Source organism: Candidatus Zixiibacteriota bacterium (assembly GCA_035380245.1).
In the GTDB taxonomy this organism is placed as follows: Bacteria; Zixibacteria; MSB-5A5; order GN15; family FEB-12; genus DAOSXA01.
In genome coordinates this window covers 344069-459411 of the sequence record DAOSXA010000001.1, presented here as the reverse complement: position 1 = coordinate 459411, position 115343 = coordinate 344069, and the positions used below count along the sequence as shown (strand labels likewise).

The 115343-nt window shown below is 52.1% G+C and carries 92 protein-coding genes (1 of these 92 cut by a window edge); 64 read left to right on the top strand and 28 right to left on the bottom strand.

The window, feature by feature from the left end; genetic code table 11:
- On the top strand, positions 1-138 hold the 3' portion of the coding sequence (locus PLF13_01815) for a 4-hydroxyphenylacetate 3-hydroxylase N-terminal domain-containing protein (protein HOP06007.1). It extends 1326 nt beyond the left edge of the window; 138 of the gene's 1464 nt are visible here — the last part of the coding sequence; its start codon lies beyond the left edge, outside the window; it ends in the stop codon at positions 136-138.
- 322 nt (positions 139-460) lie between these two features.
- Positions 461-1060 (top strand): hypothetical protein, encoded by a 600-nt coding sequence (locus PLF13_01810; GenBank protein ID HOP06006.1) that lies wholly within the window; start codon positions 461-463, stop codon positions 1058-1060.
- A gap of 104 nt (positions 1061-1164) precedes the next feature.
- Here PLF13_01810 and PLF13_01805 read toward each other — a convergent pair whose 3' ends face one another.
- Together PLF13_01805 and PLF13_01800 are read right to left on the bottom strand one after the other, a co-directional pair.
- A complete protein-coding gene (locus PLF13_01805) occupies positions 1165-1551 on the bottom strand; it encodes a Rid family detoxifying hydrolase (protein ID HOP06005.1) in 387 nt (128 codons plus the stop codon).
- Between the two features lie 381 nt (positions 1552-1932).
- The gene (locus PLF13_01800) at positions 1933-2712 is read right to left on the bottom strand and encodes a hypothetical protein (protein ID HOP06004.1); all 780 of its coding nucleotides are present in this window, start codon (positions 2710-2712) and stop codon (positions 1933-1935) included.
- A 221-nt stretch (positions 2713-2933) separates the two neighbouring features.
- On the opposite strand from PLF13_01800, the gene corA reads away from it, so the two are divergent.
- The 7 genes from corA (at position 2934) to PLF13_01765 (ending at position 9306) form a co-directional block, all read left to right on the top strand.
- Positions 2934-4016, top strand: coding sequence for a magnesium/cobalt transporter CorA (gene corA, locus PLF13_01795; GenBank protein HOP06003.1), 1083 nt, complete (start codon positions 2934-2936; stop codon positions 4014-4016).
- A gap of 25 nt (positions 4017-4041) precedes the next feature.
- On the top strand, positions 4042-4953 hold the full coding sequence (locus PLF13_01790; GenBank protein ID HOP06002.1) for a mechanosensitive ion channel family protein: 912 nt from the start codon (positions 4042-4044) through the stop codon (positions 4951-4953).
- Between the two features lie 187 nt (positions 4954-5140).
- Entirely contained in the window at positions 5141-5452 is a 312-nt protein-coding gene (gene yajC / locus PLF13_01785; GenBank protein ID HOP06001.1) for a preprotein translocase subunit YajC, read from the top strand.
- A gap of 13 nt (positions 5453-5465) precedes the next feature.
- The gene (def, locus tag PLF13_01780) at positions 5466-5972 is read left to right on the top strand and encodes a peptide deformylase (protein ID HOP06000.1); all 507 of its coding nucleotides are present in this window, start codon (positions 5466-5468) and stop codon (positions 5970-5972) included.
- Positions 5973-6049: 77 nt separating this feature from the next.
- On the top strand, positions 6050-7009 hold the full coding sequence (gene fmt / locus PLF13_01775; protein ID HOP05999.1) for a methionyl-tRNA formyltransferase: 960 nt from the start codon (positions 6050-6052) through the stop codon (positions 7007-7009).
- Complete coding sequence (locus PLF13_01770; protein HOP05998.1) at positions 7006-8541, top strand: Rne/Rng family ribonuclease; 1536 nt, start codon at positions 7006-7008, stop codon at positions 8539-8541. The genes fmt and PLF13_01770 overlap by 4 nt, the downstream gene beginning before the upstream one ends.
- Before the next feature lie 144 nt (positions 8542-8685).
- Positions 8686-9306, top strand: a complete 621-nt coding sequence (locus PLF13_01765) for a CYTH domain-containing protein (protein ID HOP05997.1) — start codon at positions 8686-8688, stop codon at positions 9304-9306.
- A 120-nt stretch (positions 9307-9426) separates the two neighbouring features.
- Here PLF13_01765 and PLF13_01760 read toward each other — a convergent pair whose 3' ends face one another.
- The 4 genes from PLF13_01760 to PLF13_01745 all read right to left on the bottom strand — a co-directional run bounded on the left by PLF13_01760 (position 9427) and on the right by PLF13_01745 (position 12944).
- Entirely contained in the window at positions 9427-9636 is a 210-nt protein-coding gene (locus tag PLF13_01760) for a TOBE domain-containing protein (GenBank protein ID HOP05996.1), read from the bottom strand.
- Positions 9637-9718: 82 nt separating this feature from the next.
- Positions 9719-10405, bottom strand: a complete 687-nt coding sequence (locus PLF13_01755) for an HNH endonuclease (protein ID HOP05995.1) — start codon at positions 10403-10405, stop codon at positions 9719-9721.
- Positions 10406-12577 (bottom strand): hypothetical protein, encoded by a 2172-nt coding sequence (locus PLF13_01750; protein ID HOP05994.1) that lies wholly within the window; start codon positions 12575-12577, stop codon positions 10406-10408. It abuts the gene before it with no gap.
- Positions 12578-12770: 193 nt separating this feature from the next.
- Positions 12771-12944 carry a hypothetical protein gene (locus PLF13_01745; GenBank protein ID HOP05993.1) on the bottom strand — a complete coding sequence of 58 codons (174 nt, stop codon included), beginning with the start codon at positions 12942-12944 and terminating at the stop codon, positions 12771-12773.
- A 375-nt stretch (positions 12945-13319) separates the two neighbouring features.
- On the opposite strand from PLF13_01745, the gene PLF13_01740 reads away from it, so the two are divergent.
- From PLF13_01740 to PLF13_01665, 16 genes are all read left to right on the top strand, one after another.
- Positions 13320-13940, top strand: coding sequence for a hypothetical protein (locus tag PLF13_01740; protein ID HOP05992.1), 621 nt, complete (start codon positions 13320-13322; stop codon positions 13938-13940).
- A 141-nt stretch (positions 13941-14081) separates the two neighbouring features.
- Positions 14082-15059 carry an HD domain-containing protein gene (locus PLF13_01735; GenBank protein HOP05991.1) on the top strand — a complete coding sequence of 326 codons (978 nt, stop codon included), beginning with the start codon at positions 14082-14084 and terminating at the stop codon, positions 15057-15059.
- A 531-nt stretch (positions 15060-15590) separates the two neighbouring features.
- Entirely contained in the window at positions 15591-15944 is a 354-nt protein-coding gene (gene ndhC, locus PLF13_01730; GenBank protein ID HOP05990.1) for an NADH-quinone oxidoreductase subunit A, read from the top strand.
- Positions 15935-16447, top strand: coding sequence for an NADH-quinone oxidoreductase subunit B family protein (locus PLF13_01725; protein HOP05989.1), 513 nt, complete (start codon positions 15935-15937; stop codon positions 16445-16447). The genes ndhC and PLF13_01725 overlap by 10 nt, the downstream gene beginning before the upstream one ends.
- 1 nt (position 16448) lies before the next feature.
- Entirely contained in the window at positions 16449-16919 is a 471-nt protein-coding gene (locus PLF13_01720; protein ID HOP05988.1) for an NADH-quinone oxidoreductase subunit C, read from the top strand.
- A 2-nt stretch (positions 16920-16921) separates the two neighbouring features.
- Positions 16922-18025, top strand: a complete 1104-nt coding sequence (locus PLF13_01715; GenBank protein ID HOP05987.1) for an NADH-quinone oxidoreductase subunit D — start codon at positions 16922-16924, stop codon at positions 18023-18025.
- Positions 18022-19089 (top strand): NADH-quinone oxidoreductase subunit NuoH, encoded by a 1068-nt coding sequence (gene nuoH / locus PLF13_01710; GenBank protein HOP05986.1) that lies wholly within the window; start codon positions 18022-18024, stop codon positions 19087-19089. The genes PLF13_01715 and nuoH overlap by 4 nt, the downstream gene beginning before the upstream one ends.
- A gap of 17 nt (positions 19090-19106) precedes the next feature.
- Positions 19107-19721, top strand: a complete 615-nt coding sequence (locus PLF13_01705; protein ID HOP05985.1) for a 4Fe-4S binding protein — start codon at positions 19107-19109, stop codon at positions 19719-19721.
- On the top strand, positions 19718-20224 hold the full coding sequence (locus PLF13_01700) for an NADH-quinone oxidoreductase subunit J (protein HOP05984.1): 507 nt from the start codon (positions 19718-19720) through the stop codon (positions 20222-20224). The genes PLF13_01705 and PLF13_01700 overlap by 4 nt, the downstream gene beginning before the upstream one ends.
- Positions 20224-20523, top strand: coding sequence for an NADH-quinone oxidoreductase subunit NuoK (gene nuoK / locus PLF13_01695; GenBank protein HOP05983.1), 300 nt, complete (start codon positions 20224-20226; stop codon positions 20521-20523). The genes PLF13_01700 and nuoK overlap by 1 nt, the downstream gene beginning before the upstream one ends.
- A 10-nt stretch (positions 20524-20533) precedes the next feature.
- Positions 20534-22621, top strand: a complete 2088-nt coding sequence (gene nuoL / locus PLF13_01690; GenBank protein HOP05982.1) for an NADH-quinone oxidoreductase subunit L — start codon at positions 20534-20536, stop codon at positions 22619-22621.
- A 28-nt stretch (positions 22622-22649) separates the two neighbouring features.
- A complete protein-coding gene (locus PLF13_01685) occupies positions 22650-24140 on the top strand; it encodes an NADH-quinone oxidoreductase subunit M (protein ID HOP05981.1) in 1491 nt (496 codons plus the stop codon).
- A gap of 4 nt (positions 24141-24144) precedes the next feature.
- Complete coding sequence (locus tag PLF13_01680; protein HOP05980.1) at positions 24145-25653, top strand: NADH-quinone oxidoreductase subunit N; 1509 nt, start codon at positions 24145-24147, stop codon at positions 25651-25653.
- Positions 25654-25727: 74 nt separating this feature from the next.
- Positions 25728-26387, top strand: a complete 660-nt coding sequence (locus PLF13_01675) for a DUF502 domain-containing protein (protein ID HOP05979.1) — start codon at positions 25728-25730, stop codon at positions 26385-26387.
- The gene (locus tag PLF13_01670; GenBank protein HOP05978.1) at positions 26388-27293 is read left to right on the top strand and encodes a CBS domain-containing protein; all 906 of its coding nucleotides are present in this window, start codon (positions 26388-26390) and stop codon (positions 27291-27293) included.
- 39 nt (positions 27294-27332) lie between these two features.
- Positions 27333-28541 (top strand): sodium:calcium antiporter, encoded by a 1209-nt coding sequence (locus tag PLF13_01665; protein ID HOP05977.1) that lies wholly within the window; start codon positions 27333-27335, stop codon positions 28539-28541.
- Between the two features lie 6 nt (positions 28542-28547).
- Here the strand turns inward: PLF13_01665 and PLF13_01660 are convergent, their stop codons facing one another.
- Positions 28548-29240, bottom strand: coding sequence for a PhoU domain-containing protein (locus tag PLF13_01660; protein ID HOP05976.1), 693 nt, complete (start codon positions 29238-29240; stop codon positions 28548-28550).
- Position 29241: 1 nt separating this feature from the next.
- On the bottom strand, positions 29242-30369 hold the full coding sequence (locus tag PLF13_01655; protein HOP05975.1) for a Na/Pi symporter: 1128 nt from the start codon (positions 30367-30369) through the stop codon (positions 29242-29244).
- A gap of 645 nt (positions 30370-31014) precedes the next feature.
- Here PLF13_01655 and PLF13_01650 point away from each other — a divergent pair.
- Entirely contained in the window at positions 31015-31791 is a 777-nt protein-coding gene (locus PLF13_01650) for a hypothetical protein (protein HOP05974.1), read from the top strand.
- Between the two features lie 656 nt (positions 31792-32447).
- On the top strand, positions 32448-33347 hold the full coding sequence (locus tag PLF13_01645) for a hypothetical protein (protein HOP05973.1): 900 nt from the start codon (positions 32448-32450) through the stop codon (positions 33345-33347).
- Positions 33348-33876: 529 nt separating this feature from the next.
- On the opposite strand, the gene PLF13_01640 is transcribed toward PLF13_01645, so the two are convergent.
- Positions 33877-36675, bottom strand: coding sequence for a pitrilysin family protein (locus PLF13_01640; GenBank protein ID HOP05972.1), 2799 nt, complete (start codon positions 36673-36675; stop codon positions 33877-33879).
- Between the two features lie 154 nt (positions 36676-36829).
- Here PLF13_01640 and PLF13_01635 point away from each other — a divergent pair, with 154 nt between their 5' ends.
- The 3 genes from PLF13_01635 to secF all read left to right on the top strand — a co-directional run bounded on the left by PLF13_01635 (position 36830) and on the right by secF (position 40054).
- Complete coding sequence (locus PLF13_01635; protein HOP05971.1) at positions 36830-37306, top strand: hypothetical protein; 477 nt, start codon at positions 36830-36832, stop codon at positions 37304-37306.
- A gap of 102 nt (positions 37307-37408) precedes the next feature.
- The gene (gene secD / locus PLF13_01630; GenBank protein ID HOP05970.1) at positions 37409-39106 is read left to right on the top strand and encodes a protein translocase subunit SecD; all 1698 of its coding nucleotides are present in this window, start codon (positions 37409-37411) and stop codon (positions 39104-39106) included.
- A gap of 18 nt (positions 39107-39124) precedes the next feature.
- Positions 39125-40054 (top strand): protein translocase subunit SecF, encoded by a 930-nt coding sequence (gene secF, locus PLF13_01625; GenBank protein HOP05969.1) that lies wholly within the window; start codon positions 39125-39127, stop codon positions 40052-40054.
- A 216-nt stretch (positions 40055-40270) separates the two neighbouring features.
- On the opposite strand, the gene PLF13_01620 is transcribed toward secF, so the two are convergent.
- Both PLF13_01620 and PLF13_01615 read right to left on the bottom strand, forming a co-directional pair.
- Entirely contained in the window at positions 40271-40939 is a 669-nt protein-coding gene (locus PLF13_01620) for a hypothetical protein (protein HOP05968.1), read from the bottom strand.
- A 9-nt stretch (positions 40940-40948) separates the two neighbouring features.
- Positions 40949-41653: a hypothetical protein gene (locus PLF13_01615; protein HOP05967.1), complete on the bottom strand. Its 705-nt coding sequence runs from the start codon at positions 41651-41653 to the stop codon at positions 40949-40951.
- Between the two features lie 121 nt (positions 41654-41774).
- Between PLF13_01615 and PLF13_01610 the strand changes: the two genes are divergently transcribed.
- From PLF13_01610 to PLF13_01600, 3 genes are all read left to right on the top strand, one after another.
- Entirely contained in the window at positions 41775-42749 is a 975-nt protein-coding gene (locus PLF13_01610) for a hypothetical protein (protein ID HOP05966.1), read from the top strand.
- 76 nt (positions 42750-42825) lie between these two features.
- A complete protein-coding gene (locus PLF13_01605) occupies positions 42826-42948 on the top strand; it encodes a hypothetical protein (GenBank protein ID HOP05965.1) in 123 nt (40 codons plus the stop codon).
- Positions 42949-42950: 2 nt separating this feature from the next.
- Complete coding sequence (locus PLF13_01600) at positions 42951-43508, top strand: hypothetical protein (protein ID HOP05964.1); 558 nt, start codon at positions 42951-42953, stop codon at positions 43506-43508.
- Between the two features lie 42 nt (positions 43509-43550).
- On the opposite strand, the gene PLF13_01595 is transcribed toward PLF13_01600, so the two are convergent.
- From PLF13_01595 to PLF13_01580, 4 genes are all read right to left on the bottom strand, one after another.
- A complete protein-coding gene (locus tag PLF13_01595; GenBank protein ID HOP05963.1) occupies positions 43551-45830 on the bottom strand; it encodes a methyl-accepting chemotaxis protein in 2280 nt (759 codons plus the stop codon).
- 327 nt (positions 45831-46157) lie between these two features.
- Entirely contained in the window at positions 46158-46589 is a 432-nt protein-coding gene (locus tag PLF13_01590; protein ID HOP05962.1) for a DUF2914 domain-containing protein, read from the bottom strand.
- A gap of 104 nt (positions 46590-46693) precedes the next feature.
- On the bottom strand, positions 46694-47464 hold the full coding sequence (locus PLF13_01585) for a type III pantothenate kinase (GenBank protein ID HOP05961.1): 771 nt from the start codon (positions 47462-47464) through the stop codon (positions 46694-46696).
- 32 nt (positions 47465-47496) lie between these two features.
- A complete protein-coding gene (locus PLF13_01580) occupies positions 47497-47781 on the bottom strand; it encodes a hypothetical protein (protein HOP05960.1) in 285 nt (94 codons plus the stop codon).
- A 155-nt stretch (positions 47782-47936) separates the two neighbouring features.
- Between PLF13_01580 and PLF13_01575 the strand changes: the two genes are divergently transcribed.
- The 5 genes from PLF13_01575 (at position 47937) to PLF13_01555 (ending at position 52312) form a co-directional block, all read left to right on the top strand.
- Entirely contained in the window at positions 47937-48452 is a 516-nt protein-coding gene (locus tag PLF13_01575) for a tetratricopeptide repeat protein (protein ID HOP05959.1), read from the top strand.
- A gap of 42 nt (positions 48453-48494) precedes the next feature.
- Positions 48495-49181: a DUF116 domain-containing protein gene (locus PLF13_01570; protein HOP05958.1), complete on the top strand. Its 687-nt coding sequence runs from the start codon at positions 48495-48497 to the stop codon at positions 49179-49181.
- Complete coding sequence (locus PLF13_01565) at positions 49147-49581, top strand: GNAT family N-acetyltransferase (GenBank protein ID HOP05957.1); 435 nt, start codon at positions 49147-49149, stop codon at positions 49579-49581. The genes PLF13_01570 and PLF13_01565 overlap by 35 nt, the downstream gene beginning before the upstream one ends.
- Before the next feature lie 194 nt (positions 49582-49775).
- Entirely contained in the window at positions 49776-51296 is a 1521-nt protein-coding gene (locus PLF13_01560) for a cytochrome ubiquinol oxidase subunit I (protein HOP05956.1), read from the top strand.
- Positions 51293-52312, top strand: a complete 1020-nt coding sequence (locus tag PLF13_01555) for a hypothetical protein (GenBank protein ID HOP05955.1) — start codon at positions 51293-51295, stop codon at positions 52310-52312. The genes PLF13_01560 and PLF13_01555 overlap by 4 nt, the downstream gene beginning before the upstream one ends.
- A gap of 78 nt (positions 52313-52390) precedes the next feature.
- On the opposite strand, the gene PLF13_01550 is transcribed toward PLF13_01555, so the two are convergent.
- From PLF13_01550 to PLF13_01535, 4 genes are all read right to left on the bottom strand, one after another.
- The gene (locus PLF13_01550; protein HOP05954.1) at positions 52391-52945 is read right to left on the bottom strand and encodes a TlpA disulfide reductase family protein; all 555 of its coding nucleotides are present in this window, start codon (positions 52943-52945) and stop codon (positions 52391-52393) included.
- Positions 52946-52993: 48 nt separating this feature from the next.
- Positions 52994-53524 carry a thioredoxin family protein gene (locus tag PLF13_01545; GenBank protein ID HOP05953.1) on the bottom strand — a complete coding sequence of 177 codons (531 nt, stop codon included), beginning with the start codon at positions 53522-53524 and terminating at the stop codon, positions 52994-52996.
- 13 nt (positions 53525-53537) lie between these two features.
- Complete coding sequence (locus PLF13_01540; GenBank protein ID HOP05952.1) at positions 53538-56996, bottom strand: DNA polymerase III subunit alpha; 3459 nt, start codon at positions 56994-56996, stop codon at positions 53538-53540.
- Positions 56997-57168: 172 nt separating this feature from the next.
- Complete coding sequence (locus tag PLF13_01535; GenBank protein ID HOP05951.1) at positions 57169-57471, bottom strand: PEP-CTERM sorting domain-containing protein; 303 nt, start codon at positions 57469-57471, stop codon at positions 57169-57171.
- A 382-nt stretch (positions 57472-57853) separates the two neighbouring features.
- Here PLF13_01535 and recA point away from each other — a divergent pair, with 382 nt between their 5' ends.
- A complete protein-coding gene (gene recA, locus PLF13_01530; protein ID HOP05950.1) occupies positions 57854-58912 on the top strand; it encodes a recombinase RecA in 1059 nt (352 codons plus the stop codon).
- A gap of 77 nt (positions 58913-58989) precedes the next feature.
- On the opposite strand, the gene PLF13_01525 is transcribed toward recA, so the two are convergent.
- Together PLF13_01525 and PLF13_01520 are read right to left on the bottom strand one after the other, a co-directional pair.
- Positions 58990-62820 carry a PAS domain S-box protein gene (locus PLF13_01525; GenBank protein HOP05949.1) on the bottom strand — a complete coding sequence of 1277 codons (3831 nt, stop codon included), beginning with the start codon at positions 62818-62820 and terminating at the stop codon, positions 58990-58992.
- A 395-nt stretch (positions 62821-63215) separates the two neighbouring features.
- Entirely contained in the window at positions 63216-63974 is a 759-nt protein-coding gene (locus tag PLF13_01520; GenBank protein HOP05948.1) for an SDR family NAD(P)-dependent oxidoreductase, read from the bottom strand.
- A gap of 947 nt (positions 63975-64921) precedes the next feature.
- On the opposite strand from PLF13_01520, the gene PLF13_01515 reads away from it, so the two are divergent.
- Positions 64922-65827 carry a M23 family metallopeptidase gene (locus tag PLF13_01515; protein HOP05947.1) on the top strand — a complete coding sequence of 302 codons (906 nt, stop codon included), beginning with the start codon at positions 64922-64924 and terminating at the stop codon, positions 65825-65827.
- Positions 65828-65888: 61 nt separating this feature from the next.
- Here PLF13_01515 and PLF13_01510 read toward each other — a convergent pair whose 3' ends face one another.
- The gene (locus tag PLF13_01510; protein ID HOP05946.1) at positions 65889-66917 is read right to left on the bottom strand and encodes a CapA family protein; all 1029 of its coding nucleotides are present in this window, start codon (positions 66915-66917) and stop codon (positions 65889-65891) included.
- A gap of 436 nt (positions 66918-67353) precedes the next feature.
- On the opposite strand from PLF13_01510, the gene PLF13_01505 reads away from it, so the two are divergent.
- The 14 genes from PLF13_01505 to PLF13_01440 all read left to right on the top strand — a co-directional run bounded on the left by PLF13_01505 (position 67354) and on the right by PLF13_01440 (position 79173).
- The gene (locus PLF13_01505) at positions 67354-67980 is read left to right on the top strand and encodes a sigma-70 family RNA polymerase sigma factor (GenBank protein HOP05945.1); all 627 of its coding nucleotides are present in this window, start codon (positions 67354-67356) and stop codon (positions 67978-67980) included.
- A gap of 48 nt (positions 67981-68028) precedes the next feature.
- Positions 68029-70239 (top strand): heavy metal translocating P-type ATPase, encoded by a 2211-nt coding sequence (locus PLF13_01500; protein ID HOP05944.1) that lies wholly within the window; start codon positions 68029-68031, stop codon positions 70237-70239.
- Positions 70240-70274: 35 nt separating this feature from the next.
- Complete coding sequence (locus PLF13_01495; protein ID HOP05943.1) at positions 70275-71246, top strand: HAMP domain-containing sensor histidine kinase; 972 nt, start codon at positions 70275-70277, stop codon at positions 71244-71246.
- A gap of 4 nt (positions 71247-71250) precedes the next feature.
- Positions 71251-71946 carry a response regulator transcription factor gene (locus PLF13_01490; GenBank protein HOP05942.1) on the top strand — a complete coding sequence of 232 codons (696 nt, stop codon included), beginning with the start codon at positions 71251-71253 and terminating at the stop codon, positions 71944-71946.
- Between the two features lie 81 nt (positions 71947-72027).
- A complete protein-coding gene (pth, locus tag PLF13_01485) occupies positions 72028-72606 on the top strand; it encodes an aminoacyl-tRNA hydrolase (GenBank protein ID HOP05941.1) in 579 nt (192 codons plus the stop codon).
- A 62-nt stretch (positions 72607-72668) separates the two neighbouring features.
- Positions 72669-73223 (top strand): 30S ribosomal protein S6, encoded by a 555-nt coding sequence (rpsF, locus tag PLF13_01480; protein ID HOP05940.1) that lies wholly within the window; start codon positions 72669-72671, stop codon positions 73221-73223.
- A 49-nt stretch (positions 73224-73272) separates the two neighbouring features.
- Positions 73273-73500, top strand: coding sequence for a 30S ribosomal protein S18 (gene rpsR, locus PLF13_01475; protein HOP05939.1), 228 nt, complete (start codon positions 73273-73275; stop codon positions 73498-73500).
- Positions 73484-74521: a DUF2232 domain-containing protein gene (locus tag PLF13_01470; protein HOP05938.1), complete on the top strand. Its 1038-nt coding sequence runs from the start codon at positions 73484-73486 to the stop codon at positions 74519-74521. The genes rpsR and PLF13_01470 overlap by 17 nt, the downstream gene beginning before the upstream one ends.
- 40 nt (positions 74522-74561) lie before the next feature.
- Entirely contained in the window at positions 74562-75008 is a 447-nt protein-coding gene (gene rplI / locus PLF13_01465) for a 50S ribosomal protein L9 (protein HOP05937.1), read from the top strand.
- 8 nt (positions 75009-75016) lie between these two features.
- Positions 75017-75517, top strand: a complete 501-nt coding sequence (locus PLF13_01460; GenBank protein HOP05936.1) for a bifunctional nuclease family protein — start codon at positions 75017-75019, stop codon at positions 75515-75517.
- Positions 75517-77331: a penicillin-binding protein activator gene (locus PLF13_01455; GenBank protein ID HOP05935.1), complete on the top strand. Its 1815-nt coding sequence runs from the start codon at positions 75517-75519 to the stop codon at positions 77329-77331. The genes PLF13_01460 and PLF13_01455 overlap by 1 nt, the downstream gene beginning before the upstream one ends.
- A gap of 63 nt (positions 77332-77394) precedes the next feature.
- A complete protein-coding gene (locus PLF13_01450) occupies positions 77395-77601 on the top strand; it encodes a hypothetical protein (protein ID HOP05934.1) in 207 nt (68 codons plus the stop codon).
- A 1-nt stretch (position 77602) separates the two neighbouring features.
- Positions 77603-78106 carry a hypothetical protein gene (locus PLF13_01445; GenBank protein HOP05933.1) on the top strand — a complete coding sequence of 168 codons (504 nt, stop codon included), beginning with the start codon at positions 77603-77605 and terminating at the stop codon, positions 78104-78106.
- Entirely contained in the window at positions 78103-79173 is a 1071-nt protein-coding gene (locus PLF13_01440; protein ID HOP05932.1) for a methyltransferase domain-containing protein, read from the top strand. The genes PLF13_01445 and PLF13_01440 overlap by 4 nt, the downstream gene beginning before the upstream one ends.
- A 14-nt stretch (positions 79174-79187) precedes the next feature.
- Here the strand turns inward: PLF13_01440 and PLF13_01435 are convergent, their stop codons facing one another.
- The 5 genes from PLF13_01435 to PLF13_01415 form a co-directional block, all read right to left on the bottom strand.
- On the bottom strand, positions 79188-79751 hold the full coding sequence (locus PLF13_01435) for a hypothetical protein (GenBank protein ID HOP05931.1): 564 nt from the start codon (positions 79749-79751) through the stop codon (positions 79188-79190).
- A gap of 385 nt (positions 79752-80136) precedes the next feature.
- Entirely contained in the window at positions 80137-81174 is a 1038-nt protein-coding gene (locus PLF13_01430; protein HOP05930.1) for a serine hydrolase, read from the bottom strand.
- Between the two features lie 707 nt (positions 81175-81881).
- Complete coding sequence (locus tag PLF13_01425) at positions 81882-82391, bottom strand: hypothetical protein (GenBank protein HOP05929.1); 510 nt, start codon at positions 82389-82391, stop codon at positions 81882-81884.
- A 222-nt stretch (positions 82392-82613) separates the two neighbouring features.
- Positions 82614-84560: a DNA topoisomerase (ATP-hydrolyzing) subunit B gene (gyrB, locus tag PLF13_01420; GenBank protein ID HOP05928.1), complete on the bottom strand. Its 1947-nt coding sequence runs from the start codon at positions 84558-84560 to the stop codon at positions 82614-82616.
- 5 nt (positions 84561-84565) lie between these two features.
- Positions 84566-84898 carry a DUF721 domain-containing protein gene (locus tag PLF13_01415; protein HOP05927.1) on the bottom strand — a complete coding sequence of 111 codons (333 nt, stop codon included), beginning with the start codon at positions 84896-84898 and terminating at the stop codon, positions 84566-84568.
- A 386-nt stretch (positions 84899-85284) separates the two neighbouring features.
- Between PLF13_01415 and PLF13_01410 the strand changes: the two genes are divergently transcribed.
- The 10 genes from PLF13_01410 (at position 85285) to PLF13_01365 (ending at position 111620) form a co-directional block, all read left to right on the top strand.
- Positions 85285-90471, top strand: a complete 5187-nt coding sequence (locus tag PLF13_01410) for a C25 family cysteine peptidase (protein HOP05926.1) — start codon at positions 85285-85287, stop codon at positions 90469-90471.
- A 184-nt stretch (positions 90472-90655) separates the two neighbouring features.
- A complete protein-coding gene (locus PLF13_01405; GenBank protein HOP05925.1) occupies positions 90656-93601 on the top strand; it encodes an agmatine deiminase family protein in 2946 nt (981 codons plus the stop codon).
- Between the two features lie 482 nt (positions 93602-94083).
- A complete protein-coding gene (locus tag PLF13_01400) occupies positions 94084-96663 on the top strand; it encodes a hypothetical protein (GenBank protein ID HOP05924.1) in 2580 nt (859 codons plus the stop codon).
- 200 nt (positions 96664-96863) lie between these two features.
- On the top strand, positions 96864-99410 hold the full coding sequence (locus PLF13_01395; protein HOP05923.1) for a hypothetical protein: 2547 nt from the start codon (positions 96864-96866) through the stop codon (positions 99408-99410).
- 207 nt (positions 99411-99617) lie between these two features.
- A complete protein-coding gene (locus PLF13_01390; protein ID HOP05922.1) occupies positions 99618-100181 on the top strand; it encodes a TetR/AcrR family transcriptional regulator in 564 nt (187 codons plus the stop codon).
- A gap of 117 nt (positions 100182-100298) precedes the next feature.
- Complete coding sequence (locus PLF13_01385) at positions 100299-101252, top strand: DmsE family decaheme c-type cytochrome (protein ID HOP05921.1); 954 nt, start codon at positions 100299-100301, stop codon at positions 101250-101252.
- Positions 101253-101262: 10 nt separating this feature from the next.
- On the top strand, positions 101263-103488 hold the full coding sequence (locus tag PLF13_01380; protein ID HOP05920.1) for a GSU2204 family CXXCH-containing (seleno)protein: 2226 nt from the start codon (positions 101263-101265) through the stop codon (positions 103486-103488).
- A 380-nt stretch (positions 103489-103868) separates the two neighbouring features.
- Complete coding sequence (locus PLF13_01375; GenBank protein HOP05919.1) at positions 103869-106436, top strand: formate dehydrogenase subunit gamma; 2568 nt, start codon at positions 103869-103871, stop codon at positions 106434-106436.
- A 470-nt stretch (positions 106437-106906) separates the two neighbouring features.
- Positions 106907-111292, top strand: a complete 4386-nt coding sequence (locus PLF13_01370) for a PAS domain S-box protein (GenBank protein ID HOP05918.1) — start codon at positions 106907-106909, stop codon at positions 111290-111292.
- Positions 111293-111332: 40 nt separating this feature from the next.
- A complete protein-coding gene (locus tag PLF13_01365) occupies positions 111333-111620 on the top strand; it encodes a Smr/MutS family protein (protein ID HOP05917.1) in 288 nt (95 codons plus the stop codon).
- Between the two features lie 61 nt (positions 111621-111681).
- Here the strand turns inward: PLF13_01365 and PLF13_01360 are convergent.
- On the bottom strand, positions 111682-115343 hold a 3662-nt coding region (locus tag PLF13_01360; protein HOP05916.1), incomplete at its 5' end, for a T9SS type A sorting domain-containing protein.

Sequence of the window (115343 nt, the reverse complement as noted above, 5' to 3'; positions counted from 1 at the left end):
TGTATGCACGGCGGTGGTTCACCCGACGGAGCTAAAATTGTCATAAGGCTCGCGGCGGATCTGGAAAAGAAGGTCGAAATAGCCCGCAAACTGGCCCATATCGAAGAGAAACTCGAAGACCCGGTCAAGAAAAAGTAGGTCTCGAATCTTTATAGATTGAGCATCGATTTAGCGGTGTAATTGCTTAGCCCCTCGGCTGTGTATCGGTCCATTCGAACTTCACACGGCAGAGGGGCTTTTTAATCGGAGTTATTTTATCGGATCCGAATCGTTGCCGGACGGCATTCCCCATACGCTTATCACACGGCAAGTGGCCCTGCGTTAACAAGTTCCATTGATCAACAGGATCCGGGACGCAGGGATGCCCCATCATTTTTTAGTCACAACCGAAACCTGAGGGGAGTGAATTCGTATGGAAGCCTATAAGATGAGGTTTGATTTCTGCGCAAAGGGAAATGGTATGAAAAAGATCACAATACTGCTCGTGATGCTGGCTTTGAGCCTGACATGCTCATACGCTCTGGCGTCTCCACGTGTTTATTTCGATAACGACAGCGATCACGAGATCAGTATAACCAGCCTCAACAAATGCCGAATGGGCGAAGTCCAGATAGAGATCGATGATGAAGATATCTATCTGACGCACGAGCTTTATTTCGATGACGAGATCCTGATCAATGAGAAACACGAGCTGTATGTCAACGAGGTCAAGGTCGAACTGAACGCCGACCAGCAAAAACTGGTAGATGATTATTACACGCTCATCTTCGAGTTACGCGATTATGCCAAGGAGATCGGCTGGGAAGGAGCCAAAATAGGCATCCATGGAGCCAAATTGGGGCTTCAGGCTATCGGCGGGCTTTTTAAGATGCTTTTCACCTCGTACGACGATGATGATTTCGAGCGCGACATGGAACTGGCCGCGGATAAGATCGAAACCAAGGCGGAGCGGCTGGAGCAGAAAGCCGAATATCTCGAGGATATGGCGGATCTTTTCGAAGAGATAAATTACGAAATGTTCGAAGATATTCCGGCTCTGAAAGAACTTGAGTGGTATTAACCGCTCAATGCCATTAGCAACAGTGCTCTTATGGTGAAGCCGCCGGTCGTAAGATCGGCGGCTTCGTTATGGCACCGTCAGATGTTTGTGATTATTGTTTGTTCTCAACCGAGAACGGCAATGGCCTCGATCATGACTTTGGCGCCCTTGGGAAGAGCGGCTGCGGCTACGGCGGCGCGGGCCGGGGGACGGTTATCGAAAAACTCGGCGTAGACCTCGTTTACCGCGCTGAAATCGTTGATATCGCTGAGATATATGGTCGTCTTGACTACTTGCGATAGATTGCCGGAGGCAGCTTCAATCACTGCCTTGAGATTGTTCAAAACCTGTCGTGCTTGTTGTGCCGCGTTAGTGCCGACCAGATTTCCTCCGACCGGGTCGAGTGCAATCTGACCCGAACAAAACAGCATCGTTTCCCCGGAAGCTCGGATGGCCTGTGAATACGGTCCGATTGCTGCCGGAGCGTTCTGGGTTTTTATCACTTCTTTCATCTCGTCCTCCTTATGTCACGATGAATTAAACCAAGGGGTGGGCCAACAGCAAGTGGTATGTGAAGTGAACCATGAACAGGATTTCCGGAGACTATAAAATTCTGAGGTTCCGGCCAATGGGGCTGTTGAAAAAACCTTCTGCGGCGGAGACAAATCCCCGCCGCTACGCGTTCAGTGGTTCTAACCTCGTGTAGCGGGCGGCCTTGTGTCGCCCGCATTGTGGTCGTGTTTTTCTGGAATGGCAAAGGGCACAGCTCTTTAATCCGTCCCTCGGCAACAATAACGTTCCCAGAGGAATTCAACCGCCGACATCCTTTTCGATCCCGGTGTCCGTTTTGTTACAATATAGGATATTGGGGATATCTCAGGCCGATGGTGGTCTTAATAAACATAGCCGCAATCATAATGGGCCAGACAGATCGAATTGAATTGACTAACTTCCAGGGGTAGCGTTCGAGAAACGCGATATTCCCGGCGATACAATCCACCCCACTTGGTGAAAGTCACCAGGCTGACATAGGCATAGTCGGCATCGTAACGGAATCCGACATGGGGCTCAATTTCAAGCGCCTGGCGTTCATAAGAGCCAAAATCGTACTTATCAACAATCGCTTCGAGGGCAGCGCGGCTGCAAACCACCCGCGTGTCGTTATACAAATTATGCCATGCCAGATAAAATTGCCCGCCGAGCAGCCGGAGCAACACCGCCTCAAAGTAGCCGGCGTCGCAGTCTTCCGCTTCAACGCGATCAAGATAATAGCAATAGGGACTGTTTTCCGGGGCGCTGGTTACATAGAGCACGTATTCATCGTAAGAACCGATCGGTTCGACCGAATCCGGGCGGCTGTACATAAAGGGGCGCCCATCACCGTCGTAGTAGTAGACATAGTCCAGGATCGTGCTGCCTTCCGGGTGCAAATGGGTCAAAACTGAGAAATAGTTGTTGGGATCAAACCAACTGCTGTCTTTTTGGCTAACCAGGTATGGATGAGTGGCTGAGGCCGCTTCGTTGAGAGTTGTTATGTTATCGATAATTGCCTGGTAGGCTCTTCCCTCGGCGGAATCCGAAGTACCGAGAAAAGTCTCATCCCCCGAGCATGAAATCAACAGCACAATTATGAGGCAAACGGTTGATAAAAACCATCTTGACGATTTGACCACTCATTTCTCCCTTGTTTGGCAACAAAGACACTCAGTCCCAAATTACGGATAAATCCGATTTCTGTCAATGCACAAGGCCCGGTCGAAGCGCAGTTTCACATTGCCGGACATTCTTTCACGGATCCGTCAGCCTTGATTCAATCGATGAGTAAAAACTTGTCCTGACCAACGGTGAACACAATCATCAGGCGGGTAACAGGAGCCTCCAAAGGGAGCAGATAATGACCAGATACATGAAGAAAATATCCAAGAAGGTCGGTCTGGGACCGGGAAGTGTTGTCTACATCGGCGTAGATCGACCGGGACCGGCCAGAATCGATGTAATCGATTACTCCGAAGATAAATTGACGGAGATCCACGACGTATCAGTCGAGGACTGTCTTCCCTATCGAGATTCCTCCAACACCACCTGGATTAATGTCACCGGTGTACATGATACGGATGTTATTCAGAAGATCGGAAAGCAGTTTGACATCCCGCCGCTGGCGCTGGAGGATATCGCGAACACCGGTCAGCGCCCCAAGTCGGAAGAACTGAGTAGAGGGATTTTCTTCATACTGAAGATGCTTTACTTCGACGCGAAAACGAATCGGATCAGGTCCGAACAGGTCAGTTTCATCTTTTCCGAAAGGCTGGTGATCAGTTTTCAGGAGGTAGCCGGTGATGTTTTCCAGCCGGTCAGGGAACGTCTGGCTCGTACGGTGCCGCGCACGCGTATGATGCATGCCGACTATCTGGCTTACAGCCTGATCGATGCTATTGTCGACCAGTATTTCGTTATCCTGGAAACGATCGGCGAGCATATTGAGGGACTCGAAGAGGAGTTGATCAACAGCGCCGAGCAGGAACACCTGGGGCAGTTACACGATCTGAAACGTGAGTTGCTTCTCATGCGCCGAGCCACCTGGCCGTTGCGCGAAGTTATCGGGTTTGTCGAGCGGACCGAATCGAGCCATATTGACGACCAATTCCGACCCTATTGGCGCGATTTGTACGAGCATGTCGTGCAGGTGATCGACAATGTCGAAACCTTCCGGGACATGGTTTCGGGATTGCTCGACCTGTATATGACCAGCATTTCCAACCGGATGAATGAGGTTATGAAGGTCCTTACCGTGATTGCTACGATCTTCATTCCCCTGGGTTTCCTGTCCGGAGTATACGGCATGAATTTTGACCCTGATATCAGCCCCTTCAATATGCCCGAACTCCGTCTCCCTTACGGTTATCTGTTGTTCTGGGGACTGGTCTTTGTGATAGGCGGCGGAATGGTGCTCTATTTCCGCCGCAAGAAATGGTTCTAGACGATAGACTGCGGAAAGGACTCTCTTGAATCCAATTGAAGAAGTGCACATCGCCTGGGAAGACGTAATCCATTGGCTCACAACGCAGGGTATCAAACTGGGAGTAATACTGCTTCTCACATTCCTGGCCCTGCTGATCGTGAGTGTCATAGCCAATCGGTTAACCGCAATATACAAACGTGTCCGCGATGATAACGAACATCTGAAACGGGCTGAAACGCTCGGTTCCATGTTCCGCACGGTGATGCGTCTGGCTGTTTTGTCAGTGGCGGTTATGTTGATCCTTCAGCAACTCGGAATAGAAATCGGGCCGCTCCTGGCCGCCGCCGGCGTCGCCGGTATCGCGATCGGCTTCGGAGCCCAACACATTGTTCAGGATGTCGCCAATGGTTTCTTCATTCTTCTGGATGATGAGATTCGCGTGGGTGACGTGGTCGAGATAGCCGATAAGAGCGGGATCGTGGAAAGAGTCAACCTCCGCCAGGTGGTAATTCGCGGTCTTGACGGCAACGTGCACTATATCCCGAACTCCAACATCACCGTCGTAACCAATATGACCAAGGAATTCAGTTATTGCCTGCTGGAAATCGGTGTGGCTTACCGCGAGGATATCGACGAGGTGATCGAAGTGATGGCCGAGATCGGCGGAAAGCTGCGGCAAGATCCCAACTACAAAGACTATATCCTGGAAGATATTGAAATTCTTGGTTTGGACCAGTTCGGCGATTCAGCGCTGGTTATTAAAGCGCGTATCAAAACCCTCCCGATCAAGCAATGGAAAATCAGGCGTGCCTACAACCGGTTGCTTAAGGCGGCGTTTGACGAGCGGAATATCGAGATTCCCTTCCCGAACATTACCTTGTATATGGGTGAGGGCAAGGACGGTTCCGCCCCGCCGCTACGGATTCGTCGGGAAGACAAGGAGTCCGTGGGCTGAGTGTTTTTGCGCCGTCAGGCGTCTTTGTCTGACGGCTTTGTGTCTTCCGGGAACCGGGGCCCAAATAGTCCGGTTTAATTTCTATAATCAATTGCTTGGCAAACAAACGGTTGACTTATACCTTTGTCGGCCAGATATTAGCCTGTTCAGATATTGAGCAGTTGACCGATAATGATAAGGAGAAGTTTTGATTAGCAACTGGCCAATATTAATGGCTGGCGGACAGGACGGCGGCGGTGGTGGCATGATCACCCTGATTTGGTTCGGCCTGATTTTCGTCCTGATGTATCTGCTGATGATCCGTCCGCAGCGAAAAAAACAAAAGGAACATGAACAGCTTTTAAATGAGCTGAAAAAAGGTGATAGAGTAGTGACCTCCGGCGGGATGTTCGGAACCATATTCGCCATCGATGACGACCGTAAGATCATCGTCCTCAAGGTTGGCGAAATTAAAATGGAGTTCCTCAAATCCTCGATTGCCGGTCGGGTCGAAGCTTGAATTAGGAGCAGCCGTGGCTGAGCGCCGGATTGTAACTTACGGCGAACCCGTTTTAAGGGAAGTTTCCGAGCCGATTGAAAAGATCGACCAGGAAATCAAAGATTTAGTGTCCAATATGTCGGACACTCTGAAAAAAGCAAAGGGTCTGGGCCTTTCAGCGGTCCAGATAGGCGTTCTCAAACGCCTTTTCATTGTTGATTTGTCGGCGGTAGACATTACCGAAACCCTGAGAGTATTCATAAATCCCGAGATTATTGCAACCGAGGGAGAGCAAGAAATGGAGGAAGGCTGTTTGTCCTTCCCCGGGATTTATCAGAGACTCACACGTCCCGGAAAAGTAAAGGTCAGAGCGACCGACCTGGACGGAAACGAATTCGAACTCGAAGCCACAGGATTGGCTGCACGAGCGGTTTTACATGAGTATGACCATCTTCAGGGTGTGCTGTTTATCGATCACATGTCACCGTTAACCCGGACCCTGCTCAAAGGCCGCCTTCGTAAAATAAAGACAGCATCGTAAAGAGCCTTTTTCGGATTCTTCCCGGTCTATAGCAATATAGCCGCATCATATCCGCGCCCCGGCCTGACCGGCATCGCATGAAGATCATCTACATGGGTACGCCTGCGTTTGCGTGCAAACCGCTGGCAACCCTCCAAAACAGCCGGCACGAAGTGCAAGCGGTGGTAACGGGCATGTCTAAAAGACGCGGGCGACGAGGTGATGAGTGTCCCACTGATGTCTGTTGTCTTGCCAATGATCTTGATTTGCCGGTCCTGACTCCTCAATCGCTTAAAAGCAAGAAACTCCACCAGCAACTGGCCGAATTCAATACGGACCTGTTCGTGGTGATAGCTTTTCGCATTCTGCCGGAGAGCCTGTTTCGTCTTCCGCGTTATGGCTCCATTAATATCCACGCCTCACTTTTGCCTAAATATCGGGGTGCGGCTCCGATTAATTGGGCATTAATCAACGGTGAAAAAGAAACCGGCCTGACCAGTTTCTTCCTCAACACCGATGTGGATACCGGCAGTATCATTCTTCAGACAAAAACGGATATCGATCCGAACGAAAATTACGATACGCTCTATGCCCGGCTTTCGGACCTTTCGGGCCAATTCCTGCTTGATACGCTCGATCGAATCGAGCGGTCGGATTTTAATCCGACCGGGCAGGATAACGCTCTGGCTTCGCCGGCGCCGAAACTTACCCCATTCGACGGACTGATTGATTTTGGATTTCCGGCCGAACGGATCAAAGATTTCGTGCGCGGGCTGTCCACCCGACCGGGCGCCTACTCCTTTTTCCGAGGTAAGAAGGTAAAAATATACCGTTGCCGGCCGGTGACCGAATCGGTCGATTTACAAGCCGCGCCGGGGACGGTTCTCGCCGATCGTAAGCGTCTTCTGATCAAGTGCGCCGATACGGCAGTCGAAATTGAGGAGTTGGTGCCCGAGGGGAAGAAACCGATGGACGGACGTTCTTTCTTGAACGGAATGCGGCCGGAAGCGGGAGAGCGTTTTGGTGAGGTCATGAAAGGAGGTGAGAAAGTCAGTTGAAAAAAGAAATCCTCATCAACTCAACAGAATATGAAACCCGCGTGGCTATTCTTGAGGACGGCAAGCTGGTAGAACTCGAGGTCGACCGCCATAACACCGATCGCATCGCCGGTGATATATATAAAGGCGTCATTAAAACCGTTCTGCCGGGTATGCAGGCAGCGTTTGTGGACATCGGCATGGAGAAAGCAGCTTATCTGCACTCTTCGGATGTCGGCAAGGTGTATGCCCGCCATGGTGACTCGGAAGAAATGGAGGAAGAATCCCCCGCCGACATCATCCGCAAGAAACGCCGCGCCGGAATCGAAACCGTTCTCAAAAAGAACCAGGAAATCCTGGTTCAGGTCATCAAAGAACCGATCAGCACCAAAGGTCCCAGGGTGGCAACCGAAGTCTCCATCCCCGGCCGATTTCTCGTGCTGGTGCCGGATGATGACCATATTCGCGTGTCGAAACGAATTGCCCATTGGGGTGAAAAGAAGCGTCTGCGTAAAATCCTGGAACCGCTTCGTCCCGAAGGATTCGGGCTCATTATCCGAACCGAGGGAGAGGGTAAGTCGGAAGCTGAATTCAAAGGTGATATCAAACGTCTTATGCGCCTTTGGAGCAAGTTGATCCGAAAAGCCGAGAGTTCCCCGGCTCCGGTCCTCATTCATAAGGAGGCCGAAGTGACGGTCAGCCGCATTCGCGATGTCTTCACGGCAGATGTCGATCGCCTGATCGTTGACAACCGAGCCGATTACAAGAAGATCATCAGCTTCGCCCGCCATGTGGCGCCGGCCCTGCGCAAGAGGGTCGAGCTTCATAAGGGCCCCCTGCCGCTTTTCGACATGTACAATCTGGAACCGGAAATCGAGAAAATGCTCGAAAGGAAGGTCTGGATCAAGAAGGGCGCTTACCTGATCATCGACCAAACCGAAGCGATGGTGACGATCGACGTCAACACCGGTCGGTTCGTCGGCAAACGCGATCAGGAGAAAACGATCTTCGAGACCAACATTCTGGCCGCTCGTGAGGCGGCTCGGCAGATTAGATTACGCGATATCGGCGGTCTTATTATCGTGGACTTTATCGATATGTACAGCCGTGAAAACCGCCGTAAGCTCTACGAAGAGTTCTGCCGTTGTTTCGAGCGCGACCGCGCCAAGCGAGCCATTAATCCCGTGACCGAATTCGGTATCATGGAAATGACCCGCGAGCGGATTCGTCCCTCTCACATGCAGACTTTGAGCGAACCCTGTCCGCATTGCAACGGCCTCGGCCGTATCCCGTCCAAGGACACAACCGCAACCAAGATCGAACGCTGGTTCATGCGAGCCAAGGCTGACAACAAGTATCGCAGTTTTCATCTGGTAGTCAGTCCCGGCTTGTCCGAAGAACTGGCCGACAACGGTACCGGTCGTCTCGCTCGACTCTGCAAAGTCCACCGGTTCAAGATTAACCTCCTCCGCGACACGACGATCCCCGAACATATCTATAAAGTGTATGACGCCGATCAGAATGTGGAGATTACGGAGAAATACTCAGTGTAAACTAATGAGTTGAGTTGACAAGGGCGGAATTCCTGACGGATTCCGCCCTTCTTTATTGGCCGCTGCTTTTTTTGGAAATAAATCTTTGATTCCTCGGTGATCAATTCGTTATAATGTACAACAGATATGGGATCAGATAACCGCATGAACAAAGAGATAGAAATCAAGCTCGATTTGGGAGCTTTTACCAACTACCTGAAGTTGCTTGGTTTCCTGGGGCAGATCGATAAAGAAGAACGGCAGTTAAACGCCTTCTTCGATACCGAGGATCGCCAACTAGCCAAATCCGGCTGGGCGCTAAGGGCGCGAGCCGAAAACGATCGTGGACTGGTAACGATCAAGAGCATTGCGGTCGAGGAGGGGGATGCCTTCATTCGTCAGGAAATAGAGGCTGAGATCAGCCGCGGGGAGGTGCTGGATATCCTGGCACTGCAACGCGATGTTATGGCGATGAACGTCATCCCGGTCCAATACCTCAAAGAGAAGGTCGGTGAACTGGATGTGATGATTTTGGTCAAGTTCGAGAATGTCCGTCAGCGGAAATCGTTCAAGATCGGCGATTACAATTATATTCTCGAAATCGACAAAACCGAATTCTCGGACGGCTCTGTTGATTATGAACTCGAAGTGGAACTGACCGACACCAATCGGCTCGAAACGGTAGTTGACTCCCTGCGCAAGATATTCGAATCGCTGGGTATTCCTTATCTTCGCCAGACCGAGTCCAAATTCGCCCGCGCTCTCAAACACGCCGGCATCCGTTAGTTCCCAACACCCAAGAGCTTGTTTAAAGAGGCCGACGCTCTTAATCGTATAGCGGTATTACGAACGGGATAAAACCGCCCGCGATGCCCGGGTATTGATATGGATGTGCGCCGGGAACGGCTATTCCTTCACGACCAGGACGTTGATCGCCTTCACCACGACTTTGACCGTTTCACCCTTTTTCAAACCGAGCTCTTTGATCGAGTCCACTGTCATAACCGAACTCATGACAGCATCTCCCTGAAGCTCGAGTTTGACCTGTCCCATGATATCGCCCTTCTTGATCCCGGCGACCTTGGCCGTAAGCTGATTGCGTGCTCCGTATTTCATTGAACTACTCCTTTGTCCACCCAACTTTCATATCGATTTTGGTGGTTGATACCAGCAGTAAGGTATCAATCTCGTACGAATTCTATTGAATCTTGTCGCTCTTCTGGAGGTTGTGGCGTGCACAGAGTATCCTGACGTTATCAGCTGTAATGCTAGCCCCTCCTCTGGAGAATGGGATATCATGATCGAAATGCAACTCATCGGTAGCTCCACATATAACGCATTTACCTCCGTCCCTTTCCCAAACCTCCTTCTTGACCTGTGTGGGTATAATCCGGGTGCGCCTTCTGAGACCATCAGTCGTATTGGTTGCCTCATCCTCGGTAAGCTGCAAGCGGAATCTGAACACCATCCTTTCATTTGATTGAACCTGGTAGTAGTCAACCAAATCAAAGAGACCACGATATGACCACACTCCTGAAAATAGTTTCTCGTACACACGGATTTTCTCCGCTGATCGGTTCTTCTTGCAGTACTCCTCAATAGCCTTCACGAATAGTCCATTCTGCGTCAGGCTGCCTGTTTTGGTAATGAGGGCTTGATCGACTCGTTTTGGGTCTACCACCTCAGTCGACTTCGGGACATCATGACCCTCATACTCAATGGTGATCCCATCTTCTAGGATCATGTCCGAGTAAGGTGCATTTGATCGTTGAGACATAAGCACAACCGAATGCGTCGGATTCAACTGAAAGTTCATCCCTCGTTGTAGTGTCTGGACATCTTCCAGATCACACATCTCACGATATGTAAGAATATCATCTTTCATTTACAACTTCCATTTGAAAAACTCCGGCACGGTGCCGCTGGAGGCATCCAGCCCCACTCCGTAGTTGTCGGCTCCGAATGTCGAGTCGCTCTGATCTGGCTGGAACCACAGCTCCCCATTTTTCGCCGTCGGGTGCAGGCGTGGCTCGTCCCCCTCGAACTCATAGTATTTGTCCGTGCCCCCGGCATCGATGAAACCGCCGAACGATTTGGCATAGCTATAATAGAGGGTATTTTTACCCGGGTGATCGTAGTTGTCGAGGTAACTGGCTTCACCGAGACCCGGTGTACCGGCGCCGAGCCAGTATTCATCATCGCCGCCGATGTCGATCAGAAACGCACAACTGCGTATCTGTGCCAGCCCCATCGAGATTTTAACGGCGCGGTAAAAATCGTTTCCACCCTTATCGATCAAAAAGGCGTTGGTAAAATCCCAGCCGAAACCAAGCGCCGCTCCGGCTGTTTCGAACAGCTCGTGCCGGTCGTTGCCCGATTCATCTAGTAATATCCCGTTGCAGAAATGAGCGCCGGACCCCTGGGTGAAATAACACGACTTGTATTTATCGTCGCCGTAGCGATCGACTGCGATACCGGTGCCGAACCAATAGCCGATCCCCAGCGTCCAGTTGCCGGAATAGTATTCATCATCACCGTATATATCAATAATCGCTCCAAGACCTCCGGCCCAGGCATGGCCGTCGGAGCCATCGCCGCGCCGCCCCATTCCCGCTCCCTGGGCATTATTGGCGTTGATACGTCCCTCACTGTGGTAGTCGCCGCGGTCATAAATCCGGGAGAATGGCTCGGCGCTGAACTTGTCGTTACCGTCGTAATCGGCCAATACACCCACCCCGCCGCCGATTCCTCCCATCCCCTGGCCGTCGCCGTACAGGTAATACAAATCATTACCGAGACCGTCCAGGCAAAGACCGATCCCGAAATAACCGCAACCCTGAGCGCTCACTTCGGCCTTGTAGAGGTCGTCACCCTGCCGGTCATATAATACGCCGACTCCGAACAGGCCGGTTCCCTCGGCAAAAACCGAGCCGTGGTACTCATCGTCACCCTGATGGTCCAGCAACAGCCCGACTCCGAGTAAACCGACCCCGGCAATCGGCTCATTGTGTTCGTTCTCGGTCCCGTAAACATCGTTACCGCCCATATCAATCAACACCGACACCGGATTGAGCAGATTATGATTGGCTGCAACCGCTCCGGTATAATGAATGTCCTGGCCAAAGTCTACCACCAGCAGGGTATTGTCGCAATTTATCGGGAGAACTCCGCGATGTCCCGGGGTTACCACAATTATCCGACCGTACGGCGTCGGCAGGGCATAAATCATTCTCTCCGGTAAAGCGGTGTTGATACGGCCTAATTCCACCTCCGCCCATCCGGCCACAGCGGCGGTTTTAAGAGCTGCGTAATGCAGCGAAGGCCAGTCGATCGTCGCCGCGATATCATCCAGTTCCGGGTGGTAAACTTGACCGTCCCCCTGGGTTTCGGCCAGGTCGCGCAGGGCCATCGCTTTCAGCATGGCGTCTCGATCACAGTTGCGAAAAGCACGATTGCGCCAGCGGATCGCCTCGGCCAGATTGGCCACAACTTTCGCCAGGATGCTGCGGACAGTGTCCGGCATTAGCGGAAGAATCTCCAGGCTGTCCATCCGATGCGGCGGCCAACCTGATTTTTCTCCAAAGCTCGAAATATCGGTCGGCTCGTCAGCCAGCCAATAAAGTCGATCTACAGCCGAAGCTAACGGGGTTTTGCCGTCCGGAGCCGATACCAGGTTGGCGGAATACGAACGGAATCCGCCTAATTTCCGATCGACCCCGAGACTGTAAACAAGACGATAAAGATTCTCCCCGGTTGTATCGACCGGGATAGGTGCCAGATAGGTCTCAACGTTGTTGGCCATCACCGCCGCGTAGTCGTACAGCTTGAGCGGTTCGGCATAAAGCGCCTCGAACGAGGTCAGCTTGTACGGCACGTCGAGCGGAAAACGAGTCCAATATCCGGCCGGGCGATAGCCCAGATCACTTCGTGAAAAACCGACAACCGTCAGAATCGAATCGAGCAGGTCCGCCGGCGGTGCCGTCAGAGTGGTGTCCTGAGCCGCCAAGCCGCTCACCAGAAGTAGTATTGCTAAAGCAACCAAAGCTGTTCTCAACATTTATCGCCTCCGAGTCGTTATCGTTAGCCACTTCAAACCGGACCGGAAACTGTCACTATAGTCTGGTCCGACTCCCCTAAAAACGGATCGATTCTCAATCAACGCAAGTAGTAAACTATCGGTCGACACCAATGAAAAACGCCCGCGACCGGTGCGGGCGTCAGAAATGTCGGCAATCGTTCAACGGGAGCGTTCAGACTTCCTGAAGTTCCCAGGATTCATGCTCCTCCAAATCGCGGATCATTGATTTCTTCTTGAGCCGTTTATATCGATTCTGCTGAGGGTCCTGGTATGGTTGCTCCGACTTGTTCGATTTCTTACCCCACTTTTCACGTGGCCGGCCGTTGCGCCTGAACTGGTCACGCATTGTTCGTTCCTCCAGAACGTTTGAAATTAACAGTCAACGAAAGACATTAAATTTATCGGACTCTCTCGAAATGTTCTTTCGAAGAATCGACTTCTATAACGGCTGAGCGTTGATTTTGACCGCTTTTTGACCAACATGCCTGATCATGGAAATCGTTGCAGTCTCTTACAGACATGTGAACGATTCGTCAGACCTGCGCAATCGCCTGCCTTATTGTTTTCGTTTGTTGGCAGCCCCTGTGGGAGTTTTCCCATACTACGAATGCATAAGTCCCACAACAAGTTAACCGGTGCTTCATGCGTTCTTGCGGCTCTCGGGATAAAACGGCACGGCCTGTGCTCAAAGGGGGGCAGACAACAACGCACGGAGGAAGTGATGTTAGAAGGTAAGTTCAAAAGAGGATTCTCAAACGAGAGACTGGCCACCACCCAGGAGCCGCGGGTGCGCAAAGACGACAACGGGTTCTTTGTCATGTCTCTGTCGGAGAATACGAAAGTCTATTTCGAAGATTTCTATCAGTTTTTAGAGGCTACTTATAATCGCGCCTCGGAAGAGCGTACAGCCCTGGATGAGAAGATCAAGATTTGCAATCCCAAGTCTGTCGAGACACTGGCTTATTATCGCGCCCGGGGCGTCATTGTCGATCTGCTTCTTAAGACTATCCGGCGTTTCTACACCGACGGCGCCAATCTGGGGGTGATTATGACCCCGTGGTGTTTCGGTACGGTCATGCTTGAAAAGATTGAGGTCTATCGTGACCGAATCAGCCGGGGAGAGGTCGATGATCCCAATATCCCGGAGTATCCTTACTACATCATCCGCTATATCGATGAGATCTATAAAGTCACGCTGCTGGAACTGTTCGATTTCCCGGAGAAAGCTTTCCAGATGCGCTGGCAGTATTCGGAACTGCTTAAGCGTTATTCCAAGATACTGACCAACATAACCAGTTCGCTGCATTCCGTTCTGGGTATGATTAAAAATTACGGATCTTGACGCTTTACACTGTCCATACACTTCCCTCCTGCGCACAAAACCCTCCGGAGCCACACCCGGAGGGTTTTGCTTGTTAATGGTAGCGTTTTTTCGCCGATAATGGTATAAACGGACTACCCTGTGGAGCCTGTTTTATTTGGTATGGAAACACCGACTGTAAATACACAGACTAAAGTCGAATATATGCCGATCTACCTTGATTGTATCCGGGTCGACTCGGTTCTTGATTTCGATTTGTATATAAAGCTCGACCGCCGGATGGTCCTTTATCGGTCGGCTAATTTGCCTTTTACCGAAAGAACACGCCAGAAATTACTCGAAAACAAAGTCGACCGGCTGTTTATCCCCGGCGACAAAAAAACCAACTACCAGCACTATATCGAGCGCAACCTGGACAAGGTCCTGGCCGATCCGGAAATCAATGAAGAGAAAAAAGCCGGAATTCTCTATGAGACCTCGACCAATCTGATCAAGGATGTCCTGGCTAATCCTACTTATGGAGAGAATATCCGCCGTTCCAAGGAACTCGTAAGCAACACCGTAGGCTTTATCCTTCAGGGACGTGAGGCATTCCTGAGTTTGTTAACCCTGACTTCGTTCGATTATTACACTTACACGCACTCGGTCAACGTTTGCACCTTCGCCATTGCCCTTGCCCAACAACTCGGTATGAAGGACAAGAAATTCCTTCATGAACTCGGTACCGGAGCGTTGCTGCACGATATCGGCAAATCGAAAATCTCCGACCGGATCCTGAATAAAAAATCCGCCCTGACTCCTTACGAGTTCGAGATCATGAAACAGCATCCCAAGTGGGGGCTGGAACTACTGACCGAAACCGATGAACTGACTTCAGCCTCGTACTATCCGGTGTTGCAGCACCACGAACGGGGTGATTTCAGCGGTTATCCAAACGCTATCGGTATCGAGGATATGCACATTTTCTCACGGATTGTGGCCATTGCCGATTCGTTCGATGCCATGACCTCCGAACGTGTTTACCAGAAGGCTATGGACACGTATCCCTGCCTGAAAATTCTTTTTTCTCTTCGTGAGGCTTACGATCAGGATCTTCTCCGAGCCTTTACCGAACTGATGGGCCCCAAGGGCCTGACCTGATTACCTTCGTAATTGAGAATCCCTCCAAATTGAATGGCCCCTGTGTATGTATGGGGGCGTTGAAAAACCTCTGCGGCGGCGGAGACAAGCCCCATCGCTAAGCGTTAAAGAGTCCTGACCTCGCATAGCGGGCAGCCTTGTGTCGCTCGTATTACGGTTGCGTTTGTCAGAATGTCCGGGCGTATGGCTTTTTCAACACTTTCTTTCGCGGGAAAGACGTTCCGGTTGACTCATGTCGAAACTATCGAGGGGTGGTTTTCCGTTTCAGGTTGCAAGCAACCTGACCTGACACCGAGTCAGGAACCGAAAGAGACGTAAGGCATCATAAACAGGTCGTTAATCGGGACCAAGATTATGGTAATTCGACCTGTTTTTGACGGCATAAATGGGGAGCAGAAAGGGACCTGTTAAAATGGTCTCAATACGAGGGAAAAAATCCCTTGACATTGATCGAATAAGCGGTTTCTTGCAATCCCAAGAATTGTGAATTCAGTCACAAACTGCTGAATTGACAGCGAGAGGCTATGTGAGATGTCGGAGTATTTGGCCGTTCTGATCTTTATTATCGTCGGCGCCGGGATCGTCCTGATAACGTTCTTCCTCAATAGGTTGCTTCGCCCGAACCACCCATACCCAGAGAAGAATCTGAATTATGAGTGTGCGGAGTTGCCAATCGGGAGTTCGTGGATCAAGTTTCACAACCGATTCTACATCTTCGGACTGATCTTTGTCATTTTCGATGTGGAAGCGGTATTCTTGTTCCCCTGGGCGGTGGCGTTCGGACAACTGGGCTTGTACGCCCTGGTTGAAATGGTTCTGTTTATATTGATCCTGATGTTCGGGCTGTTCTACGCCTGGAAAAAAGGAGCACTGGAATGGGCGTAGTCAAAAAAGTGCCCTATTACCTCGAGAAATTCCCCGGTGGTGGTATGGTAGCCACCAGTCTGGAGTGCGTTCTTAAAAACGCCCAGGCGGCGTCGGTATGGTATCTGTTGTTCGGTACTGCTTGTTGTGCTATCGAATTGATGTGCACGGGCGCCTCACGTTTTGATTTCGACCGGCTAGGGATGATTTTCCGCCCGACTCCGCGTCAGGCCGACCTGATCATCGCCGCCGGTACGATTACCAAAAAGATGGCCCCGCGGTTGCGTCGCCTGTATGATCAGATGGCCGAGCCGCGTTATGTCATTGCCATGGGCGGATGCACCGTCAAGGGCGGCCCGTTCTATTATGACAGTTATGCCGTCGAGAAGGGTATCGATCACATAGTCCCGGTTGATGTATACATCCCCGGCTGTCCGCCCCGTCCCGAGTCATTGCTCGAGGGATGTCTGACCCTGCAAAAAAAGATTAAATCGCAAAAGTTGCCCGATTGGCACGAAAAGTAAGATGACCAAAGAGGAACTTGTCGCATATATCGGCTCTCATTTCGAGGGCAAGCTGACTCCTGTGGAGACCGGTAAATTCGATCCCTGGTTCGAAATCAAACCGGATGATCTGCTGGAGGTGATGCAGAAGCTTCACGATGATAACTCCCTGAAATTCGATTTCCTTTGCAATCTCAGCGGCGTCGACACCGGCGAGCATTTTGAGGTAGCTTATTCGCTGGCCTCAATTGGTCTCAAGCACCGGATGGATGTCAAACTGAGCCTTCCTTACGAAGGGGCCGAGGTGGAGTCGGTTCAAAAGATCTGGGCCGGAGCCAACTGGCACGAGCGGGAAGCGTGGGAGTTGTACGGTATTAACTTCAAGAACCACGGTAATTTAACCCGTTTCCTGTTGCCTGATGAATGGGACCAGGGACATCCGATGCGTAAGGACTGGGACGGGCCGGATTTCGTGCGGCTGCCGGAGGTGTGACCATGCAGGGACTTCGTACTGAAGAATTCCAGGTCAACATGGGGCCGCACCACCCCTCGACCCACGGCGTTTGTCGCATGGTCCTGACTATGGACGGCGAGCGGGTACTGAAAATCGAACCGGTTATCGGTTACCTGCATCGCGCCATCGAGAAGGTGTGCGAAAACCGTACTTACGTGCAATGTCTGCCGTTGATGGACCGTTTCGAGTATGTCACGTCCATGGCAACCAATCAGGTGTTCTCCATGGCAGCCGAAAAGCTGGGTGGAGTAGAAGTGCCGGAACGGGCCGAGTACCTGCGGGTCATCATGGTCGAGCTGAACCGAATCGCCTCGCACCTGCTGTTTTACGGTGTTACGGCGATGGATATCGGGGCTTATACGCCATTCCTGTACGGTCTGCGTGAACGCGAGCTGATCATCGATTTGTTTGAAGAGACCTGCGGTCAACGGCTGACCTACAATTATATAAGGATCGGCGGAGTTTCGAAGGATATTCTGCCGGGTTTCGAACAGAGATGTCGTAAGGCGCTCGATACTATTGAAGCCAAGCTGGTCGAATACGAGGGCCTTCTGAACGAGAACCCGATCTGGCTGGCGCGCACCAAGGGAATTGGTATTCTTCCGGCTGAGACGGCTATCGCTTATGGAGCCTCCGGTCCGGTTCTGAGGGCTTCGGGGGTTGACTATGATGTTCGTCGTGACGATCCCTACTCGATCTACCATAAATTAGACTGGAAGGTGCCGACTCAGAAGAGCGGTGATTGTTTCGACCGATATATGCAGCGTCTGGATGAGATTAGGGTTTCCATAAAGATCATCCGACAGGCGCTGGACGGCCTTCCTGAGGGAGAATTCAAAGCCAAGGTGTCACCCAAATTCAAGCCTGCACCGGGAGAATGCTATAATCGCATTGAATCCGCGCGCGGTGAGATGGGCTGCCATTTGATTTCCAACGGTGGTCCCAAACCGCTTCGAGTAAAACTGCGCGGCAGCTCTTACAATAACCTGCAGGTGTTGCCTGCGTTCGGGGCCAACTGCATGATTGCCGATTTAGTGGCGATTTTTGCCACTCTTGACGTTATTCTGCCGGAGGTGGATCGATGAACACTCCGATTTTAGCGGTCGGCGAACTTCTGCCGCTCTTTCAATGGTGTTATGGCCTCCTGCAGGATATCGGACTCAAATCCCCCTGGATGGAAATAGTCGTATACACTCTGCTGGCTACAGGTGTGTTCTGTTTGTTGGCGCTTATCGCTCTTTTCCTGGTCTGGTGGGAGCGTAAAATCGCCGGTCACTTGCAGCAGCGGTACGGTCCGATGCGGACCGGCTGGCATGGTTGGTATCAGACGGTTATGGATGCGCTGAAGCTGCTCCAGAAGGAAGATATCCAGGTAGCTATTCGCGATAAGGGGATTTTCTTCTGGGCGCCGGTGCTTTGTTTCACCGCTGCGTTTTTAGCTTACGTTGTTATTCCGTTCGGCGACGGTCTGATCGTGGCCGACCTGAACGTGGGCATCCTTTATATTATGGCGGTTACAACTCTGACCATTATCAGTTTGCTGATGGCCGGTTGGGGTTCTCACAATAAATACGCGTTGCTCGGCGGTATGCGTTCGGCAGCGCAGGTGGTTTCCTACGAAGTTCCCATGGCGGTTTCGGTGCTGGTGGTTGTCCTGTTCGTCGGATCGCTTTCGATGCAGGATATCGTCAAGTCGCAAGCCGGCTGGATTTGGAACTGGCACATCTTCCAATTGCCGTTTGGACCTATCGCTTTTGCCACTTATCTGGTGGCGGGAGCGGCCGAGTCCAACCGCACGCCGTTCGATATTCCCGAGGCAGAACAGGAGTTGGTCGCCGGTTATAACGTTGAGTACTCCGGTATGAAGTTCGCAATGTTCTTCCTGGCCGAGTTCATTAATATGTTCACGGTTTCAGCCATTACCACGACCTTGTTCCTGGGTGGCTGGAACGGTCCGTTCCTGCCGAGTTGGTTCTGGTTCCTGCTGAAGACGCTCATTATGGTTCTGTTGCTCATGTTGTTCCGCTGGACCTATCCGCGTCTTCGGGTCGACCAACTCATGAAGTTCGCCTGGAAGTTCCTGGTGCCGGTTACTTTCGCTAATCTCGTGATTGCCGGCTGGTTCAAATATGCCGGATGGTACTGGTAGAGGCAGGATGTAACGATATGGGTGTTTTAAAAGATATTAAGAACCTCATCTTGGGCCTCACTATAACCGGGCCGTATCTGTGCAGACATGCCGTAACGGTGCAGTATCCGGAAGAAAAAAGAGACGACATACCGGAACGCTCGCGTGGTGTGGTCGTGCTGCTTTCGGATAAAGAGACCGGTGAATTGAACTGCACGGCTTGCGAGCTGTGTATGCGCACATGTCCGACCGGTGCGATCCGGATTAAATCTCACCGCGATGAGAATAAGAGAAAAGTTCTCGATAGTTTCGTGGTGGAGACGGCGCTGTGTTGCTATTGCGGCATGTGCGAAGAGGCCTGCAATTTCTGTGCGATTAAAATGGCTACGATGTATGAGTTCTCCACGACGGATATCAATGATACCGTTTGGGATATGAAGAAGCTCCAGAAGTACGGCCGCAATGTCCCCTATGAGGATACTCGCAAGAAAAAGTCGGCCGCAGCCGAGAAACCCGCACCGAAGCCTGATGCCGGAAAACCGGCTGAAGCGAAAGCTGAAGAGGCGCCCAAGCCGGTTGAAGGAGCCAAACCCGAAGCTCCTGCAGCAAGTGATGAGAAAAAAGATGAGACCAACAAAGGAGACGAGCAATGACCGGTTCCGAACCCTCGATCGTCTTCTGGCTTCTGGCCGCGGTGATTACGATCTCGGCCCTGCTGGTGGTCAGTCTGAGGAATATATTTCACTGTGCGCTGTTTTTGATAATGACGCTGTTTTCAGTGGCCGGCATTTATGTAATGCTGGATGCGGAATTCCTGGCGGCGGCGCAGGTGCTGATTTATGTCGGAGCAGTAGCGGTCCTGATTATCTTCGCGGTCATGCTTACGACCGACCTGGCCTCAGGTCGGGTGAAAATGACTTCCGAGAATGCTCTGACAACGTTCGTGGCGACGGCCGGATTCGCCGTCGGGACAATTTTCCTGCTCGGTCGCACCGATGTCTGGGATTATGCCTCGAAGGCGTTGCCCGAAAATAATATCGCCATGATAGGTAAATACCTGATGACCCAGTTCATGCTGCCATTCGAAGTAGTTTCCGTATTGTTGCTGGCGGCGCTGATCGGGGCTATCGTTCTGGCCAGAAAGGAGCGGTCGTAATGTTTCATTACCTGGTTCTGGCCGCTATCCTGTTTTCCATCGGTATGTTCGGAGTTATCACCCGACGCAATGTGATCGGAATTCTGATGTCTCTGGAGCTGATGTTTAACGCGGCCAACATTAATTTCGTGACCTTTAACAGATACGTTGCCACGGATGGTTTCGTCGGGCAACTGTTTGCGATATTCGTGGTTGTCGTCGCGGCCGCTGAAGCGGTCGTGGGGCTGGCGATCGTGTTGCTGATCTACCGCAACTGGCGCGGTGTCGGCACTGAGAATCTCAGCATCATGAAGTGGTAGGATCGAGCAAATGACCGAACATGCATATTTAATCGCTTTACTTCCGCTGCTGTCGTTTGTCATGATCGTCTTCTTCCTTCGTTGGAAGGAGAAGGTCTCGGCCGGTTTCTCGATAGCCATGATCCTGACCTCATGGGTTATGTCGATCTGGGTGTTAATCGAGAATATCGCGAACCACGGTCAACCGTACGAGTGGTTCTACCGGTTCATCGACTTCCCGCATTTCATTCCGGAGATCGGCATTCTGGTCGATCCGCTCGGGGCGGTGATGTTGGTGGTGGTATCTACGGTCGGCGCTTCTGTTGAGATTTACTCGGTCGGCTACATGCACGGCGATCCGCGCTTCTCGCGCTTTTTCGCCTACCTGTCGCTGTTCCTGTTCTCGATGCTCGGCCTGGTGCTGGCGAATAACTTTTTCATGATCTTCATCTTCTGGGAGCTGGTCGGTCTGACTTCGTACTTACTGATCGGTTTCTGGTTTGAAAAGGTTTCCGCAGCCAATGCCTGTAAGAAGGCCTTCCTGACGACACGTGTCGGCGATTTAGGTTTCCTGATCGGCTTGATGCTGATCGCGGCTTATGCCGGGACTTTCAACTACAACGGCGTTTTCGAAATTGCTTCGTCCGGAGTCATTCCGGCCGGCATCCTGACGTTGATGGCGGTTGGCGTGTTCTGCGGTGCCGTCGGTAAGTCGGCCCAGTTCCCGCTGCATGTCTGGCTGCCGGATGCGATGGAAGGTCCGACGCCGGTGTCGGCGTTGATTCACGCCGCAACGATGGTGGCCGCCGGTGTTTACCTGGTAGCACGCGCCATGCCGTTGTTCGTGACCTCGGCTACCGCCTCGCTGATCGTAGCCACGATCGGTTTGATCACCTCGTTCATGGCTGCCTGTATCGCTCTGACGCAAAACGACATCAAGAGAGTGCTGGCCTATTCGACCTGCTCTCAGCTCGGATATATGATTATGGCCCTGGGATTGTACGGTTATGACACCGCCCTCGGTCATCATTCACCCGGTTTCTACGCCGGAACGTTCCACCTGATGACCCACGCTTTCTTCAAAGCTCTGTTGTTCCTTGGTGCGGGTTCGGTCATTCATGCCGTCCATACCAACGACATCAACGATATGGGCGGATTGCTCAAGAAGATGGGCAAGACCGGCTGGACGTTCATTATCGCGGCGCTGTCCATTTCCGGTATTTTCCCGTTGTCCGGATTCTGGTCCAAAGATGAAATCGTGGCGGCTTCGTCGCATCATACGATTTTCTTCATCGGCACCCTGTTGATTGCGTTCATGACCGCTTTCTACATGTTCCGACTGGTGTTCATGACCTTCTTCGGCGAACCGCGCGATCAGGAGAGATTCGATCATGCGCATGAATCGCCGAACAACATGACCTACCCGCTGGTGTTCCTGGGCTTCCTGGCGATTTTCGCAGGCTGGGTGGGAATGCCCTGGCTCAAGCACGGCTTCGCCGCTTATGTCTATAGCGGCCATGAGCCGTACCATGTGCATGCGGATTACCTGTTGATGATCGTTTCTACGGTCGTTGCGCTCAGCGGAATTGCCGTGGCGTATATGATCTACTTCCGCAGGGCAATCAGCGCCGACAAGCTGGCAGAGCGTTTCGGACTGCTGTATAAGCTGTCGTTCAATAAGTTTTATATCGATGAGATATACGATGTGATTCTGTTGAACCCGATCCTGGTGTTTGCCCGGTACATGTGGACTTTCGATGCTCGTGTCATCGACGGTCTCGTCAACGGTGCGGCCTGGTTCAGCATTCTCGTATCGAATATAAAGATGTGGATCGACAAGTGGATCATCGACGGTGCGGTCAACGGCGCCGGCTGGCTGGTTCGTTCCGGAGCCCGCGTCGGAAGACTGTTGCAAACTGGTCGTGTACAGTTCTATGTACTGTTCATAACCGCCTCGGTGGTCGTGCTCGGGATGTTCAAGTATGAGATGGCTTTTATCGAATACAACGTGCCGCTTCTGGCCCTGTTGTTCATCCTGGCCCTTGTTGTAGTGGCTTATTTGAGCCGAGTCTTTGTCGGACGTCGTAACACCGACGAAGGCATTAAAGTAGAAGAGTAGTGTTGATTTTGGAGGATAAATCTTAGTTATGGATTTTCCAATTCTAAGTTCGCTGATATTCCTCCCGGTTATCGGGATGGTGGCCGTCATGTTGTTGCCCAAACAAAATGAATGGGCTATAAAATGGACAGCTACCGGGATCAGCTTCATACCTATGGTACTTTCCTTCTGGATTACCTGGGACTATTTCTGGGGTCACTCCGGATCGGCGGCGATGTGTTATGTCGAAGGTCCGTTTAGCTGGATCCCGTCGCTCAATATCCAGTATTATCTGGGTGTTGACGGTATCTCGGTACCGATGCTGTTCCTTACCGGATTGCTGTCGACGATTTCGTTGATCGCTTCGTTCGGAATCAAGAACCGTGTGAAGGAATACTTCGCTTTCTTCCTGCTTCTCGAAGCGGGAATGATGGGCGTGTTCGTAGCTCTTGACTTTTTCCTCTTCTACGTGTTCTGGGAGATCATGCTGGTCCCGATGTACTTCCTGATCGGCGTCTGGGGCGGCCCGCGCAAGGAATACGCGGCTATCAAGTTCTTCCTCTACACATTATTTGGCTCGATCTTCATGCTGGTGTCGATTCTGATCCTGTATTTCACTTCGGAACCGCACACCCTGAACATAATGGCTCTGGTGGAGCAGGGCTCATCGTTGCCGCATACGCTGCAGATGGTCTGCTTCATCTTCTTCTTCATCGCTTTCGCGATCAAAGTCCCGGCCTGGCCGTTCCATACATGGTTGCCCGACGCTCACGTCGAGGCGCCTACGGCGGTATCGGTGATTCTGGCCGGTGTTCTCCTTAAGATGGGAACTTATGCCATGATGCGTATCAGTTGGCCGATGTTCCCCGATGCCCTGCATACACTCAGTTTCTGGATTGCAGTAATCGGAGCGATCGGCATCATCTACGGCGCTTTGGTCTCGATGGCACAGAAAGACCTGAAAAAGCTGGTGGCGTATTCCTCGGTCAGTCACATGGGATATTGCATGCTGGCTCTGGCGGCTTACGGCTCGGTGACGGCGATCTCGGGCTGTATGTTCCAGATGGTTTCGCACGGTTTGATTACCGGCGCACTGTTCCTTTTGGTGGGCGTCATTTATGATCGCGCCCACACTCGTGAGATCGCGGCATTCGGCGGTCTCGGCGCCAAGCTGCCGGTTTATACCGGTCTGATGGTGATGTTCTCGATGGCAGCGCTCGGTCTTCCGGGCATGTCCGGATTCGTATCGGAGTTCATGATCTTTGTCGGCGCATTCAGCCAGCTCAACCGGGTACTGGTCGGTATCTCCGTTCTGGGTGTGGTGCTGGGAGCGGCGTACATGCTGCGTATGGTCCAGCACGTGTTCCTTGGTGAGTTCAATATGGAACGCTGGGGCGGCCTGACCGAGATCAACATCCGTGAGATCATCACGGTCGCACCGCTGGCGGTTCTGACGCTCTACGTCGGTATTTTCCCGAAGGCGCTGGCTGATCTGATGTCGGCCACGCTGGAGAACTTGGTAACTTTGATGTCCAGGTAATGAAATGGATTTGCAGCTACCCGCATACAACCTGAGCCAAATGCTCCCGGAGATATTCCTGTTCATCTGGGCGCTGCTGGTAATTACGTTCGACCTGGTGACCAGTCGCAAGCAGGGAAGCGCCACCGGCTATATGGCGATGCTTGGCCTGCTGATTACCGGTATTCTGCTGGCGTTGAGAACGCCGGGAAGCGGCTTTGGCGTGATGTTCGAAAACGATGCCATGTCGTTGTTCTTCAAGGTGATCTTCCTGGGCGCGGCATTTATGGCGATCGGCTCCTCGTTCGGTTCGTTGCACCAGCGTATTGTCAACCACCGGGGTGAATTTTTCGGGTTGATCCTGCTGTCGACGGTCGGGATGATGTTCCTGTCCTCTTCCAACGAACTGCTGCAGCTCTACGTCGGGCTCGAACTAACGACTATCCCGCTCTTCATTCTGGCCGCGTTCTATAAAGACAACAAGCTCTCGGTCGAATCCGGTATTAAGTATTTCATCGTTGGAGCTTTTTCGTCGGCGCTGTTGCTTTACGGTATCTCTTTCCTGTACGGACTGGGGGGAACGACCGAGTTAGTGCAGTTAAGACTCAATTTGGCCGTATTACACCTGTCAAATCAGGGAATAGGCGCGATTCTGACGCTGGTGGTATTGCTGATGCTGGCCGGTATCGGTTTCAAGCTGGCCCTGCCGCCGTTCCATCAATGGGCGCCGGATGTCTACGAGGGCGCTCCAACCCCGATCACCTCTTTCCTTAGTGTGGGATCGAAGGGCGCCGGTCTGGTGGCTTTTGCCAAGATATTCCTGAGCGGCCTGGTGGCATTCTACGGCGAGGAAATGGCTCCCAACGACTGGGGCATCGTAACGGCGATAGTTGCCGGAGCGGCAATGCTCTACGGCAATGTGGTTGCCATTCGACAAACGAATATCAAGCGCATGCTGGCTTATTCCTCGATCGCTCAAGCCGGTTACATCATGATCGGTATGGTGTCGCTCAACGAGCAGGGTCTGGCCTCTGTGGCATACTATATTTTCGCGTACCTCTTTGCCAACATGGGGGCATTTGCCATCGTGGCGGTGTTCGAGGACAAGACCGGATCGTGTCAGATTGCCAGCTATCGAGGGCTGGCGCAGTCATCGCCCGGAATGGCGTTGATGATGTCGGTTTTTCTGTTGTCGCTGGCCGGAATTCCACCGCTGGCGGGCTTTATGGCGAAGTACAAAGTTTTCGCCGCCGCGATCAGTATGGCTACCGGGCATGCTTATTACCATTGGTTGTATTGGCTGGTTGGAGTCGGCATGCTGACTTCGGTCTTTGCCCTCTTTTACTATGCCAATATCCTGAAGCAGATGTATTTCTCGGGCGAAGTATCACCGTATAATATCAAGTTCAATTTACCGGCCGCGACGGTAGTGACAATCGGTGTTGTCGGTGTGATTTTGTTCGGTGTGTTCGCTGAACCAGTGTTTAAGTATGCGGCACAGATACCGGCTGTCTACGGTTTCTTTCCGCATTGATAGCCCAAAAACGTTGACAATAAATTAGGGCGCGGATATACTCATGGCACAACACTGAACAGGTGGAAGGCCGTATGTCCGTTGCTAGTTCGATTTCGTCCATTATAAAGCGGTATTTTCTATCAGGCGTTTTAGTTGTCGTACCGCTTATCCTGACCTATCTCGTTCTGCGCCTGCTTTTTCTCGCCGTTGACGGTGTTCTCCAGCCGTTTTTGCATCAGGTGCTGGGGTATTATATCCCGGGACTGGGATTGCTCACCACGTTGCTGGTGATCCTCTTAGCCGGAGTACTGACACGAGGCTATTTGGGATCCCGCATCTATCGTATGAGCGATCACGTCCTCGAGCGGGTGCCGATCATCCGGCCAATCTATACGGCGGCCAAACAACTGCTGAGCGCGGTAGCGGGACCGACGATCAATTCGTTCAAAGAGGTAGCATTAATAGAGTACCCTCGCAAGGGATTATGGGCGGTTGGTTTTGTATCGAACCGGATATCGGTTGGAATTGGCGCACAGACCCGTGACGTAGCTACTATTTTCGTTCCTTCTACACCGACACCGGTTTCCGGATTCGTGGTGCTGGTGCCGGTGGAAGAAGTCTATCCGCTTACCCTGTCTGTAGAAGACGGAGTTAAGTTTCTGGTGTCGGGCGGTGTGGCGTCACCGGAGATGATTAAAGAGAGAGCCGACGGCGGCACGCACAGCGAGCCCCAAAACAGAGAGGTGTCTTAAGTGAAATTGGCCAATTTGTTGATGGAAAGACGCATCAACATCGATCTCAAGGCCCGCACCAAAGATGAGGCCGTAAGGGAGTTGCTTCGGATGATCGAGGATGAAGGAGTCAGTCTCGATTATGAAGCGATTCTCCAGACAGTTCGCGAGCGTGAGGAAGTGGAAGATACATCCTACGGTCACGGTTTTGCTTTTCCGCATGCCCGAACCGACGCCGTGAATGAGCTGTATATCCTGATTGGTGTCTCTCGTCAGGGACTCGAGGGCAAAACGCCGGATGATATCCCGGTTCATGTCGTATGTCTGCTTCTTACACCCTCGACTATTGCCAAGCTGTATTTACAAATGCTTTCGGGGCTGGCAATGTTCGGTCGCACGCCCGGAACGCTCGATAAGGCTATGGCGGCGGAACACCCCTCGGATCTGATCAAACTCATTTCTGATTATAACATTCAGGTCGATAAAGAACTGACGGTCCGCTATGTGATGCGGCATAAAGTAGCCACGGTCACACCGGACGATACGCTCAAGGAAGTGGCCAATCGGATGTTCCGCTATCGCCTCTCGGCGCTGGCGGTGGTAGACGAAAATAATCGTTTGCTGGGAGTGATCTCCGACCGTGATCTGATCAAGGCAGCTTTACCCGATTATCAGGCGCTGATCTCTAATTTGAATTATTCGATGGATGTCGAGCCGTTCGAGGAGTTGTTAAAACAGGAAGATAAAATCAAAGTCTCACAGCTTTACAGAACCGATTTTGAAGTTACGACGCCGGATACGAGAATCGTGGAAGTCGCAGCGATGATGATTTTTAAGGATGTTAGAAGAGTTTTCGTGACTTCAAACGATAATCTGGTCGGTGTTCTGCTCCGAAAAGACATCGTAAATATGATAATAAGAGGGTAGGGCGAATCGCATTTTTAACAGCGGGGGCTATCATCTGCCATGAGTGAGACGGAACACACCCACTACGACGTATCCCCGTCGCACTATATCCTATTGATCGTGACGACGCTGGTGACTTTGCCGGGTCTGTATTTTGGCCTGACTCATGTTGAGTCGGCTGCCTGGGTGGGCTCTTTGGTTTTTGGCCTGGCAATTTTTGGAGCGGCATTCATTCTATCCTGGGCAGCCGAAGCGGCTCAAATCGATATTTCCGAATCGTTGGCGGTGGCAATTCTGGCGCTCATGGCCGTGCTTCCTGAATATGCCGTCGATTTCGTGTTTACCTGGGAAGCGGCTCATGATCCCTCTCAGGCTCATCTCGCTATAGCCAACATGACCGGCGCCAATCGACTCCTGGTAGGACTCGGCTGGCCGGTGGTGCTGTTTCTGTATGTTTTCGCGAAAAAGCGCAAGGAGATCGTGCTGCATGAGTCGCAACGGGTGGAAATTTTCTATCTGGCTATGGCGACGGTCTACTCTTTTACCATTCCGCTTAAGGGTAATCTCAACCTGATCGACACCGTTATTCTGGTAACGCTGTTTGGTCTCTACACGCGCCGGGCAGCGCAAATGGAGACAGTGGAGCCGGAGTTAGTGGGGCCGGTACGTGTTGTTGCCAACATGAGCACATCCTGGCGGCGCATCATGACCATTCTGCTATTCTTATGGGCCGGCGCCGTGATTTTCGTTTCAGCCGAGCCTTTCGCACACAGTCTGGTTATGATGGGGGAGGAGTTTGGCATCAATAAATTCCTTCTGGTGCAATGGCTCGCGCCGATTGCCTCGGAAGCACCGGAGTTTATCGTGGCAGCAACCTGGGCGTTGCGCGGGCATGCCGGATCGGCTCTTAAAGCTCTCATTTCATCTAAGGTGAATCAATGGACGCTCCTGGTCGGCACCATTCCGTTGGTGTTTGCTATCTCGGGAGGAGCGATCCATCCCTTCCCGCTCGATTCCCTGCAGCAGCATGAGCTGTTTCTTACGGCAGCGCAGTCGTTGTTCGCGGTTGCTGTTCTGGTGAACCTGCGTCTGCATCGAAGCGAAGGGATTTTGCTGGTCGTACTCTTCCTGGCGCAGATGATTATTGAACAGATCAGAATCGAAGTGGCCATAGCTTATCTGATTCTGGCCGCGGGATTCCATTGGTACCACCGCAAGGCTTTGATACCTGCCATGCGTATGGGATTGGGACTTAAAAGCAAAAACTGAAACGAATCAATCTTCTTCTTCGTCAACGACGCCCGGCTTGGACTTGAAGCCAATTTTGGGGAAGGGATTAACGATCGAACTGGCGATATTGGTCAGGTGAGCGTTGATCCGTTTCAAATACCGGGCATACAAAGCCAGACAGACAGCGTCATGGGAAGTAAATTCCGGTGAGAGGCCACGGGCGAGATCATCCATAATCTGTTCGGACTTGGTCCCGATCTCTTTTTCGTGTCCCATTAACTCACGAGCTTTGGCTTCTTCCTGGTTCTTGAGAATATCGAGCACCTGCGGAAATGCTTCGGAAATATGTTTTTCGATTTCAACGATCGTTGCTTCATATTTACCGGCCTGGAGACGCTGTTTGTGTTTGCCGGCCAGGTCGGCCATGTTCTTGGTGTAGTCGCCGATACGTTCGACATCGATCACTATCGATACCAACACCAGACCGGGGACCAGATGCTGGGTGCCGGCGATGGAGAGGTGGGTTAACACCTGCCGCCGAACCTCCCATTCGTACCGGTTGATTTCCTGGTCGGCTTTCTTAACGTCGAACGGCAGTTGGTCGGTATCTTCTTCGCGCAGGGTATGACGGCAGGCATCGAACAGTTTCTGATCGAACTCGATCATGGTCAGGGTGTTCTTGAACGCCTCATCGAGGAGGTTTTCAGGGCTGAAGAGTTGTTTGAACGTTTCGAACATACTATCTCTCCATAATGTAGAAGATGATCCCGGGAATAATAAAGAACACCATGCCAAGGTAAACGAGCGGCAGGGCCCGGGATATTTCAGCGGCCCGACTCAACTGGCGTGACATCCACATGGGAATACGCTGCAGGGGCCAGAATATAAAAATGCCGTAGACGTTAAACAAGAGATGTGAGAACGCGACCGTTACCGCTGCGGGCGACCCGGTCACGAACGAAGCCAAAAAGGCGGTTATGGTGGTACCTACATTGGCGCCGAGGAAGTAAGGGTAGATCTGACGTATGGTCAATACCCCGGCTCCTATCAACGGAACGACGATTGAGGTTGTGATCGACGAGGACTGCACCAGGACCGTGATTAGCATCCCAAGGATGAAACTCAGAACGGGTGTCCTGAAGATGTATTTTTGGAAAAATCTCTCGACGCGTTCCAGCACCAGCGATTTGAGTATCTTGACGATGTAGCGTAAAGCTATGAAGAGGAGAAGCAGGGCGAATACCCCGGATACGTACGGGTTCTGATTGAAAAGCTCAATCAACCAATGGGAGACCGGTTTGGTTACGATAGCCAGCGGCGAGGAAAATTTCAAGCCGCCGAAGCCTTCGAACATCTTCTCCAGGAACACGGCTCCTCGTCCGATTATGTCGAACTCGATCTGTAGCGGCAACAGTACAACCACTGAGCAAAGATTGAAGAAATCGTGAACCGTGGCTCCTTCAAGCGCCTTGCGGAACTCGTCTTTTCGGGAGACGTGTCCGAGAGAGACGATGATATTTGTGATCGTCGTTCCGATGTTGGCGCCCATGACCATCGGAATGGCGTTTGGGATATCGAGCATGCCGGAAGCAACCAGACCGACAACGATCGAAGTGGTAGTCGATGATGATTGGATTATGGCCGTTGCCAGAAGACCGATCATGAGACCGGCAACGGGATTGGAAGTGGCATGGAAAATCGCCTCAGCGAAATCATTCCCAAACAACTTAAACGAGGCGCCTAAGAGAGTAATGGAAAGAATGAATAAATAGAGGAGTCCGACGATCGCGAGTAGTCGTACTGCGACCGCTTCGCCGCGCGGGAAACGGCTTTCCGACGATGTCCCGGGCCCGGAAAGGTCAACCATCCTGGCAGAGGTCCTTAAGTTGTTAACAAGCTATGAGCAATTGCGGGGAATATACACGTGAGAAAGGCTAAGTCAACCGTAGAATCCGGAAATGTTTTCTATGAATGGAATTGGGATAAATAAGCCCGTAGGTATCGCTTTTAAGCAGCAGTCCGTAAAACACCGTAGTACCCGTTGACAGCGATGTAATCACGGTGTTAATTCAAGTCAGGAGAACAAATCAATCATACGATCTCGGCGCGGAGGGACAGCGCGCAAAAGCGGGATGAATTGCGTAGTAGGGCAGGTCTCACCGAGACCTGCCGAAGGATGGACAAGGGCGGATCCGTCTTCGAATCCGCCAACACATGGACTCGCCCCTGGTGGCCCGCCCGTCCACGGGTGGGGTCACGGATCGCGAAGCGAAGTTTTGACATCGAACGAGGCCGTCAGGCAGAGACGCCTGACGGCACATTATGCCGGGGGTTACGGATTCCGGGGCAGACCGGGAGGTCTGCCGCCCACGAAATCGGCGGTAGGGCAGGTCTCCCCGAGACCTGCCAACGGACCGAACGAAAGGAGGTGCAATTGAGACACTTGGTTTGAGACAACGAGCTGACTTTGACAAGACCTCATGAAAAGGAGTCTATTATACGACATAGGAAGATGTTGCGGACGATGTTTGGATTGGTGATGCTGCTTTTGCTGGTTACAGCAGCGGCCGGTTTCGCCGAGGACGATGTCGCGCCGGTGGGTTTCACAGCGGAACATCGGATAGTGAGCAAGCCGGAGGGGAGTTCAGGTACGGTACAACTGTGGATGAAGTGGATTGCAACAGGAAGATGTCCCGATTGTTCAGAGTTGACGTTTCATGTTCGCACTGTCGGCGATCTGATCGTAGACGGCCCGAACGAGTGGACGGCTCCGGTGAGCAAGGACGACGGGTACGAGAAGGTGGTTTCGGTAACGGTACCGGAGAACGATACGTGCCAGCTTGATGTGGCTGCGCACACCGGCGCCCTATGTCTCTCCGGGGGCGTACGGGTCTTCTTCATATCCACCGGCGATACGATGGAGGTGCATTTCAACCAGATCCGGGCGGCGGATCCACGGAGCTCGAATCAGAAGGCGGCCGATGAGACTGAGGCGATGCTGACAGAGGAGCAGCTCAACTATGAATACGATGTGAAGTTCTTCCTCACAGAGGATTTCAAGTGGGAAATGGACTTGGTTGACAGTGTCGCCGGGCCGTTGAAAGCCGGTAATGAGGAAGGTGTCTATTACGGCCGCATAAAGAAGCGAGGCATTCTTCATCTACTTCGACACGGTATCGGATGTCAGAAGCTGACGCCGGAATACCCTGATATACAGCGCATGTCCGACAGTGTGGCCGCCCTAAGATTCCCCCCCCCGCTGATTCAGCTAACTCAGATCAATCTCTGAAGACAGGCGGCGGTCCCGTCAAGCTGCCTGAATCCAAGCTCAATCGCTCGGATAGTGAAATAGAGCTTAGCTACGTCGACGGTCTGGTGGCCCACCCGTCCACGGGTGGGATTAAAATCATATCGACTTGTACAACCGCGGCGTCTCCCATATATGACTCCCGTAAATGACCTCGCGAAGAATCCAACCGTGTTGGTGGGCGGCAGACGTCTCGTCTGCCCCTGCAGCAGCACACCCCACAAAACGTCTTTCCCGCGAAAACGGGAATCCATCTTCATCTTTTCGGTGCCCCACCCCTCGGGTGGGATTCGCGAAGCGAAGTTATGATGCCTGTTGAATCGAGTATTGCCGTAGCGCAGGTCCGTCTTCGAACCTGCGCAGTATATAATGGTGCCGACGAAACGTTGACCGCCCACCAAAATAACACCGTAGTACCCGTTGACAGCGATGTAATCACGGTGTTAATTCAAGTCAGGAGAACAAATCAATCATACGATCTCGGCGCGGAGGGACAGCGCGCAAAAGCGGGATGAATTGCGTAGTAGGGCAGGTCTCACCGAGACCTGCCGAAGGACCGGACGAAAGGAGGTGCGATTGAAACGATTCATTTGAGACAATGAACTGACTTTGAAAGACATCATGAAAAGGAGTTTATCATGCGACATAGGAAGATGTTGCTGCTGCTATCTGCGGCCCTGCTGACGGTGTTAGGTGCAGTCAGGGCACAGACGAACCGAGAGGTTCTCGGACTGCGCCCAACCGGCGTCACGGGGGAGCTTCGTGTTCTAAGCAAACCCGATGGCAACTCGGGCCCGCTGAAGCTGTGGTACCGTTTCGGGCCAAATGATCATTGCCCTGAATGCGAGGCTGTGGTATTCCAGGTACGGGACTTGGGGGGAGTCGGGTATTCGGGCCCGATGGAGTGGAAACTCCCGGCAACCCTGGAGAAGCCTGCCGAGGGTGTCATGGAGTTGGAGATTCCGCCGAACGACACTTGCAAGCTGGAAGTGAATGTTACAGCTCCATGCCCCTCCGGGATGATTCTGGTGTATTTCGTCTCGACGGGCGACACGATCGAGTTTCATCAGGGCAAAATCCGAGCTGCGGATCAGCGGAGCTCGAATGAGAAGCGGGCTGACTTGTGGGAATCGATTCTGAGCCGGCAACAGCTTGATTATGAGTACGAGATCGAAGTGTCTCTGGGATACGGCGGACGCCCCGGCTCACGAGAGCGGAAAGCCGTGGAAGAGCTTTTGGGGCCCGTCACTCCAAGCGAGCATGCAGGCATGTACCTGGCCAAGGCAACGCGCCGTGAGATGTTGCAGTTGCTGCGACGGAACATCGGCTTCCGGATTATGTCGGATGAGTATCCAGACGTAAAGCACATTATGGACAGCGTCCGTGCGGCTTCTCCCCCCCCGCAAGAACGACAGAAAAGCAGTAAGCCTGTCGGCTATTATCCCCATGTCGAATCTGATTCACTGCGATCTCTGATCGATTCGGTCAAGAAGGCTCTGGAGGCCGAGGATTCAACCGGCGGTTCATCATCTCATTGACACACACGTCCTGGTTGATGTCATAATATTTCTCATCCGGTTCGCACGTAAACGAACCGACAATTCCCTTCCAACAACGCTCTACCATTACAATCCCGATCAGGATTCCAGCATTCCGCGAAACAAGGTCGAAACCGAAGAACGTCTGCTGCTCACCAATTCCCACCCGAGGGGTGGGTCACCTTAATGCGGACGGGAAGGTGTTGGGTGCTGTTGCGAACTTCCCACCCGAGGGGTGGGCACAAAAATCGATACAAATTGTAGGTCGAAACTCCTGTCCGCCGAAGGCGGATCGCGAAGCGAAGTTTCGACACCTGTTAACGTTTGCAAACTTCCCACCCGAGGGGTGGGGCACCTTAATGCGAAGCTTTCAGATATATCCCACCCGTGGACGGGCGGGCCACCAGACCGAAGAACGTATGTCGCTCACCAACGCGTTTGGATTCTTCGCGAGTTCATTCATCGGAGTTTGATAGGGTAGATTCCGCGGTTGTTCAATCGTAAGTTAGGTTAGCAACCTGACACCGGACTATTGCTTATTCTCGGGTCGGTTACCGGCGCTCGACAGGATATAAGCATCGGTGCGGAACCAACGCGCCATTGCCCGGCGGATCGAATCAATCGACACCTGCGACACCGCCGTCAGGTAAGCTTTGTCGTATCCCAGGCCGAGTCCGAGGTATGCGTTTTCAGCCAGGTAATAGGCCTGGTTAATCCGGGCCAGGCGGCTGGATGACATCCGTCCCATAATCTGGTTGCGAGCTGTCGCGAGTTCTTCGGCTGTCGGACCATCGAGCTTAAGTTTCTCGATCTGGAGAATAATTCCCTCGACAGCTTTATCGTAGTTATCGCTGCCGGTGCCGATGCTGCAATAGGTCCAGCCGAAGTCGCGATCGAAATAAGAGCTGGCTCCTACCGAATAGGCCAGGCCTTGTTTCTCGCGCAAGCTCCCGAACAGCCGCTCCGACAGAAGTGTTGTGGCAACTTTGATCGCGGCTACGTCGGGATCCATGATGCCCGGGAGCGGTGAACCGAGAAGAATCGATATCTGATCCGATTCCATCTGCTGGTGAGTGTTGCGGACTTCAAGGAACGACTCAATCTCTACCTGCGGCAGCGACGATAAGCTGTCGGCGGCAAGACGTCCGAACGTTCCCTCGATCCAATTCAGTACCTCATCGGCAGGCTGGTTGCAGGCGATGGTCAGGATCATGTTGCCGGGAGAGTAAAACATCCGATGGTGCTCAATCAGGCTTTCACGAGTAACGGCGGCAATACTCTGCGGTGTACCGGCGACCGGGCGGGCGTAAGGTTGATCTCCGAGGAGGCTGGATATGAATTGCTGTCCGGCCAGATAACCGGGTGAGCCGGCTTTGCGCCCCAGGATTGCCAGCATGGAGCGCCGCACCGATTCGACGGCGGCGGAATCGAACGCCGGTCGTTGCATTATTTCGGCGAACAAGTGGAAACCGCGTGAGGCGAACTCGTCGATCGTTTCGAATTTGGCGAACGAGTACCGCCGATTCGTGTAGTGATCATCGAACGGGATCCAGGGATTATCGTAGAGACTAACACGGGCCCCGATTTTGGCCAGATCACGGCTGAGTTCTTCTTCCGTTCGTGTAACGGTTCCCTTTTCGAGACAACGGTTGACGAAATCAGTTATTCCCTCAAGACCTTCCGGCTCTCGCAACGTACGGTTTTTACCAAGTATGTTAACGGCAAACACCCGGCTGTCGGGACTGGACTTGATGATATACTGAAGGCCGTTGTCAAGCACACCGGAACGGTAATCGGCCTGGTCGATATAAGTCAGCTCAACCGAGTCGGTCGATGGAAATTCCAGCGGTACGCCCTGGGTAAGATCGTAAACAGGAATCTGAACCGTATCAAAATAAGCGACAACCTCCGTTTCGCTCATTTCTATCGGTTCATAAAGAATCTGTCCGGAATCGGTGCTCGGCCGTACGACTGTCGCGACATAGTCGGGCCATTGCAGCCAGCGTCCGGCTGCTTCCTGACTCTGCTGCCAGGTGACCTCGGCCAGGCGGTCGGCATAACTGTCAATGAAATCCCAACCGGCGGACATCATTAGCGGTGAAATCATGAAGGCGTAATAGTGCAGTCGCTCGGCGTTATAAATCCGGTCGCATTTGACGCTGACCTTGATCCCTTCGACGGTCTCGGCATCGGCCTGGAAGGTCATCATATCGGCCAGTTTGGCCAGGATCGTCTTGACAATTACTTCCGATTTGTCCGGTTTGTCGGTTAAAACCGATATTTCCAGGCGAGAGAACTCAGCGTAGGGGGTAAGGCCGACAGAAACTTCGGTCGCCAGCGGCGGATCAGATTCCAACAAAGCTTTCTTCAAAGGAGACACGCCGTCCATGGACAGGTACTGACTCAGTAAATCCAGGGCAAGATAATCGCGGTGCCCCGGTTCCGGCAGGTTGATGGAAACGCCGATATGGGTTTCGGTGACATTGGCTACTGTGTCCAGAATTTTGCCCGAAGAACTCATCTCGTGAGCTTCGAGGCCATTGGAAGGATTATTGCGACTTTCGATGAAATCCTGAATTCCCGATTCGGTCGGAGGTTGTTCCGGTTGGTTGGGGGCCGGTCCGAAAACGGCCTCGGCCATTGCGATCATACTGTCGGCAACGAAATCACCGACGATCAGGGCGACCATATTTTTCGGCTCGTAAAACCGCTTCCAATAATCGATAACGGCTGCGCGGGGGATATTCTCGATAAAGGCCTCATAGCCCAGTACCGGACGAGCATAGTCGGTACCACCGTAGGCTTTTTCGGTAAAAAAGGCATCGGCGGCATAACCGGGGCTGTCTTTGTCCCGTTTGATTTCCTCAATCACCACTTTTCGCTCTTTGGCCATCTCGGCTTCGGGGAAATTGGAGTTGAACAGCATATCTGCCTGAACGGTAAGGCCGTATTTGATATGTTGCCCGGGCAACAGCACCAGATAAGCGGTCAGGTCTTTGGCGGTAAAAGCGTTGATATATCCGCCCAGATTACGGATGCCCTTGTCGAGTTGCTCTCGGGTTTGATTGATCGTACCGTCGAAAAGGAGATGCTCCAGGAAATGGGTAATGCCGTTTTCAAATCGGGACTCGTATTTGCTTCCGGATTTAACGAAAACTACGCTGGCTACCATGTCGGAGGAATGATTTTCCTGGAGAATAAGCTCCATGCCGTTTGCCAGCCGGTGAGTAACGGCGGTAGTTGCCGAAGAATCCGGCGAGATTAAAACCAGACTAAATATGCAAATGAGTGCCGTTTTCAGAATGACAGTTACCCCTTTATCGTTCATCACTTTCTCCCGATATATCAAATATGTTCACAACCGGCCCCGCGGGGCTTCCTTGAAGCCAATAATAAGCTGTGGGGTCGATCCCGTGTCAAGGGATGGACGAGAATTGAATTGACTTATGGGTGCTTTTAGTTATATTCGCGGCGATTTACGTATGCAGAAACTCATCCAAAAAGCTGTTGAAACCGGAAAAGCTACGACTGTGTTAGTGGCTTTAATCAGTCTCGTTATAAGCGGGTTGATAGTTGTCGATCAGGTTTCCGTGACGATTGACAACAAAGCCAAAGCAGTCGATGAACCAGTCGTGGTGATAGTTGATGATCCCTCGGCTGATCTGGTACGGCTTGAAGAGTCGGACCAGCCGGCTGACCCGAAAGATGCCTCGGAGAACATGACTCCTTCCGGCAAACCTAACTGCCGTCCGGTAGCCTTTTTGGTTTCAGCTGAGTTCAGTAAACCAAACAACAGCAACGATCGCACGCCTTTGGATGAACGGAATGAAGACGTCGTTTTGATCGAAACGACAACGCGATCGACAGGTACGACTGCCTGTGCCAGTTGTGCCCAGGTCAAACCCAGCCTTGGCCGACAATTCACTCTTGTCGGCGCCCGTCCTTCCGGCACGAGCTAACGTGTCCCCGTTTTGATTCGCCGCTGTTTGGCGGATCACCTTTCATCTGGAAACGAACGAATCATTAAAATAAACTAACGCTGGAAAGGAATTTCCATGTCCATGAAAAACTGGCGTGTCGGCCTGACCATAATCCTGATCTTAGGATCCCTGTTTGCCCTGTGGGATACCTTCCGGTTGTGGTCGATGGACGACACCGCAAAAGCCAAGATGGCCACCGATGAGCCTGGTGAGTTGCTTGCGCTGCAGCAAAAAGCTATCCGCCTGGGTCTCGATCTCCAGGGTGGTATTCACGTGGTATTGCGTGTTAAGCTGGAGGAGATCGATGATGCCCAGCGCGACGATGCCGTTGACCGGGCCATGCAGATCATTCGTAACCGTGTTGACGGTTTGGGTGTGGCAGAGCCGACCATCGTTAAGCAAGGTCGAGAACGCATCATTGTCGATTTACCCGGCTACACTGACGCCGAACGCGCTGAGGAGTTGATCGGTCAGACGGCGTTGCTTCAGTTCAAGCTGATGGAAACCCCGGATAATGCTTCAGTGCTCCTGCAGCGGTTGGATTCAGCCATCTCGGCGCTCGAAATCTCGAAATTGAGCGATGAAGAACGCGCCAGGCTCGAAGCGGGTGAAGAAGCCGTGACCGAGGAAGTCGATCTGGCGGCTGATCTGCTCGGAGATACGGTTTCCGATACGGCTGCTCTGTTTGCTTTCGAAGAGAATACCTCGACTGCCGAAACCGAATTCCCGCTGACCTCCCGTCTGGAATGGGCGCTTTATTCGAGTCGGACCAACACCAACTGGCCGGCCTTTGCCGTTTCCAAGAACGATAAAGAGAAGGTCGATCAGTGGCTGAACGATCCTTCGGTTGCATCGCTCATTCCGATCGATGTTGAATTTGCCTGGTCGACTCGTATCGAGACGCGCAACAGCAAGCAGGTCTATATGCTGTACATGCTCAAGCGCAAGGTTCAGTTCCTGGGCAAGTTCCTCGAAAATATCGCACTTGCGACCGACAACATGGGTGCGCATGTGGTTAATTTCCAGCTCTCCGGACAGGGAGCCGCTCGCTTCTCGCAGTTGACCGGCGCTAATATCGATAAGCCGTTGGCGATTGTTTTGGACAACCGCGTCGAATCGGCCCCGATTATTAACAGCAAGATCCGCCAGCGGGGACAGATCACCATGGGAAGCTCGGCCTCTTTTGAGGACGCTCGTAATATGGAGATCGTACTCAAGGCCGGTGCTCTTCCGGCCCCGGTGGAGATTATCGAGAAAAACGTCGTGGGGGCTTCGCTCGGAGCAGATTCGATCAAGAAGGGATTTTACTCGTCATTGCTCGGTCTGGTCCTGGTGCTTTTGTTTATTGCCATTTATTACCGCCTGTCGGGGATTATTGCCGATATCGGTCTGCTTTTCAACATCTTCTTCCTGCTGGCCGTATTGGATGCCCTGGGAGCGACGTTGACCATGCCCGGTATCGCCGGTATCATTTTGACGATCGGTATGTCGGTCGACTCGAACATTCTTATTTTCGAGCGTATCCGAGAGGAATTGCGAACCGGTAAGACGGTTCGAGCCTCAATCGATGCCGGTTATGATCGAGCCTTTGTGGCGATTTTCGATTCCCACGTCACTACCCTGATTACGGCCGGAGCCCTGTTCCTGCTCGGCTCAGGACCCATCAAGGGTTTTGCGGTGACGTTGTTCTGGGGTATTGTTATTTCGCTGTACACGGCGTTTGTCATTACCAAGCAGGTGTTTGACATTCGCAAAGGCTATCGTACGCTGAGTATTTAACGAAAGGGTGCCAAAACCATGTTTAGGATTATTGGTGATACCAACATCGACTTTATCGGTGCCCGAAAGATCGCCTTTGTGATTTCTTTGGCGCTGATTGCCATAGGCGTTTTCGCCTTTGTTATGATCGCTTCCGGCAAAGGGAACCTGGGGATTGACTTCGCCGGCGGTAACCTGGTCTACGGTTATTTCGATCAACCGGTACAAATTGATGCTCTCCGGTCCGCTCTCAGTTCGGATTTCCCGGATGCCAAGATTACCGAACTGAAGAGCTTCGAAAAAGAGAATGCCTTCATCATTAAAATCAAGCGGCCGGAGTCCGAGGCTCAGGGTAAGGAAAGAGCCGCTCAGTTGCGCAATGATATCGCAGCCGCCTTTACCGACAACCCGTTCACGGTCGAATCGGAACATATTATCGGTCCGGCCGTCGGTGAGACTTTGCGTAAGGATGCCCAGTGGGCGGTGCTCCTGTCGCTGTGCGGCATCATTGTCTACATCTGGATCCGGTTCGATTTCCGTTCGGGAGTTGCGGCAACGATCGCAACTTTCCACGATGTATTGGCGGTACTGGGATTAACCTATCTGTTGGGGGTCGAGTTCGACCTGTTGCTGGTGACCGCCTTGCTCACCCTGGCCGGTTATTCACTCACCGATACGGTGGTTGTGTATGACCGGATTCGTGAAAACCTGAAGCACTTCCGCACCAAGGGGCAGTTCGCTGCTGCCGTGAATGCCTCGATCAACGAGGTGCTTTCACGGACAATTAATACCTCGTTGACTACATTGCTTGTGGTCGGGACGTTGTTTTTCTTTGGCGGTGAAGTGCTCCGCACGTTTGCTCTGGCGCTAATCCTGGGGATTATCGTCGGTACGTACAGCTCGGTGTTCGTGGCCAGCCCGATCGTCGTGGAATGGGAAGCCCGTCACCCGCGCCGTTTCAAGAACTGATCGATATTTTAGATTGTCGATATACGAAGACCGGGTTGCTCGATCAGAGCAGCCCGGTTTTGTTGTGATATTAACGATACATGGGCGGTAGACGTCCCGTCAGCCTCTGCAGTAGGGCATGTCTCTCCGAGACATGCCATTGTGTTGTTGCTATGATCTCTTATCCAACCCGTGGACGGGTTGGCCACCGGGGCGTGGTTGATTCGTTCGCCGCGATTAGAACGTCTGCGAGAAGCCGAGGAGCAACATGCCCAGGGCTCCCAGTAAGGTAGCTTTACGGGCAGCATCCATTTTATCGAAGTAGCTGTATTCCGCTATACGGATATCCGAGGGAGCTATCTCTATCGGATTATCCTTATCCGATACGCCTGTCAGTAAATCCCGCGAGGCGTCATAACGACCACCTCCACGACCGAACTTCACTCGCTCCCAGCAGGGATTGACGCCGGGGTCGATCATTTCCTCGTCACAGGTAGTGTCGACCATACACATCTTGAGTGAGTCGGGCCACATGTAACGAGTGCCGTGATTAATCTGACGGAATTGAAGGTATTGGATATTTTCCATTAGTCGGCTGAACGAGGAGTCTCCGGTCCGGCCGGCGACCGACCAGTCGTTCGGGTCGATTTTGCCTGAGCCCTGATCGAACTTTACCAGCACCAGGTTCGACTCTTCCTCCGAGGCGGTCTGCGCCCCACCGGTTGTGTCGGTTTCGACCACGGCGCCGACGAGATCAGCCATGCGCACCAGACTGACGAATTTCTTGTCGGCGTGCTCGGGGATTTGATCCGGTCTAATCGTCACGCGTTTGACCGAGCAACCCGCGATCAGGATAATCCCAAGCAATAAAGCGATCGAACCGGCAATAGTTATTTTCCCAGTCATGATCACACCCTACGGACGGAAACCGATTGATAGAGTAAGCTGGCCGCCGGTAAGATCGGCCGCATCGTTATTGTGACTGTCGAGTACATACCAGGAGCCGTTGTACGACGTACCTGGACCAGGGGAGATGTTGTCGTTGTTGAAGTCGCTCGCGAAGTTAACTGTGTATCTCAACTCAATGAAAGCACCCCGGTTGAACAGGCGCAGATCACGCTGAAGTCCGCCGGTGACAAAGAGGCTGGAGCAGCCAAGATTATCTATCGGACCCGATGTCTGGCCGGTTTTATCTGAGGGACTCTCAGGCCAGGACCAGTCAACATCGGCATAACCATAGGGAGTGATTGAGAAACCTGCCCCCACAAGCGCGCTGTATTTCTCCAAACGTTCTGATGGAAAGCCGAGCCGAAGAGAGGCCGATAGTTGCAGAGAGAACAACCTGAGCGATTCCTTGAAATGAATCGCACCCTCGGGTGCGAGATAGTCGTACTCTCGGGTTCCACCGTGTGAGACGAAGAGCAACTCCAATTGTCCAAATGCCCCTTCCGCCAACTTCTTTTCCTCGGAGACGCCGATCTCGAAACCGGCCAGCAGACCTGGATTGTCGCCGGTTCCGTCACCGTGATAATTTGACAGCGAGGTCCCGAGCTTGAATCCGAGTGGTCCAATCGCACCGGTGGCAGGCGCCAGTGCAAGAAGTAATAATACAATTCCCACAAACGTTGGCCGGAGTATCATGCCGCATGATATAGATTGCGCCGTCTACTATCAAGGCATAACTTATTGGATAAGCTGAACGCTCTGGTTGGATCGATTACCGGAATCAGGAGAATAATCTTTGCCGAGTACCCGATGGATCAGCAGTGTGTCCACATTGCGACTAATCGTATTGGGAGTAACGATACTTTGTGCTTCGATAGTTATTACCTCATGTCAAATCACTGAAAGCTCCCATGCCGAAGGCTGGGTGCTTATGGATTCTTTGACCAGCGCCGACCTTAACGCCATCGATGGTGCTTCGAACGACTTGATATACGCAGTGGGGGCGGAAGGGACGGTGTTGACCAACTCCGACGGTGCGTGGCACATCGTCGATGTCCCGGTCGAAACGGATCTATACGACGTCTGGGTCGGTTCGGCGAACAACATTTTTGCCGTGGGCGCCAATGGCACGATCCTGCACTACGATGGCGTTTCCTGGAGCGACACGAGCGTCAGCAGCTTTGTCACCCTTCGTTCCATTTGGAGCGACGACGAAGGACACCTCATGCTGGCCGGAGATATGGGAACCGTCATGGAATACACCGATGGCGCCTGGCAACTCATACCGAGCAGCAACTCTTCAACCCTCGCTGCCGGCTGGGGTGGGCAAGTGCTAGTGCATCCCGGTCTTGACCTCAAGCAGACCTTCCTGACAGTGGCACGCGGTCACGGTCTGGCGCATTACGACGGAGACGAATGGGACTTCCTCGGCGTTGCTTCGGGCGGGTATATCCAGAGCATTTGGGGAGACTGCTGGAACGACCTGTTCGCGGTCGGTACTGACGGTCTGATCGTTCACTTCAATGGGCGCACCCTGTCCCGTCAAACCTCGCCGACCATTCATGATTTACGCGCAGTTTCAGGTCGCTATCGAACTGTAGCCCTGGCAGTTGGTGATAACGGCGCGGCTGTTTTCTACAACGGCAGCACCTGGTCCAGCGTTTCCGAGGATGATCTGGAAATCAACTTTCGGGGAGTCTGGATGAGTAAGGACCATACTGCCTACGTAGTCGGTGAGAGCGGTACCGTCTATCACTGGTCAAGTCGTTGATTGACCCTTCGTTGACAATTAAGATCGCATTACTTATCCTTGTGGCCTGACCCGGGGAACCGGATTTATTAACAATATGAATATGTCTGTTTCATATATTGATGTTACCGAGAACGTCGATAAGGCCAAAGGACTCAAGTTAGTCTGTGAACCGGAAATGCTTCGTTTCTTCAAGGGTCGATTCGAGGAGATTGATTGAACATGTTGCGTATTGTCAGAACATTATTGGCGCTGTCTCTGGTCATGGCCGTTGCCTGTGGTCAGAAAGAGGCTTCACCGGATGCGAATAAACAAGGGAAAACAGCCGAATCACCAATGCCGTCCGTAACGGCTTCGTTTGACAACCGTGTCGAGTTCGCTGCCTGGTTGCTGGAGCAGGCTCGGGCGGGTAACGAGGAAGGTTTGATGAAGGCTGTAACACCGTTCGAGTACGTGATGAAATTACGTTCCTCGAAAGGATTTTCTAAACCGACCGACCAGCTCAGATTGCAACTCGAAGAGAAGCATCGGAAACACTACGAAGAACAAGTCCGACGATTCATGGCGCGTTTCAAGTCCACTACTCCGGACCAACTGAATCTTGTCGATATCGGCATGGATGAATTCGGAGACGAAGAGATAACCGAAATCGAAACTCAAACCCGCAGCGGTCTTCATTCCGATTTTGGGGAAGTGGTGATTGTCCGGGGCGACACTACCTATAAGTTACGGCTTTTTCGTTACGGTGGTAGCTGGTATGCCGCTGAGTTGGGTGGATAATAACTCGTAACTATAAATTATAGTTCGATAAAGAGCCGGTTCTTATATGAGAATCGGCTCTTCTGTTTTTTCTTCTGAATGTTGACAGTGGCTGCCGAGGTCGAACTGTGCCACCAGACCGGTTAATCCCTCGGCCTGGCCGTTAAGAGTCAGAGCAATATCTGAGAGATCACGAATAGAGACATTCATATTCTCAGTGACATTGGCCGTTCTGGCTACGTTCCGAGCGATACCGGTAGCGCCGCTGGAAGTCTCATCGACAGAACGAGAAATCTCGATAGTACCGTGGGCCAGTTCACGGGCGTTGTTGGAAACCGATTCGGCTCCGGACGCACTGCCCGAAATCGAACCGGAGATATTGTTGATGGCAGTGCTTTGGTTCTCGATGGCATGAGCGACTTCAGCCGAAAGGCTGTTGATCTGTTCCGTAACTTCGAGGATTTTTGCGATAGCTTCAACTGCTTCATCAGTATCGGATTGCATCGACCGCACCTGTGAGGTAATCTCAGCGGTGGCCATTGCCGTTTGTTTGGCCAGTTCCTTGACTTCATTGGCGACCACGGCGAAGCCTCGACCGGCCTCTCCGGCTGAAGCGGCCTCGATGGCGGCGTTAAGAGCCAGCAGGTTGGTCTGGTCGGCAATGTCGGTAATCGATCCGACAATCTTGTCGATTGCCCGGGCGTTGGCAGCGAGTGAATCCATTTTTTCCTTGGCCGACCGAGCCGTGCGGTCCGCGTCACCGGCAATGCTGGCGGTAGCATCTGAATTCCGAGTAACCTCGTCCATAGCGCTGCTTATCTCATGAACCGCGGATGATACCCCTTTTACGGAACTGGACATATTGGCGGCTGCCGTTGATAGTTCCTCGATATGGAGAGAATTCTCCTTTACCGCTGATGCCACTACGTTCATGTTGGTGCTGATCTCTTCCGAAGCGGAAGCTGAGGTATTGATAGAGCCGTAGACCAGAGTCGCGCCCTCTGAAAGTTGTTCACTGGCCGTCCCGATCCTTTGTGAAATCTTCAACAGAGCTGCGGCATCGGATTTTATCTGTTGCACCATAGTCCGGAAGTTGTGAAGCATTTTGGCGAAGGCTTGTCCCAGGACATCGGACTCCGACATCGTTGGGATTTCAATGGCCAGATTGTTATCGGCGATGGCTTCGGCGGAGTGCGCCAATCGCCACAGATAATCTCGGAGGGCTGCGAACGATACGGCCAGATCTCCCAGTTCGTCATTTGAGGTTGCAGCCAGATTGTGGTCCACTTCGCCGATCGACATAGCGCGCGCAGTTGATGATATTCTGTTGATACGACGGGAAATACGCCGTGCGGTATAGCGATTCAAACCCAACAGCAGGATAAACAAACCGGCGCCTATGCCCAGGTCGATGAACAGGTTTCGTTTAAGACCCGCCAGAACTTGTTCGTCGGGGATAACGGTAACAAGAGAAGGTCGCCAGTGATCGAACATACCGGGGCTGTTTGGATCTTCAGTCCCAATGGCCGATGTGCAAACAAAGGCTCCGCCGCGGCTGAGATTAAGTTCATTGATGATGGTTGTCTGTTTCTGCCGATGAGTCATGCCGTAATTAGCCAGGAGAGTCAAATCAGCGTCGGTAAGGACATTATCACCGGCTTCGACGGAAGCCGCGACTTCGTTTGATTGAGCGAACAGTAAATACACGCAGGCTTGATCGTATTTATAATCCGCCAGTGTTTTCGAGCAGTCCTTAACAAGCTGGTGGATCGGTGCAAAGTCCATGAAAGCCATGAAATAACCGTTCTTTTCTCCTGAGGTGGATTTTGTCGGATAACAAAAGACGGTCGTAGTCGGATATTGCGCTCCCCAGCGGCTGAGCATGGGGCTCCAGCCGTAGTGGATAATGGTAGTGTCGTGACGGTTGTAATATTCGAATTCCGGTAACTTTTGACCGATCAGGTCATTCGCATAACCTTCGAGTTGATTACTTTTTTCCAGGTCAACAACTGTACCGTCCAATGTCACCAGCGCCCAGGCCAGTACCCCCGGCATTGAGTTAATTTTCCGGGTTATCTCATCGTGAAAGTCAATGGTGGCGTTGAATTCAATGACATATCCAAAAATGTCTTCCCGAGTCAGATTGAAAAACATCATCTCCTGACCCATAAGGGGAAATTCCAACTTTTCAGCGTATTGTTTCGTGGCGTTGCTGATCAATACTTCGCTGTTGTGTAAAAACTCTGTTTTGGAGCTGAAATAGAAATAGGTTACGGTGCCTATCAAGACAATCAGACTAACGATACCTGGTAACATGATCTGATTGCGGATACTCCATCTCATACACATACTCCACTTAACGAAATCAGGTTCTGGCGTAACATCGGATCTGATCGTACGCAACTGCGCCGCACGCAGCTATCTGGACCAAGACTGAACGCCGCTTTATTTCGTTTATTCGGATCAGGCGGGATTTGCCACCCTTTTTCGTGCCTGTATTGGTGAATATCGGCCCGGGATTGGGATCGCTTAACCCGTTGAACCGGTTGATATAGGGGTATTTGTAGAGGAGTAAATGGGGATTGAGGAGTCGGTTGGAATTAACTTACTAACGAATACCGACTTTTCAAAAAGCCGGGGCGGTCATAATCTCCGCCCCGGTCAAGATATTTACTGCTTTTCGGTTCGAGTTACAGTGAATTTCTTCGAAACCAGTGTCTGTCCGGAAGCATCAACCACTTTCACTTCCCAGTTCCCGTCCCATTCGGGAAGGATGTTCTTGGAACTGTATGTCCGCCAGTTAGCGCTCTTGACAGACAGCTCAACACTAGCCATCTCCTTCCCCTCGAAATACCAATTGTGTTTGATGAAGGTTGTGTCGACGGCGCCTTTAACTCTGGTCCAGAGGCAGACTTTACCGATATCATCGCCGAAGCTGTCTGCTTCACCTGTCGGCAGACGATCCACCACGTCGGAGCACAGAACTGCTTCGATGGTTATGCCGGTGGTTTTATCCGGCGTTGCTTCATCTCCGGTTTGAGCGGCTCCCGCGGCAACCAGGATTAACAAAACTGCCAGGAATGAGAAAACCAGTTTACCCATTTCTTAACCTCCATAGGGTGTGGTCTTTTACAGGAGCAAGATGAAATATAACAACCTGTTGGCATTAGTGCAACCATGTCGACATCCGGCTATCCGGAAATCGCTTATTCCCGGTTCATTTCGCCGATGATGCGTAAACCATGAAGCGTCAGGGTCGGTTCCACCAGTTCGACGTGCCTTGAGAATTCTTCTATTCCATAAGCCAGCCCGCCGGTGGCAACTATATGACATTTTGAGAAACCGGTTTCACGAAGAATCTCGTCGACAATTCGATCAACCTGCCCGAGCGTGCCGTAAAACAGTCCTGATTGCAGAGCCAGTTCAGTCGATTTACCCACGACAGCGGAGGGATGTACCAGACTTATCTCGTGTAACTGTGCAGCCTTGCGCGCCAGCTCCTTCATTGAGGTTTCCGGGCCGGGAATAATGACTCCGCCAAGATATCGATTATTGGCGTCAACGACGTCAAAGGTGGTGGCGGTGCCGAAATCGACAACGATCAGCGGTTTGCCGTAAAATGCCAGGCCGGCCACACCATTGGCGATACGATCAGCGCCCAATTGTGCCGGTCGATCTATCTCAATGGACATGGGCAGCTTGCATGAGGATGTAACTACGACCGGGTGACCGGGAAGACGGGATTCCAGCGCCCGCGTAAGAGCACCGGTCAGACGCGGCACTACTGATCCGACAACGCTGTGAGTTACAACGGTGCTGTCAATCCCGGAACGCCTGAGAAATCCGTCGATCAAAAAGCCGGCTTCATCGGAGGTCATCCGTTCACGTGTTGACAACCGTGCTGTCGCCTGGAGTTGATCTCCGGAGAACAATCCCAGAACGATGTTCGTATTGCCGATATCGACGGCTAGTAGCAAGAGGAGTGTCCTTTCGGTAGCATATTTCTATCCTACATCATCGGTTGATGAGTAGGTCCCGGTCCGTAGGTCATTTCGCGGTTGATCTTTTCAGCTGATTTGTAAGCGTCCCATATACCCCATATCCAGAGAATCGGAGTTGTAATAAAGCCGATCAGGATCAACATCAGGATGAGGGAGATAGTAAATCCGACTATAAAGGCTACGCCTTTGGCAATCTGCCCGTTGTATATTTGCCCCAGCCCCATATAGAAAAACGATAAAACTGCGGCCAGGCCGGGATTTTTAAGGATCAGGGGCGGTGGTTGATAGTTCATTATGTCTCCTTGACTGCTAGGTCAATTTACTAATCCGTATATAAGTATCGCAACTCTGTTTGTTTATTCAACTGATTTTCCGTGCAGATATCCTTCTGATTGCCCGATATCAGGATCAAGGAAGACTTATGTAATCCCTGAAGCGTGGAGATGTTTTGAGAATTGCGATTTTTCTGATCCTGACCGGGATAATCCTTTCCTGTGGAAATCACCCGGATGTAATCAGGACCAATCACCAGCCTTCTCAATTAGCAACTCTTGCGGTCGACAGTCTGTCCGACAGGGAGGCGGATTCGGATGCCTCGCTCAAGGAAGGACTGGCGTTGTTCCGTACCGGTAATTACGAACGGGCTCAGACATTGTTCGAAAAATCGCTGGAGGAAAATTACCGCAACTGGAAAGCGCATTATTATCTGGGATTGACTTTACGCCTTAGGGATATGCCGGATCAGGCCCTGGCGGCTCTCCATCACGGCCTTCGTCTCGCCCCCGATGATCCCCGCGCCAGAAGCCGGATATATGTGGCTATTGGCGAAGTTTCGGAATCAACCGGCGCGATCGGCAAGGCTCGGATCAGCTTTATGACCGCCTTGCAGATTTGGCCGGAATCGGATTCTGCCCGGGACGGATTAGCCCGGCTGGAAAACCTCGATCCGGCCGACAGTCGCTGAAAAAACTTCTGTCCCGAGACCGGGCTGCCTATATTCTCTGTCATGAATAATCCCGCTCCGACTTACTGCCTCGATTCAACGTTCCGACGTCGTCTGCGCGAATTTACCGATGAGTTTATATCTTCAGGGTATGATCGTTTCTCCCGCGAATTTAACGGTCTGGATCGGTATATTGAACAAGCCTTAAAAGATGACTGCGGAGAACGACTGCGGCGGACTCCAAAGGTTAAATACCTGTTGGAAATGGTTTCCTTTCAAATTCTCGATGATCTCAATCGCGAGGCTTTTAATACTGCTCCCAAGACCCTTCTGGTTATACCGGATTGCCTTTCTTTACATAATCCGGACTGCCTTAAGGAAGATGGACCGTTCGGTGATATTTGCCGGCAATGTACTCCCTCCTGTCAGGCCAATCAGATGGTCGCTTTGGCCGATCGTTATAATATCCCGGCAGTATTCTCCAAACGGAATTTGGAGCAGCAGTTGAAACACTATCGAGATGAGTTGGGGGATTACGGAGTAATCGGGGTAGCTTGTATCAATATGCTGGCTGCCGGTATGCGCTCGGCGGCTGAGGTCGAAGTTCCGGCTCGAGGTGTTCTGTTAAACTTCAGCGGCTGTGAACACTGGCAGAACCAACCTTGTGCGTCTGAATTCAGTATGACCTGGCTCGAAGAAATTCTCACGGAGAAATATGGAAAACCGCATAAGACAACTGACTCCCGATGATTACGACGACATTATCCGGGTTTGGGCCGATGCCGGATTGCCGTATCGTCCCGACGGACGGGACAGTCGCGAACATATCAACAGCGAAATGGAACGTTCCGATACGGCTTTCTACGGATTGTTCGAAGACGACCGCATGGTGGCGGTTGGAGTGATGACTTACGACGGTCGCAAGGGATGGATCAACCGGGTCGCGGTAGATCCGGACTGCCGCGGTCGTGGTCTGGCGGTGGAAATTGTCGAAGCCGGGGAGAGGTTTCTTCGGGGGCTCGGAGCGCAAGTTATTGCCTGTCTGATCGAAGGACAGAATTTACCTTCAATGGCGTTGTTTGGGAAAATGGGTTACAGCTACCATGAGGATATCCTATATTTCTCCAAGCGCGACTCCAGCAATGTTTGATTTTGCTTTCTCCTCAGTAAAGAAGATTTTAACTATCTTACAGTTATAGTTAAAGATGATGTCTCACTTGACCTTAAGTGTGGACTATATATAGATTTACGAAGGCGACAATTTAACAAAACTTGACGCCTTTGGGGGCACTTACTAAGATAAAACAAAGCTAGGTTGAGCTTACCATACACGGAGAGTGATTCATGGACTATCCTTTTTGGGACACCGGTCTGTCATACGGCTGGTTGATGGCCGGTATCGCAGTGATCCATGTCTTCGTCTCGCATTTCGCCATCGGAGGGGGCCTTTATCTGGCCGTGGCGGAAACTCGAGCCCGGAGGAAAAACGATGCCGATGCCTTGGGGTTTCTTCAGGGTCTGAGCAAATTTTTCGTACTGACCACCCTGGTGTTCGGCGCCCTGACCGGTGTTGGGATCTGGTTCATTATCGGTCTGCTTAATCCGGCGGCCACGGAATTATTAATCCACAATTTCGTCTGGGGCTGGGCCACCGAATGGTGTTTTTTCCTCATCGAAATCATGGCGGCCATAATCTACCTGTATGGTTGGAAGTCGATGTCGGCGAGGAACCATATGACCGTTGGCTGGATTTATTTCGGAGCGGCCTGGATGTCGCTGTTTATTATTAACGGCATCCTCAGTTTTATGCTCTCGCCGGGAGACTGGATCGTTACCGGAAGTTTCTGGGACGGTTTCTTCAATCCGACTTTCTTCTCTTCGCTTATCCTGAGGACGGGTATTTGTGTCATGCTGGCCGGTCTGTTTGCCCTTTTAGTAGTCAGTGTGCGTAAATCGGACGATTTCAAAAGACGCACGGTGACTTACAATGCCTGGTGGGCGATAGTCGGTTTGGTAATCATGGTCCCGAGTCTCTTTTGGTACTGGGCATCCATCCCGGCCAATATCACCCAGACGGCGCTCAATATGATGCCGACTCCGATTATTTCCTGGGGGCTGACTTTCAAGCTGCTGATTGCCGTGGCGGTCCTGGTGCTGCTGTTTGGCCTGTTGCTGCGTAAAGCGGTTTCCCTGCCGGTAGCGCTGGTGATGATGGCGCTGGGATTGGTGTGGTTTGGAGCTTTTGAATTCTTCCGCGAATCGGTTCGCAAGCCGTATGTCGTCTCCGATTACATGTACGGTAACGGTATGGAGGTAGCCAGGGCCGATCAGTATCTCCAGGAGGGACTCTTGCTGAATATGAAATACCGTACTGGCGACGACGGTGCGGATTTGTTTCGTCATGCCTGTCGCTCCTGTCATACGGTCGACGGTTACAAGGCGCTCAAGCCGGCTTATGACGGTATGGATGAAGAGCTCATTGCCAATACGATGGTCGGTTTGCATGTCATGCGCGGCAACATGCCGCCCTTCCTCGGAAATGAAGATGAAGCCGGATTACTCGCTGCCCATATTTACAAGCACACGGATCATAGGTCAGTGGCTGAGATTTACGGTCTTTCGAGAGTTGATCTGGGACGAAAGGTGTATGACCTGCGCTGCGGCAAATGCCATGTTTTTGGCGGGTATAATGATAAATCATCGTCGATTCTGGGGCTCAGTGAACAGGACATCTATGACCTGCTCGAAATGGCCGGTGATCTGGCCGAGGAGATGCCGCCGTTTACGGGCGACAGCACTGAGGCGGCAGCTTTCGTGGAATTTCTCATGTTTAAGACTAAAGCTGCGGAAGGAGGTGCACTATGAACCTTCCCGACTACAACTTTCTGTCGGCCCCGCTCTGGTTGATCACGGTTTTGCATATCCTGACGCTGACGCTGCATTTAGCAGCTATGAATTTCGTCCTGGGCGGCGGTCTGGTATTATTGCTGGCTAAGTTCAACAATAAATGGCAGGATGAATCGATCCAGCGTTTCGTTAAGCTGTTTCCGACGCTGATGGCCGCAACGATTACGATAGGGGTGGCGCCGCTTCTGTTCGTACAGTTAACTTTCCATAAGCAGGTTTACGCCTCGACCATCGTAACGGCCTGGCCCTGGCTGGTGATTTTAGCCGCTGTGATGTTTTCGTACTATTTCCTTTACGGAGCATCGTTCACTAAATCCAGGGAGCGGGTCGGGATCTATCTGGGTCTGGCAATGCTCGGGATGGCATATGTCTCGTTCGTTTACAGTTCATCGTTCAGCCTCTCCGAGAATCCTTTACTGACGCAACAATTGTACTCCGGTAACCAGTCCGGTTTCGTGTTGAATCCCGAGGTCGGTTCCTATCTGGTGCGCTGGTTTCACATGATCCTGGGAGCTATTACCGTCGGGGCGTTCTTTGTCGGCTGGATCGGCCGGAAAAGTCAGGCCATGTATCAAATCGGCAAGAAGTTCTTTCTCTGCGGGATGTTGGCGGCAATGGTTATGGGGCTGATTTATTTATTCACGCTGGGTGATTATCTCGTTCCGTTTATGCAAAGTTCCGGAATCTGGCTCGTGACGGTTGGCTTTATTCTGTCGCTCGGTTCACTGCATTTCTTTTTCAAGAGGAAGTTCGCGATATCCGGGCTGATGGTTTTCGTTTCCATGCTGGCCATGGTTTCGGCCCGTCATGTTCTGCGGCTTGTTCATCTTCAGAAATTCTGGGACCCGGCTAATATCCCGATCCGGTCGCAATGGTCGGTCTTGATCGTTTTCGTGCTTTGTTTCGTACTGGCTTTGGGATTAATCTGGTACATGCTGAAGTTGTTCTTCAGTGACAGCCAACAACCGGCTTAGTCCGTTATATGGCATAAATAAAAACGGGTGCAGCCTTATCAGGTTGCGCCCGTTTGTTATATCAGATTCGTTTTCGAGCTAGAGAATTTGTTCGAAAGCCTGCTTGAAAGTTTCGTAATCGCGACCACCGACAAACCTTTGTACTTCGTTGCCGTTGCGGTCGAAGAAGATCGTGGTCGGCACATTCCGTATATCCGGGAAACCGGCTATAACATTCTCATCAACCATGAGCATGGGCCAGTCCATGCCGTTTTTTCCGGCGAACTGCTTGACGTTGTTCGGTTGGTCCCTGACGGCAATGCCGACTAACTCAATTCCCTTGTCGCGGTAATCGTTGTAAATACGTACGAGATCGGGTATTTCGGCACGACAGGGGGGACACCAGGTGCCCCAGAAATTAATCACCACCGGCTGTTTACCGATCCACTCATCGGACTGGTGTAAAAAACCATCGACATCATACGCCGCAAACGAAACGGTTGTCCCGGTGGAGGCGGGTACTTTACTCTGTGTAGTCGTGCTTTGTGCCGCTGCCTGTGTCCCGGAGTTGTGTTCCTGGGTGGTGTCGGAACTACCGCAGCCGAACACCAACAACGCTATCAGGGAAGGGCCTATCATCAAGATCTTCTTCATCAATGGTCGTTTCCTTTCAGTTTGATCACAGGTCAGTCTGTCGGCTGTTTATTGCCCCGAGCTATCGGCTTTTTGGTCTTCAGTTGGTGGTTTCTCGTATTGTCTTTCCGAGACGATCTTCAAGGCTTGAGCCAATTGGGCTGAACTCTGATAGCCACGTAAAGCGCCAAGTTTAGTCCCGTCGGATTCGAGGAACCAATAGGTGGGATAACCTCCGACGCGATAGACGGCTTTGGCGAGATCCCGTTCGGTGATCTTGTAGCCGTCGATGTCGAGGGTGTCACGAGAGTCACCATCGATCTTAACGGCGACGAAATCCTTATTTATGGCGGCTACGATAGCCGGATCGACAAAGGTCGTTTTGTTCATTTTTTTGCAAAAGCCGCACCAGCCGGTCGTGAAATTGGCTAAGATATGCTTGCCGTTTTCCTTGGCGGCGGCCAGTCCTTCGTCGTATTTCATCCAGTTGATTTCTGTAGCGGAAGGTTCAGCGCCCTTTTGGTCGTTTTTCTGTTCGTCTGCTCCGGCCGTTGAAACGGTGAGGAGCAGAAGCAGGGCTGAGGTGATCAAAAATCTCATACGGCTCCATTCGCTAAGCTGATACATCGTTCTTAGATAACGGTCTAAAGTAGGCGCTGGTTTCCCCCAGCAAGTCTTTTAGGTCGTTTAACAACTCGAAATCCGGTTTAACGGCGTACCTCTTTGATCTGATATATACTTCAGATCCATTGTGTTGCGCCGCCAGAAGCACCGGTGATTTCCCGCTGTGTTCCTCAAGGGATTTAAGGGCGCGGTCAATTGTTTCATCGGAGCAGTCGGTATTGATCCTTATAACCAACTGACAATCGTAGCGTTCCGTCAGTTCTTCCAAAGGAACTACTTCCTGGGCAAGGATTTTCGGATCCTCACCCTCTCGGGTAGAAACCCGGCCGGTAGTCAGGACAATCCGATCCGATTCAATATACTGTCGGTGTTTCTCATAGCAATCTGAAAACATGATTAACTCGACCGATCCCGTGAAGTCTTCCTGAGTCACGAAGGCCATGTTGTTGCCCTTCTTATCGATCATCGTTTTGACCTGTGTGATGATCCCGCCGATGGTAACTTCGCGGTCGTCCGGAACTGATTTCAATGCCGCCGAGTCGGTGGATGAAAAGAACCGGAGTGACTCACGGTAACGTTCCAGCGGATGTCCCGATACGTAAAATCCGAGCACTCCTTTTTCCCGATTGAGGCGATCAGAGTTGGACCATTCCGGTATGTCCGGAAGACTTGGGGCGACTCGTTCGACTTTGCCGCCGCTTCCGGCGAAAAGGTCGTGACTGGCCGATTGCACCGCTGCTTTATGCCCGAACTCCAACATCGCCTCGACGGCAGCATGTTGCTGTGACCGATGTCCCGGCAGTGAGTCGCAGGCACCGGCGGCGATGATCGATTCCAGCACTCGCCGGTTAATCGACTTCGGCGCTACCCGTTCTGCCAGGTCCGCGATATCGATGAAGGGACCATTCTCCCGGCGTTCCTCAACGATCGCCGTGGCCGGATTACTGCCGACGTTTTTGATCGCCAGCAGGCCGAAGCGGATATTGCCGTCCACCACCGAGAAATCCACCTCGGACTCGTTGACGTCGGGCGGCAGAACTTTGATCCCCATCCGGCGGCATTCCTCCATGAGGATACGAATGCGGTCGGCATCGGAGATTTCCGAGGACATCAGGGCCGCCATAAACTCCTGCGGATAGTAGTGTTTGAGCCAGGCGGTTTGATAAGCGACGAAGGCGTAGCAGGTGGAATGAGCCTTGTTAAAGCCGTAGCGGGCAAAAGTCTCGATCTGGTCGAAAATCTCCTCGGCGACTTTGGCGTCGACCTTCTGTTCTTCGGCTCCCTTCATGAACTCACGCCGTTGCTGAGCCATGAGATTGGCGTCTTTTTTGCCCATCGCCTTACGGAGAATATCCGCCTTGCCGAGCGAATATCCGGCAAGCTGATTGGCGATTTTCAGGACGTGTTCCTGGAAAACGATAATCCCGTAGGTGTTGCTGAGGATTTCTTTCAGTTTCGGATGATCGTATTCAATCTTCAACTGATTTTTTTTGCGCTTGATATATTCGTCGATCATCCCCGAGTCGAGCGGCCCGGGACGATAGAGCGCGTTCATGGCGGTAATGTCGGTAAAATTCTCCGGAGCGAGACGCCGCAGATACTCGCGCATGCCGCTGGATTCAAACTGGAAGATGCCAATCGTGTCGCCGCGCGCGAAAATATCGTAGACAACGGGATCATCCAGCGGGATTTCGTCGATCTCGATATCGGTTTCGGGATGATTCTGTTTGATCATTTTGAGGGCGTCGTCGATCACCGTCAAGGTGCGCAGCCCGAGGAAGTCCATCTTGAGCAGGCCGATCTGCTCCACCCGCTTCATATCGAACTGGGTAGTTACTTCGTCCTTGGCTCCCTTGTAGAGCGGTACATAGTCTATCAAGGGAGCTGGGGCAATCACCACGCCGGCGGCATGAGTGGAGCAATGTCGCGCCAATCCCTCAAGCGTCTTGCAGATGTCGATCAGGTGCTCCACCCGCTTGTCCTGTTTGACCATTTTGGCCAGTTCGGAATCTTTGGCGGTAAGCGCCTTTTCGAGCGTCATATCAATCGCCAGCGGGATCGCCTTGGCGATTTTATCCACCTCACCGTAAGGCATGGCAAGCACGCGGCCGACATCGCGCACCACCCCGCGGGCAGCCATGGTGCCAAAAGTTATGATCTGACAAACATTGTCTTTGCCGTACTTTTCGATAACATACTGTATTATTTTGTCGCGTCCGCGATCGGCGAAATCAATATCGATATCCGGCATGGAGATTCGTTCCGGATTCAGGAACCGCTCGAACAGCAGCTCGAAGCGAATCGGATCGACGTTGGTAATGCCGCAGAGATAGGAGACCAGCGATCCGGCAGCGCTGCCGCGCCCGGGGCCAACCCGGATCCCATGAGAGCGGGAATACTCACAAAAGTCGCGTACGATCAGGAAATAGCCGCCATAGCCCATCTGCTTAATAACGCCCATCTCGTATTCGAGCCGCTCTTCGATCTCTGGTGTTACTTCCTTGTAACGGACCGGCAGCGCCTCGCGACAAATGTGTTCCAGGTATACTTCAGGGGTAGTGAATTCCTTTGGGAGCGGGTAAACCGGAAGGAGCATTTTACCCATTTCCAACTCGAGATTGCAGGCCTCGGCCACCTTAATCGTGTTTTCCAGGGCCAGCTTGAAATCTCCTAAAGCCTCTTCCATCTCCTCGGCCGATTTGAAGTAAATCTGGTCGGTGTTGTAGCGCATCCGGTCGGTATCGGACACCTGTTTCCCGGTCTGAATGCAAAGGAGGGCGTCATGAGCTTCGGCGTCCTCGCGACGGAGATAGTGGCAGTCGTTGGTCGCCAGCAGCGGTATGCCTGTTTCGCGGGCAATAGCCTCAATTTTGGGGATGATCTGCAGTTCCTTGTCAATGCCGTGATTCTGCAGCTCAAGGTAGAAGTTGCCCGGTCCGAAAATGTCCTGAAGCTCTCGCGCTGCCGCAACGGCTGCCTCGGTGTCGCCGCGGAGCAAGTGCCAGTTTACCTCTCCCTTGAGACAGGCGGAACTGGCAATCAGATTACCGGCATATTTCCGGAGTAACTCTTTGTCTACCCGGGGGCGATGATAGAAGCCTTCGAGGAATCCATACGACGAGAGCTTCATAAGATTATGATATCCCTCGAGGTTCCTGGCCAGCAGAACGAGATGGAAGCCACCGTCGGGATATTTCTGCGAGGGGCTTTTTTCATGGCGACTGCCGCCTGCCACGTAGGCTTCCATGCCGATGATCGGTTTAATTCCGGCCTTGATCGCCTTCTGGTAGAACTCAATAGCACCAAACATGTTGCCGTGGTCGGTCATGGCCAGGGCGGGCATTTTCAACTCTTTGGCAAGAGCGATGGCATCATCGATGCGACAGGCCCCATCCAACAATGAATACTGGGTGTGGGTGTGCAGATGTACAAAATTGGCGTATTTCATAATTCGATCGTAGTCTGGAAGGCGGATCGGCTTTGTTTGCAGGCTCCTTATTCCCTGCTCGACATTTTAAGCAAAACGGGCCGGTCCTTCAACAGAATTCTCCACCGGTGGTTCCTACATACATGAAAAAAGCGGCCGACAGGCCGCTTTTCCAATCACTTTGTTCAGCGGATCAGGCGCTTTTACGCATCACTGCAATAGCTAATAGACCAACTCCTACGAGCAGGAGAGCAATGGGTTCCGGGATGGGGGTTACCTCACCTTCCGGTGCTGTTTGCTGTTGTACGGCGCTGGCGTCATCGGCCGGGATTCTATCGGGATGGGTGTCAATATCGGTCTGAGAGTTTGCCGTGCGATGTGTTCCGGTGTTGTTGTTGACGGTGTAACCGCTGTTGGGATAACCAACAGCTTGTGCGAAATCAACCATCAAAAACATGACGGCCAGGGCGCACAATAATGGAATCAATCTCTTCATAAGAACCTCCATCCGGGAGTTGTCGGCCAATCCATTAGCTTCATCTATAACTTGATCTTGAAACCGGTATTAAGTCAAATAGTTTTTTTGTCACAAATCGATGTATTTCCTATAAATCCGGCTTTGTATTAAAGATCTACGTTAGGTGAAATCCAATTATCACCTGAGTTTATTCGTTAAACTGATCCCTGAATTGGTTGGTTCCCGCGGTTATGAAGACCTGTTGTAGAAATACGTTCATCCCCCGAAAATACTGACATCCCCTGTCAGCGGACTATTTCATTTTATTGTCGAGCGAAATGTGATATATTAACGACCTGAATGCTGTTTTCTTCAGGTTATGCCAAAAAGTAAGATTAAAATAACGAAAGGTAGCTCTAGCATGGCAACATCGCACACGGCGGTAGACCGCAAAAAAGCGCTGGAGGCGGCCCTGTCGCAGATCGAGCGATCACACGGCAAGGGCTCGATCATGCGCCTTGGCGGCAGCACGGTGCTCGAGGTAGAGGTAATCCCGACCGGATCACTCGGCCTCGACCATGCCCTTGGGGTTTGGGGCGTACCGAGAGGGCGGGTGACTGAGGTGTTCGGTCCGGAATCCTCCGGTAAAACCACTCTGGCGCTGCACATTATCGCCGAGGCTCAGAAAGTGGGCGGCGTCGCGGCATTTATCGATGCCGAACATGCTCTCGATGCCAACTATGCCCGAGCGCTGGGCGTCGATACCGACAATCTTCTTGTTTCTCAACCGGATACCGGTGAACAGGCGCTCGATATCACCGAAACGCTGGTACGCTCCGGCGGTGTCGATATCATTGTCGTTGATTCCGTCGCCGCTCTGACTCCCCGCTCCGAAATCGAGGGGGAGATGGGGGACAGCCACATGGGGCTGCAGGCGCGGCTCATGTCGCAGGCATTGCGCAAGTTGACCGGGATCATCTCCAAATCCAAGACGGCGGTGATTTTCATCAATCAGATCCGCATGAAAATCGGCGTTATGTTCGGCAATCCGGAGACTACCACCGGCGGCAACGCCCTCAAGTTCTATTCGACCGTCCGCCTGGACATTCGCCGCATTGCCACGATCAAGGACGGCCAGGAGGTAATCGGTTCCCGCACTCGCGTCCGGGTCGTGAAGAACAAAGTGGCGCCGCCGTTCCGCGAGGCGGAGTTCGACATCATCTACGGCACCGGTATTTCTTACACCGGCGAGTTGATCGACAAAGCGGTCGATGCCAACATCGTGCAGAAATCCGGCAGTTGGTTCAGCTATGGCGATGAACGTCTCGGCCAGGGCCGCGAAAACGCTCGGGCGTTCTTGAAGGACCATCCCGAAGTGACCAACGAGATTCTCGTGAAGGTCAAAGAGGCGCTGGGCATGAAGCTCGCCGAACACGGCGAGCCGGTTCTCGAGGAGGAAGAGGCGATCGAGACCGAATAGGCTTGTCCGTTTCGATAAGTATCTGACAGCGGCGTCCGTTTCGGGCGCCGCTGGTATATTAGACTAGATTCTCGCCTTCACGCCCCGGTGGCCGGGCTCTTGTCGGATTTTATCACGGCTAATAAACGATCCAGATCGGGGAAATCACGGAAATTAGTCGCTGCGCCGTCGAATAACTCCGCCAACTGGTATTCCATAACGTTACAATTTACCATGACGTAGCGGATGCTGTGGGTCATGCACATTTGAGCCATTTGCAGCAATTCCACTTTTCCGGTAAAGTGTGCGTCGCAAACGACCAGGTCGATTTCTCGTTCAAAACCGATAGGCGCATCGTCGATACTCCCCGCAACAAGCAGGCGGGTGTTGGTTTCACAGGCTCGCTGGTGATATCGACTGATGATCGACTTGTCCAGAGTGAAGAAAAGAATCTTGTGACCGGTATAGTCGATTCCGACCAGGTTGTTGTCCTTAGCCGTTGTATTGTACGGCAGAGTGATAATGAACGTGCTCCCGATTCCCTCAATCGATTCAACTGTGATATCACCTCCGTGCTCCCGCGCAATGTTACGACTGATCGACAGCCCCATGCCGGTTCCGACCAGTTCGTCTCGTCCCCAGACTCCTTTGGTCGAGTAGAACGGATCGAAGATGCGTTCGAGTTTATCCTCGGGAATGCCGGTACCGGAATCGCCGACTTTGATAACGGCACGGTCACCGGCATTCATCAGGGCAACGGTTATCACCCCATTGGTTTTAATGGCGTGCTGAGCGTTTATCAAAAGGTTCAGGAAGAGCTGTTGGATTTTCGAGGCGGACATTTCGAAGGTCGGGACATCCTCGATATACCTGGCGATTTCAATAGTGCGATTGCGCATCTCTTTTTCAACCAGGCTGATTGATTTCTCGATCAGATGGGCGAGACTTTCATGAGTCCGGTCCTCCGGCTTGGCCTTGGAATAGCTGAGCAACGACATGGCTACTTCATTGGCTTTGTCACCCATCTCAACTATTTGTTCCAGAGTTTCGCGAGCGGTGCTGCAGCCGTCCGACTCATCGATGTGATCGATCGCAAAGGAAGCATTGCCTATTATGCCGCCCAGATAATTCTTGAATTCATGCGCTACGCCGGCTGCCAGCATACCAATTGCGGATAATTTGTCCGATTCGGCCAGTTTCTGCTGGGAAATAATTTCATGAGTGATATCGTTTCCAATGGCAAGGAAGTTGATAATCTCTCCATCAATGTTAAAAATAGGCGAGATGGATTCTCGCTCCCAGAATATCTCACCGCTCTTGCGGCGGTTTTGCAAGTTCCCGACCCAGGTGCCGCCGCTTTTGATAGTTTCCCACATACTCTCGTAGAAGTTGTCCGTTTGCTTGCCTGAATAGAGAATGGCCGGGGTTTTACCGAGGATTTCCTTCTGGCTGTATCCCGTTACATCGGTAAAGTGCGGATTGATGTATTCGATAATACCGTTCGGATCGGTAATAAGAATCATGATAGGGGATTGACTTACCGCCGCTGACAATTGGTATAAATCTTTTTCTTGTTTTTTCAACTCGGTAAGATCGGTAAAGCATTCTACCAGATGGCGACGACCGTTTAGTTGTACGGATGCGATACTTTTCAGGACGCTAATCTGTTTACCGTCAACTCGAGGCAGTTCTGTCTCGATATTGTTTATCGACTTATCGGCGGAGGCGAACCGGCATGGTCCCTTGTCGGAGTGGCATACAATCTTCTGACAGGATTGGCCGAGGAGTTGGAGTCGTTCAATCCCAAGGATATTGGCTGCCGCCGCATTGGCGTCGACTATCTTTTGACTATCGGGATCGACAATGACAATGGCCGTGGGCACGGATTCAAGGATGATCTTCAGCCGTTCTTCGCTTTCCCGGAGGGCTTCTTCGGTAATTTTACGATCGGTAATATCCAGAACCGATCCAAAAGCGCCCAGGAAGTTGCCGTTGCGATCGAGACGCGGCGATACCGATACCGCGATGGTTTTATGAATGCCGCTCCCCGTGACGATTTCCAGCTCATACCGCGAGGCATTCATCAGTTTGCGTTGATCGGTCTGACGGATGACTAAACTGCGGTTGTTTTCGTCTACGAACTCCAGCAGACTTCTTCCAACCAGTTCCTCCGATGAGTCAGCATCGAATATCCGGGCAAAGGCGGGATTGCAGAACTCAATTATCTCCTCCTGATTAACGATGCCGATTCCTTCCTGCACGGAGTTGAAAAGCTCAGAGTATTTGGTCTGAGTTTCATCCAGAGCTTCGCGGGTAGCTTTTTCATCGGATATGTCCGTTATAACGTTTTCCAGGTAACCGTGTTCGAGGAACACTCGAGCCGAGAAACGCGCCCAGAAGATGGAACCGTCACGTTTGCGAAAAGGTGTCTCGAAATTGTCAATATGTCCCTTTTCCCGTATGGTGGTTATCATCGTCTGTCTGGCGCCGGGGTCGACGTAGAAGTCCTGCATGCGAGTTGATGCAGCCATTTCTTCGGGTGAATCGAAGCCGAACATTTCCGAGGTGCGCTTGTTTAGAGCGAGGATGCGACCATCCTCAATCGATGTTCGGTACAGGCCGACCAGGGTGCTGTTGTACAGACTGCGAAACTCCTGTCGACTCGCAAGCAACTTATCCTCAGTGTCTTTGCGGGTAGTTATATCGGTCAGGAAACAGAGAACGGCCGGAACACCCTCCCATTGAATCAAAACCAAGTTTGCTTCAACCCAAAGCGATTTATTTATGCCGTCGTACGTTCTAAAGCTGTAGCGGTTGGGAATATCCTCTCCCGAAAGACGACGACGGTGATATTCTTCCAACATAGATCGATCATCGGGATGGATATACTCCAGGTAATGTCTTTCCGGCAGTAACTCGCGCGGGACACCGAGAAGTTTGCAGAGTTCATCATTGAAGTAGAGAAGTTTACCTTCACGAGCAACTAATATGGCTTCATTCGCATTTTCGACTAAATGTCGGTAGTTTTCTTCTGATATTGCAAGGGCGGAGGTGGTTTCGATGCGTTCTCTGGTTGTCCCGAGTAATTCTCCGAATATCCGGAGAGTGTGGATATCTTCCCTGATCCAGAATTTATGGTAGCTGCTGTTGGTTACGACTATACACCCACGAAATCGGTCGGAGTGATCGACGATGGGAATCCAGATTCCTGCCTTGAGACCGAACTCCTGAATGTCTTGGGATTCGTTGGGATTGTTGAACCCGGTAGCATCCGGAAAATCGACAATAATGCATTCATGTTTACTGAACTTCTCTATCCAATCCGGGTAATCCGACAGGGTAACCACCGGTATCAGGTCAGCGAGTTTCGTCTCCGGCAGACGATTCCATTCTTCCTCGATGAAGGCTTCACCATAACCTTTATCCACCCGGTACATGGCTGCGTTGTCCGCGCCAAGAGCCTCACCAAGTAGTTGCAGGATCGGATAGAGAGGCTCATTTGACCAGGTCGCCAGCATGCGTGAGCACTCGGCAATAGCTTTTTCCAGGTTTATCCGTTTTAACCAGCGCTGTTCATCTTCACGGTGTTGAATCGTGAAGTTAATCATCCTGCGCAGAAGGGGCGAATTCAGTTCACTGTCTTTGATTAGTTCAAAGCCTGCCTTGATATTGTCCGGGATCGGTCCCGAATCATCGGCTAAAAGAACAATTACCGGGTAGTCGGACCAGGGAGGAGTTGCGAGTAATGATTCCTTAGTCCAGATAGATGAGATTAAGACAATATCGACTTTTCTTTGATGTAATGCTGTGAGGCAGGTTTCACAATCAGGGCTGTTGCCGACTTCCAGGGCATACTCCGATTCAGAGAGCATAGAGTCTACGTTCTTGATCCGCTCACTATCACTGTCGACGAGTAATACTCTGACCAAAATATCCACCGTAAGTTGTTACGGACTGATCCGCACGACTGCCGTTGCAGTGCATGCCTGCCATATCCTGTGCCCCGTTTTAATCGATTATGTGCCGGATTTCCCCGCCCGACGTTTATATGAGTTATTTCGGAAGGATGGAGCGGTTGCTTAAGGGGCAGTTAAAAAGTCGTATGCCCGACATGGATTGAAAATTCGACTCCAATGCCGGCAACACAAGGTTGGCTGTTACATGAAATTGGAGTCAGAGGTCGGAATTCGTTACATAATCCGGTGGAATTATCAACAGATCTTTGGATGAGAGCTACATCAACGGGGATAAGGTGTTTATATCCCCGTTGATGTACGTGTCCGTTAGAGCCTTTCAAGCCTCTCACGAGGAGGAGGAATTTTGGCTATTCCTTATGAACAATCATGGCGGATCGCTGGGCTGTGGGGAAAATTATGACCTCGGCAATCTGAACATGGGGTGGCCGCGAGGCAATCCATACGGCCGTTTCAGCGATATCAGCTCCGGATAACGGCTGGTAGCCCTTATAAACCGAACCGGCGCGATCTTTATCGCCGTCGAATCTGACCTCGGAAAATTCCGTTTCTACCAGACCGGGATCAATTGTGGCAACACGTATCGGGCTGTCAACCAGGTCGATCCGCATACCCCGGGTGATTGCTCCTACGGCATGTTTTGTGGCGCAATAGACGTTCCCTCCCGGATAAACCTCATGGCCGGCTATCGAACCGATATTGATAACCTGACCGCTGCCTCGATTGACCATACCCGGTAATACCGCTCGGCTGACGTATAAAAGACCCTTGATGTTGGTGTCGATCATTTCATTCCAACCGTCCGGGTTTCCTTCTTGCAATTTATCCAGACCTCGCCCGAGACCGGCGTTGTTGATGAGTACATCGATCGCAGCAAAATCGGCAGGAAGGTTTTTAAGGGCTGTTTCTACAGCTTGCCGGTTGGTCACATCGAGTTCGATTATATGAACCGGCGTGTTCAGTTTTCTCGCCAGTTCGATCAACCGTTCTTTTCTCCGTGCCGCCAAAATCAGCCGGGCTCCCTCTTCAGCAAATTTCTCGGCACAGGCGCGGCCTATTCCGGAGGAAGCTCCCGTTATCAGCACGACCTTATTATTCAAAGACTTCATGTCCTTATCTCCTGGATGCAGTTAGCTGTTTAGTCCAAGCTAATCCGTCGATCGGTTGTCGTCAATACAAAGGCTAAAGATGATGCTGTCTTAATCGTTGAGGGTACGAAATAATCTGTTAAAATACGTCATGGTGGCTATTCTTGTATGTCTGCCTTCACATGATCTTTGTAATGTTCTCATTAATATAGTATTGAGTTTGCTATGGGAGGTGAATGCTCAGACATTCTCTAAAAAATAACTGCGATGAGAGCAACCTGTCGTCTTCCTCAGAACGATTTGATTTTCCACTAATAGCCGAATGTACTCCCGGATCAAAGCTCATCCTAGATTCTCACTTGTATCTTATTGATAGCTGTTCACCTGTTGGGCGAAGTAGTCAAGGATAGGACAGGCGCCTCACCTTTTAATCCTTGATTTGCCCATTAGGGGAGATTCCCGAAGCCGGTATAATAGTGTTAAGTGCTTATTGTTAAATGGGATGCTCTATGGTGGTTGTCGCTCTCCATTTTGTCGCCGGAGGGGCATGGTTTATGCATTGTAAGGGGGCGGAACAATGTGGCGAATTTTGTAAGCCGGGATTTATGGGGCAAAGAGATTAGGATTTTCCGGTTTGTGACTGGTAACCAGCGGAGGCGACAAATGGCGAAAGCACTCAAGAAGCGACCTTTCATTGGCTTGCCCAAGAAGACTTACTGGCATCTTTACAGCCTTCAAACCCTTGAATCGGCAAAGCTTGCTCGAATTGTGAACAAAGTTCTCAGACGAGAATATGTTCTGATTAAGTAGTATCAGGCAGTTTTTGCCCATTTTATCTTGACTTGCAAAATGATGGGGCCTATTTTCCACGCCAGTTTTTAGGTGATAAAGCTGGCGTGCGCCGGTTTACGACCGATACATAACAGGAGAAGGATAGGCCTGACCGGCCACGATTTATTCTTGAAGTGATGTTTAAGAAAAAATTCACATTGATGCTTATCCCCGGCTCAAAGGGGATACTCAAGCAGGTCAACGTTCCGGCCCCGCTGGTTTATGGAGCGGTAGTGCTGGTTTTGATGCTACTGGGGATCAGTGTAGCGCTGTCAACTCAGTACGTATCCGATAGAGTTTCCCGTGCTGAGATCGAAAAACTAAAGGCGGAAAATCTCGAACTCAAGAACAAATTCGAACAGATCCGCTGGACTCTGACCGAATTCGAAAACCGCTATCAGGACATGGTCCAAAAAGAGGTAGTTATTCGGACTGCCTTTGACCTGCCGGAAATCGATCCCCAGGAGCGTCAGCTCGGTATTGGTGGTCCGATTCCGAAAGCGGTGGAGAGTATGACTCCGGCTCAGAAGTCTGCTTATGTCACCGAGCGTCAAGTGGATCGCCTTTTACGCCTGTCGGAATTCGAGTTGGATAAATACTCGGAAGTCGAACAGAAGCTCGATGGTATGAAGGATCGCCTCCGGCATACCCCGTCGATTTGGCCTACCAAGGGTTGGGTCACGACCGGTTTTCAAATGCGCGATGATCCCTTTACCGGCTATCGGCGGATGCATGCGGCGATCGATATTTCCAACCGTACCGGCACTCCGATTTATGCCACAGCCGACGGCAAAGTGGTGGAAGTCGGACGCCAGGGCGGCCTGGGTAATATGGTGGTGATTGACCATGGTTACGGTTTCAAGACTCGTTACGCTCATCTAAAACAAGCGACGGTTAAGAAGGGGCAGCGAGTCAGCCGGGGTGAACAGATCGCCCTCATGGGTAATACCGGTCATTCCACCGGTCCGCATCTCCATTACGAGGTGATCAGAAACGGCAAGAAGCTCAATCCAGCCGATTATATTCTCAACGAAATGGATTGAGGTTCGAATTGATTGAAGATAACGAGGCCGCATAATCGCGGCCTTTTTTCGTTGGTGTGATTCAGTTCTTGTCCGGGACGATAATGGTTCCATCGTCGGCAATCGGAGCGGCGGTCGGACCAAAATCATCGCGTGATATCTTTTGCAGGAGTGGAATAATCCGACCTTTCGGGTCAAGTCGAGGTATTCCGGGGTATTGCTGATAACAGGAAACGATTCTGCCCGAAACGAGGGAGCCGTCGGCCGCCAACTCGGCTTTCAGGATAAATGTCAACTCGCGTACTCCCTCCATGTTGAACATTTCGTAAGTGGCGAAATTCCCTAGTGAGTAGGCAATCAACCTGCCGTGGTAGTATTCAACGGCTCTTGGGATATGAGGTCCATGGCCGATCACCAGGTCGGCGCCCGCGTCAACTACGGCATGAGCGAACGCGCGTAAATGACCCCGTTCTTCACCGTAGGCTATTTCCATTGAATCCGGGACATGCAGGAATGCCGGTCCTTCACCGCCGCCGTGGAAGGATACGATGACCAGATCGTAGATAGTGCTGAATCCGGCTACCATCACCGCGGCTGTTCCGATGTCCAATAAATCATATAACTTCTGGTAGGGAGCGAATCCGAGCACCACTACCCGCAGGCCGTTGACTTCGAGTGAAGCCACATCGCCAATCGGTCCGGTGTACACCTTGCCGAGACTGTCGAGCAATGCCCGCGTGCGGTTGAGTCCTTCCGGTCCAAAATCCCGGGCATGGTTGTTGGCCAGGTTGAAAACATCGAACCCGGCTTCATCGAGGTAACTCAGATAATGCTCGGGGCTACGGAAGACATAACAGGACTTGGGATCCTGGCATTTCTTGGCCGGAGTACCTCCGTCTATGTAACAACCTTCGAGATTGCCAAACGTGATATCGGCTGAGCGCAGTTCAGGGGCGACTTCAAACAGCATGTGGCGGCCGTCATCCTCGGGCAGATAGTTGGAATCCTCGGGAAAGGTGGTCCCCATCATGATATCACCGACAGCCGCAAACGTTACTGTAGTCGGCTGGAGACTGTCGGTTGATTGAGCTGCGACGGATGTGGCCATCATAATGGCTGCCGCTGTAAGCAGAGCGGTGAGCCGGAGTCGAATGGATCGATTCTGATTAAACATAGAACCTAAACAAGCAACGTCAACTTCCATAGCACAACTACAACTTCAGTTACCCCCGGGGATTTCAAGTTCTATTGATCTCTGCGGGCGAGGTTCGGTTCCGTGGTGTAGTGGGGCGCTGCAGGAAGGGGGGATTTTTCAACAAACTCGTTTGGAACTGATTAGAGGGCTGCGTTGTTAAAAAATTAGGACCGCTTTCCGGAAGATTCACGGGTTCCGAGAAGCCGGCAGGATCGGGGTATTAAGAATCCTTCTCACCCATTTAGCTGTCATTTAGCAACAAGCTGTAACCCGATATCTCGGAACTTTACCTGCAAACGGTGGTTAATGGTATAAATGACAATATAAGATAAATTTAGTTTGGATTGTGGCGATGGACAAGAAACCGGATATCGAACGGATGCAACCGGCTGAAGACGACCGGGATGAGGTTAATACCAAAGCTCTCGTCAGTCGGATCAAGCGCGGCGACCAGCGTGCCTTCGCTGAATTGATGAAACGATATCGAAGCCAGGTAGCGGCGCTTGCCTATCGCATGGTGGGTGATTACGATGAAGCGGCTGATATCACTCAGATCGTTTTCGTAAAGGTTAACCACAATATCTGGCGCTATGACGAGAAGAAAAAATTCTATACCTGGCTTTATCGTATCACGGTAAACGCCTGCATCGATTACATCCGCAAGCATCGTCGGCACCAACACGAACCGCTGGACAATTACCACGAGCTTCTTCAATCGGACGATTCTACTCCTGAAGATCGTTATCATAGAGAGCGGATCAGGGATTACATTCATCAGGCTACGCGTAAGCTCAACGAGAAACAGCGTTCTGCTTTTATGCTCCGAGATATCGAGGGTTGCAAGCTTGACCGTGTGGCTGAGGTTATGGACATTCCCGAAGCGACCGTGCGCTGGTATCTTCATCGTGCCCGCGGGAAAATTCGTAAGGAGCTTCAACGTAAATGTCCGCAACTACTGCTGATGCTCGGAATAAAATAATCATCACAAACTTTCCAGGCGATCCCGTCCGGACTATATTGTTCTACCATGACCCAATTGACTGATCTGAACTTCAATATCGAAGGTATGCACTGTGCCGCTTGTGTGCGGTCAATCGAAACCGCGGTAGGCAAGCTCGATGGCGTGCAGGAGTGCCGAGTAAATCTGGCTACCCGCTCGGCATCGGTGCGCCTTGATCCCGAAATCGTTGATGCCGCTGCGATCATGCATGAAATCGATCAGCTCGGTTTCAAGGCCAGTGAGGGGCGGGTGGACGTACTAAAAGCCTCGCAAAAGGAAACTGCCCGCGCCCTGTCGCAACTTCGGCAAGCGTTAATTATGACGGCGCCGTTGTTGGTGGTGGCAATGTGGAGCATGATCACCGGCGGTCCGATGATTGGTGTCCTTTTCGACGCCGTGATTCAGGCCGGCTTCGCAGCGGCTGTGCTCCTTTGGGGGGGCCGGGCAATTTTGTTCGATGCCCTCAAGCAATTGGGGCATTTCAGCGCCAACATGAACTCCCTGATCGCGATGGGAACTCTGGCTGCTTTTGGCTGGAGCATCTGGGTCATTATCGATTCCGCCGGAGCGCCACCGCCCGGATCATTATATTTCGAGTCGGTTGGAATGATTATCAGTCTTATCCTGGTCGGACGTTATCTTGAAGCCCGGTCGCGGGGGCGTGCCGGAGAGGCGATTAAGTCGTTGCTGGAATTGCAACCGAATAAGGCGACGGCTATTGTCGACGATCATGAGGTCGTTATCGATGCTGCCGCCGTGCAACCCGGGATGATTCTAATCGTTCGTCCGGGTGAACGCGTGCCGGCCGACGGCATCATTATCGAAGGTCGTGCGGTCCTGGATGAATCTCTCCTGACCGGGGAGTCTCTCCCGGTGGAAAAAGATTCCGGCGATGAGGTTTATGGCGGCACCCTCAACGGTAATATGAGTTTCCGACTCGAGGTTGGCACGGCCGCGGCTGATTCGGTATTGGCCAATATCGTCCGCATGGTCTCCGAGGCTCAAAGCCGTAAGGCTCCGGTACAAAAATTAGCTGATCGCGTATCCGGGATATTCGTTCCAACCGTTATCGGTCTGGCGGTATTGACCGGTTTGGTTTGGTACTATTTTGATCCGGCTTCACCGATGCTGATCAAGTGTGTCGTGTCGGTGTTGATTATAGCCTGCCCCTGTGCGCTGGGATTGGCGACGCCAACGGCGATTCTAACGGGGTCGGGTCGCGCTGCCCGCGAGGGGATCATTATTCGAGGCGGCGATATTCTGGAAGAGCTGACAAGAATAGATACTATCGTATTCGATAAAACCGGCACCCTGACCCACGGCCAACTCGAACTGATCGACGAGAAGGCTTACAATGATTTGCCTCTTAAAACCATGCTCCAGATCGCCGGTTCGGCCGAGAGTCAGTCGGAACACCCGGTCGCCGATGCCATCGTGCGACGGATGCGCCAGCACCAGATTCCGATCGTTACCGTGACCGAAGTGGAAGCATTGCCCGGATTCGGTCTCAAAGGGATCTATGCCGGTAAAAAGCTTTTGCTCGGCAATCAGGAGTTGATGGAAAATAACGAGGTCAATATCGATCCGGCTCGAGAAGAAGCCGGAGCCCAGATGTCCGAGGGCCGCACCACTATTTTCGTAGCTCTTGACGACAAGGTAGTCGGGCTTATCGCTCTCGCCGACCGTATCCGCAATGATGCCAAGGACGTCGTGGTGGCTCTTAAGAATCAGTTCGCACGTGTGACTATGCTCTCCGGTGATGCCTATAGAACGGCAGCCGGTGTTGCCCGGTCGTTGAACCTGGACGAGTTTGAAGCGGAGATAAAACCGGCTCATAAAAAGCTGGTGGTGGAGTCATACCGGAAAATCGGTTTCACCGTTGCGATGGTCGGCGACGGTATCAACGATGCCCCGGCTCTGGCTGCGGCCAACGTGGGGATCGCCATTGGCAGTGGAACGGATATTGCCATCGAATCGGCTGATGTGGTGTTGGTACGCTCCGAGCTTTCTTCTATTCTTCGATTGTTCGAAACAGCTAAAGTAACCATGAAAATAATTCGCCAGAATCTGTTCTGGGCTTTCTTTTATAACATCGTGGCCATACCCATAGCTGCCGGGGCTCTTTATCCTCTTACCGGATTAACTCTCGCACCCTGGGTGGCGGCCACGGCAATGGCTTTTTCATCGGTGTTCGTAGTAACCAACTCACTTCGCCTTAATCGCCTCGATCTGGTTTAGGGGAATGACCGAACCAGGATGGATTGACCGAGAACATGAAGAAAAATCGTCTGACTCATCGCACTGCTTTGGTTCTCTTCATCATTCTGGCGCTGACGGTTTTTGCCCAGGCGGTGTGGTGGACGGTTTTCATGGCTCGGCTGGTGGATGAGAAAGTCGACATAGCTCAGGAACTGGGGGCCGATACAACCTACGTGGAGCAGCTTCATAGTCAGGAAATCGAACGGCAGATAATGGTGGGGCTTGAAGGGGTATTTTTCCTGCTGGCGATTTTAATCGGCGCCTGGTTGATATATCGAGCCCAGGTGCGATCGGAGGAATTAAAATTCCACCAGCAAAATTTCCTCATGGCGGTAACTCACGAACTCAAAACACCGTTGGCCTCAATGCAGCTTTACCTCGATTCGCTGGAATCTGACCGAATCTCGCTCGAAAAGAAACATCAGGTGCTGCCCCGTATGCGTCAAGATATTGCCCGGCTCGAAGCCATGGTCCAAAACGTACTCGAAGCGGGTCGATTCGAACGTTCCGGATACGTGGTGGAGTTGAAATCGGTGCCGTTTTCCGAAATGGTGACAAAAGCGGTCGACAAGTTGCGAGCGATACCCTCACAGAGAAAAACCGAGGTGATTGACGAGATTACCCCCGGTATTACGATCCAGGGGGATGCGGCCGCACTCCAGCGAGCGGTCAATGCCATCCTTGAAAATGCCGTTAAATATAACGACAAAGATACCCCCCAAATTGCCGTCTCTCTGCGTATGGCCGATAAGTGTTGTATTCTGGAAGTGTCCGACAACGGTATCGGCATTGCTGCTCGTGATCTGGAAAAAATCTTTGATCGATTTTATCAGGCCGGGGAAGAGCTTACCCGGAGCGGTTCCGGCAGTGGTTTGGGATTATATCTGGCTCGGGAAATAGTTCGAGCGCACGGGGGCACTGTCAGGGCTTGCTCGGATGGTCCGGGAAAAGGGGCCAAATTTACCGTCGAACTCAAAGCAGGCTGATACGATGAAGAAAATCCTCCTGGTCGAAGACGATCCCAACCTGGCTGACGGTCTCCTGTTGAATCTGGAAGCCGAAGGTTTCGAGTTACTCCATGTCGATCACGGTGCTCGGGTAATGGAGGAGTTCAATCGGGGGAAGTTCGACCTGATTTTGATGGATATCATGTTGCCCGGAATCGATGGCCTCACTTTAACCCGGAATATCCGCAAGACCGGATCGACCGTACCGATTCTGTTTATCACCGCCAGGGATGCCGTTGACCAAAAAATTGAGGGGCTGGTGGCCGGGGGGGATGATTATATCACTAAGCCGTTCAGTACTGCCGAGTTAGTGGCCCGAATTCAGGGGATATTCCGGCGACAAGCCTGGCTTCAGAGCGACCGGCCAATGGATCGCGAGTTCAGTTTTCAGGGCCGCCGAATTGATTTTAAAACTTATAAAGCGGAAGGCCCCGGTGGAAAATTCGAATTGACTCGCAAGGAATGCATGGTCATGAAATATCTGGCCGAACGGGAGGGGGAGGTGGTCAGCCGGGATCAACTGCTCGATGCCGTTTGGGGCTATCATGTTTATCCGACCAGCCGGACAATCGATAATTTCATCATGAAACTGCGCAAGATATTCGAGGATGACCCGGCCAATCCGAGGTTTTTCGAGACTATCCGGGGTGTCGGATATCGCTTCAAACGGAGTAATTAAGCTCAACAGAGGCAGTCAATTGGCCTTGACTTTCGGTGGCGTCGAACTTATACTTCCAAGCTGCCGAAAGGTGGCTTTGGTATGATTTCGATTGTCTTGGGTTTGGGCAATATCGGGGCCGAGTATGAGGCCACACGTCACAACCTCGGGTTCGAAGTGCTCGACCGGGTGGCTAAGCTGCAAAAGGCTGTGCCGCAGAAACCGACAAGAGAATATACCTGGTCGCTGATCGAGCGCTCACCGGAACCGCTGGTTCTGGCCTGGCCGCGAACGTATATGAACCGTTCCGGTCTGGCGGCGGTGGCTCTCCTTGAGAGAGTCGAGCGTGAACCGAGCGAAATGTTGGTTGTGGTTGATGACTTCAACCTTCCGCTTGGGGCGCTTCGTTTTCGGCAAAACGGATCGGACGGCGGGCATAACGGCCTTGCCTCGATCATCGAAATCCTCGAAACCGAGGATTTCCCCCGGCTGCGACTGGGGATCGGTCCGGCGCCTGAATACTCAAGTACGATCGATTTCGTACTTGGCAAGTTTGACAAGGAGGAGCTTAAGAAAGCATCCGACCTGACAAATACTGCCGCTGAGGCAGTCATCTTCGCAAGCAACCATCGCCTCGACCAGGCGATGAGCGAATATAATAGAAACCCTGCTCAGCTGTAAAATAAGATGTCCGCGGCTGGGCCGTTTGAACCTTAAACCAACGTCCGTAGGGAGGATATTGAATGCGCCTTTACGAGACGACCTTTATCATCAACCCCCAAACTGACGACGCCACAATTGACCGCCAGGTTCAGGATGTGGTTAGCGTCATCACCAACGGTGGCGGCAAAATAATCAAAGAAAACCGGATGGGAACCCGTCGGCTGGCCTATCTCATTCAGGGCTTGTCGCAGGGTTATTATGCCAACCTGGTTTTTGAAGCACCGCCGACCGTTATCAGCGAGATAGAGCGCCATTTCCGTTTGAATGAAGCCTACCTTCGCTTTTTAACTGTCATCTTCGAGGGAAGTCTTCAGGATGATACCGTAGAAGAAGAATCCTCGAACGACGATGCAGCTCCCAGGATTCAGGAACGTCCTGCGCCGTCCGGCGATGGTCCGCATGGCCGTCGTGAGGATAAACCGGTTGAGGTTGCCGACCAGGCTGAAGAATCAACCGAAGAGGCCGAGGAACCTGCTGTTAACGCTCCTGAAGAGGACAAGCAGGGCGAAGAGACCAAAGAAACCGGCGCTGCTCCGGCTGCATCGGAAAGCTATGACGAGGACGAAGAACTCTGATTGGCGGAGTTCCCTCGTTCATCGTAAAAACAGACAAAGGATTTAAGAAATGGCAGTTCATAGAAAACGTAAGATCTGTCGCTTTTGCGAAAACAAGATCAATTACGTCAATTACAAAGACGAGCGGACCATGCGTCGTTTCGTCAACGAACGCGGTAAGATTATCCCGCGTCGTGTCTCCGGCACTTGTGCCAAGCATCAGCGCATGTTAACCCAGGCCATCAAGCGTGCCCGCGTGCTGGCTGTTATGGCATTTGAAAGTGAATCCTATCGCTGATCAAGCACCATCCGGCGTCACCGAAAGCGTGTCCCGTCGCGACCACAGCTCGTGGATGATGTTTGTCATGGCGGCTGCGATTCCGGTTTACGCCATTCTGCTTTTTGGAAGCGGAGTGGGTAGTTTGTCCATGCCAACGGCTACGGCTCTGGCAGCTTTGACCTACTTCGTTTCGATTTGCGTCTATTTCTTTGTTGCCCGTCTCGCTCTGGCCGGACAAACGGTTCTGTTATGGATCAGTTCTGCGCTGGCGGTGATGGTGGGCTTCCTGCTGGCAGGAACCACAGGATTCTGGAGTGTTCTGACCGGCATGGGTATGGTGCTGTGCGGAGGCGTTATTGTCGGAATTATGACCGGATTGGGTTATGCTCAATCGAGGGTATTCATCCTCGGTACACTGGCCGTGGCACTGTTCGCCGTCGGTCAGTACTGGTCGATCTGGCCCGAAGCTATGGCCGCGGCGACCGAGGTCTGGAAACCTAAATTGGCGGAAATGCCGTCGCTTTTACAAACATTCGGCTACAACGAAGAGACGGCGATAAAGCTGTCCGGTCAAATGAGCCGGATGGTCGATCTGGTAATCCGTTTGATGCCGGCTTCAACCCTGTTGGGTTCGCTGGCGCCGTTCACCGTCGGCTATCTCTGGTTCGTTCACCAGGCAGATCGCGCCAATCCGGCGCTGGCTTGTCGATCACCGTTCACGACCTGGCACGTACCGTTCGGTTTCACGCCGGTAGTGATTGCGGCTGCCGCCGCTCGTTTGCTGGGCGGGGAATCGCTGCAATTGGTGGCCGACAACGTACTGGTGGGACTTTCGGTTTATTACTGCGTTGGAGGTCTGGCATTGGTAGAGTACTATCTTGGTCGGCTGCATATCTCGCGCCTGCTCAAGGTTATTTTCTATGTGCTGTTATTCTTCACGCAACTGGCCGGTTTCGTAACGGCCGCCATATTGGGATTTATCGATAGTTTCGCCGACTGGCGCAGCCGAGCCGAGGCTGCCGACGCCGAAGAAGCATAGGAAGTTAATCTAGTTGCCAACAAATGTTTGAGGTTATACCATGAAAGTGATTTTGAAAGAAGATATCGCTGACCTGGGTAAGGCCGGCGACACGGTTGAGGTAAAAAACGGCTACGGTCGCAATTACCTTATGCCGCGCAACCTGGCGATTCCCGCGACCAAAGCCAATCTGCGGGCGATTGACGAAGTCACCCGCCAGAAAGTCGCTCGTGACCGCAAGGCGCGTAAGCAGGCCGAGGTGATTCGGGATCGTATCGAGCAGCTCGAGCTGTCGGCCGAGGTCCTGGTCGGCGACGAGGACAAAGTATTTGGTTCGGTCGGAGTTCACGATATCATGGAACTCCTGGCTAAAGAGGGTGTGCAGATCCCCAAGAACCAGATCGAACTGGAGGCGCCGCTCAAAGCGCTTGGCGTTTACACTATACCGATCAAGATCGAGAAGTCGGTATCAGCCAACTTGAAGCTGTGGGTGGTTAAAAAGTCCTGACGATGCAGATGCTTGAAGCCAAAGTCGAGGGTTTGGCCCTCGACATGACCACCAATTCACCGGTAGTGATTCTTTCACCCATCGGGATCGAAAAAGTCCTGCCGATATGGATCGGTCATGCCGAGGCCTGGGGGATAGCAATGCAGCTTTCCGGTGTGACGTCGAAACGCCCGCTCACTTATGACCTGCTTAAGACGGTGATCAACGAACTTGATGCCCGCATGGTTAAAATAGAGGTCACCGAGTTGCGGGAGCAGACGTTTTATGCCAAGATCTATCTGTCCTGCAACGGCAGGGAGATCGTGATCGATGCTCGTCCTTCGGATTCGATTGCTCTGGCGCTGAAGATGAACGCGAAAATCTTCGTCAACGATCAGCTTTTTGCCGATCGGGCCGGCGACAGCGAGGAATCCCCGAGTGAGGAACCGCCGATGCCGACCGATCCCGAATCTTTGCGCGAACGGCTGAGACGGATTAACCCCGAAGACTTTGGGAAATACTCACTCTGATGTTTAGCCGACCGATTAAGACAACGCTCCTGGTATTGATGACGTTTTTGCTTGTCGGGAACGTTCTGGCTGAGATCAAAGACAGCGATGAGGTGACCAGGCTCTACGAGCAGGGGCGCCGCTATCTTCGCCAGGGAGATTTCTTCGGTGCGGCCCGTGTGTTCGAGCAACTGTCGGGTCAGTATCCCGATTCTCCCAACCAGGACCTGTTCGTGTTCAACCGGGCCAAGGCGGATTACTATCTCGGTGATTTGAATAAGGCAATAGCCGGACTGGAGTTCTATCTCGGTCAGTTTTTGGATCGTCCCGAGGCAGCCTACGCCCATTTCTTTCTGGCCAACGCTCTCTATCGCACCGGCAAATCCGAGCGAGCACTTGGGGAGTATGTGAGTGCGCTGCAGCAGTCGCGCGATCAACGACTTGATAAACTGGCCGAAGCGTCGATCAAGGCGGCTCTGGAAAATGCTTCACAGATTCACATCTCCGAGAAACTGTTCGATGGTCTCGACGAACCCCGGCGATGTCGTCTGATTACCGCTGTTGCCGAAACGATAGCACGTAAGGGCTCGTTGCCGGCGGCGCGAAGGTTGATCGAATCCTGCGGCGGTCAACTCGATCCTGACCTGCTCAGCCAGGAGACGCATCGAGCGGAACGTCAAGGCCTCCGGATTTCATTTGTCCTGCCGTTCAGCGGCGAACTGCAGACCTGGGCCGATGACATCTACAACGGGGCGGTGATTGCGGCCGAGGAACTCCGCGAATCAGGTACGGTGATCGATCTCGGAACGCACGACAGCGAGGGAGATCCGGTTGAAGCGGCCCGGGTGATTGCATCGCTGGCGGAGGATGATCCGCCTGATGCGGTGGTGGGGCCGTTGACATCCGAAGCCGCTGCGGTGGCGGGAGCTTCACTGGCTTGCACCAGATTGCCATTGTTGTTCCCGGCCGCGACTCAGGCGGGGTTGACGCAAATGTCCTCAACTGCGTTTCAGATGTCGCCCAACATCGAGCTTCAGGGGATTCGCATGGCGGAATATGCCGTGGACAGCGTCGGCGCCGATACGGCCGCGATTATAACATCGACGTCGGTCGATCACCTGCGTATGGCCCGGGCGTTCCAACAGCGCTTTGAAAAGCTCGGCGGGACGGTGCTCGCGGTGGAATACTATCGCTCGCGCGATAACGACTTCGGTCCCTACGTGCGCGACCTCAAGGCGATGCTGTTAGGAGCGAATCCCGATTCGACCTTCTTCGTCACGCCGGACGGCGATACACTTGCCCAGGACGGTGTTTCGGCTTTTATCGACTGCCTCTATATGCCGGGCAGTTCACAGCAGCTAAAGCTGCTCTTGCCGCAGATCCGTTTCTACAAACTGATGGCTGCTTATCTTGGCAGCGATGGCTGGGGAGACGATGCGGTCCTTCGGCTCGGTGATGATGTCACGCGCAATGCGGTGTTCACCTCTCCGTTCATCGGAGCCGAACGCAGTCGGGCGTTTCTTGATTTTGCCGCAGCCTACGATACTCGCTACGGCGGACGTCCATCACGTCTGGCCGCACTCGGTTACGATGCCGTGAATTTGATCGCAAAAGCAGCGGAGAACGGACGGAAACCGGAACAACTCACTAACGGCCTGACCTCAATCAAGGATTACGAGGGAGCTGCCGGTATTGTCACGTTCGGTGAAATCCGCGAAAACACTTATATGCCGCTTTACCAGATCCGTTCGGATCACCCATATCCGCTCGATCTCGATGAGATGACCCCGGAAAATACCGGTGAAACGAGTGGAACGACGACCGCAGAACCGTAGTCATTCTCCGGCGCAGGTCGTGCTGAGAAAGCCCGATCGGTGTCGTTGGAAGGGAGTTCTACGATGGAAGACAGAAAAGTTGCCCTTAAAATGATTATAAACGGCGAGGAACGCGATATTACCTTCGAGGACCTCGTTCTTTCCAACAACCTGGCCCAGGAGGCGCTGGTGCGTCTGTTGATCGACAAGAAGTTGATCGTTGCCAAGGATCTCATGGAATATATGGAGAAGGTCAAGAAAGAGCGTTATCGCCAACCTGACCAGTCCTGATATGGCTAACGAGCCCGGTCCGACCGACAACAATCTCCCCGCCGATCAAAAGGATACCGAGGATCGCGTCATTCTCGAATGGACGTGTCATCCGATGCGCAAGCGTCCCGTAGCGACCGTGATCGTGACGCTGTTCGTGTTCGTGGTGACGGCGGCGGTGTTCTACACTACCTATTCGCGCACTTTCGCCGTTCTTGCGCTGGTGATCTTGCTGCTGTCACTGGCCAAGTTTTATTTTCCCACGACCTATCGCTTCACTGAAAAGCAGGTGATTATCAAGACCACCACTCAGCGTATCGCGCGGGACTGGTCACAGTATCGCACTTGCTGGCCCGATAAAAACGGGGTGTTGCTTTCGCCGTTCACTCGCCCCTCGCGGATGGAAAATTTCCGTGGTATCTATCTTATGTTCAACGACAATCGCGATGAGGTCATGGCTGAAGTACAGATGCACATTGCCGGACCGGACGACGATGAACTCGATGATGTAAGGGATGTCGTGTGAGTTTTTTCCGCGATAACATACCCCTGCTGGATCCGGACAATCCGCCAATTCCTGAGGATGAGAATCGGGTGTTGGACAAACTCGCACGCAAGGTAGTGGCGTGGAAAATGACCGCGCCGGCCATAATGGTCATTGAATCATCAAAGCCGGTGAATTTCATCGGGTCGCAGGCGCTGGTGTTTTTCGAACCGATTATCCAGACTATTTTCAACATTGCCGACTACGATACGTTTCGGCGAGCGCTGGAGCGGCGTGAAACGCTTGAAATTCTCCTGCGTAAAATCGAGAAATTCGACGCGATTGCCAAACGTCGCGAACAACGGTTCAAGAAATGGCTCAAACGCGAGCGCAAGAGCTGGAAATGGTACCAGCGCTATTTCGGTCTGTTTGCACCCAGGTTCGATCCGCCGGACGAGATCGGCCTGATTTACGATGAAGCGTATACAAAAAATCCCTATATGTTCGGTCGCGATGAAGAACCCACCCTTCGGGACTTCGCCCGTTATATCGATAAAAGACATCCGGTGCTGGACGTCGGGGTAGGGCAGGGACGCAACGCCCTGTTTCTGGCTCGCCGTGGCTATGAAGTCGTGGCTGTCGATCCGTCGCAGGTGGCGATCGACCTGATTAACGATGTTCGTGAATCGGAGAAGCTCGACATTCAGCCTCACCTCGGCCGCTATACGGTCGTTGATGAAGAGGACCGGTTCTCGGCGATTCTTCTCTACGGGCTTTTTCAAATTCTCAAGCGCGATGAAATCGAGGATCTCATCACTCGTTGCCGTGACTGGCTGATTCCCGACGGCATGGTATTCGTTACGACGTTCAGCGTCGAAGACCCCGGTTTCGAGAAGTACAAACGGATGCCGCAGTCAGGAAAGAACTCCTTCCTGACCGACACCGGCCAGGTGCGGACTTATCTGGAAGCGGATGAAATCCTCGAGCTGTTCAAGGGCTGGGAAGTGGATTATCATCGCGAAGAACTTGGCCCGGAACATCAATACGGTTCCGAGGAGCGCGAACGGCACCACCTGATAGAAGCGGTTTTCCGCAAGAAACCGGAATAGCTCCCCCTCCCGGTCTATAACGTCTCTACCCGATATGACCAGAATTCACCGCCCGATGCGGGCAAATAAGCCGAGCGGCCGTCGCACATGAGTCTTATCTTGTCCCCTCCACAAGTAGCCATGAGGATGTAGGTGTCGGTCGATTCGATGATCGCGTCGTAAATTACCCCATCCTGAACCACACAGCTTCTATTGTCGAATAGGGAAGTGTCGACCGGTTGACGCACCTCGATGTTGTTGGTGATAAAACCTTCTTTTTTCCAATATATCGGGTTCCCCTGGGGGATTTTGCGTAAGCGAACGGTTTGATAACGGGTCATCCCTTGTTCGTAGAAACCCAATTGGGAAGCGGCGAAGTAGAGGTTGGCATTCGCGCTGTCTCCCTCGCTGGAGATTACGAAATAATGATCGTCGGTATAGACGGTGTAGGTCCCGGAGCCGCTGATCCAGACACCCTTCTGCCAGGCCCGCAGCTTCTCGACATTGGTGAGACTCTCCCGTTCACCTTGACAGGCGGCAAGCAACGCCAGGGCAATCAGTACCATCGACAGGGATACGACCCTGAGGCTGTCCTTCATCGTTTCTTCTCCTCGGATTCTATTCAGAATGTGTCCGACTTCAGAATAGTCGACGGCAGAGGTTTTGTCGAGCAAAAAGACTCACCGAGCGTTCAGGATCGGTACGGCCGGAGCCTTGATGTGAGAGCAGCCCAGACGTATTCTCGTAGGGGATTGTTGACAAACCTCCAACGCGGCGGAGACAAGCCCCGCTGCTACGCATTAGAATGCCTTAACCTTGCGTAGCGGGCGGCCTTGTGTCGCTCGCATTACAGATGTGTCTTGCTGAACATCCGCGCGTGCGTCTTTTTCAACGCTCTCGTAGGCGGGGATCCCGCGCTACGATTCTTCTTCCTCGTTCCGTTGCTCCGCGTCCTTTCTTGTATCAGGTTCCGAGGAACCTGATCTACCTGAGACGTGAGAGGATTGACCGGTAAAGCTGGAAGACGCCGTCGTTCTGGTTGCTGAGAAGACAGACGTGATGACCGGAATCGACCAAATACTCCGAGATCATGGCCACCCCGGGGTCCCAGCCGGTTACGTAGTAAGAAAGCGTTTTCTCCTGCTCGCGACGCAGCCATACGCCGAGGCCGTACCAAAGATTATCCCCTTCTTCCCTGGCTTCGATTTGCGGTGTAACGATCAGTTCAGTCAGGGTCGGTGAAAGGAGGCGTTGTCCGAGCAAAGCGCTCCAGAACTTGTCCATGTCTTCGGCCGTGGTGTATGCGCCGCCGTCGCCGCTGCCCACGACCGGGAGAGCGAAAATGTTGCTGCGCATACGGCCGTCGGTATCGACAATATAACCACGGGCGGTTTTTTCGGGGAGCAGCTCGGTGCAGAAATACCCGGAGCGGGTCATGTCGGCCGGTTCGAAAATATACGACTGGATATAGTCGAGGAATGGCATATGAGCCAGGTCCTCGATCATGATCGCCAGAATGATAAAGGCCGCGTTGTTGTAACTGAATTTTTCACCCGGAGCGAAGTGCTGTCCGTTTTCTCGAAAAAGCGGCAGGAAATCGCGCGGCGTGCGATAGTTGTAAACCGGGCGATCTTTCCAGATATTCTCATAATCCTCGCCGCCGGCCTCATCGAAATAATCCTTAATGCCGGAGCTGTGGGTCAACAGATGGCGAACCTTGAGGTCGAGGGAGAAGTTGGGGAACTCGGCGTCAACCACCGCTTTGATCGGTGTTTCGAGGCTGATCCGTCCCTGATCGATTAGCTGTAAAACGGCGACGGCGGTGAAAGCCTTACTGCCGGAAGCGACGGCAAAACGGGTTCCGATCTCGTTCGGGATTTCGTCGGGGATATTGGCAAAGCCGAAGGCGCCGGTGTAAAGTTGTCGGCCTTTTTCGGAAATAAGTATGCAGCCGGAAAATCCCGATAGTTTCGCCTGTTCGGCTATGGCTTGTTCGAGGTCTTTGAGGTCTTCGTTCGTCACCGTGTTTACTCCTCGCTGTGCAGTCATTCCCGCAGGCCGGGATAATCTATTCGTTCTCGTGGGCGGCAGACGTCGTCTGCCCCGAAGTAGCGCATGTCTCTCCGAGACCTGTGTGGGCGGCAGACGTCCTCGTCTGCCCCCATACCGAGGCTTCGTTTGCTGTCAAAACTTCGCTTTTCGATCCGCCTTCAGCGGACACGATTTTTGACCTACTCAAGATTCGGTGCCCCACCCCTCGGGTGGGACTTTCGATTCAACAAGTCATCCTTGTAGAGTATGTCTCTCCGAGACCTGCTCTGCAGTGTCAGGTTGCAAGCATGCAAGCAACCCGACCTACGTGACTTGCTTTGTAGTCAATCCGCAGGCCGGGATCCCTGTGATCCCGGCGAACCGAGATCGACATCATCACAACGGACTTCTATTTAGCACAGAATCGCGATTTGGGCAAGGGGGAATTAGGGACAGGTGAAATGCATATTGGATCAGGCCGGCAAGCTCTGCGATTTGCGGTTTGTATAAATACAAGAAGCAACGCTGTAAGTCAAAATCCCCCGTCCGCCGAAAGCGTATCGCGAAGTGAGATTTTGACAACAACTATGAAAAAAGGGCAGGTTCGATGACGGACCTGCCCTATGGTTTGCCGTTCCCGACAAAACGGCCGGGATCACAGGGATCCCGGCCTACGGGGAGTTCAGTCCACCTAAGACCTATTTCGTTTCGGTGCGGCGGGTGAGGAACATTGTATGAGTGGGGTCCGGCTCCTCGCCGAATGCGGTCGGGCGAGTGCTGGTTGGCGAAGTGAGAATCTCGACGCGCCCATCGTCCAACATCCTTATGATCCCAAACAAGGTAGTCCATTCCGATTGACCGCATTTACCGAGGCAGATATCGATCCCGCACGGTGTCTGGTCCGGATAGAGTTTGTACTCACCCTTGTCGCCGACTTTACCGTCGGAGTGTTCCTCGTTCTTCTCGTAAGCGCCTTCCGCCGTGAAAGTGATATCCCCGGACAGTATCCGCTTGTTCGGGGTAATGTCCCATACCCCTACCAGGTACTCGGCCAGAGTCATCTCTTTTGCAGCCTCTTGCGTCGTGACAACGGTATCGGCGTCAACAGTTGTTGATTCGTCCGTTGTCGCCGGTGTGTTTTCATCAGCGGCAACCGCCACCGGCAGGCAAAGCAGGGAAGCGATCAGTAATGTGAAAAAGAATTTCATATTGTTTCTCCCGAATGGATTTGTGAGCCTTGCGTTCGTACAACGTTACGAAATGTAATAATTGATGGCAATATCTTTGTTGACGGTCTGTGGTTCTCAAGACGAGTCGGGTACCCCTCGAGCCGGTAACGGCCGGGATCGCGAGGAGCCCGGTCTGCGAGCTATGAGAAAAAGGCAGATCTCGGGGAGACCTGCCTTACAATTCGTATTTTCGAGTGGGTTCTACACGTCCAGGTTGCGAACGTATTGAGCGTTTTCCTGGATGAACTTGGCCCGAGGTTCTATCTCGGTCCCCATCAGCACGCTGAACAAATGGTCCGCTTCCTTGCCGTCTTCGAGCGAAATCTGCAACAAGGTCCGCGTCTCCGGATCCATCGTGGTCTTCCAAAGCTGCTCGGGATTCATTTCACCGAGACCTTTATAGCGTTGGACACTGACACCGGTTTTCGGGAAAGTCTTGCGGATTTTATCCAGTTCGGAGTCATCGAAAACATATTGTTCGTTGTTGCCGTGCTTGAGACGATAAAGCGGCGGCTGAGCGATGTAGACATAACCCTGATCGATCAAGTCCCGCATGTAGCGGAAGAAAAACGTCAGCAGCAAAGTACGGATGTGGGAGCCGTCGATATCAGCATCGGTCATGATAATGATCTTATGATAACGCACTCGGGAAGTGTCGAACTCATCCCCGACGCCGCAACCGAGAGCGGTGATCATACTGCGGACTTCGTTGTTGCTCAGGATCTTGTCGATACGAGCTTTTTCGACGTTGAGAATTTTGCCGCGCAACGGCAGAATTGCCTGAAAACGACGGTCACGGCCCTGCTTGGCGGAACCTCCGGCCGAGTCGCCCTCCACGATGTACAACTCGCAGGATTCCGGATCGCGAAGAGAGCAGTCGGCCAGTTTGCCGGGGAGTGAGGCGGAATCAAGAGCGGTTTTACGGCGAGTCAATTCCTTGGCCTTACGGGCCGCTTCACGAGCGCGGGCGGCTTGCAGAATTTTATCGACTACTTTTTTGCCGATTGCCGGTGTTTCCTCGAAAAAGGCACCGAGATATTCGTTGGTTACTTGTTCGACAACGCCTCGAACTTCACTGTTGCCGAGCTTGGTTTTCGTTTGTCCCTCAAACTGAGGATCACGCACCCGAACGGAAATAACCGCCGTGAGTCCCTCGCGGGAATCATCGCCGATCAACTGGAGTCCGTTGCTCTTGCTCTTGCCGTTTTTAAGCAGGTTATACTTGATGGCGTAGCTGTTGATCGAGCGCGTGAGAGCGGTACGGAAACCGGTCAGGTGAGTGCCGCCCTCGATGGTGTTGATGTTGTTCACGTAAGAATAAACCGACTCGTTGTAACCATCGTTGTATTGCAGGGCGATCTCGACCTGGATATCGTCCTTTTCCTTGGCGAAATGAATCGGTTTCCTGAACAACGGCGTTTTATTCTCGTTCAGATATTCGACAAATGAAGAGAGACCGCCTTTGAAGAAGAAGGTTTCTTCCTTCTCCTGGCGGTGATCTTTCAAGACGATAGTCAATCCCTGGTTGAGGAAGGCCAGCTCGCGCATACGGGCGGCGAGAATGCTGAAGCGATATTCGATCTTTTTGAAAATTTCGGTGTCGGCTTTAAAACAGGTTTTAGTTCCGGTCTTTTTGCCTTTGCCGACCACTTTGACTTTTTCACGCGGGACACCGCGATCATAATCCTGGCGGGATACTTCATCATCGCGAGTAACCTCAACCCAGCACCATTCGGACAGGGCGTTAACGACCGAAACGCCGACACCGTGAAGGCCGCCGGAAACCTTGTAAGACTCATGGTCGAATTTTCCGCCCGCATGGAGAGTGGTCATGACCACCTGGAGGGCGGAGACTTTGGTGTCGGGATGTATTTCCGTTGGGATACCGCGACCGTTGTCGGTGACGGTGATCGATTCATCTTTGTTGATCTCGACAATGATCTTGTCACATTCACCGGCCATCGACTCGTCAACGGAGTTGTCCACTACTTCGTAAACGAGATGATGCAGACCACGCTGGCCGACATCGCCGATATACATAGCCGGGCGGCGACGCACCGCCTCGAGGCCTTTGAGTACCTTAATTGTCGCAGCGTCGTATTTATTATTCGTCTTTTTGGGCTTGGTGACTTCTTCAGTGGTAGCCATCGATATCAGTTCCTTTTCAAACCGGATTCAAAATGAATCTCCTGCACGGCCCGTCCGTAAGGCCGCCGGTGAATCTCATCCAGGATGGTCTCAAGTTGCATGGAGAGTTCCTGCCGCCAGGAATCATCCTCGACGGCAATATAAAGCACCCCCTCGGCGTAACGTATCGCTCGGGCGCGTGCGGCCAGGGTAGAGCCAACAATATCAACCCAGTCTTTAACCACTCGCCAGCCGTCGTAGCGGCGAGAAAGGCCGAGGTTGGCCATCAGCTTGTCCACCAGCCCGGATATTGGCTGAGGATAGCGGAAATCGTTGTCTGATGGCTTCTTAAGGCGCAATCCAAAGTCTCCTATCATAAGTCCCTATGATACCATTTTCGGTCCTGATTAGCAAGTAAAAAACAATCTATATCCTGTTGTAAAATAATGGCTTATAAAGAATTTAAGGTCACATTTTTATGTTCTTTGCGGCTTTTATCGTCAGGTTCAGAAATCGCATTGTATTAATGCGTTTTGATAGGGAAATCGTTTCCAATTGATAGAAAATCGGAGGCCTGGCGGGTGCTTTTGCAATCCGGGGCAGGTTTTCCTTGCCATGTCACAATTCTTTATTATACTTAAACTTATAGAGGTATATGGCGATATGCCAGAGCTGTTATCCACAGAATGAAGGCCCGATGCCACAAGGGTTAAGACGATACTCAATCATCGGAGGAAAGGACGCTATGGGAAGGAATGTTCTAATTGGACTGGTATGTCTGATTTTGGCGGCGAGTGCGGTTTCGGCCGAGCATGTCGAGTTGATCAGCCACAGCGAAGATCTCGGCGTATTTGTCGAGCAGTCATCGCCTGATAAGATCGTGGTTCGACTCGACGTGGGAGGATTCGACCAGGCGCCGGTCGACATCAACGGGCAAGCCTACTTTTCGATTTCAAGCGGCGATGCGACAATCATGTTGGAGCGCGGAGCCCCGGCTCTGCCGAGAATAAGCCGCAGTGTAATTATTCCGGACGACGCCCGTATGGCGATCGAGGTGGTCGCACAGGAGTATGTCGAATTTACCGATTTGCCGATCATACCTTCCAAGGGGAACCTTTCGCGTACCGTGAATCCCGAGGATATTCCGTATGAGTTCGGACCGGAATACGGGATTGATGAGTTTTTCCCGGGTCGTCTGGCCAGTCTGCGGGATCCTTATATCCTGCGCGACTTCCGTGGCACGGTGATTGACTTCCAGCCGTTCCAGTACAATCCGATAACCGGCGTTCTGAGAGTATATACGTCGATTACGGTGGCGCTCACACCTGACGGACCGGGTGAGATCAACGTGTTCAATCGCAATAAGGCGATGAATTCGATCACCACCGATTTCGAAACGATTTACCAGAGACGGTTTATCAACTACTCTCAGACGCTTGAGAAATACGCCCTGGTCGAGGAAACCGGCGACATGCTGGTAATAACCTACGACAACTTCGCCGACGAGATGCAACCACTGGTTGACTGGAAGAACCAGAAGGGGATCAAGACGACGATGGTGAATATCAGCGACGTGGGTAATACGGCCTCCAGCATCAAGAGCTTCATCCAGGATTTCTATGACAGTACCGATCTTTGCTTTGTGTTGCTGGTCGGCGATGCGGCCCAGGTGACGACCGATACCCACAGCGGCGGCGCGGCCGATCCGAAATTTTCTCTGGTGGCCGGTTCCGATACTTATCCGGATATTCTCATAGGACGTTTCTCGGCCGAGACCGAGGCTCATGTAAACACCCAGGTTCAGCGGGTGCTCACTTACGAGCAAAATCCGCCCACCGGTGACTGGTTCCATCAGGGGACCGGAGTTGCCTCGAACCAGGGTCCGGGACACGACGGTGGTGAGTATGACTATCAACACATGAATTATATCCGTAATGACCTGCTCGGTTACACCTATACTCTGGTGGATCAGATTTACGATCCCAGCGGTACCGCCGCGCAGGTATCATCGGCGCTCAACTCCGGCCGTAGTATTATCAACTATTGCGGTCACGGCACGACCACTTCATGGTCGTCGACCGGGTACAGCAATTCCAATGTCAACGCCCTGACCAACGACAACATGTTGCCGTTCATTATCAGCGTGGCTTGCGTTAATGGCCAGTTCCGTTATTACACCTGCTTTGCTGAAGCGTGGATGCGAGCCACCAACGGCTCCAATCCGACCGGTGCGATAGGGACCTATATGTCATCGATCAACCAGGACTGGAATCCTCCGATGGACTGCCAGGATGAAATAGATGATTTACTCGTTGCTGATGTGGTTAACAGCTTCGGTGCTCTCTGCTACAACGGCGGTTGCCGGATGATGGATGACAACTCCGGATCCGACGGCTACGACATGTTCTACACCTGGCACGTATTCGGAGATCCTTCGGTGCAGGTACGGACCGACACGCCGGCCTCGCTGACGGTCAACCATTCCGGGGCGGTGTTTTTCAACTCACCGACGTACGAGGTGGAGATACCGGGTGTTGAAGGAGCCCTTTGTGCGCTCTATAAGGACGGGGTTTTATACGGTTCGGCTTTCACCAATGCTTCCGGGATGGCGACGATTACGATCAACCAGATGTTACCGATCAGTGTCGATCCGATGAAGTTGACGGTGACGGCGTACAATCACGAGACGGTTGTCGAGGATGTGGTGGTTACGACCGATCTGACCATCCTGCACGAACCGCTCGGCGACACCAAGGATATCCTCAACGACTACGAAGTGACCGCGACGATCTACAGCGATACTACGCTTGATTATGACTCGGTGCTGGTTTGGTACGGTATCGACGATGTCTGGTCGGCGGCCCTGATGACAACCTCCAAGTTGGGTGAAGATTTTATCGGGTATATCCCGGTCCAGCCGGCCGGTACTCATATCGATTATTACATCTGGGCTAAGAACGTAGCCGGCTTCGTTGACAGCACCGACATTTACAGCTTCAAGGTGATCGACTACGGTTTCTTCATGGGCCCCGATGGCCTTTCGCAAACGGGACCGGTGGCCGACACGTTGTGGTATGATCTGTATGTAACCAACGACGGCGTGTTGGATGATTCTTATGATCTTACCCTTGACGCTGCCTGGCCGACCGCGCTCTACGATGCGACGGGTTCATACGAAATCAGCGGCACGGCGGTAATTTCAGCCGACGATACGTATGATTTCAAACTGCGGGTGATCGTCCCCACCAGTTGGGAAGATGAAGTCGATACCGCAGCCGTGACGGCGGTTTCGGTCGGTGACGCCTCGTTTACCGATGCGATTGAAGTCGTTACGGTTTCCGCCGGTCAACCCTGGGTGATTCCGTTCGGCGATGATTTCGAAACGACCGAGTTCGACAATACCAAATGGGATCGCTGGCCGGGTGCGGCAATAAGCACGCTTGGTTTGGAAGAACCCACTTCACCGTACTCGGTGAATTTCGATGGTTCCCCGAATCAGGGCGACACGCTGGTGACGGAAGCGATTGACTTACGCGGTGAAGTCAATGTACTGCTCAAGTATCAATACCAGCGCACGGGCGGCGGTGATTCACCTGAAGCCGGTGATGATTTGTTCGTCCAATATCTCGATTCACTCGGTACGTGGCAGTTGTTGGCACAGCATTCCGGTGACGGCGATGATATGACCGTTTTCGAGCCGGTGGAACTGACGCTGCCGGGAGCGGCTTACCATGCCGGTTTCCGGGTGAAAATGTATAACCATGCTTCCTCCGGTTCCTACGATGACTGGTTCGTCGATGATTTCTTCGTCGGATATCCATCGGATTATGATGTCGAGGCGACTCCGTACAGCCAGTTCCAATCCGGTCCGGCCGGATTCACGGCATCGTATCAAATTACGGTGACCAACCGCGGTCGGTTGGATGACGCTTATGATTTGTCGGTAGCGGAAAACTCATGGGGTGTTACTTTCACCGATGAAAGCGGACTGAATCCGATAACTTCAACCCCGATCATGGCAGCGGGCGATTCGCTCAAAATCAAAGTCAATGTGAGTGTTCCGTCCGATGCCGGTCCGCACGTGGTCGACACGGCCGAAGTAACGGTGACTTCACAGGGCGACGGTATGGTAACCGACCTGGTGATGGTCATGACCGAGTCCGGTGGACCGCCGATTGATTTCCCGGTCTACGAACCGTTTGAGACGACCGAATTGACGATCGACCGGTGGTTCGAGAATTACGGGGCGGAGGTTTCTTCTGAGGCGATGAATCCGCCCAGCAGCCCCTATGCGTTGTTGCTGGACGGCGGCGATGATACGTTGATCTCCAGGCTGGTCGATCTCTCGGGTGAAGACGGTGCGATTCTGACCTATTACATCGAGATGGGTGGCTCCGGCGATGCTCCGGAAGCCGGGGAATTCCTCTACCTCGAATATAAGAACAACGTCGGTGAATGGACGGTCGTTAACAGCCATGAAGGTACCGGAACAGCCGAGGAAGAGTTCACGTATGTCAACGTGCCCCTTCCGCTGGATGCGGTGCATTCCGGATTCCAACTGCGTCTGATCTCCGACGGCAGCAGCGCCGACACGGATTACTGGTTCGTGGATGATATCCGTATTGACTATGCCCCCTCGATTAGTGTCACACCCGCTGCCATGACCAAGACTCTGGCGCAAGGCGACACGGTGTACTGTCCGGTGGAGATTGCCAACGCAGGACCGGGCGGTCTCAGCTACCAGGTGGCGGTGCATCTGGATTATTCCCGTAAGGCCGATTTGTTGACCTCGTTGTCGGCGACCGGTATGGAGCCGGCACACCGTGATTATCCGGCTGATTTCTGGGATGGCTATATCGACGAGAAGGGTGTCGATCAGCCTGATCGCGGTTTCGACGTAACTCGTAATTCGGGTGGTCCGGACACGTTCGGCTATTTCTGGGTCGATTCCGACGATCCGGGTGGACCGGTGTTTGACTGGATCGATGTCTCGGCGACCGGCCTGGATATCATTGGCTCGCTTGATGACGACAACTATGCCGGTCCGTACGATATCGGTTTCGATTTCGAGTATTACGGTGGTATTTACGATCAGGTATATGTCGGTTCCAACGGTATAATCGGTTTCGCTTCGAGTGATATGGGGTCGAGATATAAGGTCACGATTCCAACCGCTTCAACACCGAATGCGATTCTGGCCTGGATGTGGGACGATCTGGATCCGACCGACTCCGACAATCTCAATGCGCACGTTTATGTCGAGAGTGACGGCTCCCGTCTGGTTATCCAGTTCGTTGGTTATCCCGAGTACCAGGCTGCCGCCGGGGATGTGATCACCGCCGAGGTGATTCTCAACGACAACGGGACGATTAAGTTCCAGTACCAGTCGATTGCGACAGGATTCGATGTCGCTTCCGGAACTATCGGTATCGAAAATGCCGACGGCACGGATGGTCTCGAAGTGGCTTATGCCACCGACTATCTCAAGGACAACCTGGCGATCTTGTTCGTGAAACCCTACAACTGGCTGAGTGTCGACCTGACCGGCGGCACGCTGGCTCCGGGTGAAGCGGACACGGTCAACTGTATGATCACTTCCGGTGAGATGGATGAGGGCAGCTATGACGCCCTGGTAACGGTAACGAGTAACGATCCCGATCCGGCCGATAATCCGATATCGATTCCGATCACACTTACCGTGAGCAATGTACCGCTATATGTTTGCGGGGATGTTGACGGTGGCGGCAGCGGTCCGGATGTTGCCGATCTGGTTTATCTCGTAACCTACATGTTCCAGGCCGGCCCGGAACCGCCGATCATGGAAGCCTGTGACATCAATGGTGACGGTAAAGCTGTGCCTGATATTAGCGATTTGGTTGATCTGGTCAGCTATATGTTCTCCTCCGGTCCGCCGCCGGTCTGTGGTGGCTGATCGAAAGGATTAAGTGTTTTCCCGACGGCTGCCCCGTTGTTCCGGGGCAGCCGTCATCCAACCGCCCTTATTCGGTCCTATCACCTTTTTACTTCTTTTCTCCCACGCGGGTGGTTGTGTGATGAATAAAAATGGGAGTTGTTCATAACCACTCCCACGGATTGATACCAGAAACGGTGGGACGATGACAACACGACTATTCTTGCTTACCCTTGGCGCTTTCCTGATTACCCTGGTTGCGGCGGCAGCTTTGGCCGACAATCAGAAGTTATTGCCGATCGGATTAACCGAGGAAGAAATGACACGGTTGGATGAAATAGGCAAGTACCATATTAGTACCGCGCCGCCGACCGGCAAAGTGCGCAACCCCTCCGAATGGGAACCGATGCAGGGTGTGATCATTCGTTATCCGTTCGGTATTTCTTATTCCATAATTGCGGAGCTGTCCGAGGACCTGATGGTTACGACAATCGTCGCCAGCACCTCGGAGCAATCGACCGTGACGACCAACTACAACGCCTACGGTGTGAATATGTCTCATGTCGATTGGGTAATCGCTCCCACCAATTCCATCTGGACTCGCGACTATGGTCCCTGGTTCATTTTCGAAGAAAACGGCGATATGGGGATCGTGGACCCGGTCTACAATCGTCCGCGACCGTACGATGATTTGATTCCGGGAGTGATCGGCGACTTATGGGGGCTGAATGTCTACGGCCTCGACCTTTCTACACCGGGCGGTAATCACATGTCCGATGGTCTCGGGATGTCGATGTCAACTCGATTGGTCTGGGATGAAAACACGGAGTGGACCCACAATGAAATCGACTCGCTCATGCTGGCTTATCTCGGCAACGATTACACCGTGCTAGAGTACATTGAATCAAGCGGAATTCACCATATCGACTGTTGGGCCAAGTTCCTGAATCCGACGACGATTCTGGTTAAGGATGTACCCTCGAACTGGTCACAGTACAGTCTTTTGAATGCGCGAGCCGAATGGTTGTCGCAGCAAATTTCTCCGTGGGGGAGACCCTACACGATCTATCGTGTTTATTGCCCGACCGGTACGGCCTATACCAACTCGATCATTCTTAACGATAAGGTATTCGTGCCGATCTTCGGATCCAGCGCCGACGATGATGCCCTCGCGGTTTACGAAGAAGCTATGCCGGGATACGAGATTCTCGGTTTCACCGGCTCGTGGCTGGATGATGACGCCATCCATTGTCGGACCATGGGAGTGCCGGACTCGAACATGCTGTTTATCGATCATGTCCCGTTGTCCGATCAGACCGATACGCTCAACGACTATTTGGTTACTTGTACGATTGTCGATCACAGCGATGCCGGGCTTATCATGGATTCATGTAAGATATTCTATAGCATTGACGACGGTCCTTATAGCAGTGCTCCCTTGACAAGCGCCGGAGGTGATGAGTATCAGGGTTATATCCCGGCGGTGTCGGGAATCAATGAAGTGGCCTATTACATTCAGGCTGCAGATAATTCCGGCCGTGTGGAAACTCACCCGTTCATTGGCGCCCCCTGGGCACATCGTTTCAGTATCGATCTGCCTCCCACGATGCAGATGGTGCAAACCGAATTCGCGGATAGTCTTCAGCCGGGCGATGATGCGTTGGATACACTCCTGATTCGCAATCTCGGACCGGGTTTGTTGACTGTGACATTGAGCAGCGCTGATGCCTGGGTAAGTGTCGATGAAACCGAACAGACGGTTTATCCCGGTGACAGTGTCGATTTCGAGATCGAGTTGAACTCGACCATTCTGGCTTGCGGGGATCACGCCGGGGCAATCAATTATGTGACCAACGATCCGACCAACAACGCAGGCAGTATCCCGGTTTCGTTGCACATCTACGCGCCGCAGATCGACATCGTTGAAACCGAATTTACCGAAAACCTTGCAGCGGGAGATACCTCCAGTTACCGAGTGACGATCAACAACAACGGTTCAGGTCGTTTGGATTATCAAATCTCATGTCAAATGCTGGTAGGCGGATCATCGAAGGTCGATGTTGTCAGTGCTGTTCGGCCGCAACTGATCGGTTCGCAGCTTTCGATCTCGGACAAGGATGTCGTTCCCGAGCCGCTCTATGTTGCTTCCGAACGCAGCTATGGCGGTCCCGACAGCTATGGACATTTCTGGATCGATTCCGATGAAACCGGTGGTCCGTTGTACGATTGGGTTGATATCTCGGCGGTGGGGACAGCGGTCACCCTGGGTGACGATGAGGCTACCGCAGCGATTCCGATAGGATTTGCTTTCCCGTTCTATGACAGTGTCTATACCGAGTTGTACATCAATTCCAACGGAATGATCGCTTTTGACGAAGGGATCAGTTCGCGAGTGAATAACAGTCTTCCGGTAACCGGTATGAGCAGTTTGATCGCCATGTTCTGGGACGACCTGGATCCTCGACGCGGAGGCAATATCTATTATTACTTCGATGCCGCTGAGGAACGGTTCATTGTCGCCTTTGATCAGATTCTGTTGTATTCCGGAACTACCGGAACCGGCTCGTTGACGTTCGAGGCGATTCTCTATCCGGACGGTGTCGTTACGCTCCAATACGGTTATATGGATCCCGGAACGCTGAGTCTGGAAGCTGCGACAGTCGGTATTCAAAACACGAATGCCGATGACGGTCTCACCGTGGTGTACAATGCGGCTTACATGCATTCCGATCTGCGGATCGACATCAACGCCGAGCACTGGCTTGCGGTCAGTTCCGCAGGAGGATCGATTGATCCGATGGGCTCCGCTGAATTCGACGTGCTTTACGATGCGACCTCATTGGAGGATGGTGTTTATCAGGGATTGGTCAACATCGTTTCAAACGATCCGGTTGAAGGCAACATATCATTGCCGGTGATATTGACCGTAACTTCGGACAACTGGATCTGCGGTGATATTGACGGCAATGGATCGGGACCGGATATTTCCGACCTGGTCTATTTGGTAACGTATATGTTCCAGGGAGGAGCAGAGCCTTCCAACATGGAAACTACCGATGTCGACGGCAGCGGTGCCGGTCCGGATATCGCAGATTTGGTTTACCTGGTGACATATATGTTCCAGTCCGGACCTGATCTGAATTGTCCGTAACGGTGCTGTTTTGAGTGTGATTCACCACGCTATCCAGAAATTCCTATAATATCAAGCCCGAGAGTTAAGTCTCTCGGGCTTGATACTGATATCCTGATTGCTCTCTCGGACACTTACCGGATTAGCTTCAGCCGGCGCAATGACCACCGATGAAATACGGTGCGGAAGAAATTGCCTACCTCTATGTTGTTGTTATATAGTAAGATAGTTGGGCGGCCACAAGAATCTTTAAGTTTGCCAACCCTGCTTTGAACAGGTATTGAAAATGATTCGTCTAAGGTGTGAAGCTGTTGGATTTTTCGGAAAAAAGAGAAACTGCGGATGTCGATACAGAGAGGCCGTGGTTCGCATCATTTTGCCCAAATGGGACTTGATTTTGGGTGGAAATTGTATATTTATATTGGGTTGCTTAAAGAGGTGTGTGGCGTGATGGCACGTCTGGCTTGCTAATAGTGAACATTTAATAAATGCGCGCGAGGATTATGCTTTATCGTAAAACAACTCTGATCCTGATCACTTTAGTGATGTTAGTGGTTCTGGCCGCGGATGCGTTCGGCCGAATGAGCCTCGAGGCGGATCAACGCAGGAACGATCTGGGTTACATGTCTCTGTCGCCTGCCCACTGTCTGGCAGGGCACCGTGTTGGAAAGATCGAACTGGGCGTGAACAACAATGGGACGTTCGGTAATCAGTATACGGTCGGTCAGGCGGTCGACTGTTTCACCGGAGAAGAAGTCCCCTCATGTGAGTATCCCAAGAACTCTCAGATTTCATATCTGTTCGGTGCCGCATTCTGGATTGGTGCTGTAGTCGGTAGGGATACGTTGGTGTCGGTTGGCGCAGACGGTTGGCAAACCGCCAACGAAATGTACCCGGATGAACCGCCGTTCGGCTATATGGTCTACCGATCGATTACTGATCCCGAATCGGATGCTTATGAAGACGCTATCTCCGAAGAGGATTACATCTCAGTCTATACGGATACGTTAACACAAGGTGTTGACAACGATTTCTTCGGTCGGCCCCATATGCCGTTGAATATCGAAGTGACCGAGGCCTCTTATGCCTGGTCGTATTCGTACGCTGAGGATTTTGTACTGTTCGATTACAAAATTTCGAATATCGGGACTGATCTTCTGTCCGATGTGTACATGGGTATTTATGTCGATGCCGATGTATCTTTCGACGGACGTGACGCTGTAGGTTCTCAAGATGATATCTGCGGTTTCCTTGAGACTTATCCAACCGAGCAAGAAGGACTTGAGTATCTGGATACAGTGTTTATTGCGTTTATTGCCGACAACGATGGTGATTTCGATTACACCAACGATGCCGGTCAAAAGATGCCTTGTCCTGATGTGACGGCTACTCGTATCGTGCGTACGCCGTCAGACTCGTTGGATGTCAGTTTCAACTGGTGGATCGGCAACGGAAACCCCTCACTGGATTTCGGTCCACGTGAACGACCGGGAAAAGGTCGTTGGGCTGAGGAGTGGCGTGATTTCCGGACTGGTGGCTTAGGTACTCCTGAAGGCGATGCCAATAAGTATTACCAGTTGCGGAATCGCGAATTTGACTACGATCAGATTTATACGGCTTCTATCCAGATCAACGATACTCTTTGGCAATATCCTAATCAGGATCTGGCGGCAGATTTCGCCGATGGTTACGACACCCGTTATTTGCTGTCATTTGGACCATTTGAGATTAGTGCCGGACAGACGCTCCCAATTTCATTTGCCTATGTGGCGGGTGAAGGATTGCACACCGTTGAGGGTAACGCTACACAGAATTTACCTGATCATCCTGATCAATTTTATGCCAATCTGGACTTCTCGGATCTGGCTCTAAACGCGCGCTGGGCCAGTTGGGTTTACGATAATCCGGGAGTGGATACTGACGGTGATGGTGATTTCGGTGATTCTTTGTTGAAATACGACTCGACGGGAGCGGTCATCGATACGATTTGGATTCGTGGCGACAACGTACCGGATTTCCGGGGTGCTTCTCCGCCGCCGGCTCCGGAGTTCTGGGTGACCCGTCCGGAAATCAGCACGATTCACATTCGCTGGAACGGTTTGCTGTCGGAGACTACGAAAGATGTATTCTCCCGCATTGCGGACTTTGAGGGGTATCGCGTTTATATGTCCCGTGATGAAAGAGCCGCAAGTTATAGTATGATGCAGTCCTACGACCAGGAAAACTATAACAAGCTGGTCTATGACAGATCAGATGGCGAATACAAACTTCATGAAGCACCGTTTATTATTGACAGCCTGCGTTGTTGGTATGGAGAGAGCTGTGATGATGAGAACTTCAATCCTCTAGATTACACGACTTCGCATCCTTATGCGAAGGGTGACTCTATGCTCATCTTTGAACCGCAGGACTACAATGCTTCCGAGCTGGGGGTCACTACCGATATTTGCAAGTTATATCCGAAGGCTCCCAAGCCGGATGAAGGTATGACTCCTGACTCGATTCTCAACGATCAGATTCCTGAGAATGATACTGTTTACCTGACTGATGACGGCTACTTCAAATACTACGAGTATGAGTATACGATTGAAAATCTGCTCCCGACCGTGCCATATTATGTGAACGTCACAGCTTTCGATTACGGTTCACCGGAATCAGGGCTGGCGTCGCTGGAGACATCGGTCACCAGCGGGACGGTGGAAGTGTTTCCGTTGCCGTCTTGGGAAGATGTGCAGAATCATGATCTCGAGGTCTACGTATACCCGAATCCATATCGACTCGATGCCGGGTATCGTGACCGTGGTTTCGAAGGACGTGTCGATACCGACCGCCCGCCGGATCGTACCCGGGAAATCCATTTTGCGAATCTGCCGCCCAAGTGCACTATCCGTATTTATACACTTGACGGCGACTTGGTGCGTGAATTGGAACATAATGAAGATACCGGTAGCGGTACCGATACACATGAGTCATGGAACATGATTACCCGTAACACCCAGATGGTCGTTTCCGGTATTTACTACTGGACCGTTGAGTCTTCGACCGGTGAGACTCAAATCGGCAAGCTGGTTGTGATTATGTAATCTGAATATGGTTATAATAGGCCGCTTCTCATTTAAGAAGCGGCCTTTTTTAAGCTTCGAGACACTCTGTGTACAAGAGTTTTTTCCCATCTATATTGCATACATCGAGCCGACTATACGTCTTCAATGAAATGCCAAGTTAGAGCGAGGTTGTGTGGTTTATGAGAATGAGTCGATATTTTAGAGAGTGCGCAGGGAGTTTGGCCATTGTCGTAGGGTTGGCGACAGTTGCGTTTCCCCGAACTGCTCCGGGTGTTTCCGAGCAAAGCAAAGAACCGGGAGGATTAGCCGCATTACCGGCTTATTGCCTGGTCGGTCACAATGTCGGCAAAATCGAGTTGGGAGTGAACAACAACGGGACGTTCGGGATTAAGTACGCGGAAGGACAGGCAGTTGACTGCTTTACCGGTGAAGAAGTAGCGTCGTGTGAGTATCCTATAGGTTCAAGAATCTCGTATCTTTACGGTGCTGCGTTCTGGATCGGGGCGGTGGTTGATCGCGATACCCTCGTTTCGCTAGGAGCCGACGGCTGGAATTCAGTCGAGTCTGAATTTGCCCCGGATGAATCTCCCTTTGGGGATATTATATATCGGTCTATTCGTGATCCCAATGCCCCTGAATATGATGGCGCTATCTCGGAACAGGACTATATTGCGACCTACTCCGATACATTGTTAGTTGGATTGATTACTGATGTTGCCGGCAAGCCGCATCAGCCGCTCGATATCGAGATAACTCAGGCGACCTACGCCTGGTCTTACGCTTATGCCGAAGATTTCGTCCTGTTCGATTATAAGATTACCAATATCGGCACCTCGAACCTTCAGGATGTGTACATGGGTATTTACGTTGATGCCGATGTCGCTTTTGAAGGGAGAACCTCTGACGGCGCACAGGACGATATATGTGGTTTCATGGAGACGTATCCGGCCGAATACGGCAATTGCACTTTTCTCGATACGGTTTTCGCCGCTTTCATTGCCGACAACGATGGTGACTTCAGCTACCTGCCGGCAGGGAGCGACACGAAGCAGCCCTGTCCTAATGTGACAGCGACACGAATCGTACGTACCCCGGCTGAGTCGTTGGATGTCAGTTTCAACTGGTGGATCGGTAATACTTCGGCCGCACTGGATTTCGGCCCTCGCGAGAAAGCCAATGTCGGTCGACTGGCCGAGCCGTTTCGAACTTTCCGTCACGGTAATCTCGGTACTCCGGTCGGTGATGAAGAAAAATACTATGTCATGCGCAATCGCGAGTTTGACTACGACCAGGTCTACACCGCCTCGATTCAGGTAAATGATACTCTCTGGCTTTACCCCAACCAGGATCTGGCGGATGATTTTGCCGACGGATATGACACTCGTTATCTTATTTCATTCGGTCCGTTCGATATCAATCCGGGGCAGACTCTCCCGCTTTCGTTTGCATACGTCGGAGGTGAAGATCTTCATCAGGACGAGAACAATGCCCTTAACAACTTGCCGTACAATCCCGATGCCTTTTATGCGAATCTGGATTTCAGCGATCTTGCCCTCAACTCACGCTGGGCCAGTTGGGTCTACGATAATCCCGGAGTTGACACGGACGGCGACTCATTCTCCGGCAAGTGGCATGAATGCTGTAATACCGTAACGATCAACGGGCAGGAAGAGACTGTCTGTGATACTTTCTGGTATGAAGGAGACGGTATTCCGGATTTCCGAGGGGCATCTCCGCCGCCGGCGCCGGAATTCTGGGTTGAACGTGACGATGTAGGATCTCTAAGGATTCGTTGGAATGGCTTCTATTCGGAGACTACGCGAGACGTCTTCAGTCGGGAGATGGATTTCGAGGGTTATCGCGTTTATCTGGCGCGGGATGAACGTGCCGCCAGCTTCTCCATGATGCAATCGTACGATCATGAGGACTATAATAAACTCGTTTATGTGGCAGCCGGATCGGATCCGGGATTTGAACTCAAGGAGACTCCGTTCACTATTGAACAATTGCGTTGTCTCTATGGCAGTTCCTGTAATGACACCGAGTTCGATCCCCTCGATTATACTCGCAGTCATCCGTACGTACACCCGGATTATCCGGAGTCAGTGTTCATATTCGAACCCCAGGATTATAATGCGTCAATTCTTGGTGTGAACACCGGTATTCACAAAATCTATCCTTTCCAGGATGAACCCAACCTCGATTCAATTAACGCTGCGGATACTACCGACGACGGTTATTATAAATACTATGAATATGAGTATGTTCTCGACGATCTGTTGCCAACGGTTCAGTATTATGTCAACGTGACCGCCTTCGACTATGGTTCTCCGGCAACCGGCCTTGGATCACTCGAAACATCAGTATCCAACAATGCTCAGTTGGTTTATCCGATCGCAAGCTGGGATAATGTTCAGAACCAGAATCTGGAAGTGTATGTCTATCCGAATCCCTATCGTATTGATGCCGGTTATCGCGATCGCGGTTATGAAGGCCGCGTCGACACCGACCGTCCGCCGGATCGTACCAGGGAAATACATTTTGCCAATCTGCCGCCGAAGTGCACCATCAGGATTTTTACACTCGACGGCGACATGGTCCGCGAAATCGAGCATGATGAAGTTGCCGGCAGTGGGGCTGATACCCATGAAAGCTGGAATATGATCACGCGGAACACACAGATGGTAGTTTCGGGGATTTATTACTGGACGGTGGATGCCCCCGGACGCGACACCCAGATTGGTAAACTGGTTGTAATAATGTAGACGTTGCATCTATATTATATAGCTTTCAAAGAGGCTGCCGAGCATAGTTTGGCAGTCTCTTTTTTTCTTAACAGCCAGGTACAAATAACCAATCGGTTGGTGCAACGGGCCAAATAGCCTTGACTTAGTTCGTGAAATTGGTATGTTAGTAAGCACTAACTAAAGCATTGAGGTTTACATCTGAAAGCTTCCGAACGCAAGGCGCAAATAGTCGAAAAAGCGACTGAACTGTTTAGCCGCTATGGTTACGATAAGGTAACCGTCAAGCAGTTGGCTACTTCCTGTGGTATTACTGAACCGGCTGTGTACCGCCATTTCAAGAGCAAGGGATCGTTGTATGAAGCGGTCCTGGAATCCATTCAACATCGCTTGAACACGGATCAGCTTTTTGAATGCCTGAAGAATGAAAGAGACCTCGAGAAACTCCTGACCACTATAGCCGAACACATTCTCGCGGTTTTTCGCGAGAATGAAGATCTTTGTCGCCTGTTGCTGTTTTGCACGCTGACCGGTCACGCTGAGGCGAAGAAAGTGTTCAATATGATTCGCGGTCCCTACGTGCAGTTCCTGAAAAATCAACTTGATTTGTTACTGAGTGAGGGATTAATCATAAAGAAGGACAACGAGATCACAGCGCGTTGTTTCATCGGGGGAGTTTTTGACTGTGCGTTGGGATGCACGGTCTGGAAGGGATACCAGGGGCGAGAGCTCAAACCCACGGATGCTATCGCTAATAACGTCCCCATTTATGTGAGGGGATTGAAAGCATAACGGGTTAGTTAAGATAAGAAGTGGGGCTACTAATCATTACTAATTGAGATGAGTTCAAGCAACGCCGATTGAACGCGCAATCGGTGAGTTAGTGTTTACTAACAATCTGGAGGTATTATGAATCGTTTCGAACCAGCCAGACAACGAGGAACACCGCTTAAACTACTCCTAATTGTCTGCGCCCTGGTCGCTTTTGCGGCTTTTGTTGCACCGGCGACCTGGGCGGTGCCGGACGATGTCTGCGCCGAATGCCATGATGATGTGGCTGAGGCGTTTTCGTCAACTGCGCACGGGCACTATTTCTCGGGTCAGGCGGAGTCCTGGCGCGGGACATGCGAGTCATGTCATGGCTCCGGAACGGAACATGTCGAGTCCGGGGGAGAACCGGATTTGATCATGAATCCGGCTCGGAGCGACGAACTGTCAAGCAGTCAGACCTGTCTGAGCTGTCATCGCGGTCATCGTTTTGACGACTGGTCCTTCTCAGCGCACAAAAACGCCGGGATTACCTGTGCCGGTTGTCATACGGTACACCAACCGGCAGCGGAATCGGCACTTCCGACCGAGGAGAAATGCTATACCTGTCACAGCAATGTGCGGGCGGCAGCTCACATGCCTTCGAAACACCCGATCGGTGCGGGTCTGCTGTCCTGTAAGGACTGCCACGGTGTCCACGGCGAGGAAGTAGCGCTTACCATGGACGGCTCCAGGCGCGAATTGTGTTTCACTTGTCATGCCGACAAGGAAGGACCGTTCGTGTACGAGCATGCTCCGGTAATGGAAGATTGTATGATCTGCCATACGCCGCACGGTTCCGTGGCCAACAACCTGCTCAAACAAAACGAGCCGGCTCTGTGTATAAGTTGCCATCCGATGCATTTCCATGCCACCGTGGAGAGCGCCGATGGTGCTTTCAGTACACCGCAGGCTCCGGAACGAGCGGGTGTGTCCGACCGCGACAGTTTCAAACGCGGCATGACCACCAAATGCACTCAATGTCACACTGAGATCCACGGCAGCGATCTTCCGTCGCAAGCCATCTCAACCGGCGGCAACACTTTGACCAGGTAAGGAGAAGAGTATGAGAAAATCATTGATATTGATTACCATCGCTCTTCTGTTATGCCTGTCGCCGCTGGTCGGTGCGCAGTCGGAAGAAGAGACGACAACTACTGCTCAAGTCTGGATTGGCGCGGGCTATTCGGATTTTTCGGACTACCGCAAGAAGGTGTTCGAATTCGGTCCGGCCAATGAAGATGTCGATCCGGAACTGGGCATCAACTACCTGTCGATTGGCCCGAACAGCATCATGCGTTTCAACGGTCGCTATACCGATAGCGAAAACATGTTCGGGAATTTTTCGACTACGGTAGCTGATGTTTTCAAAGCCCGGATTCTGTTGCGTTCATTCACTCGGAATCTTGGCCAGGACCTTTTGGAGAACATTGAAGCTCGGGAATTTCTCGGTTACGTTGCTGATCCGTCAAATCCCGGAGATTCGATTCAGAGCCTGGGAGGTAAATCCCTGACCCATGATCTGACCGATGCGGGGGCTGATTATTTCGTCAATCGTGATGAGATCCTCAGTCAGTTCGAGGTGCTGTTGTCGCATAAGAACAACGTGCGGCTGGTGGCGGCTCATCGGTCTATTTTGGAGAAGGGATCCGAACAGAAGATCGCCAGCAATCACTGTTTCAGTTGCCATTTGACTTCGCGTGAAGCTCAAGTAAACAAGCAGACTCACATGATTGAGGCCGGGATCGAAGCGGAAGCGGCCGGGGTAGATTTCGGTTATACCTTCGGCTATCGCAAGTTCCGGTCGGAGGCGATCGATGTCTCGGCTTACTATGATCCGGCGAAACATCCGGTCAACGGCAGTTCCGGCGCTGAGTATTCATCGCGGATGATATATAGCGATGAAACTCTGGTGTATTCAACCGAGCCGGAGATCGAGAAGATGTCGCATAAGGTTCGCGTCAAAGGTGATTTTGGCGCCGGACGGTTTTCGAGTGCTGTCGGTTTCAGCCGGACAGAAAACAAAAAAACCGAACTGGCTGCCAAGGCCTGGACCGGCGCTTTGAACTATACTGTGCCGTTGTCTTCGAAGATGCGGCTGGTAACCAAAGCCTCGGGTGTCAGGCAGCGGTCCGATGATCCGTTTATCGACCTGCCGACTTTCCGCGAGGGCCGCACCGGGGTGACGAAATCGTTCGATTATATCCGCTATTCAGCCCTGGATCGGATGGTTGCCACGGGATCGGCTGAGTTGATCACTCGTGTCAATCCGAAGGCCACCGTCTCGATTTTAGCCGGATTGAAACGGACTGATCGGTATGATTATCCCGAACTCGACGACGGTATTACCTCAAATCAGTTCTTCGGCCAGGCCAGGCTGCATTATCGTAAGGGCTTGCGCTATTCGACCACACTCAAGTATCGGTTCGAGAAAACTTCCGATCCCTGGATTAACGGTCGCGGACTGTTTGAAAAGTCGGGCTGGGAAACGCCGTCAATCTGGCGTGAGCTGCCCGGTTTTGCGTTCATTTTCTATTATCAACGAGAAGACCTGCGGTATCAGGAGATCACTACTCTGCCTACGGATGAACACCGGATCGAATGGAGTTCGACCTGGCGGCCGGATTTGAAAACCACGCTCAATCTGGGTGTGCGGGCTCAGTTCGACAAGAATAATGATCTGGATTCGTTGGATGTGAAGCATTCGAAGATTCAGCCGAATCTCGCGTTGACTTATATGCCCAACGCCGGAATTTCACTGACCGCCGGTTATACCTACGATTTCAGCAAATCGCGTTTGCCTGTTGCCGTAGCGCTTTTCGATGGCTGAGCGGGCCATCTCTTTACCGACACCGTGAGTGTCGATGGGACCGACTATGCCATCCCGAAACACTTTGGCTCCGAATATGCCATGGTGGACTACGAAAACAAGGCTCACAATTTCTATCTGAATATCAACATCGCACCGATCGAGAAACTGCAAATGCACGGATCGATCAATTACAATCTGTCAAAAGCCTCGCTTGATGAAGTGATCATGCCCGATATAACCACGCGTGAAGGGTTCGATCTCTACCATCAGGATTTCGGCTTCGAGCACATGCATGAATACTCGGATCTCGATTTCGAGTTACTTACACTGGGCGCCGGATTCGAGTACCTTTTGGCAGCCGGTTTGACTTTCACGGTCGACGTGACCTACGCCGACCTGAAAGACAATGCCGCTTACGTGTACGGCGATGAAAGCGGATCGTACCTGGCGGTACTGACCGGATTCAGATTCGATTTCTAACGCGATTCATAATGCTGACCAGACCAAAAGGCCGCGTCTTCGGGCGCGGCCTTTGGCACTAGAAATCCACAGGAGTCTCCGATGGTGTTTTGCCTTTGTGTAATACCAAAGGCTGTCTGGCTTTTTCGCATACACTTCTTGACATATGAGTGTCTCGGACTTACGTTAGTGAGCGATTACTAACACGCGGATGATCCCCGGAATCCGCTGAGACTCTTTCATGGCCTGACTCACGAGGTCTGTCATGAAGGGCAGTCGAAAAAAAGGAGGCTGCCGGGCTGAGGATCAAGAGGAAGCGTTTCCATGCGAGGAACTGGATTGTTTCGCCAATCCCTCGTATGGCGGTTGGCTCGGAGCATAAGCATAGAATGAGGTATCCCATGCAGAAGCGATCACGTTCTATACTATGGCTATGTGTATCAATTTGTCTGCTTTCAGCCGGTTCCCTGTCGGCACAACATCCGGCTATCAACCTGCTGGACCACAACGGTGAGGTGATCGATCCGATCAACGGAGAGAATGACGATCAGCCGTTCAGCACGGCCATGACCTGCGGCATGTGTCATGATTACGAGGAAATAACCTCAGGTTATCATTTTCAGATGGGTTGGGATGTGATCGCCGATGATTTCGGTGATTCAACCGGTCAGCCGTGGAGTCTGTCAAACGGATTTATGGGGAAATGGTATCCGTTCGCCTATCGTCAACTAGCCCACAAACACAACGAGTCTTCGGATGATATCGATCTGACTGTTTATGATTTCGTCGGTTTTTCGAGTTCATCGAGTAACGTTCTTCCCTGCGGCGCCTGTCATCCGGGTGGCGGCGGTCTCGAATACGATCGGGAGGGGAATCGTTATGACGAGTACCTCGCTGAAAATCCGGATTTACGTGATTCACTCGACGGAGATTATTACCACAGCAATTGGGACAAAAGCGGTGTGGTCGAGGCGGACTGTTTCGTTTGCCATTTCAAGGGATACAATTTTGACGAACGGGTAACGCAGTTGAAGCAGGGAAACTATCGCTGGGCCGCTACCGCCGGAACGATGATCGGTTTTGTCAGCGGCTCCGTAAAAAGCGGTCGTGAGCCCAGGGTGACTTATAACAAGCGTTTTTTCAACGATGATGGAACCATCACCCTTGATATGTCCGGACCGCCTCCGTCTGATAACTGCGTTTTTTGTCATGGGGCTTCGGCCGTGAGCAAGCGTGGTTTTACCTGGAATGATATTTACAATCCCGATGTACACAATCAGCAGGGAGTAACCTGTATCGGTTGTCATCCGGCCGGGCCCGACCACCAGTTCGCCAAAGGTGACGCCAACTCTTCAACGGTAGCCGATGCTCTGGACAACAACATCAAAGATTGCAAGGAATGCCATTATACCGGTTTTTTAGGCGCCAGTGTGCCAAGACATTCCTCGATCCGTCCCTCACATCTCGAAAAAATTTCATGTGAAGGATGTCATATCCCCAGCCTCGGTCGGGCTGCGGCAGTCGGATTCGATGTGACCTCCGGAGAGCAGGTGTTATATGTCAAACCCGATTCGGTAAGATCAATTGGAGATCGTGGTGATTGGTCACCTACCTATGAGCGTCGTCATAATAAAGAGCTTTATCCGCTGAACAGTGTCCAGGGAGTCTGGTGGGCCAATATGACCGCCGACTCTGTGCTTTATCCGCTCTTCCTGCGTGAGCAGGAAAAGGGGTGGAAAATGATGACAGACGTCATAACCGATGACAACAACGACGGCGAACCGGAGATTAACCGCCCCGAAGAAATTACGGCAGGTTTGAAAACAATGGCCGAATCTCTTGTCGGCAACGCTCGTCTGGATCAGATTCATCCGGTTCTGATTAAGGGAAACAAGGCCTGGCATCTGGGTGAGAATGGACAGGCTGAGATCCTGCTTGATTCGGTTCCCTCCAGTGTCGACTTCTCGATCAGTCATAACGTTGCCCCGGCTCGTGAGGCCTTCGGCGCCAACGGATGTCTCGATTGCCATGACGCCAAAGCCTCGTTTTTCAAGGGGAAACGAGTGATCGACATGTATGCCGCCGACGGTCTTCCGGTTACGATCAACAACGGGCGTCGGTTCGGTTGCAATCCGCTTTCGTTTGCGGTCAATTCTTTCCACCAGCAGATTCTCAGCCCGCTGGTCAGTATCGGGATTATCGTTTTGGTGTTTCTCGTTACGGCTCATTACCATCGCTACGGTCCAAAGCGTATTCCGTTCGTGCCGAACAGCGGTGAGGTACGCCGCTTCACCACCACCGAACAGGCTGTGCACAATTTCCGTCTGATCGCTTTTATTATCCTCGGAGGCACCGGGATTATTCTGGCACAAAACCTGATTTTATGGCAGGAGTTATTTTTCAGATCACCGCAGGAGATGCTTTGGGTTCATATCATCTCCGGCATCGTATTCATCGTTACCACGGCCATCGGAGCGGTACTGTGGTTCAAGGATGCCCTGTTCGCATCGTACGATCGTGACTGGGTTAAGCGGATTGGCGGCTATCTCGGTTATAAAGGTGATGTTCCTGCCGGTCGCTTCAATGCCGGGCAGAAGGCGTTTTACTGGTATACTCTCCTGTTCGGCGGCATTATGGCTGTTACCGGTATCATATTGATTTTCAAGGATGCCTTCCCGTTATCGGTTATTTGCCTCACGTCAACGATTCACAATCTGATCGGATTCATTCTGATTGCCGGTGTTTTGTCGCACGCCTACCTTGGCACCGTAGCCAATCCCGGCACCTGGCGGATTCTGGTTGACGGTTATGTCACGCGTGAGTGGGCGCGCCATCATCATCGTCAATGGTACGATAAGCTGGTTCATGACGGTGAAATTGACGAACTCGATGAAACGTCCGAGGAGAATGAAAAGGATGACTCCGATGACGGAAATCACGTCGATGACGATGAGGAGCAAGATCGGTAAGGTGAGATCAATAACCTTATGAACCGCCGGCAACGGGGCCATCGTTATACGATGACCCCGTTTTATTTGGCATTATTGCTATATTGCCGGTGGTTTTCAGGTTCTGCTCGTTTCCGGGATAATGTGATCCTTCACGATGGGATCATTGGTATGTTTTGCTGTGATGTTTCCTTTTGAAACGCATCATCTTAATTCTCTCCTTAGAATTCTGTTAGCTCATCGTATGTGACACCTCATAGCTATATATAGTCGGATCGATTTCGAGTTGTCGTGTGATGGGCATTCACAAGGTGAGATGCGTAACGGCAGTTTTAGGGTGGCCTCGAATTTTGTGTTGTACTTATCTGTAAATCGCTGTGTCTGTTGAGTTTTATCGTCTGCTTTGACACTCGCATGCTCATGGCGTTCTGTCAATTAATTGCACAGAATGCCGATAATTCAGAGACAGGAGAATGCGGTAAACAAATTTTATGTTACAACCTGAATTCGACAAGTTGGATACAAGCACTACCACCGGCCCTGAGGCTCGAAAGGATACTCATGGCGGTCATCGTCTGCCGTTATGGACCTGGTTCATCTCCTTTCCGATCACTTTCTCCTTGGTGATCGGTTCGTATCTCTTGCAGTCGAATCCGATGTTGTTTGGTTGGTATTTGCCGTTCTTAGTTTCTACCGCATTGGTATTCTGGTGGGGATTCAGAATTCTCCCGGGTTGTTTTATCGGTTCAGTCGCCGGCGCTGTGGTTTTGGGGATGCCCTGGCATGTTGCCTTGGTTGCCGGTTTGACCGATGTGACCGTTCCTATGCTGGCGTATGTTCTGTTTGGTTTATTTCTCCGAGGCGATTTCCGTTTATCCGATCTTCGATCAATAACCAGATTTCTCCTGGCGGCCGATTTAATTCCGTTGTTCATCGGCGCTGTTCTTCGTGTGATCACACTATCGTTACCGGGAGAGATTGCACCGGAACGTTTCTGGTCTGTCGTAACTGACTATTGGACCGCGGGTGTTCTTGGGTCTTATGTCGTCACCATCCCGATGCTGATCTATTTCAGCGGTCGTCTTATGGCTCGTGGTCTTTGTCCGGGAGAACCATCCGATACGTCCCCCGGTCTTTTACCGTCCGAGTTCCAGTCCGAAGGACATCATCTGGCAGTGTTGTTTATTTTTGGCGGTGTGGCAGCTCTGTCGATGATTATACCGATCCAGGCGCAGTCGCTTATTTATGGAGTTTTCATCATTGCTGCAGCGCTCTATTTCGGGGTGACAATAGCTATCGCTTCCTCGATTTGGACGGTACTGCTTACGCTGTTTTTACCACTTGCCTCAAGGCAGGAGATTATCGTCGATAATTTCTGGAGCACCCCCGGTGATATACATTTCCATTTGCTTTTACTTTGTACTGCCGGTTTGATCGTTGGAAGAACGTCATCAGATGCACGCGAGAAGACACTCCAGAGTGAGCGTAACCGACGTCTTTTACAAGATGCTGAAGCGTTTACCCGGGCTGTAATCGAACATTCACCGATTGGGATTTCCGTTCGCGACAGAAACGGGAATCTCCTTCTTTACAACGATGCATGGCTGAAGATATGGGATATCTGGGAAAATGATCTGGACGACTATCTTCATCGTAAGCGAGACAAGTTGGAACTGGATAACCGCGATAGCTACCTCGGGACTTATCGTGAAGCGGTGACTCGAGTATATCATGAAGGAGGCCGTCTGGTCATTCCTGAGATACAAATCGAAAGCAGGCGCAAGAAGGGAGTCCGCTGGGTAAGTCAGTATTTCCAGGCCATCACTGATGCCGAAGGAAAGGTGGATCGGGTAGTTATTCTGACCATCGATGCCACGGAGCGCCATCGGGCGGAGCAGGCTATGCATTGTTCCGAGGATAAATACCGCACTTTATGGGAATCAATTCCACTTGGTTTGTTCAGAACCCTTCCTTCCGGCAGGTTTCTCTCGGCCAATCCTGCGGCCGTGAAGATGTTTGGATATAATTCCGAACAGGAAGTGCTGGAGATATTGGCCGGTGATCTTTATTGTGATCCGAAGGTGCGAGTCGAAGCGACTCGATCCCTGCGATTTGAAAACTCTCGATTAAAACACCAGATTCAGCTCAAACGTAAGGACGGTTCGACGTTCTGGGCAACATCCAGCGTTCAGGCAACGACCAATTCTCGGGGTGAAATCATTCATTTTGACGGTGTTCTGGAAGATATCACACCCCAGCGTCAGGCCGAACAGGATTGGCGAGAATCAGAGCGGAAGTATCGTGAACTGGTTGAGCACGCTCAAATCGCGATTGTCGAGGATGATGTCGAAGGTAATTTCACCTTCTTGAATCATAAATTCTCCGAACTACTTGGCTACAGTTTGAGTGAATTGAGCCGGATGAAGGTTTTCGATATTATTCTTCCCGATGACCGCGACAAGGTCATGCGGATTCATAGCGATCGCTATAATGATCTCGAACCGGTAACGCGCTATGAATTCCGCGGACTGAGAAAAGACGGATCTACCATATATCTCGAAACCTCGGTAACGGAACTGCGCCACGACGATAAAATTACTGGATCCCGTGCCTACATCTGGGATGTGAGTGAGAGAAAGCGAGCGGAGTATTCTCGCCTTGAAAGCGAAGAACGTTATCGTCGTCTCGTTGAGAATGCAACCGAGGGTATTGTCGTTACCCAGCAGGATATGGTTCGGTTTGTTAATCCAATCATGGAGAAGACCTCGGGATATACTGCCAATGAAGTGATCGGTCATCGTTTCACCGAGTTCCTTACGACCGAGGATCACGACCGGGTACTTGCATATAATATGCAACGGTATAAACGCAAGCTGGCCAATGCGGATGTGGGTGAGATTAGAATTGTAAGACGCGACGGCAGCATTATCTGGTATTCTTCGTCAAGTTGTCTGATAGAATGGGACGGCGCTCCGGCGACTTTAACGTTTCTGACCGATATCACGGATCAGCGGAAGACACTTCAGGCTCTGCGTGAAAGCGAAGAAAAATTCCGGTTGCTGTCGGAGCAGTCATTCATGGGAATTCTCATTCTTCAGGATGATCTGATTCGTTACGCGAATGAGGCCACGGCGAAGATATTTAATGCGGATCAGCGCAAACTGGTCGGATATGAGTTCAGTAACCTGCTCAAGTCGGTACATCCCTCGGATGTTGTCGTCGCGCGCAGACACAGCCGACAGGATATGCTTGACAGGAACCTGGCGGCCTCTCAGGCAACTTACCGGGTGAACGCCGGCAATAGTGGAATTCATTGGGTTGAACAGCATTGTAAATCGATCGAGTTCGGCGGCAAGTGCGCTACTTTCGTGACATTGCTCGATATTACCGAACGAGTCGATAACATGAAGCAGTTAATCCGTCTTTCAACGGCTGTTGAGCAGTCCGCTACCATGATTTCGATCGTCGATATCGACGGTTCTGTTGCATTCGTCAATCCTGAGTATTGTAAGGTAACGGGGTTTACGAGCGATGAACTGGTTGGTCATCAGTGCGAGATGCTGGGTAAACCTGCTCGTGAAAAAGAATTGTACAATAAAATGTGGGAGGCTGTCGGTGCTCGCCAGACGTGGAGTGGAAGCGTATCCTGTCATCGAAAGGATGGAGACGAGTTCTGGAAACGCTTGACTGTTTCTCCGATCATCGATGATAATGACGAACTCATCGGTTGTTTGACTGTCGGTGAAGATATGACCCGTGAAATGCGGACTCAGCAGAAGTTGACCGAAGTAGAAAAGCTCTCCGCCGTGGGTATGCTGGCCGCCGGAGTGGCTCACGAATTCCGTAATTACCTGGCCGGTATTATCGGTAATGCTTCGTTTGCCCGTGAGAATCTCGAAGAAAGCGGCGATCTGAATATGGCTTGTGAAACACTCGATCAGATCGTGGATATCGGTGAAAAAGCAAACGATCTGACTCTGTCGCTCTTATCCTATTCACGCGTCAGCGCCCATAATGCCCGCCCGGAGAATCTCAAGGACTTGATCCTGAATACCCTGCGCCTGGTCAAAAAGGAGATGCAGGTTCGTTCGGTGACTCTCCACATGGCGCTGGAAGATGTCCCGCCGGTTGATGTGACAGCCGCGAAAATTCAACAACTGCTTATTAACCTGTTGATCAACGCTCAACAAGCCATAAAAGGAGCCGGAGTCGTTTCGGTAGCTCTGACGGCTGATGATTCCCACGCTTATGTCAAGGTTGCAGATACCGGCGCCGGTATTCCTCGTGAAAATCTGGCCCGGGTATTCGATCCGTTCTTCTCGACCAAGGGAGTATGGGGTAAGGATGAGCAGCATGGTGTCGGCATGGGACTGGCCATTTGCCGCAACATTGCCCGTGAGCACGGTGGCGAGTTGACGGTAGAATCGGTTATCGATAAAGGTACTACATTCACTCTATCGCTGCCGCTGCAGCAGTTGTGTGATAAGGGAGGAATATCGGTGACCGGTGATCGGCGCTGTCGGATTGTCTGTATCAGTCTCAATAACAGTGTGCTGTCGAAATATCGTGACGAAGCGGCGGCTGCCGGCGCTGAGCTGTCACTTGAAGTCCCGGTTGAACGAGAAGATAATTCGAATCTTCCTGATCTGGTAATATGTGATGCTCGTTATGCGGGAAAGATGGAATTGATCAGAATGGCCGAGTCGTGTCGCTGCATAAATGTTCCCTATGTTCTGGTGAATTGCGGGGGACTCGACTACGAATTGGATAATCTGTTCGAAACCGCTCGGGCTCGTTTTCCCGAAGTGCCGTCGCTGAGCGATCTCATGAATCTGCTGGAAGTACGAGCCTCGCAAGAGGAATCTTGCTCCGGCTGACGGGCTTGCGCTGCTATCGGCTTCCGATTATCATACCTCCATGGATAACTCTCCGCACGAATACCCGATTGACGGTGAGCTTGATTTACACCAGTTTTCCCCGAAGGAAACGCGTGAAGTATTGCTCGAATACATTCGCGAATGTCTGGCTCGAAAGATATATCGGTTGCGTGTCGTTCATGGTAAAGGAATCGGGGTACAGCGTGAAATCGTAAGAGGTGTTCTCTCGCGTCATCCCGATGTTCTGAGTTATCGTCATGAATCCGCTGCGGGAGCCTGGGGAGCGACGGTGGTCGATCTTCGACACCCCGAAACTGACTCCAAATGAAAGCGCGCCGGTCCGAAGGATCGACGCGCCATCACTCCATTCATTCTCCGCAATGTGAATTTTATTTCAGCAGAACCATCTTCTTGGTCGCCGTGAAATCACCTGCTTCGAGTTTATAGAAGTAGACTCCCGAAGCCTGGTGGTCGGCGTTCCAGGTAACGCGAACCCAACCGGCTTCGTTGTGTCCCGACCATGAGGTTACTTTCTGGCCGAGGATGTTGAACACCTCAAGGTTCCAGTCAGTCGCCTCGCGCAACGCGAACTCGAAAGTGGTGCTCGGGTTGAACGGGTTAGGATAGTTCTGAGACAGGTGGTAGTCGGTCGGCAACGCATTGGTTTTGGGTTGCATTACGAAGCCGTCGAAAGCTCCCACCTGTATTTCGGAGATCACTGCGGAGCCGCCGAAATCCAACAGGTCGCCCGTTTCCAGGAAACCGTCGCGGTTCATGGAGTAGACAAGGACGCGGGTATTGTTTCCGTCGTAGCTGTAGCGCATCGACATGTGTGAAGCGTTTTCGGCCAGTTCGGGAACGACTTCCCCTTCCACGATCAAACTCACAGCTCCGATGCGGTAATCGGTGTTGGCGATGGACAGCAGCCCCCCTCTGAGGTCAAACTCCGCCTCGACAAGTTCGCCCGGCCGCAGTTTCGAGACTGCCGGCGCATCGCCAATAACCACACGGATCAAATACACAAGGTCAGCCACCGTCAGAGTCAGACCGTCGGCATTGACATCGGTTGCCGCGATTTGACCGTCTATGTTGACTGTAAAGACATCCAGCCCCTGTACGAAATAATTCGAGAATAAGACCGCGTCGGCGATTTCATAAGCTACCTCATTGAGGTTGATATCACCGCGGCCGTCGATAGAGTCGGCGCAGATAATGTCGATACCACCGTTGGTGAAATCGATGCAACGCAACGCTGCCGGTTTACCGTCACCGCCGCCGGCCATACAGGAGTCGTGTGCCCCGTAATAACCCGGGAAGCCGTACGTCCAATCCTGTATCGGATTATGTTCGAGATCGTAAACCCGTCGAGATATCCAGAGAGTATCGCCAAATCTCGAAGAGAACGAGTTGTCGCCGCAATCGAGCCAGAAGAACCTGACCGGTGCGTACTGACATTCCAGCGTACGATCGTTCGAGACGAGGAAGAATATATCGGCCAATGACCCTAACATACCGTTGAAGAAACAGCCGGGATGGTTGGCGCCGTTATTGGTCTCGGCAATGCCGACTATCCGAAGCAGACCGGATGGGCATCCACTGCCGCAGTTTCCGTCGGCGCCGGTGCGGTAGTTGAAATACTCCCAACCGCAGTTCTCGAACAGCTCACCCGGTTTCACCGCGTTGACTCCGAGGGCTGAGGCATCATACGCGATAAGCAAATCGAAGCCGCCGAGATCCTTACCGGTGCCGTTGAGGTACACACTGACACTGTCAACCTGTCCCTGAATGGCATCCTCGGTTTTCTGAATCTGCACGTGAGTGCATTCGTCGAGAACTACTTCGATACTGATGGAGTCGACTCGCTCGGCGCCACAGTCATCGTATGCGATCAATTCGAAGTTATAGACACCGGAACTGTCGGCGTCAAAGCAGACCTGATCTTGAGACGGATTGTAAATACCGATCGGGTTTATCTCGACTCCTGCAAGGTTGCCGTTGGCGTCATTCACACCAACTGAGAAACAAGCCTCGCCGGCGTAATCGAGATAGGCGACGAAATCAGGCGGCAGATTCATGGTCGGTGCCTGGTTATACTCGATCGTCACGATGCAGGTGTCGAGTCCGACGGCGCCGCATTCATCGGTGGCTTTAAGGATGAACTGATAATTGCGAGCTCCGGACGGTACATCGAAGCAGATCTGTCCGGCGGAGTAATAACCGAAGGACGAGATCAATTCGACCGTCTCGATATTGTTGTCGATATCGATCGCCGAGGCCGGCCAGCAAATTACCGAGTCGGAGTTGCAGAGGAAGTAAACAGCATCATCACCGGCATCGACCGCCGGAGCGGAGTTAATCCTGAAGGAGACATGGAACGAGTCAATGCAGCTTTCACCGCATTCATCGAGGCACATTACCTTGACCCAGAACGCCTCGGTCGTGGACGGTGTATACGTCCAGGCGCCGCCGCTGATCGAGCCGGGGCCGGCGAGGAGTTCACAATGGTCGAAGTTTTGGTCGACGTCGGTCGCGGAGACCGGTAAGCTAACCTGCGTCGGGCTGCACTGGAACAGTGCGGTGTCAGCCGGAAGCTGACATGTTGGCGGTGAGTTGAGACTGATCTCGACCAACGCCGTGTCCAAATCTTCCGCGCCGCATTCGTCGACCACACGCATAATGAAAGTATAAGTCCCGGCGGTATCCGGCGTGAAGCAGAACTGGCCGCTCTCGTATGTACCGGGACCCTGCAGTATCTGAATGGATTCTATGTTATTGTCCGGATCGGTAACCGTCGCCGGCCAACAAACCGCTTCGATTTCACACAGGAACAACGAACGATCCTGCCCCAGATTGACTACCGGCGGCTGGTTGATTTCTATTTCGTAGACAGCCGTGTCACGGTCGAAGGCGCCACAGGCATCGGTTACCTCGATGATGAATCGATAGGTTCCCGTGGTATCGGCTTCGAAGCAGATCGAGTTGGCGACAGTATCAAGAACACCGGAGCCTTCGATCATTACTTCACTTATGATATCGTTATCCGGATCGGTGGCAGTGTAGGTGATGCAGGTTTCCTCACCGGTGCACTTGAACAGCGATTGCTTGGCGTTGAAAGCCACCGTTGGAGGACTATTAAGCGTGACATCAACCGTATGGCAAACCGTGTCGGCCGCGCCACAAGGATCGGTCACTACCGCACATACCTGATAAGTCCCCGACCCCGTCGGCGTGAACGACCAGAGACCGTCCGAACCGACCGTTCCATTGCCGGAGAGACGGCTCCAGACAAGCGCCTCGCCTTCCGGATCGTCGGCATGGAACGGACAATGAATATCGGTTGGATCACAGAGACTGGTATCGATCGGTTCCGGGTTAACGGCAACCGGTGGCAGGTTAAGGGTAACATCCACAGCAAAACCACAGGTATCACCACCGCAGGCGGATTCGGCAATCACCGTCAGTTCGTAATGTCCGGCAGTGTCAACGTCGAAACAAACCTGTCCACCGGAGTAACTGCCGACCGGCAGCACCGTTACCGTGGCTCCGGCGTTGGATACGGTCACCGGGCGACAGAAGGTCGTCGGACCGCAGAAGAAGACGCTGGTGTCGGCGGCACACTCGACGGTGACGGCTGTCCCGATGGAAACGGAAACCGCGATGGTGTCGGTGTCGGTCGCGCCGCAGTCATCGGCCACCATCACCACGAACTCGTAATTACCGGAAGTGGTCGGGGTGAAGCAAAGCTGGTTTAGAACGGTATCGAGGGTGCCGGTTCCCTGATGCAGAACCTCGTCAACGACGTTGTCGTTGGCGTCGGTCACGTTGTAATCGAGACAGATAGAAGCACCGCTGCAGATGAAGATCGAGGTATCGTTACCGAGCGTCACGATCGGAGTGCTGTTAAGCTCGATGTTGTAGGTCATGCAGACCGTATCGGCGGCGCCGCATGGATCAGCCACGGCGGCACATACCTGGTAAGTACCCGAACTTGTCGGTGTGAATGACCAGAGACCATTCGAACCGACCGTTCCGTTGCCGGAGAGACGGCTCC

Coding starts and splice junctions, on each gene's coding strand:
- PLF13_01810 (HOP06006.1), top strand. CDS start 461: ATGAAAAAGATCACAATACTGCTCGTGATGCTGGCTTTGAGCCTGACA.
- PLF13_01805 (HOP06005.1), bottom strand. CDS start 1,551: ATGAAAGAAGTGATAAAAACCCAGAACGCTCCGGCAGCAATCGGACCG.
- corA (HOP06003.1), top strand. CDS start 2,934: ATGACCAGATACATGAAGAAAATATCCAAGAAGGTCGGTCTGGGACCG.
- fmt (HOP05999.1), top strand. CDS start 6,050: ATGAAGATCATCTACATGGGTACGCCTGCGTTTGCGTGCAAACCGCTG.
- PLF13_01765 (HOP05997.1), top strand. CDS start 8,686: ATGAACAAAGAGATAGAAATCAAGCTCGATTTGGGAGCTTTTACCAAC.
- PLF13_01760 (HOP05996.1), bottom strand. CDS start 9,636: ATGAAATACGGAGCACGCAATCAGCTTACGGCCAAGGTCGCCGGGATC.
- PLF13_01755 (HOP05995.1), bottom strand. CDS start 10,405: ATGAAAGATGATATTCTTACATATCGTGAGATGTGTGATCTGGAAGAT.
- PLF13_01750 (HOP05994.1), bottom strand. CDS start 12,577: ATGTTGAGAACAGCTTTGGTTGCTTTAGCAATACTACTTCTGGTGAGC.
- PLF13_01745 (HOP05993.1), bottom strand. CDS start 12,944: ATGCGTGACCAGTTCAGGCGCAACGGCCGGCCACGTGAAAAGTGGGGT.
- PLF13_01740 (HOP05992.1), top strand. CDS start 13,320: ATGTTAGAAGGTAAGTTCAAAAGAGGATTCTCAAACGAGAGACTGGCC.
- PLF13_01735 (HOP05991.1), top strand. CDS start 14,082: ATGGAAACACCGACTGTAAATACACAGACTAAAGTCGAATATATGCCG.
- ndhC (HOP05990.1), top strand. CDS start 15,591: ATGTCGGAGTATTTGGCCGTTCTGATCTTTATTATCGTCGGCGCCGGG.
- PLF13_01725 (HOP05989.1), top strand. CDS start 15,935: ATGGGCGTAGTCAAAAAAGTGCCCTATTACCTCGAGAAATTCCCCGGT.
- PLF13_01720 (HOP05988.1), top strand. CDS start 16,449: ATGACCAAAGAGGAACTTGTCGCATATATCGGCTCTCATTTCGAGGGC.
- PLF13_01715 (HOP05987.1), top strand. CDS start 16,922: ATGCAGGGACTTCGTACTGAAGAATTCCAGGTCAACATGGGGCCGCAC.
- nuoH (HOP05986.1), top strand. CDS start 18,022: ATGAACACTCCGATTTTAGCGGTCGGCGAACTTCTGCCGCTCTTTCAA.
- PLF13_01705 (HOP05985.1), top strand. CDS start 19,107: ATGGGTGTTTTAAAAGATATTAAGAACCTCATCTTGGGCCTCACTATA.
- PLF13_01700 (HOP05984.1), top strand. CDS start 19,718: ATGACCGGTTCCGAACCCTCGATCGTCTTCTGGCTTCTGGCCGCGGTG.
- nuoK (HOP05983.1), top strand. CDS start 20,224: ATGTTTCATTACCTGGTTCTGGCCGCTATCCTGTTTTCCATCGGTATG.
- nuoL (HOP05982.1), top strand. CDS start 20,534: ATGACCGAACATGCATATTTAATCGCTTTACTTCCGCTGCTGTCGTTT.
- PLF13_01685 (HOP05981.1), top strand. CDS start 22,650: ATGGATTTTCCAATTCTAAGTTCGCTGATATTCCTCCCGGTTATCGGG.
- PLF13_01680 (HOP05980.1), top strand. CDS start 24,145: ATGGATTTGCAGCTACCCGCATACAACCTGAGCCAAATGCTCCCGGAG.
- PLF13_01675 (HOP05979.1), top strand. CDS start 25,728: ATGTCCGTTGCTAGTTCGATTTCGTCCATTATAAAGCGGTATTTTCTA.
- PLF13_01665 (HOP05977.1), top strand. CDS start 27,333: ATGAGTGAGACGGAACACACCCACTACGACGTATCCCCGTCGCACTAT.
- PLF13_01660 (HOP05976.1), bottom strand. CDS start 29,240: ATGTTCGAAACGTTCAAACAACTCTTCAGCCCTGAAAACCTCCTCGAT.
- PLF13_01655 (HOP05975.1), bottom strand. CDS start 30,369: ATGGTTGACCTTTCCGGGCCCGGGACATCGTCGGAAAGCCGTTTCCCG.
- PLF13_01650 (HOP05974.1), top strand. CDS start 31,015: ATGTTGCGGACGATGTTTGGATTGGTGATGCTGCTTTTGCTGGTTACA.
- PLF13_01645 (HOP05973.1), top strand. CDS start 32,448: ATGCGACATAGGAAGATGTTGCTGCTGCTATCTGCGGCCCTGCTGACG.
- PLF13_01640 (HOP05972.1), bottom strand. CDS start 36,675: ATGAACGATAAAGGGGTAACTGTCATTCTGAAAACGGCACTCATTTGC.
- PLF13_01635 (HOP05971.1), top strand. CDS start 36,830: ATGCAGAAACTCATCCAAAAAGCTGTTGAAACCGGAAAAGCTACGACT.
- secD (HOP05970.1), top strand. CDS start 37,409: ATGAAAAACTGGCGTGTCGGCCTGACCATAATCCTGATCTTAGGATCC.
- secF (HOP05969.1), top strand. CDS start 39,125: ATGTTTAGGATTATTGGTGATACCAACATCGACTTTATCGGTGCCCGA.
- PLF13_01620 (HOP05968.1), bottom strand. CDS start 40,939: ATGACTGGGAAAATAACTATTGCCGGTTCGATCGCTTTATTGCTTGGG.
- PLF13_01605 (HOP05965.1), top strand. CDS start 42,826: ATGAATATGTCTGTTTCATATATTGATGTTACCGAGAACGTCGATAAG.
- PLF13_01600 (HOP05964.1), top strand. CDS start 42,951: ATGTTGCGTATTGTCAGAACATTATTGGCGCTGTCTCTGGTCATGGCC.
- PLF13_01595 (HOP05963.1), bottom strand. CDS start 45,830: ATGAGATGGAGTATCCGCAATCAGATCATGTTACCAGGTATCGTTAGT.
- PLF13_01590 (HOP05962.1), bottom strand. CDS start 46,589: ATGGGTAAACTGGTTTTCTCATTCCTGGCAGTTTTGTTAATCCTGGTT.
- PLF13_01580 (HOP05960.1), bottom strand. CDS start 47,781: ATGAACTATCAACCACCGCCCCTGATCCTTAAAAATCCCGGCCTGGCC.
- PLF13_01570 (HOP05958.1), top strand. CDS start 48,495: ATGAATAATCCCGCTCCGACTTACTGCCTCGATTCAACGTTCCGACGT.
- PLF13_01565 (HOP05957.1), top strand. CDS start 49,147: ATGGAAAACCGCATAAGACAACTGACTCCCGATGATTACGACGACATT.
- PLF13_01560 (HOP05956.1), top strand. CDS start 49,776: ATGGACTATCCTTTTTGGGACACCGGTCTGTCATACGGCTGGTTGATG.
- PLF13_01555 (HOP05955.1), top strand. CDS start 51,293: ATGAACCTTCCCGACTACAACTTTCTGTCGGCCCCGCTCTGGTTGATC.
- PLF13_01550 (HOP05954.1), bottom strand. CDS start 52,945: ATGAAGAAGATCTTGATGATAGGCCCTTCCCTGATAGCGTTGTTGGTG.
- PLF13_01545 (HOP05953.1), bottom strand. CDS start 53,524: ATGAGATTTTTGATCACCTCAGCCCTGCTTCTGCTCCTCACCGTTTCA.
- PLF13_01540 (HOP05952.1), bottom strand. CDS start 56,996: ATGAAATACGCCAATTTTGTACATCTGCACACCCACACCCAGTATTCA.
- PLF13_01535 (HOP05951.1), bottom strand. CDS start 57,471: ATGAAGAGATTGATTCCATTATTGTGCGCCCTGGCCGTCATGTTTTTG.
- recA (HOP05950.1), top strand. CDS start 57,854: ATGGCAACATCGCACACGGCGGTAGACCGCAAAAAAGCGCTGGAGGCG.
- PLF13_01520 (HOP05948.1), bottom strand. CDS start 63,974: ATGAAGTCTTTGAATAATAAGGTCGTGCTGATAACGGGAGCTTCCTCC.
- PLF13_01515 (HOP05947.1), top strand. CDS start 64,922: ATGTTTAAGAAAAAATTCACATTGATGCTTATCCCCGGCTCAAAGGGG.
- PLF13_01510 (HOP05946.1), bottom strand. CDS start 66,917: ATGATGGCCACATCCGTCGCAGCTCAATCAACCGACAGTCTCCAGCCG.
- PLF13_01505 (HOP05945.1), top strand. CDS start 67,354: ATGGACAAGAAACCGGATATCGAACGGATGCAACCGGCTGAAGACGAC.
- PLF13_01500 (HOP05944.1), top strand. CDS start 68,029: ATGACCCAATTGACTGATCTGAACTTCAATATCGAAGGTATGCACTGT.
- PLF13_01495 (HOP05943.1), top strand. CDS start 70,275: ATGAAGAAAAATCGTCTGACTCATCGCACTGCTTTGGTTCTCTTCATC.
- PLF13_01490 (HOP05942.1), top strand. CDS start 71,251: ATGAAGAAAATCCTCCTGGTCGAAGACGATCCCAACCTGGCTGACGGT.
- pth (HOP05941.1), top strand. CDS start 72,028: ATGATTTCGATTGTCTTGGGTTTGGGCAATATCGGGGCCGAGTATGAG.
- rpsF (HOP05940.1), top strand. CDS start 72,669: ATGCGCCTTTACGAGACGACCTTTATCATCAACCCCCAAACTGACGAC.
- rpsR (HOP05939.1), top strand. CDS start 73,273: ATGGCAGTTCATAGAAAACGTAAGATCTGTCGCTTTTGCGAAAACAAG.
- rplI (HOP05937.1), top strand. CDS start 74,562: ATGAAAGTGATTTTGAAAGAAGATATCGCTGACCTGGGTAAGGCCGGC.
- PLF13_01460 (HOP05936.1), top strand. CDS start 75,017: ATGCTTGAAGCCAAAGTCGAGGGTTTGGCCCTCGACATGACCACCAAT.
- PLF13_01455 (HOP05935.1), top strand. CDS start 75,517: ATGTTTAGCCGACCGATTAAGACAACGCTCCTGGTATTGATGACGTTT.
- PLF13_01450 (HOP05934.1), top strand. CDS start 77,395: ATGGAAGACAGAAAAGTTGCCCTTAAAATGATTATAAACGGCGAGGAA.
- PLF13_01445 (HOP05933.1), top strand. CDS start 77,603: ATGGCTAACGAGCCCGGTCCGACCGACAACAATCTCCCCGCCGATCAA.
- PLF13_01435 (HOP05931.1), bottom strand. CDS start 79,751: ATGAAGGACAGCCTCAGGGTCGTATCCCTGTCGATGGTACTGATTGCC.
- PLF13_01425 (HOP05929.1), bottom strand. CDS start 82,391: ATGAAATTCTTTTTCACATTACTGATCGCTTCCCTGCTTTGCCTGCCG.
- gyrB (HOP05928.1), bottom strand. CDS start 84,560: ATGGCTACCACTGAAGAAGTCACCAAGCCCAAAAAGACGAATAATAAA.
- PLF13_01410 (HOP05926.1), top strand. CDS start 85,285: ATGGGAAGGAATGTTCTAATTGGACTGGTATGTCTGATTTTGGCGGCG.
- PLF13_01405 (HOP05925.1), top strand. CDS start 90,656: ATGACAACACGACTATTCTTGCTTACCCTTGGCGCTTTCCTGATTACC.
- PLF13_01400 (HOP05924.1), top strand. CDS start 94,084: ATGCTTTATCGTAAAACAACTCTGATCCTGATCACTTTAGTGATGTTA.
- PLF13_01385 (HOP05921.1), top strand. CDS start 100,299: ATGAATCGTTTCGAACCAGCCAGACAACGAGGAACACCGCTTAAACTA.
- PLF13_01375 (HOP05919.1), top strand. CDS start 103,869: ATGCAGAAGCGATCACGTTCTATACTATGGCTATGTGTATCAATTTGT.
- PLF13_01370 (HOP05918.1), top strand. CDS start 106,907: ATGTTACAACCTGAATTCGACAAGTTGGATACAAGCACTACCACCGGC.
- PLF13_01365 (HOP05917.1), top strand. CDS start 111,333: ATGGATAACTCTCCGCACGAATACCCGATTGACGGTGAGCTTGATTTA.